This window comes from Mannheimia granulomatis (assembly GCF_013377255.1).
Taxonomy (GTDB): domain Bacteria; phylum Pseudomonadota; class Gammaproteobacteria; order Enterobacterales; family Pasteurellaceae; genus Mannheimia; species Mannheimia granulomatis.
Genome location: NZ_CP016614.1, coordinates 2,018,631 through 2,133,973, shown reverse-complemented (window position 1 = coordinate 2,133,973; position 115,343 = coordinate 2,018,631). Strand labels below are relative to the sequence as shown.

Genomic DNA, 115,343 nt, shown 5'->3' with positions numbered 1-115,343 from the left:
GATGGATGGGAGAATCGGGGAAATTCGTGAAGCGTTGGAAGCCAATGGGTTTGTTAATACTCAAATTATGGCGTATTCAGCTAAATACGCTTCTAACTATTATGGCCCTTTCCGTGATGCGGTAGGTTCTGCCGGCAATTTAAAAGGCGGTAATAAATACACCTACCAAGTAGATCCTGCCAACGGCAACGAAGGTTTACACGAAGTGGCAATGGATATTCAAGAAGGTGCGGATATGGTAATGGTAAAACCGGGAATGCCTTATTTGGATATGGTATGGCGTGTGAAAGAAAACTTCGGTGTGCCGACTTTTGCTTACCAAGTGTCTGGCGAATACGCTATGCATATGGCAGCCATTCAAAACGGTTGGTTGAAAGAGCGTGAATGTATTATGGAAGGCTTGCTCTGTTTTAAACGAGCAGGGGCAGATGGTATCTTAACCTACTTCGCTAAACGTGTGGCGAAGTGGTTGTATGAAGATGCACAAGCTAAGTAAATAAGTCATACAACAAGCGGTCGTTTTTTCATAAAATTTTGCAAATTTTTAGCGAAAAATGACCGCTTGCTTTTTTAATTACACCTTTTGATTACACTAAATCAAACAACAAAAATTCCACATCGCCTTGAGCGGCAATTTCCAGTACAGTTTCTTGGCGGATGCCTAGAGCATCGCTAGTGTGTAGTTTCACCCCGTTTACGGTTAAATCGCCTTTCACCACTTGTAACCAGTAGCTGCGGTTTGCATCTAAGCTGATTTTATCGGCTTTCACCGTTGGATATTGGTAACGCCATAATTTCATATCCTGATAAATTTTAAATGAGCCTGCTTCTGCATTTGGCGAGAGAATCAAGGTTGCACCTTCTTGCGGGGCAAATTTGTCTTGGCTGTAGCGAGGCGTAATATCCTTTTGATTTGGGATAATCCAAATTTGATAAAGGTGTAAAGTTTCCTCTGCCGATGGGTTTACTTCCGAATGGAAAATGCCTGAACCTGCCGACATAATCTGAAATTCGCCCGCTTTTACTTCGGTTTTGTTACCCATACTGTCTTCGTGTGCCACTCGGCCGTTTAACACGTAAGTTAAAATTTCCATATTATCGTGCGGGTGCTTGCCAAAGCCGTGATTTGGAGCAATAAAGTCCTCATTGATTACACGTAAATGTGAAAAATGAATGTGTTTCGGATCGTAATAATTTGCGAATGAAAAAGTATGGTAGCTCTCAAGCCAGTCAAACGATCCATTGCCGCGTTCATTTGCTTTTCTAAGTTGTAACATAATCTATTCCTTATTTTGTGTTTGAATAGCGATATTCTACTGTATACTTAAAATTGATAAATAGGTTTTTAATAGATTGATTATTTCCTTTTCGGAAATAGTCTGGGCTTGATTTTTATTGGAAAATATATAGAATATTGCCCCCTTGAGTTCCCTTACCTCAAGTTTTGGTTTAGCTAAAAAGGAGACAATATGAACCTTACAACTTATTTTTCGGATGAGAACAAACGTCGTTCTCTTATTTTACTTTCACTTTTTCACATTTTTATCATCGCAATCAGCAACTATTTAGTGCAAATTAGCTTTGAAGTTCAAGTGCCGTTTACGGAATTAATGATCCCGACAACGTGGGGAACTTTAACATTTCCCTTTATTTTCTTAGCAACCGATTTAACTGTGCGTGTATTTGGCGCTGTGCTTGCCAGAAAAATTATTTTTGTGGTGATGTTTCCGGCATTGATTATTAGCTATGTGATTTCAGTCTTATTCTTTGAAACCCAATTTCAAGGATTTTCCGCATTAGCAGATTTTAATTTCTTTGTCTTTCGTATTGCATTAGCCAGCTTTGCTGCCTATTTGGTTGGGCAGTTATTGGATGTATTTGTGTTTAATAGTTTACGGCAAGGCAAGCATTGGTGGCTTGCACCAATGTGTTCCACCATTTTTGGTACTTTAATTGATACTTTCGTATTTTTCGCCGTGGCATTTCATGAAAGCAGCGATGAATATATGGCAGAGCATTGGTTTACTATTGGCTCTGTTGATTATGCTTTTAAACTCTTTGTGAGCCTTCTATTATTTTTACCGCTTTATGGTGTGATGCTAAATTTCATTATGAAGAAATTAGATTTGAAATAGAAATGTGAAGTGATGTTTGGGGATTATGCCGAAAAAGAGTATAATCCCCCTAATTTTTTTATAAGAGAAGCGAAAATGAAGAATATCCCGTTAAGAAATGAAGAAGAAATTCAAAAACTGCGTGAAGCTTGTAAATTAGCTTCAGATGTATTAGTGATGATTAAGCCTTATGTAAAAGAGGGAATTACTACCGGCGAATTAGATAAAATTTGCCACGATTATATTGTGCAAAATGGGGCAACCTCAGCCTGTTTAGGCTATCACGGCTTTCCCAAATCGGTTTGTATTTCTCTAAATGAGGTGGTTTGTCATGGTATTCCAAGCGATGATAAAAAACTGAAAAAGGGAGATATTTTAAATATTGATGTAACGGTCATTAAAGACGGCTACTATGGTGATAACTCAATGATGTATGTTGTAGGTGAGCCAAGTGTACGCGATCAGCGTTTAATGGATGTTACGCTTGAGTCTCTTTATATCGGTATTCGTACGGTAAAAGCCGGTATTCGGTTGAAAGAAATTGGCACAGCGATTCAAAAATATGTAGAAAAAGAAGGTTTCTCGGTGGTACGTGAATACTGCGGTCATGGAATAGGCACAGAATTCCACTGCGAGCCACAAGTAGTTCATTATGCAGCGGATGATGGTGGTGTGGTACTCAAAGAAGGTATGGTCTTTACTATTGAACCAATGGTTAATGCAGGGAAGAAAGAAGTTCGCTTAATGGGTGATGGTTGGACGGTGAAAACTAAGGATAGAAGCCATTCTGCACAATATGAACATCAAATTGTAGTCACTAAAGAAGGCTGTGAAGTACTGACCATTCGTGATGAGGAAATTGAGTCCGGGCGTATTTCTCGTATTATGAAAAATAGCTAACTTGTAAATTTTAAGCGAAAAATAACCGCTTGTAAGGCGGTTAAGTATAAAGGGATTAAGTGAAAACTTAATCCCTTTGTATGTCTATTCAGCCATTATTTTGAGTGTGCTTTTTTCACCCAGATTACAGAAATGGTAAATGCCACTACGAATGAAATCGCCATACCGACAGAATACATCGCAAGGCTATCCGGTTTGATTGACGGAATTCCTAAGAAGCCTGCTGCACCTAATGCTTGCGCTTTTACGTTAAAGAACGCGATAAATGCACTGGATAAACCTGAGCCTATCATCGCCGCGATAAAGGCTTGGCGGTAGCGTAAGTTCACCCCAAACATGGCAGGCTCAGTGATGCCTAATAATGCAGAGATACCGGAAGGCACCGCTAAACCACGTACTTTGGCATCTTTTAACGCAAATGCCACGCCTAAACACGCCGCACCCTGTGCAATGTTAGACATTGCTGCGATTGGGAAGATAAAGGTTCCACCGGAGATTGCCATATTAGTGAGCAACTGAGTTTCTACCGCAATGAAGGTTTGGTGCATACCGGTAATGACGATTGGAGCATAGAACGTACCGAAGACACCGCCACCGATAAAGCCTAAGGTATCGTACAGCCAAGTTAAACCATGAGTGATTAAATCCCCTGCTTGGCGACCGATTGGGCCTATAATTGTGAACGCTAACACACCTGCGATAAACAGTGAGAACATTGGAGTTACTAGGTTATCCAAATAGCTTGGCACGAAACGACGGAAGGTTTTTTCAAGTGTTGCCAACACCCAAGCCGATACAATGGTTGGAATGACGGTACCTTGATAGCCCACTTTCTCAATTTCTAAACCTAACACATTCCAATATTTGATGTTGCCTTCCATTAAGGTTTTCGCATAGTTCCATCCGTCAGCCAATGCCGGGTGAACTAATAACATACCGAGTGCCGCCCCTAAGAACGGGTTACCGCCGAATTTACGGGTTGCAGAGAAACCCAGTAGCACCGGTAAGAAGACGAATGGTGCGTTGGCAATAGTGTTAATGAAATCTACTAAATCCGCAATTGCCGGATAACGGCTGACAACAGATTCTCCTTCCCAGAAGAAGCCAACGGAGGTGAGCATCGAATGGATACCCATTAAAAGACCGCCCGCCACGATAGCAGGAATAATTGGCACGAAAATATCCGCTAAACCTTTTACTAAACGTTGTAGTAATGGTTGATTTGCTGCACCGGCGGCTGCTACCTCAGAAGTAGACATATCGCCAATACCCATCTGTTTTTGCATTTCGGCATGCACGCTGTTTACTGTGCCTGAACCGAAAATAATTTGGTATTGACCGGAAGTTGAGAATTGACCTTTTACGCCTTCAATATTTTCAATACCTTCTTTATCTACTTTACTTTCATCTGCAAGAGTTAAACGAAGTCTGGTTGCACAATGTGCAAGAGTTGTGATGTTGTCTTTGCCACCTAATTTGGCAATCGTCTGTTCAGCGATTTTTGAAAAATTCATAGTAATTACCTTTAATATCAGAATTGAACAGTTGCATTTTAACTAAAACGGTTTAGCTAACAAGAGGAATACGAGAAATATTTTCAAAATTGTTAACTAGATCACATTTTTTTATCTTCAATGATTTTGCCGGAGGAAATTGTTAGCACTCTGTCAAACAGAAATCGGCTCTCTTCCAGCTGGTGGGTTACCATTAAAAGTGTTAACTGCCGACTTTGGCAAATCTTTTGTACAATCTGCTGTAGTTCCTCTCTTCGTTTAGGATCAAGGGCAGAAAAAGGTTCGTCCAATAATAAAATCGGTTTATCTCTTAATAAAGTGCGGGCGAGAGCAACGCGTTGTTTTTGCCCGCCCGAGAGTTGGTCTGCTCGACGGTTTAAAGAGTCGGCAATCCCCATTTGGCTTGCAATATTTTTGATCTCAGCTTTTTGTATGGTATTGAGTGATAAGCTAGGAGTTAAGGCTAAACCGATATTTTGTTCTACGCTCAAATGCGGGAAGATATTATTATCTTGAAACAGCATAGAAACAGGGCGTGCGGCTACCTCGGTACTGGTGTGGTTTTCTCCATTTAAAAACAGCTCACCTTTTTCAGCTTTTTCAAAGCCGGCAATTAAGTTAAGCAAGGTGCTTTTACCTGCACCACTTTCGCCTACTATTGCAATTTTTTCCCCCTTTTCTGCCATAAGTTGAAAATGCATATTCATTTGTTCATAGGTAAAGTGAAGATCAAGTCTGATCATGTTTTATCCTTTATAAATAAAAATGGAAGTAATGCGAATAACATGAGTACCAAAGCAGTAACAGCGGCATCTTCGATACGGTAGCTACCAAGCTGTTGGTAGAGTAGGTAAGGTAGAGAACTAAAATCTCGATTACCAAAAAAAGCAATAACGGCAAAGCTACCTAAACTTGATGACATCGCGAGTGCAAAGGCACCGGTAAGCGGTCGAATAAGGTAATTTTTTTCCACAATCCACCAGCGAGTCATTCCTTTTAGGCCTAAACTTTGGGCTAATTTATCATGTGAGGTTAAGCTATTCCACAGGGAGGAAAAAATTGTCGGATAGATAAAAGGGAGTAAGGTTAAGCCATTACAGATTCCCACCAGAATAAATAATTCTTGGGTAGTGAGATCGTGATTCATCAATAAAATAAATAAGCCAACAGAGAGTAAGAATATGGGCAGTAAGAGAGGATAAATTGCTACGCTGCCTAAAATACTGTAGCGAAATGTTGCTTTTGTATAAAGCTGTTGTCGAGTTTCGAGAGCAATAATATAGCTGACACCCACCGCAAAAACAGCGGAAATCAAGCTGAGTCCTAAAGAGAATTGAATAGCTTTCCATAATTCTGCATTAAGCAAGCGCTCACTAAGATGAGAAACCGAAATGCCTGACCAAAAAACTGTTGCAAGCGGTAGAATTATTGCAAAACTTTGCAAAAAAATGACCGCTTGTAGCCACAGTTTACTAAGCCCTATTGGAGTTGGTTTCCAAATATCTATGCGGTTTGGTTGTTGGTTGAATTGTTTTAATGTATTGATAGAAACCGCATGCATGACGAGTTGTAAGCATAGACCTAAAATAAATTGTACAGCGATTAAAATGACAGCTTTTGCAAAATCAAACTCAAAAGTAACCGCTTGATAAATAGCCACTTCCAGTGTGCTGTATTTTGGGCTGCCACCGAGCATTAGTACGATTGGAAAGCTGGTAAAGCAGACCAAAAATACAGTCATAAATATATAGGGTAAGAATGTTTTGATAATAGGTAACTCGACAATTCGGATAAATTGCCAGCCTTTTAAATTGAGCTGAGCCGCAAGTTGAAAGCGGCTACTTGGGATCAATGCTAATCCGTTGAAATAATATTTCATGACCAATGGAATATTAAACAGACAGTGAGCAATTAAGATTCCTTGCAAGCCATATAAATTAAATTGCCAATTTATTCCTAGTAATTGGCAGATTTGTGCCAGCCAGCCGGCATTTCCTAAAATACCTATTACGGCAAAAATGATCACAAGTGAGGGTAAAGCCCAAACGAAAGAGATGATTTTGTAGAGTAAATATTTACCTTTAAACTCTAAATAGAAAAATGATCTTGCCAATATGCTGCCTAAAAAGAGTGAAAAAATAGCAGAAAGAGCAGCTTGAAGCCCGCTATAGGTGAGAATATGAAGAACATCATTAACGTCAATTAAGGTGGTGTTTTGATGATATTGTATCAATGCCCATAAACTGAACGAATATAGTGCAATAATACTAAAGTAGGTAAACCATGCTGTTGTTTTGGTTAGCGTTCTAAGCATATTGCTCCAATTAGATAAGTAAAGAATATCGTTTAAATTATTGTAACATTTACTTCAGACTGTATGCTAGAATCTTGATATTTGGCAAATTTTTTTTAATTTAGCTTAAAAAACATTCTTTTGATGATACTGAACCGACAAGTTTTTGTACTTTTTAAGATGTTTTTAGTTTTAATTTGTAGTAAAGTTGCGAACATTAAATTCCAAATTGGTTTGATAAACCTAAATTTTTTTAACTTTCAATATTAAGAGGAATATTTTATGTACTCAAAAGACGTTGTAATTACAGCTCCTAATGGTTTACACACTCGCCCTGCGGCTGAGTTTGTTAAGGCAGCTAAAGGTTTTACTTCTGAAATTACGGTTACCTCTGGCGGTAAAAGTGCCAGTGCAAAAAGTTTATTCAAACTACAAACATTAGGTTTAACTCAAGGAACAACAATCACAATTTCTGCTGATGGCGAAGATGAGCAAAAAGCAGTTGATTTCTTAGTAGATTTGATTCCTACCTTAGAATAATTTTTCTAGTCTCGGATTAAGATTTATGTAACTTTATCGTGGATTACTACCGCGATAAAGTTTTTGCTATGCAACATCCAGATGGTTTTAAGCCGTCTCAAATAAGGACACAATTATGATTACAGGTATCGCAGCCTCCCCAGGTGCAGTATTTGGTAAGGCTTTAGTTCTAAAAGAAGAGCCGATTGTACTTAACACTCGTAAAATTACCGAAAGTGAAATTGAAACTGAAAAAGCAAAATTCTTTGAAGGGCGTACAAAAGCCGCAACTCAATTAACTGCCATTAAAGAAAAAGCACGTCGTACGTTGGGTGAAGAAAAAGAAGCTATTTTCGAAGGTCATTTGATGATCTTAGAAGATGAGGAGCTTGAAGAAGAAATTTTAAGTTACCTTGCTGAGAACTTAGTCACTGCTGATGTTGCTGCAAGTAAAGTGATTGAAATGCAAGCGTCAATGCTAGCTGAAATTGATGATGAATATTTAAAAGAACGTGCGGGCGATATTCGTGATATTGGAAATCGTTTAGTACGTAATATCTTGAATATGCACATTGTTGATTTAGGCGATATTCAAGATGAAGTCATTTTAGTTGCTTACGATTTAACTCCTTCCGAAACGGCACAATTAAATTTAGATAAAGTATTAGGCTTTGTAACCGATATTGGTGGCCGCACTTCTCACACTTCTATTATGGCTCGTTCATTAGAGCTTCCTGCAATTTTTGGTACAAATAATGTTACCTCATTAGTCAAAACAGGTGATCTGCTTATTTTAGATGCAGTAAACAATGAAGTGCATTTAAACCCTTCAGAAGCAGAAATTACTGAATTTAAAGTATTACAAGAGAAACTGAGTGCAGAAAAAGCAGAACTTGCCAAATTGAAAGAGCTTCCGGCACAAACTTTAGACGGACACAAAGTGGATGTGGCAGGTAATATCGGGACAATTCGTGATATTGAGGGTGTTCTACGTAATGGTGGCGAAGCCGTTGGTTTATACCGTACTGAATTCTTATTTATGGATCGTGCTCAATTACCCGGCGAAGAGGAACAGTTCCAAGCCTATAAAGAAATTGTAGAAGCGATGGGCAATAATTTAGTGATTCTTCGCACGATGGATATCGGTGGTGATAAAGAGTTACCATACTTGGATTTACCAAAAGAAATGAACCCGTTCTTAGGTTGGCGTGCGGTACGTATCGGTTTCACTCGTCGTGAAATTCTAGATACACAATTGCGTGCGGTATTACGTGCTTCTGCGTTTGGTAATTTAGCCGTTATGTTCCCGATGATTATTTCGGTTGAAGAAATCCGTTTATTAAAATCAATTGTAGCGGAATTAAAAGATCAATTACGTGCTGAAGGCTATGCTTTTGATGAAGATCTGAAACTTGGTATTATGGTAGAAACACCATCTGCTGCGGTGAATGCGCGTCATCTAGCAAAAGAGGTTGATTTCTTTAGTATCGGCACAAATGACTTAACTCAGTACACTTTAGCGGTTGATCGTGGTAATGAAATTATTGCTCACTTATATAATCCGTTAAGCCCATCAGTATTAAATTTAATCAAACAAGTTATCGATGCTTCACATGCTGAAGGCAAATGGACCGGTATGTGTGGTGAGTTAGCAGGTGATGTGCGTGCAACAGCATTATTACTTGGTATGGGCTTAGACGAGTTTAGTATGAGCGGTATTTCTGTCCCTCATGTGAAAAAATTGATTCGTTCGATTAATTTTGCTGATGCTAAGGCATTAGCCGACGAGGCGTTAGCTCAACCGACCTCAGCAGATATTGAGCGTTTAGTAAACGATTTTTATCAAAAATTAAACTAATTTTAATTATTTAGCATACAAAAGCGGAATTCTCGTATAAAATATATGGGGATTCTGTATCTAATATCTGAGGAGATTTTAAGATGGGTTTATTTGATAAATTATTTGGCTCAAAACAAAAAGCAGGTAAAAACATTCAAATTTATTCACCATTAAGCGGTGAAATTGTAAATATTGAAGATGTGCCTGATGTGGTTTTTTCTGAAAAAATCGTAGGTGATGGTGTAGCCATTCGTCCTTCAGGTGATACTATTGTTGCACCTGTAAATGGTACTATTGGTAAGATTTTTGAAACAAACCACGCATTCTCAATTGAATCAGAAGATGGCGTAGAATTATTTGTACACTTCGGTATTGATACAGTTGAATTAAAAGGTGAAGGCTTCTCTCGTGTTGCTCAAGAAGGTCAAACAGTAAAAGTGGGTGACCCGGTCATCAAATTTGATTTAGAATTGCTTGAAGGTAAAGCAAAATCTGTATTAACACCAATCGTAATTTCTAATATGGATGAAATTACCAACCTGGCTAAGAACAACGGTCAAGTTGTTGCAGGCGAAAGTGTTGTGTTAACATTGACTAAGTAGTAAAACGCTATGTATTAAGCCACGATATTCAATATCGTGGCTTTTTTGTTTGTATCCTTTTTAAGTAATATCAGATTTATGAAGATTATTTCTAGATAAAAAATAGGCAACAATGTAAAATACCTCACAATTTTGCGTAAAGAGTTTATGTTTTAATTTAAAATAGTAAATTGCTTTACGCTTTTCTTTTCTAATTTACTGATATATTTATTATTTTTTAAGACTATGGCTAAATTACATATTACTACTTGGGGCTGCCAAATGAACGAGTATGACTCGTCTAAAATGGCGGATCTCCTCAATTCTACTCACGGTTTTGAACTGACTGAAAATCCGGAAGATGCAGATGTTTTACTTTTAAACACTTGCTCGATTCGTGAAAAAGCGCAGGAAAAAGTGTTTTCACAGCTGGGACGTTGGAAAAACTGGAAGAAAACCAAGCCTAATCTGATTATTGGTGTTGGCGGATGTGTGGCTTCTCAAGAGGGGGAGCATATTCGTGATCGCGCACCTTATGTTGATATTGTATTCGGGCCACAAACTTTGCACCGTTTGCCTGAGATGATTAACCAAATTCGTGGTGGTAAAAGCTCAATTGTGGATATTTCTTTCCCGGAAATCGAAAAATTTGACCGTTTGCCAGAGCCAAAAGCTGAGGGCCCAACTGCCTTTGTGTCGATTATGGAAGGCTGTAACAAATATTGCTCATTCTGTGTTGTGCCTTACACACGTGGTGAAGAAGTGTCTCGTCCGGTTGACGATGTATTATTTGAAATTGCCCAATTAGCAGCTCAAGGCGTGCGTGAAGTAAATTTACTCGGTCAAAACGTAAATGCTTATCGAGGTGAGACTTTCGATGGTGGTATTTGTACTTTTGCAGAATTACTGCGTTTAGTTGCAGCGATTGATGGTATTGACCGCTTGCGTTATACCACCAGCCACCCAATTGAATTTAGTGATGATATTATCGAGGTTTACCGTGATACGCCTGAATTAGTCAGTTTCTTACACTTACCGATTCAAAGTGGTTCAGACCGAGTACTGACGATGATGAAACGTAATCACACTGCATTAGAGTATAAAGCGATTATCCGTAAATTGCGTGAAGTTCGACCTGAAATTCAAATCAGCTCAGACTTTATCGTTGGCTTCCCGGGCGAAACAGCGGAAGATTTTGAGCAGACAATGAAAATCATTGAGCAAGTTAACTTTGATATGAGCTTTAGCTTTATTTATTCTGCTCGCCCTGGTACGCCTGCTGCAGACTTGCCAGATGATGTTTCAGATGATGAGAAAAAAGAGCGTTTAGCACGTTTACAGCAACGTATTAACCACCAAGCTATGCAGTTTAGCCGAGCGATGTTAGGAACAGAGCAGCGTATTTTGGTAGAAGGTCCATCGAAAAAAGATTTAATGGAGCTTACCGGTAGAACTGAAACCAATCGTGTGGTGAATTTTGTCGGCACCCCGGATATGATTGGTAAATTTGTAGATGTGAAAATTACCGATGTTTACACTAACTCACTACGTGGTGAGGTAATTCGCACCGAAGCGGAAATGGGCTTACGTGTTGTTGAATCAGCTGAAAGTGTTATTGCCCGTACACGTAAAGAAGATGATTTAGGTGTAGGTAAGTACGTGGTGAATTTGTAAAAAATTTCCTAAAAATGACCGCTTGTGTAATGCAAGCGGTCATTTTGTTAGGAAAATAGGTAAATTAATCCGTAAAAAAATGAATAATTTTTGTCATAATCTGTATTTCACTCAGAGGGAGAATCGGTTAGTATAATGGTAATGGCTAAATCGTTTTAGCTAATGGTTGAATAAATTAAAAGAGATAAAATTATGAGCAAAATTTGGGTAACCGGTGATGCAGTTGTTGATTTAATTCCGGATGGCGAAAATCACTATTTAAAATGTGCCGGAGGTGCTCCCGCTAATGTAGCAGTGGGCGTTTCCCGTTTAGACGTTAAGGCAGGCTTTATTGGTAGAGTAGGAAACGATCCGCTTGGTCACTTCATGCGGGATGTTTTGGCTTCGGAAAAGGTCTCAACCGACAATATGATTTTAGACAATGAGCAGCGTACATCCACCGTGGTAGTTGGCTTAGATAATGGTGAGCGTAGCTTTACTTTTATGGTAAACCCAAGTGCCGACCAATTTTTGCAAGTAGAAGATTTACCTGAATTTCAGCAAGGGGATTTTTTGCACTGTTGCTCCATTGCATTGCTCAACAATCCCTCACGCTCTACCACGATTGAAGCCATTCGCCGCGTGAAAAATGCTAATGGATTTGTTTCCTTCGATCCAAATTTACGTGAATCACTTTGGAAAAGTCTTGATGAGATGAAAACAGTGGTCAATTCTGTCGTCGCGATGGCGGATATTCTGAAATTCTCCGAAGAAGAATTAACACTCCTGACTGATACCGAAACCCTTGAGCAAGCGGTTCAGAAAATTACTGCACAATATCCGGAAAAATTAATTATCATCACTTTAGGCAAGGATGGCGCGATTTATCACTTAAACGGTAATAGCAAACATGTTGCCGGTAAAGCGTTGAAACCTGTGGATACTACCGGTGCCGGAGATGCTTTTGTCAGTGGCTTACTAGCCGGTCTTGCACAGAATCAAGATTGGAGAGATGAGAAAGTACTAGTTGAAGTGATCCGTAAAGCTAATGCTTCCGGTGCCTTAGCCACCACTGCCAAAGGGGCGATGTCGGCACTGCCGAATAAAGCTCAGCTAGAGGCGTTTTTGGCGGAGTAGTCTTTTAACGACAGTCTCCCTTTGTAGGGAGGTATTGCAATACTCCCCTAAGTAAACGAGAAGGTAATCACACAGGAACCCCTATGCACATTTTCAATAACGGTAAATACAAAAGCCTACACGCCCAAAGCGAGGGTGAATTAAACACTATTCGTCAAACAGTACTTTCTGATGCTGATTTCTATCCAACCTATCATCTCGCGCCTGAAACCGGGCTGTTTAACGATCCTAATGGTTTAATTTTTGACGGCGAAAAATACCATATTTTTGCCCAATGGTTCCCTTATGGTGCATTGCATGGCATGAAGCATTGGCTGCATTTTATGACCAAAGATTTCCAAACTTTTGAAAAAGGTGAAGTGTTGATTCCCGATGAACTGTTTGAATCGCACGGCTGTTATTCGGGTGGAGCGATTTTATGGCAAGATAAGATTGCTGCGTTTTACACAGGCAATACTCGTCGCCCGTCTGATAATGCACGGGTTCCACACCAAAATATTGCGATTTTTGATAAATCAGGAAAACTGTTGGAAAAACGTTGCATTATTAACCAGCCTCCGCAAGGATATACCGAACACGTTCGTGATCCGAAACCTTACATTACCTGTGATGGCAAAATTCGTTTTGTACTAGGTGCGCAGCGTGACAATCTCACCGGTACAGCGTTGATTTATGAGATGGATAATTTAGAGGATACACCACGTTTAATTGGCGAGTTGGCGGTGCAAGATTTCGATAACAGTCACGTGTTTATGTGGGAATGTCCCGATTTATTCCGTCTTGATGAAAAAGATCTGTTTGTCTGGTCACCTCAAGGGAAATTGCGTGAAAGTCACCAATTCCAAAATAATTACCACGCTACTTATGCTCTAGGTAAATTAGAGGGCAACAGTTTGGCTGCAGAGCATATCGAAGAGCTTGACTATGGCTTTGATTTCTATGCCCCGCAAACGGTAGAAAACAGCGATCGCATTATGTTTGGCTGGGTAGGTTTGCCGGATTTAACTTATCCGACCGACCGTTTTCAATGGCATTCTATGTTAACTTTACCTCGCAAGTTATCTCTTAAAAATGGCAAAGTAGTGCAGCAGCCGATCGTACACTTAAATGATTTACAAGCGGTCGAAATTTCAGAAAACTTTGCAAGTTTGAATTTGGATACTGCCTATTTGCAAATTTCTGTGGAAAATCAACCGCTTGTATTAGATTTCTTTACCAATGACAAAGGGCAGCAGCTGACGATGCGTTTTGAAAACGGCGTATTTAGTTTAGATCGCAGCCAAAGCGAGCAAACGGAATTAATGGAAAAGTTTGGTTCGGTTCGTCATTGTAAGTTAGAGAAATTAGAGACAATTGAGATTTTCTTTGATCGCTCCATTGTGGAAATTTTCCTCAATGGTGGTGAAAAAGTGCTTACTTCACGCTTTTTTATTGCCAATCGTAAAAATATCATCAAAGCTTCACGTTTAGTTCGGGCAAAATTAGCAAATATTGCTGCAATTAGCGTAGAATAAAAAGGAGGCAGAACTGCCTCCGATATAGAAGGAGATAAGTGTGGATAAAAAACGCTTAACGCTAAGCGATATTGCGAAATTAAGCGGAGTGTCAAAAACAACGGCTAGCATAATTTTAAACGAGCGTGGTGATGATTTTAGAATAAAGCCCGAGACTTGCCAGAAAGTCAAAAATATTGCAAAAAAATACGGCTATCGAGCTAATGTCTATGCCAAAGCTTTACAAGCGAAGCGGACCAATGTTATCGGGCTGGTCATTCCTGATTTTACCAACTATGGCTTTGCTTTAACTGCAAAATCTTTAGAGCGTTTATGCCGTGATAACGGGTTACAGCTTGTCATCGCTTGCTCGGATGATAATCCGGAACAGGAGAAAAAAGCGATAGAGCAGTTACTGGATAGACGGGTGGATGTGTTACTAACCGCTCCTACTCATAACGACCCGACTTACTATCACAATGTGGTGCAATATGCACCTATGTTGCACTTAGACCGCTATATCTCGGAGCTGAATATCCCTTCTATTACCAGCAATGATACTGAGAGTATCAGTATGTTGGTTGAAAATATTGTCAGAGCTTATCAACCTAAAGAGTTTTTTTATTTAGGTGGGCAATTGTCGCTTTCCCCGAGTCAGAACCGTCTCAAAGGTTTTCTTGAAGGATTAACCCAATCTCATTTGGCGATAGAAGAAGATTGGATTTTGCATAAAGATTACCAGCCTGAATCCGGTTATCAAATGTTTGCGCAAATGGTTGAAAAATTAGGTAGATTACCGGAGGCAGTTTTTACAGCATCTTTTACTCTACTAGAAGGGGTGATGCGTTATTTAACCGAACATAAACAGATAGATAAATTAATTACGCAAGAGTTACATTTAGCAACTTTTGATGATCATCATTTATTAAATGCACTACCGTTTCACATTCATTCTATCCAGCAAGATCATGACAAAATTGCACAGCATGCCTTTTTATTGATTCAACAAAAATTAGCCGGCAAAAAAGTAGAAAGTGTAAAGGTAGATTGTGAAATTTTATGGCGAAAATCAATTTAAAGGAAAGTTATGGCACATTTTTACGAATATTTAGAATTTAACAGTGATGAAGACCGAGAGAACCAATTAGAAGTTTATGTTGATGTAAAGCTTGAATCAGAAACTGAACAGAAAATGCAAGCCCTTACTGTGCAAGGTGATTGGTTAATTATGGCAGAACCCCATTGCCCTGATTGTGTAGAAGTGGTGGCTTATTTTCAACGTATGGCAAAGCTGAATCCGAATATCAAGGTGAAATATATTTCCCAAAAACAGAGTCAAGAACGCCAATATTTTGACAGCGAAGCCCAGCATCAAGCGGTTATTTCTGCTCAAAAAATTCCAAGTATTTTTGATCTTCGTGATGGCAAAACGGAATTAGTGCTTTCCGAATTTCCCCAATTTCTAAAAGAAAAACTGCAGGAAGCGCCTGAATCGGCTGAAGAACTGATCGCTGATTTTCGCCGCGGAAAATTTGGAAAAGAGGTAGAAGCAGAGTTACTCTCGATATTCACCAAATAAATTTGCACAAATCCCCGCAACTTAATTGCGGAATTTGCTTAATTTCTGTATAATCTGCAATCTTTTTTATAAATAAAAAAACGTATATATCTTTGGAGTAAACTATGGCTCGTGTAACAGTACAAGAAGCAGCAGAGAAAATTGGCAACCGTTTCGATTTAATCTTAATCGCCGCACGTCGCGCAAGACAATTACAACTTCACACACGTGAGCCACTTGTGCCTGAAGAAAATGATAAACCAACCGTGATTGCATTGCGTGAGATTGAAGAAGGTTTAATTACAACTGCTATTATGGACCAACTTGAAAATCATGATTCTATTCAGCAAGAAGCCGCTGAGCAAGAAGCGATTTCATTTTTAACCGAAATGACGAATGAGTAACTGATTTTTTAATTTATAGAGAATGGACAATTGGGTCTGCAAGCGGTAGGATTTTCCTAAAAATTTGCAAATTCATTGTCCATTTTTGTTTCTGTATTGAGGTATACCGTGTATCTTTTTGAACCTTTAGATCGAATTATTCAGGGCTACTTACCGCCTGAGCAAATTGAACGTGTAAAACGAGCTTATGTGATTGCCCGTGATGCACATGAAGGGCAAACACGCTCAAGTGGTGAGCCTTATATTACGCACCCGGTTGCGGTGGCATCAATTATTGCTGAGATGAAATTAGATCATGAAGCAGTGATAGCAGCATTATTGCACGATGTAATTGAAGATACGCCTTATACAGAAGAAGAACTTGCTGCAGAATTTGGTCAGAGTGTGGCAGATATCGTGCAAGGAGTCTCTAAGTTAGATAAATTGAAATTCCGCACCCGCCAAGAAGCTGAGGTTGCTAATTTCCGTAAAATGATTTTGGCGATGACCAAAGATATTCGTGTGGTATTAATCAAACTTGCCGACCGTACACATAATATGCGTACCTTAGGAGCATTGCGTCCGGATAAACGCCGTCGCATTGCTAAAGAAACGTTGGAAATTTATAGCCCTCTTGCCCATCGTTTAGGGATTGAACATATTAAAAATGAATTAGAAGATCTCGGCTTTGAGGCAATGCATCCACAGCGTTATCGCGTATTAAAAATGGCAATTGCCAATGCCAGAGGTCATCGTAAAGAATTGATTCAGCGCATTTCCGATGAAATTAAAGAGCGTTTAGAAGACGTGAGCATTGAGGCTCGTGTTTATGGGCGTGAAAAGCATCTCTATTCGATTTATCAAAAAATGCGGCAGAAAGATCAGCATTTCCATTCAATTTTAGATATTTATGCTTTCCGAGTAGTGGTAGGGAATATTGATAACTGCTACCGTGTTTTAGGACAAATGCACGCCCTTTATAAGCCACGCCCAAAACGGGTTAAGGATTATATTGCCGTGCCGAAACCGAACGGATATCAGTCATTGCACACGTCGATGATTGGCCCACACGGCGTGCCTGTTGAGGTGCAAATTCGTACTGAAGATATGGATAAAATGGCGGATATGGGAGTGGCTGCACACTGGCGTTATAAAGAAGGTGAGGCACATCATAACACCACAGTGCAAGTTAAAGCACAGCAATGGTTGCAAAGTATTGTGGAGTTACAAAACAGTGCAGGTAACTCCGTAGAGTTTATTGAAAGTGTGAAGTCAGATCTATTCTCTGATGATATTTATGTATTCACACCAAAAGGACGTATTGTTGAGCTACCGGCAAATGCTACTGCAATTGATTTTGCTTATGCAGTTCACTCAGGAATTGGCGATCGCTGTGTAGCGGCAATTGTCGATCGTAATCCATACCCGCTTTCAGAACCGCTTCGCACAGGGCAAACTATTGAGATTATTACCGAACAAGGTAAACGTCCGAATGCTTCTTGGCTTAATTTTGTCGTAAGTGGTAAGGCAAGGGCTAAGATTCGTCAAGCATTGAAGAATCAGCAACATGATGAAGCCATCGCACTGGGCCGCCGCCAGTTAATACGAGCAATGAATTTATGCTCTTTGGATGATTTACAACCAGAGGTTATTCAAACAGTATTAGATGAACTACGCTTGTCGACTTTCGAGGATTTATTGGCAGAAATTGGTTTAGGTAACCAAATGAGCAACGTCATTGCACAGCGTCTATTAGGCGAACCTTTGTTAATTGATACCGACGGTGATCCGCAAAACAATCAACCACTGGCAATTGAAGGGGTGGAAAACCGCTTAATTAGCTTTGCGAAATGTTGTTTACCTGTACCGGGTGATGAGATTATCGCCTATGTTAGTTCAGGTAAAGGTTTAGTTGTGCATAATACACATTGCTCAAATGTAAAAGATTATGCGACAAATCAAAGTCAGTATTTGCCGGTTGTATGGGAAGTGGCAAAAGAGAATGCTATTAAGTTTGAGGCGGAAATCGTGCTGGATATCATTAATGAGCCGGGGGTGCTTGCCGGCATTACCTCAACTCTTGCTAAAATGAATAGCAATATCGGCAGCATTAGCAGTGAGGCAAGAGATGGTAATGTTTATCAGGTGAGAATTCAGATTTCTGTACTGGATAAAACGCATTTCGATGCTATTTTACGTAAGCTTGTCAGCGTAAGCGGTGTAGTGAAAGCGAGCCGTAAATAAAAATAGATACTTAAAAAATAAACTGCACCCCAAAAGTTAGGCTGAATTCTAGCTTATGAAGGTGCAGATTTTTTTATCCGAACATATTGAAATAACAAGCGGTCTATTTTGAGGAAATTTTTGCAAATCCCCAAATTGAGCTAAGGCAAAAATAGAAGCAATATAATAGAATTAGTTATAATATTGGAATTTAAATCGTTATTTTAGAAGAGAGAAAGATGAAAGAAAGATCACCCATTATTGGTTTGGTTGCCGGTGAAATTTCGGGAGATATTCTCGGTGCCGGCTTAATTAACGCCTTGAAGTTACATTATCCAAATGCACGATTTGTTGGGGTGGCCGGACCACAAATGTTGAATGCAGGCTGCGAAACGCTATTTGATATGGAAGAGCTTTCCGTTATGGGCTTGGCTGAAGTGGTAAAACATCTTCCTCGTTTGCTAAAACGTCGCCAGCAAGTGATTGATGAGATGATCAAATTAAAGCCCGATGTCTTTATTGGCATTGATGCGCCGGATTTTAATCTAACGGTTGAAGAAAAATTGAAAGCAAACGGTATTAAAACCATTCATTATGTAAGCCCATCGGTATGGGCGTGGCGTCAAAAGCGAGTGTTTAAAATTGCCGGAGCAACTCATTTGGTGCTGGCGTTCTTACCGTTTGAAAAAGCGTTTTATGATAAATTTAACGTTCCCTGTCGCTTTATCGGACATACTATGGCTGATGCTATCCCGCTCAACCCCAGCCGTGCCGAAGCTTGTTCATTATTAAATATTGATGAGTCCAAGCGTTATATGGCAATCTTATCTGGAAGCCGTGGTAGTGAAATTGGTTTTCTGGCAGAGCCTTTCTTGAAGACTGCTCAAATTTTAAAACAGCGTTTTCCGGATCTGCAATTTTTAGTGCCGATGGTCAATGAAAAGCGAATTGAGCAATTTAAAGCTATTAAAGCACAAGTGGCCCCGGAGTTGGAGTTACATATTTTTCAAGGCAAGGCTCGTCAGGCAATGATTGCTTCTGAATGTACTTTGTTAGCTTCAGGCACTGCCGCATTAGAGGCGATGTTGTGCAAATCGCCAATGGTTGTAGGATATAAGATGAAGCCACTCACTTATTGGCTGGCAAAAAAATTAGTTAAGACCGATTATATCTCTTTACCAAATTTATTGGCAAAAGAGTTATTAGTACCGGAGTTAATTCAAGAAGAATGTAATCCGGAGAATTTGGCTCTGCATTTAAGTCCTTTTTTAGCGGATGATGAAGCGAGCCGAACGCAGAAAGCCTTTTTAAAACAGCGATTTGGTGAGTTACATCAACAAATTCAATGTAACGCCGATAAACAAGCAGCACAAGCTGTAATCGATGTATTAAACGATAAAACAAGCGGTCATTTTTAACGAATTTTTTGCAAATAGGAGATATTATGTGGAAAGAAGTTTTACTTAATTACGGGATTTTTTTATTAGAGTTATTAACAATCTTCGGCATTATTGCGGTCGTTATTATGCTGATTTTAGAGTCTAAAAAACAGACTGAAAACGGCACGATTGCTATCACTAATTTAACTGAAAAATATAAAGAACAGCAAAAATCTCTTTCCGACTTTTTCTTAAGTGAAGCTGAGCTTAAGCATAAAGAAAAAGAAGCTAAGAAGGCGGAAAAAGAAAAAGCAAAAGCCGAGAAACAGCGATTAAAAGAGGGAGAAAGCATAGAAGCTAAGCCTCGTTTGTTTGTGCTGAATTTTAACGGTGATATGATGGCTCATGGAGTGAATGCTTTACGCCGAGAGATTGATGCGGTGATTAGTCTTGCTAATCCGCAAAAAGATGAAGTATTGCTGAAATTAGAAAGCCCGGGCGGCGTTGTGCATGGTTACGGATTAGCAGCTTCACAATTACAACGTTTGCGAGAGCGTAATATTCCTTTAATTGCTGCGGTGGATAAAATAGCGGCAAGTGGGGGATATATGATGGCATGTGTGGCAAATAAAATTGTTTCTGCGCCTTTTGCTGTTATTGGTTCTGTCGGTGTGGTGGCTCAAGTGCCGAATATTCATCGTTTCCTGAAAAAACACGATATCGATGTGGATGTGATGACTGCTGGAGAATATAAACGCACCGTGACCTTAGTAGGCGAAAATACTGAAAGAGGGAAACAAAAATTCCAACAAGAATTAGAAGAAACGCATTTACTGTTCAAGCAATTTGTGGCTCAACATCGCCCGCAACTGGATATTGAGAAAGTGGCAACCGGAGAGCATTGGTTTGGTAAACAGGCGATTGATCTGAATTTGGTTGATGAAATTTCGACTAGTGATGATCTAATTTTGCAGGCAATTCATGAAAAAGAAGTAATTGAGCTGAAATATAAAGAGAAGAAAAATCTGACTCAGCGTTTAGGCTCTCAACTTGAACAGTCTGCGGAAAATTTATTAACTAAGATTTTAAATAAAAGCCGCTCAACTATGATGTAAGGTGGCATACAAAAAGGCAGCTTCTAATGAATTAGAAGCTGCTTTATTTTTTGAAGTTTTTACAACTATACTAATCCGGTATGATGGTTTTCCTCCACCACAAAACAAGCAATGCGAGAACCGTCTTTATAGGTTTTCAATTCCGGCTGGCTTGTTCGACATAAATCGGTTGCAAAGCGGCAGCGAGCATTGAAGGCACAGCCTTTTGGTGGATTTAATGGGCTTGGTAGCTCACCGGTAAGCTTAATACGTTCACGGCGTTGTTCCGGATTTAAGCGTGGTGTGGCTGAAAGCAGCGCTTGCGTATAAGGGTGGCGCGGATTGTTAAAAATCGTTTTCGTCTCTCCTTGTTCGACACAACGACCTAAATACATCACCATCACTTCATCGGCAATATGTTCCACTACCGATAAATCATGGGAAATAAAGACATAAGACAGCCCCATTTCCTCCTGTAGATCCATCATTAAATTTAGCACTTGAGCTCGTACAGACACATCTAGGGCGGAAACCGGCTCATCAGCAACCACAATATCAGGTTGTAGCATTAAGCCACGGGCAATGGCGATACGCTGACGTTGCCCGCCGGAGAACATATGTGGATAACGGTCATAAAATTCCGGCTTTAAACCTACCTTTGCCATCATTTCCAACACACGTGCTTTACGTTCTTTGGCGGATAAATCCGTATTAATCAGGAGTGGTTCTTCTAAAATCGCCCCAACCTTTTTACGAGGATTGAGCGAGCTATACGGATTTTGGAACACAATTTGAATTTTTTTACGACGTAGTTGTGCAGTCTCTTTATCATCTACCAAGAAATTTTGTCCTTTATAGAACAATTCCCCTTCAGTTGGGCTTTCAATCATTGTGAGCATTCGCCCCAGCGTTGATTTACCACAGCCGGATTCGCCTACAATAGCTAATGTTTTACCACGCTCAAGTGTGAATGACACGCCATCCACCGCTTTGACGGTTTTAGGTTTGGCAAACATCCCTTTTTTGACAGGGTAGTATTTTTTCAAATTGATCGCATCGAGAAGCGGTGTGTTTTTATCATTTTTTTGCAAATCGCCCATGTTAACCTCTCAGATGTTGTTCAAAGGCAAGTGGTGTGCCTGCTAATGTTAATGGCGAGTGGCACTTCACCTGGCGGCCATTAAGGATGCGTAATTCCGGCTCAGTTGTTCGGCATTTATCCGTGGCATACGGACAACGTGGATTCAGTAGACAGCCTTGAGGGCGGTCATATTTACCGGGAACTACACCGGGCAGTGATTGTAATCGGGATTTCCCTTCGGCAAATTCAGGCAAGGCTTTGAGTAAGGCTTGCGTATAAGGATGCAGAGGAGAATTGAAAATCTCCGCAGCTTTACCTTCTTCCACAACTTGTCCCGCATACATCACGATAATGCGGTGTGCTGATTCTGCCACTAAGGCTAAATCGTGGGTGATGAGAATCAGTGCCATATTTTCTTTGCGTTGTAATTCAAGCAGAAGATCGATGATCTGAGCTTGAATCGTTACATCTAATGCGGTGGTTGGTTCATCAGCGATCAGCAGTTTCGGGTTACAAGCAATTGCCATTGCGATCATCACACGTTGGCTCATCCCGCCTGATAATTGGTGAGGGTAAACCTCTAAACGAGATTCCGGATCAGGGATGCCAACCATGGTCAATAACTCAATTGTTCTTGCCCTACGGTTTGTTTTCGAGCCACCTTGATGCACTTTCAACGCTTCCATAATTTGGAAACCGACGGTATAACTTGGATTAAGGCTTGTCATGGCATCTTGGAAAATCATTGATACATCAGCACCGACAATTTGCTGTTTTTCTTTTGGATTTAATGCCAATAAGTCATTGCCGTTAAATTTGAGGTTCTTCGCCATAACTCGACCGGGGAAATCAATTAACCCCATAATTGCAAGTGAGCTGACGGATTTTCCGGAACCTGATTCACCCACAATGCCTAATACTTCACCTTCATTTACTTCATAGCTTACGCGGTCAACAGCCTTAAAAGGGGCATGTTTGTCTCCGAAATGAACGGAGAGTTCGTTTACTTCTAATAATGCCATTTGCTCTCCTACTGTTTCAATTTTGGATCAAGCGCATCACGCAAGCCATCACCCATCAAGTTAAAGGCTAATACTAACGATAAAATTGCTAACCCCGGAATGGTTACCAGCCAGTTTGCCGACTGCATAAAGCCGCGAGATTCGGCAAGCATGGTGCCAAGCTCAGGTGTTGGTGGTTGAGCTCCAATACCTAAGAAACCAAGTGCCGCCAGTTCTAAAATAGCGTTTGAGATCCCCATTGTCATTTGTACAATCAGCGGGGCTAAGCAGTTTGGTAAAATAACCACAAACATTAGGCGGAATACGCTTGCGCCCGCAACACGGGAAGCAGTTACATAATCGCGATTTTTTTCGCTTAATACGGATGCACGAGTTAAACGCACATAGCTTGGAATTGACACTATCGCAATTGCAATAGCGGCATTCATCAGTGACGGTCCCAGAATAGTAACCACACCGATAGTTAATAACAGGCTTGGGATAGCAAGCATAATATCAACCAATCGCATAATGATAATATCCAGCATGCCGCCATAGTAACCTGCCAGTAAACCTAAAATCACGCCTAATACACAAGACATCACGACAATAATTAAGCCGATAAAGACAGATAATCTGGCACCATAAATAATACGGGAAAGAATATCACGCCCGATATCATCTGTACCTAACAGGTGAGCCGCATTGCCACCATCTACCCAAGCAGGTGGTAGTAATAAGGCATTACGGTTTTGCTCAATAGGGTCGAAAGGGGCTACCCATTGGGCGAATACACAAGCAAAAAAGACAATCGCAATAAAAGCGAGTCCGATTAATGCACCTCTATTTCGACAGAAGTAGTACCAAAACTCCTGTAATGGTGTTTTTGGTTTAGGTGCGGATAATGTGATTGAAGACATTTATCACTCCAAAATAAAAAAATCCTCAAAATCATAGAACAAGCGGTTGTTTTTTTGAAAAATTTTGCAAATTTAAGCCTAAATTTAACCGCTTGTAGTGTGTTATGAATGGCGGATTCTTGGGTTTACAATGCCGTAGAGTAAATCTACCGCTAAATTCACTAAAATAATAATGGTGGCAATAATAAGGACAGAGCCTTGTAGCACAGGGTAGTCACGAGCGTTAATCGCATCAATAATCCATTTGCCGATGCCCGGCCAAGAGAAAATATTCTCGGTTAAAACGGCTCCTGATAAAAGCTGTCCGACAATCAAGCCGACTACCGTTACCACCGGAATTAAGGCGTTTCGCAGTGCGTGTACAACTACAATACGAGTGGTATTCAAGCCTTTCGCTTTAGCTGTGCGGATATAATCTTCGCCCAGAACTTCCAGCATGGAGGAACGAGTCATACGGGTGATAACCGCCAGCGGAATTGTGCCTAGTACAATAGCGGGTAAAATGAGGGATTTAATTGCCGCTAAAAATGCGCCGGGTTCGTCAGAATTCCAAGTGTCAATCAGCATAAACCCTGTTTCAGCTTCAATCCAGTATTCAGACGGTAAACGCCCGGATGCAGGTAATCCCAGAGGGGTAGATATATAAATGATCAGAATCAGCCCCCACCAGAAAATCGGCATTGAGTAGCCTGTTAAAGAAAGAGTTGTAACCGTATGTGAAATCCAAGACTCTTTTTTAACTGCAGCAATTACACCGAGAAAGATACCGAAAATCAACGACCAAAGTAAGGCAAAAAATGCCAGTTCTACTGTGGCGGGAAACAGGGTAAAAAATTCTTTAAGCACGGGCTCGTTGTTGCGGAATGATGTACCCAAATCGCCCTGCAATACGCTTTTAATGTAGTTAAAATATTGCTGAGGCAATGGCTGGTCTAGCCCAAGTTGGGCCATCATTTGTGCGTGAACGACAGGATCGACCCCGCGTTCTCCCATTCGGATCTCAATTGGGTCTCCGGGGATTAAATGCACTAGGGCAAAAGTAATTAAAGTTATCGCAATAAAGGTTGGGATAACCATGAATAAACGTTTAAGAATAAATTGAAACATAGGTAATTTTTAGTTTGCAAATTTTTGCGGAAAAGTAACCGCTTGTCGTTAGGTAGAAAAAGAAATGTCGGGCAAAGCTGCCCGACCTACCTAAAAATTATTTAGTTACTAAATCTACACCATAGAAATTATGTAAGCTAAATGGGCTTAATTTATAACCGCTTACTTCTTTACGAACAGGGAAGTAAGTGGTTGAGTGAGCAACCGTTACCCAAGGTGCTTGCTCTTTAAAGATGACTTGTGCTTTTTTGTAAAGCTCAGCACGTTGTGCTTTGTCTGTCACTTGAATTGCATCAGTAATTAATTTGTTGAATTCAGGATGGCAGAATTTTGCATAATTTGAGCCTTGTTCAACCGCAGAACAGCTTAATAAAGTATTTAAGAAGTTGTCTGGGTCTCCGTTATCGCCATTCCATCCAATCATACCGGTTTGGTGTTCGCCATTACGCATACGTTTTAGGTATTCGCCCCATTCGTAGCTGACGATTTTAGCGTTAACACCGACTTTTTTCCAGTCTTCTTGGATTAATTCCGCCATACGACGAGCATTTGGGTTATACGGTCGAGATACCGGCATAGCCCAAATATCTGTTTCAAAACCGTTAGCAAAACCGGCTTCTGCTAATAATGCTTTTGCTTTTTCAGGGTTGTAGTCGTAATCCTGAAATATCATCATTATAGCTCCACATTGTTGGCGGAATCGGGTTCTTCGCTTTTTGCCCGGAGCCTTGATAGACCGATTCTAAAATCGCATCTTTATTAATTGCATGGCTTAATGCTTGGCGAACTTTTACATTATCAAGCGGTGCTTTTTGGACGTTAAAACTCAAATAACCCACGTTTAAGCCCGGCTGGGACATTAAATTAATGTTTTCATCTTTCTTCAAGGTTTCTAAGTCAGCAGGGTTTGGATAAGGCGCTGCTTGGCATTCGTTTTTCTGTAACTTAGCCATACGTACCGAATCATCAGGAGTAATTGAGAAGACTAAACGGTCAATAGCCGCTTTGCCTTGCCAATACTGTTCGAAGGCTTTATAACGCACGGCAGAGTCTTTTTGATAACTGACAAATTCAAACGGACCGGTGCCGATTGGCGCGTTATCCACTTTCTCCGGTGTTTTGGCTGCTAGCATTTTATCTGCATATTCCGCAGATAAAATAGATGCAAAGTCCATCCCAAGGTTAGCTAAGAATGGCGCATTTGGTACTTTTAAGCTGATTTTAACCGTGTAGTCGTCCACTTTCTCCACTTTATCAATGATATTTTGCATATCCATCCCGATAAAGTATTCATAGTTACCGCCTGATACTTTGTGGTAAGGGTGATTTGGATCTAACTGACGATTAAATGAGAACAAAACATCATCGGCATTGAAATCGCGAGTTGGTTTAAACTCTTTGTTTGAATGGAATTTCACTCCTTTACGTAAATGAAAGGTGTAAGTTTTGCTATCTTCAGACACTTCCCATTTTTCCGCAAGGCTTGGGATCACGTTAGTTGAACCCGGTTCAAAATCAGTTAAACGATTGAAAATTGCTTGACCTGAAGCATCAAGGCTTGCACCGTCTGTAGCAAATTGAGGATTAAAAAACGCAGGAGAAGCCTCCATACAGTAAACAAAGGTTTTTGGTGCTGCTAGTGCGGTTGTTGAAGTCAATGCTAATGTCATTAGCGATAGTTTGGTGATGTGTTTCATCTTCACTCCTTAATGAGGGGTTTTAATTATTTTTATTACAATTGACTGCGACTTATTTAAGTTTATATAAGACAGTGTTTTTGAATATACAATTTTTAAGAGGAACTGCAATCTTTTTTTAACAAAAAATGGTTGAACGTTATCCAAATCCACGAGGTCAAAAAGCGGAATGATTACGGAAAGTGTGATTTTCTGCTTTAAAAAATAAGGCTTTTCCGTTATTCTAAAACGGCTTTTTTATATTTAGATTTAAGGAAGATTTTTGCAACTACCTCTACCGATTCATCAAATTGATGAAGATACTTTTGATAATTTTTACGCAGAAAATAGTGAAGTGCTGCTTGAATCGCTCAAAAGGAATTTTACGGATGTTCAACAACCGTTTTTCTATATTTGGGGTGGTAGAAGTTGTGGGAAAAGTCATTTGTTAAAAGCGGTAAGCAACCACTTTCTGCTAAATCAACAAACCTCCAGTTATATTCCTTTAAAAAAAGCACATTATTTCTCGCCATTAGTATTAGATAATGCAGAACTCTTAAATGTGATTTGTCTGGATGATATTCAAGCAATTGCAGGTGATGAAGAGTGGGAGCTGGCCATTTTCAATTTATTTAATCAAATTCGTGAGCAGCAGGGATTGTTTAATGAGGGAAGGAAAACATTGCTGTTAATTAGTGCTGATTGCCCGCCGCATCAATTAAACATTAAATTACCCGATTTACGCTCGCGTTTAACTTGGGGGGAAGTTTATCCACTGCCTGATTTAACTTATGAGCAAAAATGCCATATTTTGCAGTCTAATGCACATCAAAAGGGAGTGGAATTATCCGATGAAATCACACATTTTCTGCTGAAAAAATTAGGTACTGATTTACAGGAGCTTTCAAAGGTATTGGAGAAGTTAGATCACGCTTCTTTGCAAGCTCAGCGAAAATTAACTATTCCTTTTGTCAAAGAAGTCCTTTCACTATAAACAAGCGGTTTGATTCTTATCAAAATTTGCAAAAGTTTTTTCAAAATTGACCGCTTGTTACCTCTAAAGTAGTAGTTTGCCAACTACGTTAATTTTTTCTCTTATGTTACACTGCGGTTAAATTTTTATATAGCACACTTCCACTTTATGATGAGTCAGACTACTACATATCAATATCAACTTAAGTTGGAAAATATCGCTTGTGAACGTGGTGAAACCCTTTTATTCGAAGGCTGTAATTTAACGGTTAATAGTGGTGATTGGGTACAGATTGAAGGGCATAACGGCATTGGTAAAACCAGCTTGTTACGTATTTTGGCCGGACTTTCGTTACCTGCCGCAGGTGAGGTGTTTTGGAATGATGTTGCTATTTGCAAACAGCGTGAACAGTACTATGCCGAGCTGTTTTATTTAGGCCACCATTCGGGGGTAAAACCGGAATTAACGCCTTGGGAAAACTTACGTTTTTTCCAAAAAATACAACAACTACCGCAAGATGATGAGGCAATTTGGACAGCTTTAGAAAAGGTATCTCTTATCGGGCGTGAAGATCTGCCTTGTTCACATTTATCTGCAGGGCAACAACGGCGGGTTGCATTGGCTAAATTATGGCTTACACAGGCGAAACTTTGGATTTTAGATGAGCCGTTTACCGCTATTGATAAAAAAGGAGTGGCGGATTTGATTGCTCATATTGAACAACATTGTGAGCAGGGCGGATTGGTGATTTTCACCAGCCATCAAAGTGCAGAAAGTGGCAAAGTGCGGATTATTTCATTAGATCAATTTAAGGTATGATTTTAATTAATATTATTCAGCGAGAATTGACTATCGCCTTTCGTAAACCATCGGAAATTTTAAATCCGCTTTGGTTTTTTTTAATGGTGATTACCGTATTCCCGATTTTAATGGGGCCGAACCCCGAGTTACTTGGGAAAATTGCCGGTGGTATTGCATGGGTAGCTGCATTGCTTTCCGCATTGCTTTCGTTTGAACGCTTATTTCGGGATGATTATTTAGATGGCTCACTTGAACAGCTTATGTTATTACCGCTTGGTTTACCGCAAGTGGCGTTGGCAAAAGTTATTGCTCACTGGATATTGACCGGTTTGCCGTTAATTTTACTTTCTCCCATTGCGGCAATTTTGTTGTCACTTGAAACCCATCTTTGGTGGGCATTGGTGCTTACGTTATTACTGGGGACTCCGATTTTAAGTTGCTTAGGTGCGATTGGGGTTGCCTTAACAGTAGGCTTACGCAAAGGTGGGACTTTATTAAGTCTCTTGATTTTACCGCTTTTTTTACCGGTATTAATTTTTGCCGCAGCAGTGCTTGAAGCAGCAACTTTGAATATGGGCTACAGCGGACAACTTGCAATTCTTGGGGCTATTTTAGCGATTACCTTAACCTTTTCGCCTTTTGCTATTGCCGGGGCATTAAGGATTAGTTTGAATTAGATTTGTAAGAAGTAGTTTTTATACAAAAATAAGTAAATAAACATTTCATTTATTACGGAGTTTTTCTATGTGGAAATGGTTACACCCTTATGCAAAATCTGAAACACAGTACCATTTGCTGGGGAAAGTTCAGCCCTTTTTAGGCTGGCTAAGTTTAATTATGTTAGCAGTGGCTTTTGTGTGGGGGCTTGCCTATGCGCCGAAAGATTACCAACAAGGAGATAGCTACCGTATCATATTTATTCACGTGCCGGCAGCGATTTGGTCAATGGGTGTTTATGGTTCAATGGCAGTGGCAGGCTTAGTTGCCTTAGTGTGGCAGATTCGCCAAGCAAATTTAGCAATGATTTCAATGGCTCCTATCGGTTTAGTATTTGCTTTTATTTCCCTTGCAACAGGGGCGATTTGGGGTAAACCAATGTGGGGAACTTGGTGGGTGTGGGATGCACGACTGACTTCAGCTTTAGTGCTATTCTTTCTGTATATTGGCGTGATGGCACTTTATTCTGCCTTCCAAGACAGGCAAACCGGGGCAAAAGCCGCCGGTGTGTTATCGGTAGTTGGTGTGATTAACTTGCCGATTATCCACTTCTCGGTGGAATGGTGGAACACCTTGCACCAAGGGGCAACCATTACTAAATTTGATAAACCGTCTATGGCGGTTGAAATGCTGATTCCATTACTATTAGCGATTTTTGGCAGCCTCATTTTCACTGCATGGTTTAGCATTTGGCGTTATCGTATCGCATTATTAAAAGATGATCGTAACCGTCCTTGGGTAAAGCAGTTAGCAAAAGCAGCATAAGAAAGAAAAGTAGGAGAGATAAAAATGATATTCCAATTTGAATCAATCAGCGATTTTTTCGCTATGGGTGGTTACGGTTTCTATGTATGGCTTTCTTATGGCGTGAGCTTTATCGCAATGGGGGGATTGATTTGCTTAAGCCGTAGAGAATATAAAGCTATTTTAGCGCAAGCGAAAAAAGAATTGGCGAGAGAGGAAAGAGCCGGCAAGCATTTCGAATCACAAGCGGTTAAAAAACAGTAAAATTTTGCAATTTTATCTGCATACTCCTTTGTGGGTATTTGATTTGAGAAATCGCAAAACTTCCTCTAAATGGCAAGAATCCTTTATGGCTTTTTGTTATGCTTAGTCGTGGTTTGTTTTTTGAGTTTTTTTGCAGTATTTATTTTTTGAAGGTGGTTACTATGAATCCAAGACGAAAATCAAGATTGAAAGTAGTGGTTTCTGTATTACTTGGTCTTTCTGTTGCAGCAGGCTTAACGCTTTATGCATTAAGTCAAAATATTGATCTGTTTTATACGCCATCGGAAATAGTCAATGGTAAAAATGATGATCCGAATAAAAAACCTGAAGTCGGGCAGCGTATTCGTGTGGGCGGAATGGTAGTGGAAGATAGCGTAAAACGTGACGATAAAACCTTAAAAGTCGTATTTGATTTAGAAGATATCGGGCCATCGATTACCGTTGAGTATGAAGGTATTCTGCCGGATTTATTCCGTGAGGGGCAAGGCATTGTTGCGCAAGGTGTGCTGGTTGAACCAAAACGTTTAAAAGCGACTGAAGTATTGGCAAAACATGATGAAAATTATATGCCGCCAGAGCTAGGTGATAAAATGAAAGCTCAGCACAATGCTGTGGGCGTTTCAGAACAAGATTTAAAAGGCGAGTCGGAAACTGATCGTCGAATGAAAGAAGAAGCTCAAAAAGTACCTATGCAAGGGGAAGCTAAATGATTGCAGAATTAGGCAATTATGCATTAGCGTTATCACTGGCAATGTCGGTTTTATTAGCAATTTTACCGATTTGGGGTGCTGAAAAACAAAATAGTACCCTAATTGCCTTAGCCAGACCAATGACTTGGGCGATGTTTTTATCGCTTACTCTCTCCTTTGGTTCGCTATTCTATCTGTTTGCAGTAAACGACTTTACTGTACAGTATGTGGTAAATAATTCAAATAGTAGTTTACCTTTACAGTATCGCTTGTCTGCAGTGTGGGGTGCACACGAAGGTTCACTGTTATTATGGGTATGGCTACTTTCTCTTTGGTCTGTTGGTGTTGCAGCCTTTACTCAAAAAATGCCGGAAGATGCCGTAGCTCGCGTCTTAGGCTTGATGGGGATGATCAGCATTGGCTTCTTGGTGTTTGTGATTTTTACCTCAAATCCGTTTGACCGTACCTTCCCGAATTTCCCGGTTGACGGCAGAGAATTAAACCCGATGTTGCAAGATGTGGGCTTAATTTTCCATCCGCCGCTACTTTATATGGGCTATGTGGGCTTCTCTGTTGCCTTTGCGTTTGCAATTGCTTCCTTAATGACTGGCCGTTTAGATACCGCTTGGGCAAGATGGTCTCGCCCATGGACAATGGCTGCGTGGGTGTTTTTAACGCTCGGTATCGTGTTAGGCTCTTGGTGGGCATATTACGAACTCGGTTGGGGTGGCTGGTGGTTCTGGGATCCGGTAGAAAATGCTTCTCTAATGCCTTGGATTGCCGGTACCGCCTTAATCCACTCATTAGCGGTGACCGAAAAACGCGGTACATTCAAAGCGTGGACGGTGTTATTGGCAATTCTTGCCTTCTCGCTCTGTTTAGTCGGTACTTTCTTGGTTCGTTCAGGTATTTTAGTTTCCGTTCACGCCTTTGCATCTGACCCAACTCGAGGCTTATATATTCTTGCCTACCTTGTTTTAGTGGTGGGTGGCTCGTTACTGCTTTACGCATTCAAAGGCTCAGAAATTAAAAGTTTGGATAACTACGAACGATATTCAAGAGAATCCATGCTGTTAATCAATAATATTTTGTTGATGGCATTTTTATCGGTGGTTTTTTTAGGCACATTATTACCGCTTATACACAAGCAAATTGGCTTAGGCACAATTTCCATCGGTGCACCGTTCTTCGACCAAATGTTTATGATTTTAATGGTGCCGTTTGCGTTTGTATTAGGAATCGGACCGCTTGTGAAATGGCGTCGAGATCAAATTTCAGCCATTCGTAAGCCTACGATTATTGCCCTGATTGTCATGGTCATTCTTGGCTTTGCATTGCCGTATTTCTTCCGCAATACGATTACCGTAAGCGTTGTGCTAGGCACCATGATGTCGGTCTTTATCGTACTATTAAGTGTATATGAGCTACAGCAACGTGCAACGCACCGTAATTCGTTATTTAGCGGCCTATTCAAACTTTCTCGTTCACATTGGGGGATGGTATTGGCTCACCTTGGGGTAGCGATGACGGTATTTGGTATCGCTTTTAGCCAAAACTTTAGTGTTGAACGCGATGTGCGAATGAATGTGGGCGATAAAGCGGAAATTCTAGATTACCAAGTAGAATTTAAAGGTCTTCGAATTACAGACGGTGCAAACTATCAAGGCGGCACAGCCGAGCTTGAAATTACTCATAACGGCAAATATGAAGCCACGCTCAATGCGGAAAAACGTTTTTATAACGTAAGCAAAATGGGAATGACCGAAGCCGCAATTGACTGGGGCTTCACCCGTGATCTCTACGCGGCATTAGGGGAAAAACTCGAAGATAATTCTTGGGCGGTTCGTTTGTATTACAAACCGTTTATCCGCTGGATTTGGATTGGCGGCCTCTTTATGGCGTTAGGCGGATTACTCTGTATGATGGACAAACGCTATCGTTTACGTCTGCAAAATAAAGAAGTGGCAGCATAAATTATTGAAAGGACTAAGCCTTATCCGCTTAGTCCTTTTGTTTTATTCGTGGGCTTTATTGATGACACTTTTCATAAAGTGGCAGAAGCTCCCGAATTGACTGATAAATAAATTCCACAACGTCCGTTTTATCCAATTCTTCCTTTTCTAAATTCCGCCCGATACACCAAAAATCGTCCTCATCTTTTAATACAAATTCGTTTTCTGAAAAGGTTTTCACTTGACGGAAATCAGCATATTCACTTTCATAGCCGTTCCAAATCTCTAAATCGGCAAAGCGTTTCCGATCTAAATTTTCCCACCATTGATTATATTGATGCACATTAATTTGTGAGCGATCTGCCCGATAACAATGCCAATCAAGGCTCACTTGCAAACGGCGGCGGTTTAAAATCACCGAAATAATTGCGGCTGAATTTTTGTTAAATTCATATTTATAATAAGCAAAAAAATGCGCTCGCACTTGCCAGCCGTTACACCAACGCTCAATATGCGGTTCGCCAAAAGGTTGCCCTAACTGACGGTGGAGTTCAAGGTGCAAGTTTTTCCAAATTTCCCAATGGGTTTTATAATCCGCCTTAATACGCGGAATTTCCTCAGGGCAATATTTTTTCAGTTGAGCAAATTGAAAGAACGGAATATTAAATAAATCGCAAGATTTTGATGTGAGCATAAGCTTTCCTTAAAAAAACAAGCGGTATCTAAGCTTAATATGGCAGTAATGCAATAACAAACAAGCGGTTGTTTTTCCCCGAAATTTTGCAAATTTCCAGCTAAAAGCAACCGCTTTCATCTATTCCAACAACCCTCTATTTTCTTGCCAAACGCGGTTAAGGCTTTTTTGGATTTGTGAAATCGTTGTTTGGGGAATCTCCAACTGCTTCGCTATATTGCTAAATGTTGCAATGGCTCCAACAATTTCATCGATCACCGTTTTAGCTTCCGCCCAGTTATTAAAACCTGCCACATCAGCTAACTCTTGAATCACTTTTAAGGGCGGTTTTGAGCCATACAGTCCAAAAGCCATTGAATGTTCACCGTGACGCAGTGGGCTAAACGTAATGTCGTAAGCAGGGGAGGGATGCCAATTTCCCTGTTCATCTTGCACGAATGCCCAGTTTTTGGTGTGATCGTCTTGGTTTAATGCAAACAGATTAAATATTGCACGGCGGAATTGCAGTTGGCTAGCTTGGCGAGAATGGCACAATAGTTTGGTTGCTTTCAGTAATCCAAAGTAGTCCATTGATGGCATTCGGTGACTCGCATCTAACAGCCCACACAAACTATGGGTATGCACTCTCCCGCCTGTTTCAGCCAAATAATCAAAACGTTTTACTGCTAACCAAGGTTGAGTTTGCTGGTTGAGTAGTTGCCATTCCACCGGCTGTAGTTGTGCGGTTTCTGCCATTGAAAGATAGGCAGCCTCGCATAATCCTTCTTCAAATTGCAGTGGCAGATTTTTCGAGGTGAATTTTACAATCCAGGCTTCATCACTTTGTTGGGCAACCGTACGGCAAATGTCGGTTTGCTGGGGAGGTATAAAAATTTGGGCTTTCGGTCTTGCTCCTCCCGAACTTCCTGCCTGAATGAGGGCATTTAGCACTTCTTCGGTTTGGCCGTCAAATAGCTGCTCAGCGTTTTTGCCAAGTTCAGTCAGACTGACTTCTTCTGTTGAATTTTCTGTTTGGGGGGCAAAGGAAATTGCCCCGATCCCTTTTTCACCGACAAAGGCTAATCTATCCAGTGGCGAAATACGGTAAAAATCAATGCCGTTAGCGGCAAAAAAACGATCTTGTAACAACATTCCCCAACCATCTGGAAGGCTATCGGCAAACACACCGTGCAAGCCATTATGAGGTTCTTTAGGTGCGAGTTGTAAATCTTGCTCAAAACGCAATTTAAATGGCGAAAGTGAGAGATGCGGAAAATACTGGCGATAATGCTCGTCATAAGCAAAGAAAATACCTTGGCGATTTTCCGCTAATTCTCCGACTTTGATTTTATGCCCATCTGCGAATGTGCGAATCACATTTAGGTGAACTGTTTTCTGTAATTTAACCACGAAGCACCTCATCGATTGTTTTTGGCATTGCTGGCGTATTTTGCGTGAGAGCGACTAATCGTCCCATATCATCTAACACGAGCCATAATGCCAAAAATTGTTTGAACGAGATATGCCCTGTTGTTTCAAAACGACGAATGGTGCTTGCTGGCACAAGGGCTTTTTCAGCAAGCTGTTCTCGGGAGAGCTTAGCGAGTTTTCGCTTTTGCTTGAGGTAATCAGCGAAACGTTTGCGAGTTTCTATATCATCATAAAAGTACAACATAGTATCAAAAATTAGAGATTTTTCTATAAAATTGATAATATTATATCAAAAATAAAAAATAAACCAATCTGCCCTATATGAAGTTTGTGGCTGTGTTGTTAAACAGAAAAGTGGATTCGGAAAGTGATATAAACAAGCGGTTATTTTTCTTCAATTTTTTGCAAAATTTTTCCGAAAAATAACCGCTTGTACTTGAATTAACGGCGTTCGTAGATGATTTCTACGCCCTCATCGTCTTCTTCAGACCAATCGTCGTCCCAATCATCATCCCAATCTTCTTCCACCGCATTTTGCATCGCTTCGTTGTGGTAGTCTTCCCATTTGAATTTCACTTCTTCCGCTTCTTTGTTTTCCTCTTCCACTTCTCGAGGGTTAGCTTCGATGAAATCCATAATATCACGGGTAAGAGCTTGTACGTTTTGGCCTGTGGCGGCAGAGATTAAGTAGTAATCGCCTTCCCAGCCGATTTGTTCAGCAATCTCTTTCGCACGCTCAGCGGCGGCTTCTTCGCCGATGGTGTCGATTTTATTGAATACTAACCAAATTGGTTTTTCTGCCAATTTCTCGCTGTATTGGTAAAGTTCAGACTCAATCACTGAAATATTGTGAGCCGGATCGCTCTCATCAATCGGCATAATATCGACCAAATGAATTAAAATACGGCAGCGTTCTAAATGTTTTAAGAAACGAATTCCTAGGCCTGCACCTTCGGCAGCCCCTTCAATTAGGCCTGGAATATCTGCCACTACAAAGCTACGGTCAGCCCCTAAACGTGCCACGCCTAAACTTGGTACAAGGGTGGTGAACGGATAATCGGCCACTTTCGGTTTGGCCGCAGAAACGCTGCGGATAAAGGTAGATTTTCCAGCATTCGGTAAGCCTAACATTCCCACATCCGCAAGTAACATTAGCTCTAATAATAGATCACGTTTTTCACCCGGTGTGCCGTTGGTTTTTTGGCGTGGAGCACGGTTTACCGAAGATTTAAAGCGAGTGTTGCCCAAGCCGTGATAACCGCCTTTAGCAACCAACATTTTCATGCCGTGGCGGGTTAAGTCACCAATTACTTCTTGGGTGTCGTTGTCGATAGCACGGGTTCCTACCGGCACTCGCAGTGTAATATCGTTACCACGATGCCCTGTACAACCGGCACTGCGACCGTTTTCGCCACGGCCTGCGGCATAACGTTTTTCAAAGCGGTAGTCGATTAGGGTGTTAAGGTTTTCATCTGCGATTAAATACACATCGCCACCATCGCCACCATCGCCACCGTCAGGCCCGCCTTTGGGGATATATTTTTCACGGCGGAAGCTCACACAGCCATTGCCACCGTCGCCTGCTTCAACACGAATCAGGGCTTCGTCAATAAATTTCATTTTGTTGTCCTTTGAGTCTTACCCTCTCCCACAAGGGGATAGAGTAGTTAATCATTACATCTTCTCAACCGTTTTAATGCCGAGCAAATCCAAACCTTGTTTTAACGTCTTAGCGGTTAATGCGGCTAGGGCTAAACGGCTGTTTTTCACATTTTCTTCTGCATTTAAAATTGGGCAAGCCTCGTAGAAGCTGGAGAATGTGCCGGCTAATTCATAGAGATATTGGCATAAAATATGCGGCATGCCGTCTTTTGCCACACCGTTCAATGCTTCTTCAAATTGCAGTAATTTCACTGCCAAAGCGCGTTCTTTATCTTCAGTTAATTGAATCTCGGCTGTTAGGCTCTCTGCAGCAATACCTGCACGGGCAAAAATAGAACAAATGCGGGTGTAGGCATATTGCATATAAGGGGCGGTATTACCTTCAAAAGTCAGCATATTATCCCAATCGAATACATAGTCGGTAGTACGGTTTTTCGAGAGATCGGAATATTTCACCGAGCCGATTGCCACAGCTTCCACCACTGCAGCTTTTTCTTCTGCTGTTAAGTCTGTAGAGCGTTCTGAAATAAGTTTATCCGCACGTTCAACCGCTTCATCTAATAGATCTTTTAATTTAACCGTACCGCCCGAACGGGTTTTAAACGGTTTACCGTCTTTGCCTAACATCATTCCAAAGAATGGGTGCTCAAGACTGAAACTTTCCGGCACATAACCTGCTTTGCGGGTAATTAACCACGCTTGTTGCATATGTTGGGCTTGGCGGGAATCCGAGAACACTAATGCTCGGTCAGCTTTTAAGGTTTCATAGCGATATTTTGCAGCAGCAATATCGGTGGTGGTATATAAGAAACCGCCATCTTTTTTCTGTACAATCACACCCATTGGGTCGCCGTCTTTATTTTTGAATTCGTCTAAGAATACGACTAATGCTCCGTCATCTTCCACTGCTAAGCCTTTGGCTTTCAAATCAGCAACGATTTTAGGTAACATCGGGTTGTAAAGGCTTTCTCCCATTACATCTTTTTCTGTGAGAGTGACATTTAAGCGGTTATAGTTCTCTTGATTATGGTGCATGGTAATGTCCACCAGCTTTTTCCACATTGTCAGGCAATATTCATCACCACTTTGTAGTTTGACCACATAGTTACGGGCTTTTTCGGCAAAGATTTCGTCTGAATCATAATGCTCTTTAGCTGCACGGTAGAATGCTTCTAGATCACTTAACTCCATTTGGCTTGCGTGTTCGTTTTCCATTTTTTCAAGGTAAGAGATAAGCATACCGAATTGGGTTCCCCAGTCGCCGACGTGGTTGGCACGAATTACGTTATTGCCTAAAAATTCTAATGTACGAACGACTGCATCGCCGATAATAGTTGAGCGTAAATGCCCGACATGCATCTCTTTGGCAACGTTTGGTGAAGAGTAGTCGATTACGATAGTCTGTGGATTTGCAGTTTTTATGCCAAAATTAACCGCTTGTAACGCATTATTGGCATGCTCTGCCAGCCATGCTTGGTTTAAGAAAATATTGATAAAGCCGGGGCCTGCAATTTCTAATTTATCGGCAATGCCGTTAAGATCAGCGTTATCTAAAATTTTCTGAGCAAACTCACGGGGATTTGTACCCAATTTTTTCGCTGCACCCATTGCACCGTTGGCTTGATAATCACCAAACTCCGGTTTGCTTGATTGACGAACAAGCGGCTCAACGTTTGCCTCTGCACCGGCTGCAATCATTGCCTGTTTAATTTTATCTGATAAAATTTGTTGAATATTCACTGATTTAACCTATTAAATTCTACTTACAAAAAAATGGACAAGATTATAGCAGAAAATGCAAAATTTTTCGAGAAAATGACCGCTTGTTTTGGCGATTTATCTCAATTTGAGCAAAAAATTCAACAAATTGCGGAAGTAGCCGGCATTGATTTATCCCTTTATCAAATCGATCACCTTGCTGTTCGAATGAATCAAATCGACACCGCAGAAAAATGGAAAGGCTTGTTGTTAGAAAAGGCAACATTACTTAAGGAAAACATTGTAAATAGCAGACCAATTGGATTATTTACCTTAGATCAAGCGGTTAAATTTTGCAGACAAAATGTAAAGATTGTCGAGCTGCCTTTTCCTAAAGATAAGATTTATCTCGAAGAGGGATGGGAGCATATTGAGATCGTGTTTCCATTTTTAGTAGGCGAAACGGTGGAACAATGGATAGAGCGAAGCTTGTCCTATTTTAAGTTATTGGAAAATTCGGAATTGAAAGTGAAGGTAAGCCACCCTCAGGTGGCGGGGGAGCGATTACCTAATCCAAGTATTGCGATCACCTTGAGAAATGTAACTTTTTGTAATACTTGTTGTCTAAAGCTGCACCCTTATGATATAAACGATATCGTTATGTCAGAAATTTAATTTTTGGTATTTATTTTGGAGTACAAATGAAAAAATTAGGTCTAGCCGTTGCATTAATGTCAAGCTTTGCTTTGGTAGGTTGTGCGAATACAGATGTATTTAGTGGTAGTGTATATTCAGCAGGTCAAGCAAAAGAAGCTCGTTCTATTAGCTATGGAACTATTGTTTCTGTACGTGATGTTAAAATTCAAGCAAATAGTGAGGGTGTGATTGGTACTGTTGGCGGTGGCGTTTTAGGCGGCGTTGCCGGTAATGCGATTGGTGGCGGTACAGGCCAAGCGATTGCAACTGCAGTGGGAGCCGTTGCCGGTGCGGTAATTGGTAACCAAGTAGAACAAAAAACGAGTCAGGTTTCTTCATTAGAAATGGTGATTCGTAAAGACGATGGTAAAGAAATCGTTGTAGTTCAAAAGAAAGAAGACGGTTTTGTTCCTGGCAAACGTGTGAGACTTGTAGGATCTAATTCAGATCTGAATGTGTCTCTACTTTAATTTTTAGTTCTTCCTGAGGGATTCTTATAATGAAAAAGCTTTCTTTAGCTGTTTTAGCATCTTTTATCTTAGCAGCTTGTACGGCCGATGTTTATTCTGACAAAGGTAATGCAACTGTGTTATCAAGCAAAGCGATATCGGCAGATGTTGTTGAGTTAACTGTGCAAAGAGATAACGGTGAAACTGTAACCTTAACTCGTCAGTATGATGCTCATGCTGCCGTGGGGGCCCGAGTTCGCCTTGCTGATGAGATTAAAAATCAAGATTCAGATTTAAAAACAATTAGACGTTATGAGTTTAAATAATTTGCTCTAATGTTTCTATAAAATATAAGCGGTCATAATTTGCAAATAATTTTCAAATTATGACCGCTTGTTTTATTGGGTAAGATTATTTTACCGTAATTCGGGCGAATTTACGTTTACCAACTTGGTAAACAAAGGTGCCTTTTTGTGCATTTTGTTTTACATTTTCCACTTTTTCACCGTCAATTTTCACACCGCCTTGTTGGGCTGAGCGGATGGCTTCAGAGGTTGATGGCACAAGTCCTGCTTCTTTTAATAATGCGGCTAAGCCGATTTCACCTTCAAAGGTGAATTCCGGCATTTCATCCGGAATGGCACCTTTTTGGAAGCGATTGATAAATTCTTGTTCAGCCGCATTGGCAGCTGCTTCATCATGGAAGCGGGCAATAATTTCCTTAGCTAGCAGGATTTTGACATCACGAGGATTTTTACCTGCAGCAACCTCTGCTTTTAATTGTGCGATTTCTTCTAATGGGCGGAATGAAAGTAGGTTGTACCAATCCCACATTAGCTCATCTGAAATAGACATCACTTTACCGAACATTTCACTTGGTGCTTCGGTCACGCCGATGTAGTTACCGAGTGATTTCGACATTTTTTTCTCGCCATCTAAGCCTACTAAAAGCGGTAATGTCATTGCCACTTGTGGTTTTTGACCTGCCGATTTTTGTAATTCACGACCCACTAATAAGTTGAAAGTTTGGTCTGTACCGCCTAATTCCACATCGGCTTTTAATGCCACAGAATCATGACCTTGTAATAATGGATAGATGAACTCGTGAATTGCAATAGACTGTTGATTATTAAAACGGTTTTTAAAATCTTCACGTTCTAACATACGAGCGACCGTGTAGTTGGATGCTAAGCGGATCATCCCTTCTGTACCTAATTCACTCAACCATTCAGAGTTAAATACAATGCGGGTTTTTACCGGATCTAAAATTTTGAAAATTTGTTGTTTATAGGTTTCGGCATTGCGTAGTACGTCTTCACGTGTTAATGGGGGGCGAGTTGAGCTTTTGCCTGAAGGATCCCCTACCATACCAGTGAAATCGCCGATTAAGAATACAACTTGGTGACCAAGTTGTTGGAATTGGCGTAACTTGTTTAAAACAACGGTATGACCTAAGTGAATATCAGGCGCTGTTGGATCTGCTCCTAATTTGATGATTAATGGGCGCTCTTCTTTTAATTTTGCGATTAAATCTTCTTCCGAGTAAATATTTTCTACACCACGTTTAAGTTCAGCAATGATAGATTCAATAGATTGAGCCATTTATTTTCCTTTCTTCGTCTATAAATTTAAAAATAGTTCTATTATAGCGGTATGAATTGAAATTGATAGAGGTTTGGGCGGATAAGCAAAAAAAACGCCGTATTTTGTGGGGGAATACGGCGTAAAGAGTTGGAGTGATTACCTATTATTTTTTGAAGTGAGTTGATGATAATAGTTCTCAAATAAGAAGTCAACAACTTTTTGAGAATTATTATCAATAAAATAAAAAACCTCCAAAAGTATATCTTTCAGAGGTCTAATTTTATTTAGCGGATGGCTACATATTGGCGATATATTTTAACATTACGCCTGCGGCAATCGCTGAACCGATCACGCCTGCTACGTTTGGTCCCATAGCGTGCATCAATAAGAAGTTCTGTTTGTCATATTCTTGACCAACTTTATTTGATACGCGAGCAGCCATTGGTACAGCGGAAACACCGGCAGAGCCGATAAGCGGATTGATTTTATTTTTGCTAAAGCGATTCATAATTTTCGCCATAATCACACCGCTTGCAGTTCCGATTCCAAATGCAATCACACCCAGTACTAAAATGCCTAAAGTTTGTGGTTGCAGGAATTTATCTGCTACCAATTTTGCCCCAACCGATAAGCCAAGGAAAATCGTTACGATATTAATTAGTGCATTTTGGGCAGTGTCGTTTAAGCGTTCTACTACACCACTGGTACGTAACAAGTTTCCAAAACAGAACATTCCAAGTAGGGGCGCGGCATCAGGTAGTAACAATGCAACAAGAAGAAGCAAGACAATCGGGAAGATAATTTTTTCACGATTGCTGACATTGCGTAGCTGTGTCATTCTGATTTTACGTTCTTGTTCCGTTGTCAATGCTTTCATAATAGGTGGTTGGATAAGAGGAACTAATGCCATATAAGAATAAGCGGCAACGGCAATTGCACCTAATAATTCAGGGGCTAATTTGCTTGCGAGATAAATTGCTGTTGGGCCATCAGCTCCTCCAATAATCCCAATTGCTGCTGCTTGCGGCAGAGTAAAATCGATAATGCCAAGCCAGTTTAATCCTAACGCTCCCAGTACGGTAGCAAAAATCCCAAACTGTGCGGCTGCACCGAGAAGTAGCATGCGAGGGTTTGCCAATAAAGGTCCGAAGTCTGTCATTGCCCCTACACCCATAAAGATGATTAAAGGTGCAACGCCATAGCCAATCGCCACTTTATAGAATAATGCTAGCACACCTGCGGTATAACCCATATCACCGGCTATTACTTCAAGCTCATTTTGCACTGATGGGGCAGCAAGTGCAATTGCTGCTTTGATGGAATCGATATCCAAACTTGTGCTGTTCACTTTTGCCGCAATAATAGCAAGCTGTTCTGCTTGCCCGCTATGAAGCAAATTATCTAAAGCTGTCATTGCCAGTCCTGCTTCCGGAATATTTGACATCAAGCCACCAAAACCGATGGGTACAAGTAAAAGTGGCTCGAATTTGCGGGCAATAGCAAGCCAGAGCAAAAGCACGCTTATCGCAATCATTACAGCTTGCCCAAACTCAAGATGTACTATTCCCATTCCTTTAAATAGAGCAATAATACCGTCCATATATCACTCCTATGCAATACTCATTAAGGTATCATTTACAGCAACGACATCGCCTTGTTTTACATTAATGCCTTGGATAGTGCCTGATTTGGCGGCACAAATTTGAGTTTCCATTTTCATGGCTTCGAGAATCAGTAGAACATCGCCTTCAGCTACTTGCTGACCTTCTTTCACTTCAACTTTGAGAATATTCCCTGCCATTGGGGCATTTACAGGTTCGGCATTTGCAGATTTTTCTGAAGAATTGACCGCTTGTGGAGCCGGTGCAGCTGTGGTTGGCGAGATATTGGTAATATCTCCACCCTCACTTACTTTCACGACAAAGGCTTTACCCTCAAGTTCAACCGTATAAACTGCAGAACCTGATTGTTGCTGAGCTTTTGGTGCAGCTGCCGGAGTCGCATTAACATCATCAGCACTTGGTACGGGTTCAAAGGCAGATGGATTGTTACGGTTTTCCAAATATTTCCAACCGACTTGTTGGAATAGTGCCACAATCAGAACATCATCAATGCTATTTTCAGAGAGTGTAATATTTTTTTCTTTTGCTTGAGCAGTCACGTCCGCTACTAATTTATTCAGTTCTGGTGGAATATGATCTGCTGGACGGTCGGTAATAGGTAGTCCGCCTTCAAGCACTCTTTCTTGTAATGCTTTATTGACTGGTGCAGGTGTGCGTCCGTATTCGCCTTTTAGAATACCTGCGGTTTCTTTAGCAATTGTTTTGTAGCGTTCGCCCATCAACACATTCATCACTGCCTGCGTACCTACAATTTGAGAAGTTGGCGTCACTAACGGAATATTGCCTAAATCTTCACGCACACGCGGGATTTCTTGTAACACGAGATCAAGCTTGTCGGTGGCGTTTTGTTGTTTGAGTTGGCTTTCAAGGTTGGTGAGCATACCGCCCGGCACCTGTGCGACTAAAATACGGCTGTCGATACCGCGTAGTTGCCCCTCAAATTTCGCATATTTTTTCCGTACATCACGGAAGTAAGCGGAAATTTTTTCCAATTCCGGAATGTTCAAGCCAGTGTCATACGGTGTGCCTTGTAAAGTGGCAACGATGGATTCGGTCGCAGGGTGGCCGTAAGTGCCTGACATAGAAGAAATTGAGGTATCAACGCCATCAACACCGGCTTCAATCGCTTTTAACAATGCCATTTCCGCCATTCCTGTGGTGGAGTGGCAATGTAAATGAAGTTCCACATCGTAGCGTTTTTTGATTTCGCTGACTAATTCATAGGCGGCCATCGGGGTTAAGATGCCCGACATATCTTTGATGACCAAAGAATCCACACCGATTTCTAATAGTTGCTCGGTCACTTCGAGCCAAGTTTGTAAAGTATGTACAGGGCTTGTGGTGTAACTTAATGTACCTTGTGCGTGTCCGCCATGTTTTTTAACCGCTTGTAATGCGGCTTGCATATTACGTGGATCGTTTAAGGCATCGAATACACGGAAAACATCCATACCGTTTTTCACACAACGCTCGACAAATTTATCTACTACATCATCGGCATAATGGCGGTAGCCTAAGAGGTTTTGTCCTCGTAATAACATTTGTAGCGGTGTGTTCGGAATTGCTTTTTTTAGCTCTCGTAAACGCACCCAAGGATCTTCGCCTAAAAAACGAATGCAACTGTCAAATGTTGCTCCACCCCATGCTTCAAGCGACCAATAGCCAATTTTATCGAGTTTTGCGGCAATAGGTAACATATCGTCTAAACGTAATCGGGTTGCAAACAAGGATTGGTGAGCATCACGTAAGACGACATCAGTAATAGCAATTTTTTTTGGTTGAGTTGTCATAATGAAATTCCTTCTAATATATTTGTTTAAATTTTCGCATTAATTCTGTCCTTTCACTCGGCGATGATGAGCAATAGCCGCTGCAATTACCGGGCGTAATGCTTCTAAATCATCAGCAGGTGGAGCTACTTTTTGGGGAGTATTAGGAATAGGCTCGGGAAAATATCGGTTAATCAGAGTAGATATGAAGCTAATAGCATAAATCAGAACAAGCAGAAATAGCATTACAAATCCCATTCCTGCAAGCATCAGATTTAGCCCTTCACCAAAGAGTTCTGCGTTTGTCATAGCGATTCCTTAATTTAATGACTTATCAAGTTTAATGAAAAATAAAAAAAATTGGCTGGAATTTCAAATGCTTTAGTGCATAAATGATGACTGGATCACAAATTATTTTTACAAGCGGTTGAATTTTACAAATTTTTTACCAAATTTAACCGCTTGATAACTTGCAACTGGAAGTAGCATTACTCACTCGGCTCACGTTTTCTTAAAAAAGTAGCGAATCTTGGTTTGCCGGATTCTGTTAAGCCTCTGTATTTATATGTGATGATTGACCCAATGGGGGGAGGATTTTCACGATCTTTATCTTTGAAACCGGAGCCGATACGAAAACGCCCTCGATGATTTTCACAGCTTATAGCCCCCAGTTTGTCGGCATATTTACCTTTGCCTTTATAGTGAGCAATAACGGTACATTCTTCATCGAATACAGGCTTAATTTTTAGAATTTGGGCAGAACGCCCTTGAATGTAGTGAGCTTTCGGGTTGCGAACCACGACACCTTCACCACCTTTAGTTAAAATAGATTGATAAAATTGCTCAAGATGAGCTTTATCTTGAATTGGAATCTGCTCAATTATTTCAATATATGGAGTTGGGTGCTGGTTCAAATAGTGCTTTAATGAATTTAGCCGTTCAAATAAATCTCCACTCGCATTAGGTACATCAAAAACGTGCAATTTTAACTTATACCAGCCTTTAGGCTCGGTAGAGCGCACAATACTTGAAATTTCCTCGAATTTTCCTCGGTCGCTAAAGAGTTCACCATCAATTGCAAAGGGAGGGAAATTTTTTACAAAATAATCAGGCGGATTAAGTGGATAACCCTGGCGGCTGATAAGCTGTTTACCGTCCCAAAAGCCTCGTACGCCATCTAGTTTTTCGCTCATCACCCATCCCTCAATATCCTGATCTTTATATTGACCGAGTAACATTAAGTCTAATGATTTTGCGAAAAGAGTAGAGCTAAAACAAAATAGTAATAAGAGAAGTTTTTTCATAGTGCCTCCAAATATTGAAGGCACTATAACGGAAAGCAAAAAGTCGGTCAGAATTTAACACAAAATTTTCGAAGCAGATCGCAAAAATTTCTTCAAAACTGACCGCTTGTAGCGCTTAACGCACGCGTTGAATCAGAGCAGAAATATCTTCACTAAACACTTCTAAATTTGCCATTTCTTCAATTTGTGCGTAACTGTATTTTTTAGCATTATAAACCACGACTATACTAATATCACCTACTTGCAAGAAATTGCTCTCGCCAAAAGGCGTATAGCGGGTTGCTCCAATACTGATAATCGCCTTAGTCGGATAGTCCGATTGTTTAACCATTTCAGCGATATTGTTCATAGGCCCTTCATCAGCTTGATTATTCATTCGATCTACAATCCAATCCAACAATTTTTGATGGAAATAGCTATATTCCACCGCCGGGCTATCAATGCCATAAGCATTCAACTCGTCGTTACGCTTATGGAAGCAAGCGATATTATAATGATCTAAAGTCCCTTCCTTACTAAAAGTATCTAAAGGTAAGTGTGTTAAAGAAATCCCTTTAGAAGAAGCTCCCCAGTTTTTCTTTTCACAGATTTTACGAGCATTTGGACGACGAATAGAACAATCGTTATAAGCAGCAAAATGGGTAGGATGCAAGCCTACAACCTTATTAGCTTGGTATTTGATATCACAAATTAAGGCGATTTCCGGCTCAATTTGCAGATTATCTGCATCTTGTGGAAAATTAATTGCATCGCTTGAAAGTGGGTAAGTTGCTAAGAACTGATAATCTCCTAGATTATCAGACGGTACATAAAACGGAAAAATTGCTTTTGGCTGGATAGCTTCCACTGTTTTCACTTTCATGAAATCAGCTGCCTCACCTGCTTGTTCCAAATGCCCGGCAAAATTGCCGGCAACGCCTAAGCCGATAAAGTGTTGATTCATCATAGATAATCTCCTGTTATTGTAATTGAATAACTAATTATTGATTATAGTCTCTTTATAAATAAGTATAAAACGAACGAATAGTGATTAATATATAAATTAATCAACTTGTTGAAAAGATCACCAAGCGGCAATATTTTTCAATTTTTTTACAATTTTTGCTTGCGTTCATTTTATTTTTCCCTATAATACGCACCACACAACGACGCGCTGTTGTGAACGGTTTGTTTAGATTGCAGTGCGTCGTTTTATTTTGTTCTTTAAAAATTTATCAGACAATCTGTGTGGGCACTTGTTGATTGACTTGATTTTAGAAATATTTTTTAATTTTGAAGTCTTAATAGGTGCTTAACTAGAAATTCATTTAAACTTTTTTAAGTTTACTTATAAGTTGACTTATTAAAGTGTGATTTTTATGTCAGTACATATTGAGCGATTAAACTTTTTGAATTGAAGAGTTTGATCATGGCTCAGATTGAACGCTGGCGGCAGGCTTAACACATGCAAGTCGAACGGTAACAGATTAGTACTTGTACTAATGCTGACGAGTGGCGGACGGGTGAGTAATGCTTGGGAATCTGGCTTATGGAGGGGGATAACTACTGGAAACGGTAGCTAATACCGCGTAATGTCTGTGGACTAAAGGGTGGGACCTATTGGCCACCTGCCATAAGATGAGCCCAAGTGGGATTAGGTAGTTGGTGAGGTAAAGGCTCACCAAGCCCACGATCTCTAGCTGGTCTGAGAGGATGACCAGCCACACTGGAACTGAGACACGGTCCAGACTCCTACGGGAGGCAGCAGTGGGGAATATTGCACAATGGGGGGAATCCTGATGCAGCCATGCCGCGTGAATGAAGAAGGCCTTCGGGTTGTAAAGTTCTTTCGGTAGCGAGGAAGGTGATTGTTTTAATAGAACAATCAATTGACGTTAACTACAGAAGAAGCACCGGCTAACTCCGTGCCAGCAGCCGCGGTAATACGGGGGGTGCGAGCGTTAATCGGAATAACTGGGCGTAAAGGGCACGCAGGCGGACTTTTAAGTGAGGTGTGAAATCCCCGGGCTTAACCTGGGAATTGCATTTCAGACTGGGAGTCTAGAGTACTTTAGGGAGGGGTAGAATTCCACGTGTAGCGGTGAAATGCGTAGAGATGTGGAGGAATACCGAAGGCGAAGGCAGCCCCTTGGGAATGTACTGACGCTCATGTGCGAAAGCGTGGGGAGCAAACAGGATTAGATACCCTGGTAGTCCACGCCGTAAACGCTGTCGATTTGGGGATTGGGCTTTGAGCTTGGTGCCCGTAGCTAACGTGATAAATCGACCGCCTGGGGAGTACGGCCGCAAGGTTAAAACTCAAATGAATTGACGGGGGCCCGCACAAGCGGTGGAGCATGTGGTTTAATTCGATGCAACGCGAAGAACCTTACCTACTCTTGACATCCAGAGAAGCTTGCAGAGATGCGAGTGTGCCTTCGGGAGCTCTGAGACAGGTGCTGCATGGCTGTCGTCAGCTCGTGTTGTGAAATGTTGGGTTAAGTCCCGCAACGAGCGCAACCCTTATCCTTTGTTGCCAGCGATTCGGTCGGGAACTCAAAGGAGACTGCCGGTGATAAACCGGAGGAAGGTGGGGATGACGTCAAGTCATCATGGCCCTTACGAGTAGGGCTACACACGTGCTACAATGGCGTATACAGAGGGCGGCGACCCAGCGATGGTGAGCGAATCTCAGAAAGTACGTCTAAGTCCGGATTGGAGTCTGCAACTCGACTCCATGAAGTCGGAATCGCTAGTAATCGCAAATCAGAATGTTGCGGTGAATACGTTCCCGGGCCTTGTACACACCGCCCGTCACACCATGGGAGTGGGTTGTACCAGAAGTAGATAGCTTAACCGAAAGGAGGGCGTTTACCACGGTATGATTCATGACTGGGGTGAAGTCGTAACAAGGTAACCGTAGGGGAACCTGCGGTTGGATCACCTCCTTACCAAAAATCAAGGGTGAAGCTAAGCGAGAGCGAGGTGGAGCTAGAGCGACAGCAAGTGTTCACACAGATTGTTTGATAGATAAGCGCAGGACAAGAGATGAATGAAAGTTAGGCATTCAAGCGGTTGAAATCTTGCAAGATTTTGCAAAAATCGCTAGAATATTTAACCCGAAAATGGCAAAGCGGAAAGCATCTTTAAATGTTGTCCCCATCGTCTAGAGGCCTAGGACATCGCCCTTTCACGGCGGTAACCGGGGTTCGAATCCCCGTGGGGACGCCATTTAAAGATGATTTTTATTGTCTTAATGTTCTTTAAAAATTGAGAAACAAGCTGAAAAACTGAGAGATTTTCGAAAGAAAGTCTGAGTAGTTAAAAAATCTTGAGTGAACAAAAGCACTCAAGTGTTTAGTTGAATAATATCGCTTCAAATCAATTCATTTGATTTGTTTAAATGAAAACATTTGAGGTTGTATAGTTAAGTGACTAAGCGTACACGGTGGATGCCTTGGCAATCAGAGGCGAAGAAGGACGTGCTAATCTGCGAAAAGCTTGGATGAGTTGATAAGAAGCGTTTAATCCAAGATATCCGAATGGGGAAACCCAGTAGATGAAGAATCTACTATCACCCAGTGAATACATAGCTGTGTGAAGCAAACCGGGAGAACTGAAACATCTAAGTACCCCGAGGAAAAGAAATCAACCGAGATTTCGTTAGTAGCGGCGAGCGAACGCGAAGGAGCCTGTCAGTGATAGCAGAGTTGTTAGAGGAATTGGCTGGGAAGCCAAATCATAGAGGGTGATAGTCCCGTACTCGAAAATGACATTGTGGTACTAAGCTGACGATAAGTAGGGCGGGACACGAGAAATCCTGTTTGAAGAAGGGGGGACCATCCTCCAAGGCTAAATACTCCTGATTGACCGATAGTGAACCAGTACTGTGAAGGAAAGGCGAAAAGAACCCCGGTGAGGGGAGTGAAATAGAACCTGAAACCGTGTACGTACAAGCAGTGGGAGCAAGCGTAAGTTTGTGACTGCGTACCTTTTGTATAATGGGTCAGCGACTTATATTTTGTAGCGAGGTTAACCGAATAGGGGAGCCGAAGGGAAACCGAGTCTTAACTGGGCGTTTGAGTTGCAAGGTATAGACCCGAAACCCGGTGATCTAGCCATGGGCAGGTTGAAGATTGGGTAACACTAATTGGAGGACCGAACCGACTAATGTTGAAAAATTAGCGGATGACTTGTGGCTGGGGGTGAAAGGCCAATCAAACCGGGAGATAGCTGGTTCTCCCCGAAATCTATTTAGGTAGAGCCTTGAGCGGACACCTTCGGGGGTAGAGCACTGTTTCGGCTAGGGGTCCATCCCGGATTACCAACCCGATGCAAACTGCGAATACCGAAGAGTGATACTCAGGAGACACACGGTGGGTGCTAACGTCCATCGTGGAGAGGGAAACAACCCAGACCGCCAGCTAAGGTCCCAAAGTCTATATTAAGTGGGAAACGAAGTGGGAAGGCTTAGACAGCTAGGATGTTGGCTTAGAAGCAGCCATCATTTAAAGAAAGCGTAATAGCTCACTAGTCGAGTCGGCCTGCGCGGAAGATGTAACGGGGCTAAAATATAGCACCGAAGCTGCGGCATCAGTCGAAAGACTGTTGGGTAGGGGAGCGTTCTGTAAGCGGAAGAAGGTGAATCGAGAGGTTTGCTGGACGTATCAGAAGTGCGAATGCTGACATAAGTAACGATAAAACGAGTGAAAAACTCGTTCGCCGGAAGACCAAGGGTTCCTGTCCAACGTTAATCGGGGCAGGGTGAGTCGGCCCCTAAGGCGAGGCTGAAAAGCGTAGTCGATGGGAAACGGGTTAATATTCCCGTACTTGGTGTAATTGCGATGTGGGGACGGAGAAGGTTAGGTTATCAGGGTGTTGGAAATCCCTGTTTAAGCCGGTAGGTGTGAAGACTAGGCAAATCCGGTCTTCTTTAACGCCGAGAAGTGATGACGAGGCTCTACGGAGCTGAAGTAACCGATACCACGCTTCCAGGAAAAGCCACTAAGCTTCAGGTTACACTAAACCGTACTATAAACCGACACAGGTGGTCAGGTAGAGAATACTCAGGCGCTTGAGAGAACTCGGGTGAAGGAACTAGGCAAAATAGCACCGTAACTTCGGGAGAAGGTGCGCCGGCGTAGATTGTAGTGTCTTGCACACGAAGGTTGAACCGGTCGAAGATACCAGCTGGCTGCAACTGTTTATTAAAAACACAGCACTCTGCAAACACGAAAGTGGACGTATAGGGTGTGATGCCTGCCCGGTGCTGGAAGGTTAATTGATGGTGTTATCGAAAGAGAAGCTCCTGATCGAAGCCCCAGTAAACGGCGGCCGTAACTATAACGGTCCTAAGGTAGCGAAATTCCTTGTCGGGTAAGTTCCGACCTGCACGAATGGCATAATGATGGCCAGGCTGTCTCCACCCGAGACTCAGTGAAATTGAAATCGCCGTGAAGATGCGGTGTACCCGCGGCTAGACGGAAAGACCCCGTGAACCTTTACTATAGCTTGACACTGAACATTGAATTTTGATGTGTAGGATAGGTGGGAGCCTTTGAAGCATGAACGCTAGTTTGTGTGGAGGCGTCCTTGAAATACCACCCTTTAACGTTTGATGTTCTAACGAGGCGCCCTAATCGGGTGTTCGGACAGTGTCTGGTGGGTAGTTTGACTGGGGCGGTCTCCTCCCAAAGAGTAACGGAGGAGCACGAAGGTTTGCTAATCACGGTCGGACATCGTGAGGTTAGTGCAATGGTATAAGCAAGCTTAACTGCGAGACAGACAAGTCGAGCAGGTGCGAAAGCAGGTCATAGTGATCCGGTGGTTCTGAATGGAAGGGCCATCGCTCAACGGATAAAAGGTACTCCGGGGATAACAGGCTGATACCGCCCAAGAGTTCATATCGACGGCGGTGTTTGGCACCTCGATGTCGGCTCATCACATCCTGGGGCTGAAGTAGGTCCCAAGGGTATGGCTGTTCGCCATTTAAAGTGGTACGCGAGCTGGGTTTAGAACGTCGTGAGACAGTTCGGTCCCTATCTGCCGTGGGCGTTGGAGAATTGAGAGGGGCTGCTCCTAGTACGAGAGGACCGGAGTGGACGCACCCCTGGTGTTCCGGTTGTGTCGCCAGACGCATTGCCGGGTAGCTAAGTGCGGAAGAGATAAGTGCTGAAAGCATCTAAGCACGAAACTTGCCTTGAGATGAGTTCTCCCCGACTATAAGTTGGTAAGGGTTGTTTAAGACTAAGACGTAGATAGGTAGGGTGTGTAAGCGGTGTGAGCCGTTGAGCTAACCTATACTAATTGCCCGAGAGGCTTAACTATACAACGCTCAAGTGTTTTTGACAGAAAGCGAAGAAACTAAACAAAAGAAACTAAACAAATCAACTCAGAATAAACAGCTTGTTTCGAATTAAAGGCAAAAGCCGAAGAAAGTAAAGAACAAACAAAACAATTTAGAAAGACAAAAGTAAAGACGAAGAAAGTCTGAATCATCGAAGATTTTCCTGATGTCGATAGTGCTGTGGTGCCACCTGAATCCATACCGAACTCAGAAGTGAAACGCAGTGACGCCGATGGTAGTGTGTGGATTCCGCATGTGAGAGTAGGGCAACATCAGGGCATTATTCAGCCGAGAGGCAAATAAGTAAAATCGACCCCAAGCTTAGCGATAGGCTTGGGGTTTTTGTTTTGAGGGATGTTTTTGGATTTTGTAAAATTATCATGAAAATAGACCGCTTGTATTCATTTCTTAACCACAAGCGGTTATTTCTAGCTAAAATTTTGTAAATCAGTAGTGAGATAATGTTAGGACCACTCTAAATTATAGGGTTTGATACCAATGTTTTGACTATTTAGGCATTGGTTAAGAGTTTGTATTTGATGACAAATAGTGTCGGTAACACGATTTGCTTGTGCAATTTTCTCTTCAGTGACTTTTGGATCCTTTTCATTGAATAAAATAGTATTGAGTAACCTTTCGGCATGCATACCATCTCGGCAGTAATGTAATACACCTACATCATTAAATGCTGTAGCAACAGAACTTATTTGAGTAGTAGCAATTCCTAAAGCCCCATCTTCTCCACCAAGTTCTCTAAAAAGTTGATGTTGTGGAAAGCCTCCGCAAGCGAGGAAAAAGGCTCGTCTAAATACAACATTGCCACCAGCTGTCATTTGCATATTTTGCCAAGCTAGTTCAAAATTCGGGTGTGAGCTATAGCGTTCAGGTAGATCAATCGGTTTTAGGGATAAACGGACCACGCTGGTTTCCGGCTTGAACTCAAATATCTTTTCAGCAACTTGTAATGCTCCGTTCTGGTAAGCATCATCAGCATCTAAAAAGGCGATAAATTCTGCTTCACTTTGTAATGCTCCCCAGTTACGCGCTTTTGCTACCCCACCATTTCTAGGCATTTGCTCTACTTGGATTTTATTTGGCACTTGTGCTTGCAGATGTTGAGCGAGTGCTAGCGTATTATCGGTTGAGCTGTCATCCACTAACCAAATCAGATTTAATTCAGGTTGGTTGAGGGCACTTTGTACCGCACGTACTAAGGTGGCTTCCGCGTTGTAGCAAGGAATAATGACATCAATCATATAAATTTTGTTCCTTGTTCACTGACCTCTAAAATTGAGGCGTAGTCTTTTTTCCAATCTCCTAATACTATGCGGGTAAAGTTTTGCTCTTTGTGAATTGCTTGGCGATGGGTATGTCCATGAATTAGCTGTACTGCATTAAATTTTCCCATGATATCTGCTGTAAATTGAGGATTAACATCCATAATATAGGCTGATTTGTGCTGTTTCTCTTGCTGACTTTTTGCACGAATTTTCCGGGCAATATTAATACGCCAAGAGAGTGGCAGGGAGAGGAAGAGAGCTTGTCGCCATTTTTGATGTACTTTCTTACGGAATTTTTGATATTTGATATCGTCAATACAGAGAGTGTCGCCATGGCAGAGTAAGGTTTGTTTGCCAAATAGATCGAGCAATTGATAATCCGGTAGAATTTCTATCCCTGTTTGTTGGCTAAATCGTTTGCCGATTAAGAAATCACGATTTCCGCAAATAAAATAGCATTTTACACCGCTTGTAGTGAGCGTTTTGATTGCGGTTTTGACTTGTGAGATGAGCTCAGATTCCTCATCATCACCAATCCAAAAGTCGAACAGATCCCCCAAGATATAAACCGCTTTTGCAAGCGGTGCTTTTTTTTGCATAAATTGCAAAAAATGCTGGGTGATTTCAGGTTGATTTTCGTTTAGATGGAGATCAGCAATAAAGTAGTAAATCATCGGCTATTTAGTATTAAAAAGAAAACGGTTTAATTTTTTACAAAATTAAACCGTTTGTCAAAGGAATTAAGTAAAAGAGATTAATCTTTAAAAATACCGCGAATCAGTTGTACTGATAAGAAGAATAAAAAGGCAAGTATTGCATAAAGTACGTAGGTCATAATGGGTTTACTCACAGTTTCAGCTTCTGCCAGTGGTTTGATTGAAACGATATTTCTAAATTCATTCAGCCAGTTGATTCTCCAGCCGTAATATTTTATTTGTACACGTTGCTTTTCATTAGCGTAAGCTTGAGCTTTAGCTTGAATGTCAGCAGAGCCAAATTTGAAATAAGGCGGCAAGCCCCAGCCGGTATCTTCATTACGATAGACCATCACTTTTTTCGTTTCAGGTTCTTCGGTAAATAAGAAATAGACATCGCGTACTTCACCATCGGCAGGATTAGATTTGCTGATAATGCCGTCTTTATCCATCCGGCGAACTTCCATACCAGTTACCACAGTATCTTCATAACTTGGCATAGCATAGTTTACTGCTCCACCAATGACAATAAAGAATGATAGTGAAACTAGAATTAAAAAATATTTGAGTATGGCTCTCATATTTGTTCCTTATAATTGAATTTTGAATAAGTGTTGCACATTTTCAGTTGTAATGCGAGCTAATTCTTGCGTTGATACACCTTTTAACGTCGCAACATATTCACAAGTTTCCCTTACATAAGCCGGTTGGTTCGGTTTGCCACGGTATGGAATCGGTGCAAGATAAGGAGAATCTGTTTCCACTAATAAACGATCTAACGGCACTTTTCGTACTACATCTCTTAGCTCTTCTGCGTTTTTGAAAGTAATAATACCTGATATTGAAATATAGAAACCCAAATCTAAGGCTCTTTTTGCCATTGTCCAATCTTCGGTAAAGCAATGCAATACGCCTTTACATTTTTCCGCTCCATTTTGTTCCAACATATCCATAGTATCCTGGCGAGCGGAGCGGGAGTGAATAATAAGTGGTTTATTTATCTTGTTTGCTACTTCAATATGTTGAATAAACAGTGATTGCTGCAAAGCTTTGGTTTCCGGAGTATAGTGATAATCCAGCCCTGTTTCCCCGACAGCGACCACTTGCGGGTCTTGTGCAAGTTTTAGCAGCTTATCATAATCAAAGGGCTCGTCTTCCACATTTAACGGATGAACACCACAAGAAAGCGAAACTTCATTGCGGTGTGCGGTTAAATTTTTCATTGCTTCAAAACGCCCAAGAGTTGTACAAACTGAAATAAAATGATGTACGCCACGTGCTTTTGCATTTTCAATAACTTCATCCACATTCTTGTGGCGTGTTTCGTAATCTAAAGAGTCTAAGTGACAATGTGAGTCTATAATAAATAAGTTTTCCATTTTTTCCTTTTGTTGTTTTAATGGCCTAAATGACTATTTGGACCAGAATTATTTACGATATTACTCAAAAATTAAAACCAACTTTGTTAAACAATCTAGCACCATTAGTTCTTGATTAACCGCATTCACTTCCCCTAAGTCACGCTGGGTTTGTTGGATAATATGATATCCTCGTAGTAAACCATGAACTGTGAGCTGCTGGCTAAAGGGTAAAATCCCGTTTTTTAAATCTGGGTTGATCCAACTCTCGGTAATTTCCATTTTGGCTTTTAAGGCGTCGCTAAAGAAACTTTCCAACCATTCGAGTTGTTGTAGAATCAGCTCTTTTTCACTATCAAAAGCAGTGAAAAGGAGCATCACATCTCGGCTTTTGTAGAATCGCCAGAAGGTTTGCAGGAACGTTTTACGTGCTGACAAGCGGTCATTTTCGATAAAAGTTTTGCAAATCAGTGGACGAAAATGGCAAAGACGAATTGCAATTTCTAAATTGTTTTCTGAAGTTGTTGAGCATTCCTGCTGTAACCATTCCATTGCTTGTTTAGTTTTCGGAGGGTTAATTACCCATGTTTGGCAACGGCTTTGAATCGTGGCTAAAACGGCAGATTGCAACGGGGCTTCCAGTAGGAAATAGACATTTTTATGTGGCTCTTCCAAAGTTTTAAGTAACGCGTTGCTGGCAGCTTCGGTAAGGCGATCAACACCTTGAATATACACAACTGTATTACCACCTTGTTGAGCAAAATTTTGTAGTTTGCCAAGCAGTTCACGCACTTGATCGATACCGATATCTTTGCCTTCGATAGAGGTTAAAAGATGAAAGTCGGGATGGTTGCCATTTTGGCTTAGTAGGCAACTTTTGCACTTTAGGCAAGGTTGGCTGCCTATTATCTCAGAGCAAAGTAGCCAGCTTGCGACCTCTCGAATCAGATTTTCTGTACCAAGCCCGATATCGGTTTTAAACAGTAGGGCGTGATGCCCTCTTCCTTTTAAAAAGGCGTGAGTGAGCTGAGCGTAGGTGTCGGTATGCCAAGGGTATAATGTCATCATAGTATTGCAAATTTTAGGAATTTTTCGACCGCTTGTTGGATGTCGGCAGAGACTTTTTCTATTGGCTGCTCAGCATTGATGATCACCGCCTTTGGATTATTTTGAGTTAAAACTAAATAACGTTCCCGAGTACGGTGGAAAAAATCAATATGTTGCTGCTCAATGCGATCTAAGGCTCCACGCCCTTTGGCACGTTCCAAACCAATGCTAGGATCAAGATCGAGATAAATGGTCAAATCCGGCTCGAAATCGCCCAAAATAGCTTTACCGATGGTTTCTACTAGCTCGATAAGCCCACGTCCCCCACCTTGATAGGCTTGGCTGGAGAGATCATGGCGGTCGCCTATTACCCATTTCCCACTGGCAAGAGCCGGTTGGATTACGGTTTCGACTAGCTGCGTGCGTGCTGCATACATCATTAGCACTTCAGCTTTGTCAGTGGTGGTTTCACCATCTACTCCTTCTTTCCACAAGGTGCGGAGCGTTTCGGCAATCGGTGTGCCGCCCGGTTCGCGGGTGGTGATAAAGTCAATACCATGGGCTTTTAAGGTTTCACACACAATCTTTTGTGCGTTGCTTTTGCCTGCACCTTCAAGCCCTTCGATAGTTATAAACTTTGCGTTCATTGTTGTTTTCATTATTTTCTTTCTCGTTCGATTTTCCGCCATTCTGCCACAGAGCGATTATGTTCTTCTAATGTGCGGCTGAATTTATGCCCGCCTGTGCCATCAGCTACAAAGTAGAGGTAGGAGGTATCCGCAGGATTGGCAACTGCTTTGATAGAAGCCTCACTTGGCATGCTAATCGGGGTAGGAGGTAAGCCCTCAATGACATAGGTATTATAAGCAGTCGGCTTAGTGATATCCGAGCGATAGATTTTTTCATCATAGCAGCCACATTTACCGTAAAGAATGGTTGGATCGGTTTGTAGCAACATTTTATGGTTTAAGCGGTTGATGAATACCGACGCTACTTGTGCGCGTTCGCCGGCAATACCTGTCTCTTTTTCGACAATAGAAGCTAAAATTAGCATTTCATAAGGATTTGCAAGCGGTAAATTTTCTGATCTATTTTGCCATGCTTGTTCTAACGTTGCTTTTTGCCTTTGATACGCTCGTTTCAGTAAGGCAAGATCAGTAGAATTTGGCGTATAGCTGTAAGTATCAGGTGCAATCCAGCCTTCTACTTTATCGTGAGGAATGCCAAGTAGTTCTGCAATTTCTTTTTCAGATTTATCTTTTAGCGTATGGTTTAAATAGTTGGCTTTGGCTAACTGTTCACGCCAGACTTTAAACGTTTTCCCTTCAATAAATTGCACATTTAACTGAACTTCTTTGCCTGAGCTTAAATGCGCCAATAATTCTCTAACAGTAGTTAAGCCATCCAATGAATAAGCACCTGCCTTAAATTTGCTTAGTTCCGGATATAAACGCATTAAATAGGGAAGTAGTTGGATATCTTCATGGGCAACAATGCCTTGTTGCTCTAATAAGGTTGCTAATTTTTGGCTTGAAACACCCTTCTCCAATACAAAAAGTTGGTTTGGTTGAGTGGTGATTGGGTGCTCGGCTAATGAGCTTAGCTTTTGGTAGCCGTAAAATAGCCCGCCACAAGCGATAGTGCCGGCAAGACCTAATGCAATAAGAAGTTTTTTTAACATTGAAAAAGAAAGATAGAATATAAAAGTAAAAATGAACTAAATTCTACTATAAAGCGGTCATTTTTTCAGAAAAATTTGCAAAATGAGAAATAATGGTGGGTCATGAAAGATTCGAACTTTCGACCAACGGATTAAAAGTCCGCTGCTCTACCGACTGAGCTAATGACCCGTAAAGAATTGTTTTGTAAGATGATGGTGGGTCATGAAAGATTCGAACTTTCGACCAACGGATTAAAAGTCCGCTGCTCTACCGACTGAGCTAATGACCCGTAAAGAGTTGTTTTGTAAGATGATGGTGGGTCATGAAAGATTCGAACTTTCGACCAACGGATTAAAAGTCCGCTGCTCTACCGACTGAGCTAATGACCCATAATCTTGCGTAACGAGGGCATATCTTACGGATTTTTGAAACTTTGGCAAGTTTTTTTTTAGAGAAATTGTGTTAAGTGTGCGGTTTATAAGCAATTTTTTGAAATTTTGCTCAAGCTTGCGTTTTTCTATACAAAATGAAAAGAGAACGGGCTTTTATCTTTTTCTGAAAATAAGCTATAATTGCCCTGTTTATTCACCTATTTATTATTTAGAAGGAAACCAAAATGGGCTTAGAGTTAGTACCCGCTGGTAAAGAATTACCAGACGATATTTATGTAGTAATTGAAATTCCGGCGAATTCAGATCCGATCAAATACGAAGTGGACAAAGAAACTGGTGCATTATTTGTTGACCGTTTTATGGCAACAGCGATGTTCTATCCAGCAAACTACGGTTATGTGAACAACACATTATCGTCAGATGGTGACCCGGTAGATGTATTAGTGCCAACTCCATACCCATTACAACCGGGTTCAGTGATCCGCTGCCGTCCGGTTGGCGTATTAAAGATGACTGATGAAGCTGGTGGTGATGCAAAAGTGGTTGCAGTTCCGCATACTAAATTAAGCAAAGAATACGACCATATTAAAGATGTAGGCGATTTACCTGCATTATTAAAAGCGCAAATCCAGCACTTCTTCGAAAGCTACAAAGCATTAGAAGCAGGTAAATGGGTAAAAGTAGAAGGTTGGGGCGATGTAAATGAAGCTCGCCAAGAAATTTTAGACTCTTTCGAACGTGCTAAAAAATAATTGTTGTTAATTTTAAATGCCAAGCAGGTTTGTTTGGCATTTTTTTATAGGATATAAAAATGAAATTCATCAAAAAATTAGGCTATGGCGTATTTTTAGCAGCAATGATTGCAGCTTGTGCCACAACAGAAAGCATTAACCAAGAAGCTGCTCAAAAATATGCTCAAGTCAAAGCTCAAGCTAGACAGCAAAATGCAATTGATGTTTCTTCCCCAACAGCAAAACGTATTCATGCTGTGTTTAATAAAACGAAGCCTTATGCGGAAAAAGCCAATGAAACGGGCGTGCCTTTCCAGTGGGAGATTACAGTCTTAAAGTCTGATGAATTAAATGCTTGGGCAATGCCGGGTGGTAAAATGGCATTTTACACCGGTTTAGTAGAAAGATTGAATTTATCAGATGATGAAATTGCTGTTGTGATGGGGCATGAAATGGCTCATGCGTTAAAAGAACACGGTAAATCAGATCGTACAGTAAGTGCGATTACCGGTATTGTCGGTGTAATTGCCGATGTAGCGGTAACAGCTTCAACAGGCGTAAATACGGAAGGTTTATTGAGTACAGGTGTAGATTTAATTGCAACTAAACCCTTCTCTCGCAGCCAAGAAACAGAAGCAGATGAGGTTGGATTGATGCTGATGGCAGAGGCCGGCTATAACCCATCAGCCGCACCGAATGTTTGGATAAAGATGAGTAAAGCTAACGGTAGTTCCGGGTTGTCGATTTTCTCAACTCACCCATCAAATGAAGAGCGACAAGAGAATTTGGCTCGCTTAGTGCCTGAGGCAATGAAAATCTATAACGCACGTAAATAGCAACAAGCGGTTGATTTTAGCTAATTTTTTGCAAAAGAAAATGCTCTTGAGCCACTCAAGAGCATTTTTGTTTATAAGGAGATTAGTAACGCACGAACCCCACTAATTCATACACCTTATCTAAAGTCGCTTTTGCTCTTGCTCGGGCTTTATCGGCACCTTCACGGTAGATTTTTTCAAGCAAGGCTTCGTCTTGGCGGTAGTGGTGGTAGCGTTCTTGCAAATTAGTTAAAAGTTCAGATACTTTATCAGCCACTTCGGTTTTGAGGTGGCCGTACATTTTACCTTCAAATTCAGCTTCTAATTCAGCGATAGTTTTGCCTGTGATAGCAGATAAAATATCAAGTAAATTGGATACACCGGCCTTATTTTGCACATCATAGCGCACTACAGGTGGTTCATCGCCGTCAGTCATTGCACGTTTGATTTTTTTCGCTACTGCTTTTGGATCTTCCAACAAGCCGATTACATTATTGCGGTTATCGTCCGATTTAGACATTTTTTTCGTTGGCTCAAGTAATGACATCACTCTTGCCCCCGATTTCGCAATAAAGACTTCCGGCACCGCAAATACAGGCTCAATCACATTACCCTCGGCATCTTTTTTGCCGTATAAGGCATTGAAGCGGTTGGCAATATCTCGGGTGATTTCCAAGTGTTGTTTTTGATCATCACCCACTGGTACTTGGTTAGCTTGGTAGAGCAGAATATCTGCTGCCATCAGTACAGGGTAGGTAAATAAGCCTACGTTCACATTCTCTTCATAACGGGCAGATTTATCTTTAAATTGTGTCATTCGACCCATTTCACCGAAATAAGTGTAGCAGTTCAATACCCAGGCAAGTTGAGCGTGTTCAGGTACGTGAGATTGAATGAAAATTGTGCTTTTATTAGGATCAATGCCACAGGCTAAATACAGGGCTAACACATCAAGAGTGGATTTGCGTAACGCTTCTGGATCTTGACGTACAGTGATAGCGTGTTGATCCACAATGCAATACACACAGTCATAATCATCTTGCATTTTTACCCAGTTGCGTAATGCCCCTAAGTAGTTCCCAATCGTTAATTCGCCGGAAGGCTGCACGCCACTAAATACAATAGGTTTGGTCATTTTATATTCTCGTTTTAATTGCAAAAAATTGTTGAAATTATACCGCTTGTTACCCCTATTCGCCTACAATTTTCAGCACGTCTTTAAATTCAGAGGTTACAAAAGTCGGGTTGGATTGTTCAATCGGGATATTGTAGTTATAACCATAAGTTAGGCCGACTACATCACAGCCGGCGGCTTTTGATGCGATAATATCGTTTTCCGAATCGCCCACGAATAAGAGTTCTTGCGGGGTAATGTCAAACTTTTCACAAATAAAGAACATCGGATCGGGGTGTGGTTTAATTTTAGGGAGCGATTGCCCGCCTAGCGTTTCATCGAATAAATGATAAATACCAAAAGCCGATAGCACAGGCTCAACTAATTTGGTCGGTTTGTTGGTAATAACCACCAGAGGATAACCTTTGGCTTTTAAGGCTTCTAAGGTTTCTTTTACATTGGGGAACAGTGTACTTTCTTCACAAACATAGATGGCATAATACTTATCAAAGCTGGTTCGCATTTTGACAAGCTGCTCGGCATCAAGGAGCCTGCCTGTATGGTTGATCGCATTTTGGAAGAAAATATCTGCACCCTTACCAATCCAAGTTAAGACTTTTTGTTGTGTAACCGTGGGTAACCCGGCTTCTAAAAACATCGCATTAGCGACTAAGGTGAGATCCGGCAAAGTGTTAATTAAGGTACCGTCTAGGTCGAAACCAATGACTTTATATTTTCTGTTCATCATCTTTCCTTAAAAATACAAGCGGTCGAAATTTGCAAATTTTTTGCTAAAACTGACCGCTTGTTAAATGGTTACTTCACTTTATTAGCTTTGTATGCCCATGCCATAATCAGGATACCACCAATAATCATTGGTAAAGAGAGTAGTTGCCCACGAGTGATTAGATCCGCACTTGTATTGACGTTGTGGTCGATTTCGCGGAAATATTCCACAATAAAGCGGAAGGTACCATAACCAATTAGAAACAAACCTGATACAGAGCCGGCCGGGCGTGGCTTTTTAATAAACCAGTTTAGGATAAATAGTAAAACGACACCTTCTAAAAAGGCTTCGTACAGTTGTGAGGGGTGGCGGGGAAGATAGCCACCGCTTGGAAATAATACTGCCCAAGGAACATCAGTTACTCGTCCCCAAAGTTCATCATTAATAAAGTTTCCTATACGTCCCATTCCTAGTCCGAATGGTACTAGAGGGGCAATAAAGTCAGCTGTGTTCCAGAAGCTGCGTTTTTGGCGGTATGATATCCAAATCATCGCTACAATCACACCAATTAAGCCGCCGTGGAAAGACATTCCCCCTTCCCAAATACGGAACAAATAGAGTGGATCTTGTAAGAAACGATCAAAATTGTAAAAGAATACATCACCAATGCGACCGCCTAATACGACACCCCAGAAGCAGGAATAGACAAGGGTATCTACTTGCTCGGTTGTCCAAACACCGTTGGAGTTTTTGGCTCGTTTCATCCCGAGCCAATAAGCAAAAGCAAAACCTGCCAAATACATTAACCCATACCAACGCAGGGCAATCGGGCCGATTTCAAACACAATGGGGCTGATTTGAGGAAATTGGATAAATTGTTCGTTCATGGTTTCCTTTATTTTAAGAACATATTAATTGCAATACAGACCAGTAATACCGCAAATGCCTTTTTGAGGATGGGTACAGGTAGTACGTTAGCGGCACTTGCGCCCATTTTTGAGGTGAAAAATGAAGTGGCGGTAATACCTAATAGAGCCGGTAGATAAACATAACCGAGTGAATAATCAGGCATTCCTTCCAAGCCCCATCCGCTCACTATAAAGCTGATTGTGCCGGATAAGCCTAGAAATGCCCCACAAAATGAGGATGTACCGATAGCACGTTTGATATCTAAACCGCGATCGCTTAAAAACGGTACGATAAATGCACCACCTGCAATACCAGCCATACTGGATAATGCCCCGATAATACTGCCACCCACCAAGGTAGTTTTTAGTGTAAGCGGTTTGTTTTTAGGTGCTTTTTTCAAAGAGAACAGCATTTTGCTGGCAAGATAAAGTACCATCACCGCAAAAATTTTGGACATTAATTGAGCATCTAAGTGGCTAATAATAAGTCCACCTAAAAAGACTGACACCATTAACGCCGGAATAAAAAATTTGCTGGTTTGCAAATCGACATTACCCAATTTATGATGGCGTTGTGCTGATGAAAATGCAGTAATGATAATAGTAGAAAAGGATGTACCTAATGCAGTGGACATTACATATTCAGGCGGAACACCTGATAGCGGTAATAAAAAAGCAAGGCTTGGTACAATGATTAGGCCACCACCGATACCGAATAAGCCTGCTAAAAAACCGACAAAAGTGCCTAAAAACAGGCAACTAAATAGAATGATCATTATTGTTTTCCCTTTTGATTATGTTGCCAAGGGCGATAGAGTTTACGATATTCCTGTTTATTCTCTTTAGTTGATTCCGATTGATTTTTTCTCACATTCGGATCTTTTTTATAGTCCGATTTCTCGTATCGATCGGATCTTATTTTTTCGTTTGGCTTATCGTCAGGCTTTTTCTGAACACCACTTTGTAATACAAGAGCAAATTCTTTCATTACTTTGCGATAAACATCTCGTTTGAAAGAAACTACTTGGCGAACAGGATACCAAAAACTTACCCAACGCCAGCCGTCAAATTCAGGGCTTTTTGTTGCTTTTAGATTAATTTGATTTTCATCACTGATAAGTTGTAATAAAAACCAACGCTGTTTTTGTCCGATACAGACCGGACCCGGGCTGTCAGAGCGTACCAAACGTTTTGGTAGCTTATATTTCAGCCAATATTTAGACGCCCAAAGCAATCGCACATCTTTTTTACTTAAGCCGACCTCTTCATAAAGCTCACGGTACATTGCTGTTTCAATGTTTTCTCCCTCGTTAATTCCACCCTGCGGAAATTGCCAAGAGTTCTGACCAAACCGTTTTGCCCACAGAACTTGCCCGTGCTTATTACAGATGACGATTCCAACATTTGGGCGGTAGCCATCGAAATCGATCACTCGACCACCTAATTTAATAAAATTTAGAATGAAAGAGATTGTTTCATACTTTGAGACATTGAACAACCTTCAGAAAAAGCAAAATAGAGATATTTGTAAAAAATTTCATTTTTTGTTCACAATTCTTAAGGGAATTATTCACCCCTGCGGTTTGTTGATAAAGTCAACGCTCAAAAAGTAATGCTTTTTCGCCGCTTGTGGATATTTTTGTGGATAACTTCTGATTTTTAACGGTATAAACTGAGGATAAGTAGCAGGAATATTGTAAATCCGAGACGATCTTAAAACCTAAAAACAAGATCTTTTTCTTGTACAATGATCTGGATAAACATCAAGATCTTGAGTTTTTTCCAACCGAAATTCGCGGAGTTTTTGAGTTGTGTGAAAGCTCCAATAATTGATGTAAACATGCGATTAAGTTATCCCCATAATTTGTGGATAAAGATGTGATAGTTTTTCAAAATAGGCGTGAATAACATTTAAAAAATGTTTTTAAAAATAAGAAATAATTAATTAAATCAATAAGTTAAGTAAGGGTTTTAAAGGCGTGGAAAGATAGATGATTTTTAGATTATTTTTTAGTCATTAAATAATGAATTTATTTTTCTTAATGCGTTTCTTTACTCTACTCATCCGATTAGATATAGTCTTAATAATAAATGAGAATTATTTGCTATAATGTGATTTTATCAAAATATAATTAAGATCAAGTTCTAATTTGATTAAATAAAAAGGAGAAAGTTATGTCTAGCTCAAAAATAAAAAACCTTAATTTTATTGATATTGTAGTATTAGCCGTGATCTTTTTTGGCACAGCGGTTGTTTCGTCTCTAATGGATTATTATCAGTTAAGGCAATTTGGGTTGGTAGGACCCGAAAATTTATCTATCAATGACATGGCAACTTATTCTGCTATTATTACGGAAGCTGTTTTATTAATTCTGGCAGGAATATATTTGCATTGGCGTAAATTCGATTTTAGAGTACTGGATTTCACCATAAATCGTTATACCTTGCCATACACACTCTTGCTGGTGCTGAGTGCAGGCCTGGTTGCAGATATTTATCAATACTTACATGCTTTCATAATACCTGAGCATTACCCTGAAACAGCATATGCTGCCCCAATTATACGTTATACGCCCGAATTAATATTAACGTCATTGTTTAATGGTTTTTTTGAAGAGATCTTTTTTATGGGGTTAGTATTTGTTGCCAAGCCTAAAATACTTCCAAAAGCACTGGCTTTTAGTATTTTTGTCCGTTTTATTTTTCATACTTATCAAGGATTAGCAGGAGCTTTAACCATTACTACCCTTGGACTTTCATTTTGGTTTTTTCGCCGTAGAATTAATATGTTGGTGCCTTTTTGTCTGGCACATGCAGTATTTGATATTTTTGGATTAAGTACACTTAGATTTCTATTTTTAGGCGAAAATTAATCTCTCTAAAGTAGAGATGTGATAAAAATTATACACATTCTTAACAAAAATGTGATCTATTTCACAAATTTAAAAATAGTATTAATTCTTATTTGTATTTTTTCGTAGAATAGCTGCACATTTCAAAATGTGTTACGAGGTATTAAATGATTATTGCATCAGCTAAAGATTATCAACGTGCGGCAAAACGTCGTGTTCCCCCTTTTATATTTCATTATGCAGATGGTGGCTCTTATGCGGAGCAAACGCTTCGTCGTAATGTAAGTGATTTAGAGAATATTGCATTACGCCAGCGTGTGCTAAAAGATATGTCCCAACTAGATACTGGCATTGAATTATTTGGTGAAAAACTTTCAATGCCGGTTACCCTTGCTCCGGTCGGCGCATTAGGTATGTATGCCCGCCGTGGAGAGGTGCAGGCTGCAAAAGCAGCAGATAATAAAGGCATTCCCTTTACTCTTTCGACTGTTTCTATTTGTCCGATTGAAGAAGTTGTACCGGCTATTAAACGCCCTATGTGGTTTCAGCTCTATGTGTTAAAAGATCGCGGTTTTATGAAAAATGCGTTAGAACGAGCTAAAGCTGCAGGCTGTTCTACATTGGTTTTCACCGTTGATATGCCAACTCCGGGAGCAAGATATCGTGATATGCACTCAGGCATGAGCGGACCATATAAAGACATTCGTCGAGTGTTACAAGCCATGCTTCATCCATTCTGGGCGTGGGATGTGGGTGTTCAAGGTAAGCCGCATACTTTGGGTAATATTTCAAAATATATGGGAAAACCGGTTGATCTAAATAATTACATTGGCTGGCTAACCGATAACTTCGATCCTTCAATTTCGTGGAAAGATTTAGAATGGATTCGTGAGTTTTGGGACGGTCCAATGGTTATCAAGGGAATTCTTGACCCGGAAGATGCCAAAGATGCAGTCCGTTTTGGTGCAGATGGTATTATTGTTTCTAACCATGGTGGACGACAACTCGATGGTGTTTTATCTTCCGCAAAAGCCTTGCCGGCCATTGCTGATGCAGTAAAAGGCGACATCAAAATCCTTGCCGATTCAGGTATTCGTAACGGCCTTGATGTGGTGCGAATGTTAGCACTAGGAGCAGATTGTACGATGATTGGGCGTGCTTTTGTTTATGCACTAGGGGCAGCAGGCCAAGCCGGCGTAGAAAACTTGTTGGATATTTTCTTAAAAGAAATAAAAGTCGCGATGACATTGACCAGCAACCAAAAAATCAGTGATATTACCCGTGATGTTTTAGTTGATCTCAGTAAAATCTAAATTTTTAGAAGGCTGCGTTTGCAGCCTTTTTATAAGTGATAATTTTGCAAAATTTTAGCAAAAAATGACCGCTTGTCGCTCTGCCAATGCTTAGCCAAATAATGCTCTTAGTCCACCGGTTGCAATAATCGCGACTAATACGGTGGTGAGTAGTGAATAACGGCTGGCGGCGAATAATGAGATAGCAAGAGCTGCCAGCTCAACAGGATTCTCTGCAACAAAACGAGGTGCAATAACTGAAATCAATACACAGCCTGGAGCAGCTTCCAGCACACTTATGGCTTTTTTGCTAAGGTTCATACGTTGTACCGCTAGAAACCCAAGAATGCGGGTAAGGTAAGTCACGCTTGCCATTAAGATAATTGTGATTACTGTCATTATTCGCGCCCCGCTAAAATATAAGCTGCGATCAAACCTGCTAGTGCGCCTAGTGGCACATGCCAACCTTTCGGCAGGAAGAGATAGGCTAATGCTGCTACAACCAAGCTGACTAACCATGGGAGAGCCTTTGCCCAACTTTTCCACATTCCTCTCATTAATACTAAAAAGATAGCAGGAAATGCCATATCAAAGCCATATTGAGTAATATCGCCAATATGGTTTCTCAGCAATGCCCCCAAATAGGGAAATAGCATCCAAATTGGGTAGAATACGGCGGTTAGACCAAGGTAGTAAGCAATAGAAAAGCGATTTCGTTTTTGAGCATCATTTAGCCCCATAGCCCAGTTTTCATCACACATAAAAAACAGTAGCCCGAGTGATTTCCGTTTCGGTAAATGACGGAAATGTGACACCAGAGTTGCCCCCATAAGAAGATGTCTGCTATTTACCAATAATGTCATCGCTAAAATCAGCAGTAAATTAGGCGGAGACGTCCAAACTTCAACAGCGGCAAATTCAGAGCCACCGGCAAAGTTCAAACCGGTCATTAATGGAACCTGCCAGTCCTCAAATCCTTTTTCTGCTGCCTGTGCTCCAAGTAGCAATCCTACCGGAAAATAGCCAAGCATCACTGGCACAGCATCTCTGTTACCGCGTAAAAAATCATTTTGATAATCCATGTTTACCTCAAATCTATTACTGCTACTTTAGCGGATAAATAGCGAATGTGCTTCATTAAATTGATTAAGAGAGGCGAAAAAGGCGACTAATAAGGTCGCCTTTGTTTACAAGCGGTCTATTTTTCCGCATTTTTTGCAAATTACATTGCCGTTAAATCAATGTTTTTGGTCTCTTTCGATGCCCAAAGTGCGATGATGGTAATAACTGCATTGATTGCCAAATAAATCCCAACACCGATAATTCCATAAGCCGCGTTGATTTTAATCGCAAAGGTTGCTGCAACAGTCGCGCCCACGATAGAAGCGAAGTTATACGCCAATGATGCCCCTGAGTAACGCACTTCGGTTGGGAATAATTCAGGCAGTAACGCTGCCATCGGGCCGAAGGTGAAGCCCATTAAAATCATACCGACAACCAAGAAACCGAATACCGTCCAAGGTGTACCGTTATCAAGGAAGAATGGCATACATAAGCCGAACACGCCAATCGCTGCGGTGACCAGTAATAAGAATTTACGGCGACCCATTTTATCGGCATAAATACCTGAAATGCTGGTGAAGATACCGAACACAATCGCACTTAATAACAGTAAGCCTGTGAACACGTTTGGCTCAATGCCTAAACCCATGGCGTGACCTGCTTCTGACAGTTTCGCCGGTGTGCGTGAGTACACTTGGGCGAATGCCGTCATAATGTAGAACAACACGTAGGTGGCAGTCATAATGAACGTCCCTAGAATCAGCGGTTTTAAGTGGTGTTTGAACACGGCACTCACCGGTGCTTTTTGGGTTTTGCCTTTCTCTTCCGCTTCACGGAAAACGTGGCTTTCATGCAGGGTTAAACGCACCCATAAGCCGACCGCAACTAATACGATGGACGAGATAAACGGAATACGCCATGCCCATTCTACTAAGGCTTCTTTACCCAGCGTATAGCTCACCAGGAAGAATGCCCCGTTTGCCAAGAACAAGCCGATGGGGGCACCGAGTTGAGGGAATGTGCCGTACCACGCACGTTTGCCTTCCGGTGCGTTTTCGGTGGCAACCAGAGCCGCACCGCCCCATTCACCGCCTAAGCCTAAGCCTTGACCGACACGGCATAAGCAGAGCAGCACGGTTGCCCAAATGCCGATGTCCGCATAGGTTGGCAGCAAGCCGATGGTCACGGTTGAACCGCCCATCAATAATAAAGAAGCGACAAGCGTTTTCTTACGCCCGATTTTATCGCCGAAGTGACCGAACAATGCCGAGCCGATTGGACGGGCAAAGAAGGCTAATGCGAGAGTAGAAAGTGAAAGTAACTCATCTGAAACCGGATCGCCGCTTTTAAAGAATTGCGTGTTGAACACCAATACGGCCGCCGCCGCATAAATATAGTAGTCGAAAAATTCAATCGCCGTGCCGATCATTGAGGCGATTGCCACTTTTTTCGGATCGTTGCGAAGTGTATGTGTTGTGTTTGTCATCTATAAAATACCGTTTTAATAAGAAAGGATTGCAAAATATCATTTATAAAAAAATGAAACAAGCTATTGGAGTCAATGTTTTTATCTATTATTTTTTATTAAATTCTTTAATTTTTCTTTATTTTAGTTTTTTATACTAAAATTAGGGTAATTTTATTCAGAGTTAAAAAGTCAATTTTTGCTTTGTAAAAATAAAATTTTTCTAACAATATTTGATTTGTCTGTATAATAAATAGGCAAATAAGTTATTGTTTTTATACCTTTCTACTCTGGATATAAAGCAAAGATATTGAAAGTAATTCTGTGCTCATAGTAAACAATCACAAGCGGTCGGAATTTTCTGTTATTTTGCAAATACAGGCGGTTTTTATATTAAGCTAAAACCATTATAATTTGATGGAATTAATGGGAGAACCAGAGTGAAATTTACGCAAAAATTAAAACAAACAACGGTATTGATGGCGGCGACTATATTGTCTGCCTGTAGCTTGGTAATGTATAAACCGATTGGTACGATTAATCAGGTGAACCTTGATAAGGGATATCGGCAAAAAAACGTGATTGCTGAAAGTGCGAAAGATGGCAATCTGGTCATTATGATGTTTTCCGGCGGTGGTACGCGGGCAGCTTCCTTGGGTTATGGGGTGTTGGAACAACTGAAAAACGTTAAGGTAAAAACGAGCAGCAAAGGGGATACGTTGCTGGAGAATATTGATATTGTGTATGGCGTGTCCGGCGGTTCGGTGTTGGCAGCTTATTTTGCCTTGGAAGGTAAAGACGTGATTCCGAAATTTGCCAACCGTTTTTTAAAGCAGAATTTTCAGAAAGATATTATTGCAGAAGCTTTTTCACTCTCCAACTTACCTCGTCTAAGTTCGCCACAATTCGGACGGGGTGATTTATTGCAGGAACGGCTGAATTTTACTCTCTATCGAGGGAAAACGTTTGGAGAGTTGGTTAAAAACCGCAAAGGGCCTTTTGCAATTATCAGTGCGACGGATATGAATATCGGTCAGAAATTCACTTTCACTCAAGAAACCTTTGATGGCTTATGTCTTAACTTAAATGATTTGGAGATTGCACGGGCGGTAGCGGCATCCAGTTCCGTCCCACTGATTTTTTCCCCGCTAACGCTAAATAATAATGGCGATAATTGTAATTTTACCATGCCGAAAGAATTTGCCGTGCGTGAAGAGATGGTAGATGGGTTGGTAGTAAAAAATATTGAAGAAACCAAGCATATTTTGAATCTTTATCAAGATAGCAAAGAGCGCCCGTTTATCCATTTAGTGGATGGTGGGTTAACCGATAATCTGGGCTTAGCGAGTGTATTGGATATTTCCGATGTGATTGGGGTTGATGAGGTATATAAAAGAGCCGTTCAATTAGGGGTGAAAAATGTCGTTGTGATAAATGTCAATGCACAAAATGAAGTAGTGAGCGAGATGGATAAGTCGGCGAATATTCCGGGCTTGACTGATGTAGTTAATACCATTATTAACGTGCCGATTGATAAAACCACTCAAATTACGCTTCATCGTTACCGTCAATTTACCGATCAATGGAATGAATATGCCGATAAACAGGCAAATAAGATAGAAATGCACTTTGTCAATTTAGGACTAAAAGCCTTACCGGATGGCGAGTTAAAACAAGATGTGCTGAATATCGGGACCTCGTTTTACTTACCGGAAACAGATGTAGATAAGTTACGCAAGGCTGCCCGTATTTTACTAGCGCAATCAGAGGAATATAAGCAGGCATTAAAAGCATTGCAATAAAAGTAAAATTCCCTCTTTGCTGGATGAAGAGGGAATATGAGGTTAAATGTTTAGAGTGAGCTGCCACTTAAATTGTGTTTTATTTAAGCGGTAAGGTATTTTTAGGCTTGGACCACAAGAGTTGGAGCCGATGCCGCTCATTTTGTAATCCAGACATAAAATGGTTGAGCCGCTTTCTTCCAAATCATAGTTATGGGTTTTGGTCGTTAACTCTTCCTGTGTGTAAGGTGATAAATTAAAGCTAAATGGCTGCTCTGCGGTAATAGTTAAGCCTTTTAATTTCACATAATGCGTACCGAAATGGCTGCCGTTTTCCTGAGGTTTTAAATAATTTACGTGGTTTTGTTTGGCGGTAGTTTGGTAAATACCGAGTTTTGCCAGATTGTGTTTATCCACATAGCTTTCTTGTTCACCATAGCCAAAATATTCCAGACTGTCATTTGCTTTGTTTAAGAAAAAGCGTAAGCCAAAGCGAGGTAAAAACGGCAAGTGCGTTGGGCGTTTGGCTTGTACTTTGATCTCTATCTCACCATTTGGTTGAATATGGTATATCACATCAAGGGTTAAAATTCGGCTTTGAGAGGTGGCGACAATGCCACATTCAGCTTTGATCGTTACCCCATTTTCATCTTGGCTAAGAGAGGTTTGATAGGCTCGGGTGTAGCATTTATCATAGCCGGCTTTCTGCCAAAATTCGCGGATTAAACGGTCGTTATCGGTTGGGGCTCGCCAAATGTTAAAATCAAGAGGCTGTTCAATAATCGCTTTACCCTCTTTTTCGATATGGCTAAAAATGCCTTTGAGTTTATCGAAGGTATAGCTAAATTGTCCGTTTTTAATCAGCCAATGATTTGCAAAATTTTCCACAGAAATGACCGCTTGTTCACGTGTTTGGAATGGTGGCTTTACCCTGTTTTCGGCAAGCGTAATTTGCTCAAAGCCCAAATGATGACCTTTCGCTAACAACGCGGAATCGGCATTTAAGCGATAATCTAAGGTTAAAAGTTGTAATGTGCCGTTAGGCTGTGGCAGTTCCAAATCCAAACAAGCGGTTTGATTTGGCTCACAATTTACCAATACATTTCCTTCAGCAGTTGGCACACCGTTTTCGCTGAATTGATAATGCACAGTCAGATAATCGGCAAGATTGGTGAAATCCAAATAGTTTTTCAGCCAAATTTTGCCCTCTTTTAAGCAGGCTCGGGCTGGGCGGTTGACGTTTTTCAGCTCAAGCAAATTGCTATGCGGAATACGGTTTGGGGAAACTAAGCCATCCATACAAAAATTGCCATCATGCGGGGTTTCACCAAAATCGCCACCGTAGCCAAATTTATCCGAATCAGGCAGATAAGGGGCATGGTCGCACCATTCCCACACAAAGCCGCCACAAGAGCCGGCGTAGTGTTGGAAGGTGTGGAAGTAATCCTCTAGATCGCCACAAGAATTGCCCATAGCGTGCGAATATTCACACAGCAAAAACGGTTTTTGGTTTTGGGGAGAGGAAAAATAATCATCTAATCGCTCGGTGCTTGGGTACATTTCGCTGTATAAATCCAAGTTGGACAGGTCGTTTTGATATTGTGAATGCTGATAAATCGAGCCTTCATAATGAGTTAAGCGGCTCGGATCCCTCTGTTTGACCCACAATGCTGCCGCCTCAAAATTCTCGCCAAATCCGGACTCGTTGCCAAGCGACCAAATCACTACTGATGTGCGGTTTTTATCTCGTTCAACATTCGCCTCGGTGCGGTCTAAAATCGCTTTTTTGAACAGCGGATCTCTTGCAAAATAACAGAAATTATTGACCGCTTGTTGGCGGATTTCTTCTTGTTTATTCGGGTTTGGCACATTGAGGAAAATACTGTTTTCCGGGCTTTCGATATAGACGGCGCTTGAGCCGTGAGACTCAATATCGCTTTCGGCAATTACATAAAAGCCAAGCCGGTCGCACAGTTCGGTAAACCATGGCGAATTGGGGTAGTGTGCGGTGCGAATGGCGTTGATGTTATGGGCTTTCATGAGTTTTAAATCCACCATCGCTTGATCTCGGTTAATAGCGTAACCGGTTTTCGGATCGGAGTCGTGGCGATTTACCCCTTTGAATTTAATCGGCTTTTGGTTAAACAGCAGTACGCCGTTTTGTACTTCGATTTTTCTAAAACCGATTTTCTGTTCAATCACTTCCTCTTGGTAGTGAAGTTGTAGCGTGTAAAGTTTCGGATCTTCCGCATTCCAGAGCTGTAAATTGCAAATTTCTTGGCAAAAACGACCGCTTGTTTGTTCCGCCAATAAGTTGTTTTGCGGATCAAATAGTTGGAAATGAACCGGTTCAGGCTTGCTTGAAAAGCTAGTTTCAACGATGAAATTGGCTTGCGTTAAATCGTCATTGAGCTGATATTGAATAAAGAAATCTTGCAGATAATTTTGTTCTCTTTCTAAAATGTACACATCACGAAAAATGCCGGACATTCTGAATTTATCTTGATCTTCCAAATAACTGCCGTCACACCATTTCAATACCACAACTGCCAGGCGGTTACTGCCGTGCTGTAGTTGTTCGGTAATATCAAATTCATTGGTGCTGTGGCTGATTTGCCCGTAGCCGATAAATTGTCCGTTCAAATAGACAAACAAGCAGGAATCCACTCCCTCAAAATTCAGCAAATAGCGTTTGTTTGGTTTCGGTTGGAAGTTGATTTCACGCAAATAAACCCCGCACGGATTTTGCTGCGGCACATAAGGCGGATCAAAGGGAATCGGGTAGTTGATGTTGGTATATTGATGAGCATCAAAGCCTTGCGTTTGCCAGTTAGACGGCACAGGAATTTTATGAGCGAAATCGGTTGTTAAAAAATCCTCAGGTAAATCGTGATGGCTCGCATAAAAATTAAAATTCCACTCGCCGTTGAGTGAGGTGAAATAAGCGGATTCTTCCCGAGTCAGTTGATTTGGCGTTTGCCCTTTGGCAAAAGGGATAAAGTAAGCATGATGAGGCGTGGTGTTAAGGTGTAACAGGTTTGGATCTTGATAATAATTTGGTAATGACATAATAGCCTCTTGGTTGAAATGCTGCATTGTCATACCTTAATCCAGTTATAAAATTGGGCAATCAATAATATTTAGAATTGTGAGAGGGATCACAAAAAATAAACTGCAATCACATTTTGGAGCGCTTCCAAATTATGATTGCAGTTTAATTATCTTGATGAATTTTCTATTGTACTAATTAATCTACTAACTTCACCGGATATAAGTAAGTGTATCCAAACGGACTTTGTTTATAACCTTGAACACGCTTGCTGGTTGGGGCAAAGTTAATTGAGTGAGCCACGTTAATCCACGGTGCTTGTTCTCTTAAAATTACTTGAGCTTGCTCGTAGAGCTTGGTCCGTTCTGCTTTGTCTGATGAACCTAATGCTTTTTCTAACAGCGCATCTAATTCAGCATTAGTGAAGCGAGCATAGTTACTGTTACCGATATTTGCTGTGCCGAAGAGTGGTGATAAGAAGTTATCCGGATCACCATTATCACCAGACCAGCCGTAAGTTCCCGCCGTTAATTCCCCGGCTTTGGTACGTTTAACATAATCACCCCATTCGTAAGTGACTAATTTTGCTTTTACACCAATTTTTGCCCAGTCTGCTTGGATGATTTCCGACATACGGCGAGGGTTTGGGTTAGACGCACGAACAACCGGTTGTACCCATAATTCGGTTTCAAAACCGTTCGGGTAGCCGGCTTCAGCCAATAACTGTTTTGCTTTCTCAATATTAAATTCAGATTCCGCTAGCTCATTGTTATAGCCCCAAATTGTTGGTGGAAGCGGGTTTTTCGCAGCAAAGCCATTACCTTGATAAACTACATCAATAATTGCTTTTTTATCTACCGCTAAATTTAACGCTTGGCGAACTTTCACATTATTAAAGGGTGCTTTTTCGGTATTGAGCGCTACATAAGCAATGTTTAAGCCCGGCTGTGATAATAGATTTACTTTCGGATCGTTTTTCATTTTTTCAATGTCGGTCGCATTTGGGAAATCCATTAAATCACATTGACCGGATTGTAATTTTGCATAACGGGTCGTGGCATCCGGTACGATCTCGAAAATCAAACGATCAATATCCGGCTTACCTTTCCAGTAATCCTTGTTTGCTACATAGCGGCTGGCTTGATCTAGCACGTAACCGTTAAATACAAATGGACCTGTACCGATTGGAGCCGTATCGACTGCTTCCGGTGTGCCGGCTTTCATCATTTTATCCGCATATTCTGCTGAGTAAATAGAAGTGAAATCCATACCTAGGCTCGATAAGAATGAAGCATCACGCTTAGTTAGCGTAAAACGAACTGTATTGTCATCAACTTTTTCAACTGATTTCAATAAAGTTGGGAATTTCATCGCATTGAAATACGGATAAGTCCCCTTTGAAACAGCATGATACGGATGGTTCTTATCTAACTGGCGGTTAAATGAGAATACGACATCATCAGCATTTAATTCACGGCTTGGAGTAAAGTCTTTGTTGGTATGGAATTTCACTCCTTGACGCAATTTGAAAGTGTAAGTTAAACCATCTTCACTGATTTCCCAGCTTTCCGCCAAAGCAGGCTCAATTTCAGTGGTGCCGGGAACAAATTCTACTAAGCGGTTATAAATTTGTTGCGAGCTGGCATTATAAGATAAGCCATCCATCACTAAAACTGGGCTAAAGCCTGTTGGAGAGCGGCTTACACAGTTTACAAAAGTTTTTTCTGCTTGCGGTTTAGCGGCATTAGCAGATTTATTTTCGCTGCTTTTATCATCACAAGCAGCCAATGCTAACGTAGCCATTACTGCTGCGCTGATTTTAGTTAAAGTTAACAATTTCATATTTTCTCCGATTAATTTGAGCGGCAATTACGCAAGATTACTGCTTCTGGTGGCAAGAGTAAAGAACAAAACATTACTTTGATATAACCCAAAAGGATAAAAAAGCATGCTGGGAGCTTTTTAGCCGCGCAATTGGTTATTCTGCTCTTAATGAAATTTCTCCGATACCAAAATTCTGAATGATATCACCTTGCTTTAACATCAATTCACCTTGCTCATTAATACCGAGTGAGATGCCGTGTATTTCATCCGCCTCAGTAATGAGTTTTACCGCTTTGTTGTGAAAGATATCAAATGCTTGCCAGCGTTCTGCATAGTGGGAAAAGCCGACAAGCGGGTAAATTTTCAGATTTTTTTGCAATTCGTGGGCTAAATGGCATACAAGCTGATTTCGGTCGAAATGATATTGTGATAAATCTGCCCATGCTTGGGTGACAACGTTTTTATCCACTTGTGTCATACCTAAATTCAAGCCAATGCCGATGACTAAATCCAAGCTTAAGCGGTTTGCTTTCGTTTCCAACAAAATACCGCCCATTTTTTTGCCTTTATAGTAAATATCATTCGGCCATTTAATTTGGATATCTTCTACCTCCTGAGCCTGTAAGCTCTCGGCAATAATTAAGGCCACGACTAAGCTAAGTGGCGGCAGATTAGCAGCATCTTCCATTGAGTAGTGCCATAAAATTGAAAAATAGAGATTTTCACTTTCAGGTGAATACCAACTTCTACCGCGTCTGCCACGACCGGCAGTCTGCTTTTCGGCTAAACAAATTGAGCCGTTTTCTAACACTTTATGGTGTTTTAGTAGGTATTCATTTGTCGAATCAATTTCATCAAACACAATCGCTTGTCCACAAATCAATGCGGATTGAATTTGAGCTTGGTTCAGTTTCATCTCTACTCCTTTGTTAGCGCGTGATCTGCTCGCTATCGACTTCACCTTTTCTGCCTATAAAACGAACTTCAGGTTGAATGTCAACACCGAATTTTTCTCGAACTTTATGGCGGACTGTTTTAGCCAGCGCTGCTACATCTGCTCCAGTTGCATCGGTTTTGTTTATCAGCACTAATGCTTGTTGGGTATGCACGGCAGCCCCCCCGATTTGGAAACCTTTTAATTCAGTTTGATCAATAAGCCAGCCTGCGGCTAATTTTACGCTGCCGTCTGCTTGTGGATAATGTGGGATAGTTGGGAATTTAGCTTGTACTTTTGCAAATTGCGCTTGTGAAATTACCGGATTTTTAAAGAAACTGCCGGCATTACCAAATTCATCAGGATTTGGTAATTTGGAGGAGCGCACCGCACAGACTTCATCAAAAATCTGCTTTGGTGTAACGGTTTTCGGATCAAATTGGGTTAGAGAGCCATAACTTAAAATCGGCTGCCATGCTTTTGCCAGCTTTAAGCCAACTGAAATAATCGCAAATCCATCACGATATTGATGCTTAAATACACTTTCACGGTAGCCAAATTCGCATTCGACTTTATTTAGCGTAAAACGCTCGCCGGAACGCAAATTCAAGACCTCTACAAAGTCGCATACCCGCTCAAACTCCATGCCATAGGCGCCGATGTTCTGAATTGGGGCTGAGCCTGCAACACCGGGAATTAAGGCTAAGTTCTCAAGCCCTGCAATGTTTTGGTTTAATGTCCATTTCACCAGTTCATGCCAGTTTTCGCCACCTTGAACGTGTAGGTAGTGAAAATGCTCATCTTCCCGATACGCAATGCCTTTAAGTTTATTGACGAGTACCACGCCGTCAAAATCTTCTAAGAATAAGACATTGGAGCCTTGTCCAAGAATTAAAGTGGGCTGCTTTGCTGCATCTGCTTTTTGCCATTCGCTTAGTAGCTGTGCTACGCTGCTAAATTCAATGATCTGAGTAGCTTTTGAGGGTAAATGGAAAGTGTGAAAAGGGGTTAAACTGTAGTTCATAATTTAAATTCGACTTTGGTAGATAGATTGGAGAAGTTTACCATAAACAAGCGGTCATATTTTTAGTGAGTTTTGCAAAACTCCGAAAAAATATGACCGCTTACAAGAAATAGAGAGCGAATTTATCTGGCGCCGAACACGACAATCGTTTTGCCGTGGGCAGAAATCAGCCCTTCATCTTCTAACATTTTCAGAATACGCCCGACCGTTTCACGAGAGCAGCCAACCATCTGCCCAATTTCTTGACGGGTAATTTTGATCTGCATACCTTGTGGATGGGTCATGGCATCGGGCATTTTAGCTAGGTTGAGCAATGTCTGAGCAATGCGACCGGCAACATCTAAGAAAGCTAAATTACCCACTTGGCGGGATGTCTGACGTAAACGGCGTGCCATTTGTGCCGATAAATACATTAAAATATCAGGATTTAAATGGACTAACTGTTTGAATTTTTTATAAGAAATTTCAGCAATCTCACATGGGCCTTTAGTGCGGACAAAGGCAGTACGCTGTTGCACTTTCTCTTCAAATAAGCTTAACTCACCAACAAATTCACCTGTTCCTAAATTAGTAAGTAGCATCTCTTTAGTTTCATCATCTTTGATATAAACCGCAACAGAGCCGTTTACAATATAAAACAGAGATTGAGCATCTTCACCGGCATGAATAAGTGTGTATTTCGCTGGATAGCGATGGATATGGCAATGCGTTAAAAACCACTCAACTGCCGGATCGTGAATCGAGGGAGGTGGTGTTACATTTTCAAGTGGTGCAGTTGAGAGCGTCATATCTTGCATAATATTCCCTATAAATCATTTATAGTTAGTTAAATTTTTGAAATTTTAGCACGAAATAAAGCGTTAACCCAAAAAAGATTTTTTCTCTTTAATATCAAGGCTTTCGTGTAATTCAGACCAGACAATCACGACTTTATCTGCCTTTAATTGTGCTAACAAATTCTCTCTTTTTTCTGCTAAAGAGAGTTCTTTTTCGCCATAATCTGTGCCTTCTCGTAAAATGAAAGAATCTAAAATATTATTTAAAGTAGATTCTTCGAGTTCTTGCCAAGGAATTATCATAATTAATCAAATAAAGGTTTAATAAATGCCCACTGTTTTTCAAAATGTTGATGTTGGTTATAGCTAAAATTAGAACGAACCAGACGTAAAAATTGTCCTTCGCAGAAATTTACTAAATAGCCTGCCAGCGCTCGTTCATCTTCAAAGCTTTTACGCTCACGTAGTTTGCTCAGTTGCAAAATATTGGCAAATTGTAACTCTAAATTATCGAAAAATTTGGCAACTCTCGCTTTTAATAAATCGTCTTCAAACATTAATGCGTGTCCTGTCAGAATCCGAGTGACCCCCGGGTTTTTACGGGCAAATTCTAAGATTGCATAAAGAATGGCTCGTACGGAATTCGCACTGCTGGCTTGCCGTTTGTTTGCATGGATGTAATGGGTCAAGGTTTGCTCAATTTTTTCAATTAAGGCTTCAAACATCTTGGTTTTACTTGGGAAGTAGCGATACAACGCACCTTCCGACACTCCAACCGCAGCAGCTAAACGCTCGGTAGTAACACGCTGCATGCCTTCTTCAGAATTTAATAATCCGATTAACACCTCTAGAACTTGTTGTTGGCGTTCAACTACGGATTTTTTCGGCATTTTAATTTTAGGTTCTGTCATTTATATTCCCGATTACTGTTTACCAGAATGCCCGAAACCGCCTTCGCCACGCTCGGTTTTCTCAAAACTTTCTACAATGTTGAAACTGGCTTGGACTACCGGCACAAAGACTAATTGAGCGATACGGTCTCCCACATTCACAGTGAAATCTGTTTGGCTGCGGTTCCAAAGTGAAACCATAAGCGGACCTTGATAATCACTGTCTATCAAACCCACTAAGTTGCCCAACACAATCCCGTTTTTATGACCTAAGCCTGATCTTGGTAAGATCACTGCCGCTAAATTCTGATCGGCAATATAAATCGAAATTCCCGTTGGGATCAGCACTGTTTCTCCTGCTTTAACTGTAAGTGGATCGTTGATTAGCGCCCGCAAATCAAGCCCTGCTGAGCCTTCTGTGGCATACGCCGGCAGAGGAAATTCATTGCCAATGCGGCTGTCTAAAATTTTTAAATCGATCTGTTTCATTGTTTGTCCTTTTGTAAAATTTTGTTCATTTTTGACCGCTTGCAAGCGGTCAGTTTTTGCCGATTTTTTGCAATACATCAGCCTGAATGCTGCTGTTTAAAAATATATTTCTGTTGTTCAATTTCCGCCACCAGCTCCGCCTCACTCGGCAAATAATGCACATATTTACTCGCAAACAGCTGCGGGTTTTGGTGTAGTACTGAGTATTTCGCCACCACGCTGTCGGTTTCGGTGCAGAGCAGCAAGCCGATAGTGGGATTGTCGCCCGTTTGACGGTGCAAATCGTCGTACATTCGCACATACATATCCAACTGCCCGATGTCTTGATGGGTAAGTTTATCGGTTTTGAGTTCCACAATCACAAAGCATTTTAAGATGTAGTTATAAAACACCAAATCGATGAAAAAATCGCTGGTTTCGGTGCGAATGTGTTGCTGGCGCGCTACAAACGCAAAGCCTTTGCCAAGTTCCAACATAAATTGCTGCAAATTATCGATTAACGCCTTTTCCAGATCCGCTTCGCTGTATGCCATTGAAGCCGGCAAATTCAGAAACTCCAACACGGTCGGGCTTTTGATGAAATCTGAGGCTTGCAGCGTGGCGGTTTTCTCTTTCATCTCCTGCTCAACCAAGGCTTTGTCTTGGCTGGCCAGCAGGCGGTCGTAGTAGAGCGTAGAGATATTGCGATCCAGCGTGCGCACCGACCAGCTATTCTCCGCCGCTTCTTTTAAATAGTAATGGCGGGCTTGCGGGTTGGTGACTTTTAAGACACGTTGGAAATGAGTCCACGTCAATTTGGAAATCATCGATTTCCACATGTTGAGATCAGTAAATTCAAGGTAAAACTGGCGGAAATTACGCAAATTTCGTTCAGTAAATCCTTTGCCAAATTCGGCAGTTAATTCTGCCGAGAGATTTTTGATGATCTCCTTGCCATACTCCGCACGGCTCTGGCCGTTCTGTTCTTCCTGCACAATTCGCTCACCGATTTTCCAATAGGCTTCGACCATTGCGGCATTGACCGCCTGATATGCCTTTTGGCGGGCTTGGCTTAAAATCTGTTTGATCTCTTGAATATAGTGGTTGGAAGCTAACATTTTCGCTCCTTAACGCTGACAAGCGGTTATTTTTCTGTGTTTTTTTGCAATTGCCCAAATGGTGTTACGGTTTCTTGACGGATTACGCGTTTTTTGGGCGTTTTGTCACTAGAATGCTGCGTGACTTGCTCATAGCTCAAATGCCACTCGTAATATGGCTTGCCAACATCACGATAGCGAATTTTTAGCACGGTGTCGTCAGTGTCGTGGCATTGGTGCAACTTTTGCAGATCTTCCTCTTGAAAACAGGCTCGAATCATTTCGCCCTCGTGGAACGAAACGGCTTGTATCGCAAGTTGATAACTGTTATCGGGGTTAATTTGAATAAAATCGGCAACACTGCTATGCCGCCCACCACCCGAGTACATTTCAGACCAGACTTTCTGCAACACAATCGCCCTCTTGCCCTCGGCTAACGGATAGAGAGCCGGTGCAATGCGATAATGCGGATTAGGATCTTCCAATACACCAGCTTCGCCGGCACGGTGTTCATAACCCGTAAAATCCCAACGGTTTTTGAGTTTATAGCCGTCTTTTTTCGGAAAATAGGCAAACTGCGGCGTATCATCACTCAAATAGTAATCGCCATTTTGAGCTTGGAATACCTCCACTAGCTCACCGCATTTTAGTAGTTGGGCACAGAGCGTTGCTCTTGTCTTATCATTTATTGTGAGCAATTTCATGGTTTGGGCTTTAATAGGCGTATTTGCCAGCACACTTGATGACAGAATAAGTAGCGACAAGCCGATGATTTTTTTCATTTATGAAACTCCGTGTGTAATACAAGCGGTTATTTTTCTGCTGTTTTTTGCAAATTGTGCCACGCGTCGATCATCTCCTTCATTTTAGGAGATCCGGCTTTAAAATTTTCATTAAAGCCACAACCAAATTCAGGCGAAACCTCAAAGTTGTGCGGATTAAAGTGCCAGTTTGTATTGTCTCTCACACGAAAGGCAAGATCATAGCCGCATTCACGCCATAGCTCAAAAAAGCGGTGGGAGGGCTTAATCTCTGCCTCCCAAATCGGGCGAATAGTGAGATGCGTAGTGTAATCGACGAAGTCTGTTACGGGCATCTCACCCCACTTCAACGGTTCGGTAATCAGCAAATGAATACTTGTAACCGCACTCTCTTTTAGCGGTTTTTCTTGCGTATATTGAGCCTTGGTTTTATTGCCATCGTAGAAAATGGTGGTCTCCACTGGCAAGGGTAGATGCTTGGCGATCATCGGCTCGGTCGTGATAAATTTGGGGGTTGGATCGGCTTTGCCTAAACTTTGCCCAAACTGGTATAAAAATACACTGACAGCAACTGCTGCCAACGTAAAAATAACGCACAGAGCTATCACTATTTTTTTCGCCATTTAAATCCCTACCTTATGCCTTATTTTGTTTGAAATCGTGCCACAATTTCCTGCACTAAATGCTCTGCCAACTTTCCTTTATCCGCTAGCGGTAATTTTTTTTCGCCGTTTTTCCAGAGCAAATGCAACGCATTCTGATCCTGCCCGAACACTTGTCCGCCCGAAACATCGTTGGCACAAATCATATCGAGATTTTTGCGTTCGAGTTTGGATTTTGCATATTCCGCCACATTTTGCGTTTCAGCCGCAAAGCCGACCACAAAGGGGCGATTTTCGCTAAGATGGGCGACGTGCGCGATAATATCGGGGTTTTTCACGAGTTTTAACGTCAGTTCATCGCTGTCGTCCGTTTTCTTGATTTTTTGCTCGGAAACGTTCGCCACCCGATAATCCGCTACCGCCGCACAGCCGATAAAAATTGCAGATTTTGGAGCGAATTTGACCGCTTGTTCAAACATCTCTTGGGCAGAAACCACGTCTACTCGCTCAACAGCAGGCGGTGTTGGCAGGTTAGTCACGCCCGAAATCAGCACAACTTTCGCCCCACGCTTGGCAAAGTGTTCTGCAATCGCATAGCCCATTTTGCCCGAGCTGTGGTTGCTGATGTAACGCACAGGGTCGATCGCCTCCCGTGTGCCGCCGGCGGTAATCACCACGCTGAGATCGGCAAGATCGTTACAAGCGGTCAGAATTTGCTGAATTTCTGCAAAAATCTCCGCAGGCTCAGACATTCGCCCTTCGCCGACATCGCCACAGGCTTGGAAACCGCTGTTTGGGCCGACCGTCAGCACGCCTTGCTCACGCACTTTTTGCAGATTTTCCTGCACTGCCGACCGCTTGTACATCTGCTGGTTCATCGCAGGGGCAAGTAAAATCGGGGCGGGCGTAGCAAGGCAAAGCGTAGAGAGCAAATCGTTGCCCATTCCCATTCGCAGACGGGCGATAAAATCCGCAGAAGCCGGAGCAACCAGCACCAAATCCGCCCATTTCGCCAGCTCGATATGCCCCATTGCGAGTTCCGCCTGTGGGTCGAGCAACGAGTTCGAGACTGCATTACCGGAAATCGCTTGCAGCGTGAGTGGGGTAACAAAGGCTTCGGCGGCAGGGGTCAGCACCACACGTACTTCCGCATCGGCTTTTTTCAGCAGGCGAATGAGTTCGATGGTTTTGTAGGCGGCGATACCGCCTGTGATGCCAACTAAGATTTTTTTATTTTGTAACATCCTAATTTCCTTTTTGGACTGGATTTTTTCGACGTATTTTATCTGAATAAGTAGTTGCTCACAAGCACACTATTTTTGTGATCTGGCTCGAAAAATCGAATTCACGCCTTTGCATAAAAGGGCTGGCTCTCTTATGCTAATTTTGTGTAATGGAGGAAAAAATGAACGACTTTGATGCTATTTCAGATGAACCTATAGTGATGCCAAGAGAAAAATTACTGACACATGGAGCAGCTTCATTAACAGATGCTGAGCTACTGGCTATTTTTTTGCGTACAGGAACTAAAGATGTGCCGGTAATGACACTAGCGGAAAGTGTATTGATGGTATTTGGGTCATTACGTCAATTACTTAATGCAGATATCAATGAGTTTTGCAAAATTTATGGATTAGGAAAAACGAAATATATTCAATTGCAGGCCTCAAAAGAGATGACGAAACGCTATTTAGCACAGCAAATGGAATTTAGTGAGATGATTCAAGCCCCTTATATGGCGATTATGTATTTTCAAACGGAGCTGGAAGAAGAGGAAAGAGAGGTTTTTATGGTATTGTTTTTAGATAATCAGAATCGCTTGATTTATAAAGAAAAAATGTTTTTTGGTACCATTAATCAAACTGCAGTTCACCCTCGGGAAATTATTAAGCGGGCATTAAAATATAATGCAGCTGCGATTATCGTTGCACATAATCACCCTTCCGGCTCCTGCTTGCCTAGCGAATCTGATAGAAGTTTAACGAAAAAGATTGAAATGGCATGTGAACTGGTCGATATTCGCTTTGTTGATCATATTATTGTAGGCAAAGGTGATTATTTTTCATTTGCAGAAGAAAAGCTGGAACTAAAAGAGATAAATAATTAGCAAATAATGACTTGAATGAGTCGAACAAAGTCAGTATAATCGGCAGTCTTTAAAACATAATCGTGGGATGGGTGTTACCTGACGAGGTAGTCAGAAGGTGAAAACCCTGATAGACCCAAACCATCAAGCTTAAGCTTAAGTCATATTGGAGAATTAAAATGTCAAGAGTTTGCCAAGTAACAGGCAAGCGTCCAGCAGTTGGTAACAACCGCTCACACGCATTAAACGCGACTCGTCGTCGTTTTTTACCTAACTTACACACTCACCGTTTCTGGGTTGAGAGTGAAAACCGTTTCGTAACCTTACGTTTAACTGCGAAAGGTATGCGTATTATTGATAAAAAAGGCATTGATGCAGTATTAGCTGAAATCCGTGCTCGTGGCGAAAAAATCTAAGGAGCTAAAACATGGCAGCTAAAGGCGCTCGTGAGAAAATCCGTTTAGTTTCTACAGCAGAAACAGGTCATTTCTACACAACAGACAAAAACAAACGTAATATGCCAGAAAAAATGGAAATCAAAAAATTTGATCCGGTTGTGCGTAAACACGTTATCTACAAAGAAGCAAAAATCAAATAATTTTGGTTTGAATATGAGAAGCCCGACTTTATGTCGGGTTTTTTTATTAACCTCACTCTGATTTTCTTGATTTTTACGGACATTTTGAGCAAAAAAACTTTCTTTTTTATAGCAAAAAAAGTATCATTACGCCTCTTAAACGTAGCCCTACATTTAAGTCTGTTTCCAACCTATCCCAATTTCATTTCTTAGGGAGATATAGGGTAAAAACAAAAAAGTTGAAACGCTTTTTTTAATAAGTAGCGAGTCAAATGCCCCATGGCATCTTATCTTTTAGGATAAGAAAGCTTAGGCTTCCCGCAAGGCACCCGACTTATTTTTTTCACCTCTTTCAGAAGGTTTATTTTGACATGACAATTAAAACTCCTGTTCAAGCAGTTCTTGCTTCAAACCAATACTTTTTAGATCGCCAAGATGCAATGGAATCCAACGTACGTAGTTATCCTCGTAAATTACCGTTTGCATATCAAAAAGCACAAGGTGTTTGGGTAACGGATGTTGAAGGCAATGAATATCTTGATTTTTTAGCAGGTGCAGGAACCCTAGCATTAGGTCATAATCATCCTCAGTTAATGCAAGCTATCAAAGATGTGTTAGATAGTGGTTTGCCATTACACTCTTTAGATATTACTACTCCATTGAAAGATGCATTTACTGAAGAACTATTATCTTTCTTCCCTAAAGATAAATACATCTTACAATTTACCGGTCCATCTGGTGCAGATGCTAACGAAGCAGCAATCAAATTAGCAAAAACTTATACAGGCCGTGGCAATGTGATTGCGTTTTCCGGTGGTTTCCATGGTATGACTCACGGTGCTTTATCTTTAACCGGTAACTTAAGTGCAAAAAATGCGGTACAAGGTTTGATGCCGGGTGTGCAATTTATGCCTTATCCACATGAATACCGCTGCCCGTTTGGCATTGGTGGTGAGGCGGGTGCAAAAGCAGTTGAGCATTATTTTGAAAACTTTATCGAAGATGTTGAAAGTGGTGTCGTAAAACCGGCAGCCGTTATTCTTGAAGCAATTCAAGGTGAAGGCGGTGTGGTACCGGCTCCAATCAGCTTCTTACAAAAAGTGCGTGAAGTAACAAAAAAACATGGTATTTTAATGATTGTGGATGAAGTGCAAGCCGGTTTCTGTCGTTCAGGCAAAATGTTTGCTTTTGAGCATGCAGGCATTGAGCCGGATATCGTCGTGATGTCTAAAGCGATTGGTGGTAGCTTGCCATTAGCGGTATTAGCAATCAAAAAAGAATTTGATGCGTGGCAGCCGGCAGGTCATACAGGCACATTCCGTGGTAACCAATTAGCAATGGCGACAGGTTATGTATCATTAAAAATTATGCGTGAAGAAAACTTGGCTCAAAATGCAAAAGAGAGAGGCGAGTACTTAACTAAAGCATTAGGCGAATTAAGCCAAGAGTTCCCTTGTATCGGTAACGTGCGTGGTAAAGGCTTAATGATGGGTATTGATATTGTTGATGAGCATAAGCCTCAGGATGCAACCGGTGCATACCCACGCGATTGTGATTTAGCTGTCGCGATTCAAAAATACTGTTTTAAAAACAGACTGTTATTAGAGCGTGGCGGCCGTGGTGGTAACGTGGTACGTATTCTTTGTGCAGTAAATATCACCCAAGCAGAATGTGAAGAGTTTATCAAGCGCTTCAAAAAATCTGTTGCTGAAGCAGTAAAAGCAGTGCGTGGTTAATCATACAAGCGGTTAGATTTTGCAAAAAAATTGTAAATTTTGACCGCTTGTCTTGTGTATAGAATAGATGAGAGAACAAAATGACCGATATTTCCAAACACAGACAATCCCTGTTTTGTAGTGATCCACAATCTATTGCGGATTATGAAACAGCAATGAATAATGCGGTGAAAGCAGTTTCAAATTGGCTTAAAAACGAAAAAATGTACACCGGTGGTTCAATTAAGCAAATGCGGGCTTTAATTGATGGCTTCAAACCGACTAAAGAAGGCGTTGGAGTGCAAAAATCGCTAGAGCATTTGGTCGATATTTTCTTAAATCCAAGCTTAAAAGTACACCATCCGCACTCATTAGCCCACTTGCATTGTCCGACAATGGTCACTAGCCAAATTGCGGAAGTGCTGATTAATGCGACTAACCAATCAATGGACTCTTGGGATCAAAGCCCGGCTGGTTCTATTATGGAAGAGCATTTAATTGATTGGTTACGCCAAAAAGTCGGCTATGGTAAAGGCACATCAGGCGTATTTACCTCTGGCGGCACGCAATCCAACTTAATGGGTGTGTTATTAGCACGTGACTGGGCAATTGCAAATCATTGGAAAAAAGATGATGGCTCAGAGTGGTCGGTACAGGTTGATGGTATTCCTGCCGATGCCATGAAAAATGTAAAAGTAGTTTGTTCGGAAAATGCTCACTTCTCAGTGCAAAAAAATATGGCAATGATGGGAATGGGCTTCCAATCTGTGGTAACTGTGCCCTCAAATGCAAATGCTCAAATGGATGTTGATGCACTAGCCAAAACCCTTGCTACGTTAAAAGCAGAAGGCAAAATTGTGGCTTGTATTGTGGCAACAGCAGGAACAACAGATGCCGGTGCGATTGACGATCTGAAAGCGATTCGTAAGTTAGCGGATGAATACAAAGCTTGGGTTCATGTGGATGCAGCCTGGGGTGGTGCGTTATTGTTATCGAAAGATTTCCGCCATTTCTTAGATGGTATTGAACTAACAGATTCAATTACACTGGATTTCCATAAACATTTCTTCCAGTCGATTTCTTGTGGTGCTTTCTTGTTAAAAGACGAAGCGAATTACCGTTTCATTGATTACAAGGCAGATTACTTAAACTCAGAATATGATGAAGAACACGGTGTGCCGAATTTAGTGGCAAAATCGCTACAGACCACCCGCCGTTTTGATGCGTTAAAATTGTGGTTTACAGTAGAAGCCTTAGGTGAAGATTTATATGCTTCTATGATTGACCATGGTGTTTATTTATCAAAAGAGGTTGAGGCTTATATTACTGAGACGAAAGGCTTGGAAATGCTTGTGCCTGCACAATTTGCTTCGGTGTTATTCCGTGTCGTGCCAGAGGGGTATCCGGCAGAGTTTGTTGATACCTTAAACCAAAATGTGGCAGATGAACTTTTTGCCCGTGGTGAGGCAAATATTGGGGTAACAAAAGTCGGCAATAATCAATCGTTGAAGATGACGACTTTAAGCCCAATCGCCACCCTTGAAAACGTAAAAGCGTTGTTGGGTCAAGTATTGGCAGAAGCAGATCGTATTAAAGATTCAATTGTAAACGGTACTTACGTTCCACCGATTGACTAGGCTTTTGCAAAAAAGTGTGAAAATAAGACCGCTTGTCGCTTAAAATTTGGCGACAAGCGGTTATTTTTACTCAATTTTTTGCAAATTTATTCTAACATTTCTCGACAAGAAACAGCCACTTGTTGCAAGATGGCTGCATAATCGGTCTCTTTTAGCCCCACATTGCCAAAATAGTGCATTTTCACCTCCTGAATACCACAGAACTCAAATAACCCTTTCCCTAGGGTATGTTCGAAAGCAGATAAAAAACCTTTTCTCTCATATTTTTCGTTTGAATTACCGAGTGTGACAAACTGTTGCATTTTCTTGCCGGTAAGTAAGCCAATGCTTTCAGTTTCGCCATTACGGTAGGCAAAATCATAACTTAATACACGGTCTAAATAGCCTTTTAAAATCGCCGGAAACCCCATCCACCAAAGCGGATAAATTAAAGTAATAAGGTCAGCTTCTCGCCAATATTGATGTTCTCTGGCAATGTCTAAGGAATATTGCCGGCTAAGACTTTGTTTAAGCTCATGCCAACTTAGCGTGGGAGAGAAATCAAGTTGGTAAAGATCTCTTACTATAACTTTGGATGAAGAAGAGGATTCAACCGTTTTATTTAAAATAGCATGGTTAAAACTGTTTGGATTGGGATGGGCATAAATAATGAGGTGGTTCATATATTTCTCACCTTAAATATTTTGATGTAACAATTTATAGATAGCGGATTTTAACTTGATTTTCTTTGATGAAAATCAATGTTTTCGTGAATTAACAATCAAATACCCCGTTTGAGGAATGAACGATATTCAGTGAACATTAGATAATCAACGTATGCTGGTGATATTAAAAATGGTGTTTTCTTGACCAATATTTCAAATCAATCACTTCCTCGCCGTAGCTTTTTACAAGGGCATTTTTTAGATTCCTTAAAAAGTGAGAAAGTCAGCCAACAGAGGCGTGAGCCGATTCGTCCGCCTTGGGCTAATTTAGCAAATTTTTTAGAAAAATGCACCGCTTGTCATCGCTGTATTGAGACTTGTGAAACACAAATCCTGATAAAAGGGGCTGGCGGTTATCCGGAAGTGAATTTTAATCATGGCGAATGTACTTTTTGTGAAAAATGTGTGCAATCGTGTGAAGTTGGCGTGTTTCGAGAGACAAGCGAAGAAGCTTGGACACATAAAATCAATGTGCAGCCAAGTTGCTTATTAAAGCGCGGGACTGAGTGCCGAAGTTGTGGTGATAGCTGTGAGATGAGAGTAATCCGTTTTCGTCCAAGTTTGGGCGGGATTGCTGAAATGGCGTTAAATTTAGAAAGTTGTACCGGTTGTGGGGCTTGTGTAAGCGTTTGTCCTACAGGTGCAATTCAAATTCAACAAGCAAATCAATATGAGTGAAAAATTATCTGAAAACGAAAATTGGTATGTGTGTAGCCTTGTGGTACAAGCAAAGCCAGACAGATTAGATGCTGTAAAAGCAGAGATTCTGAATATTCCTTTTACTGAAATTCATGGTGAGAAAGCAGAGGAAGGTAAGTTAGTCGTGACGATTGAAAGCAATGTGCATTTAGCCCTTTCAGATCGCATTGATCAGATTAAAGATATAAAAGGTGTGATTGTAGTGTCTTTAATTTCTAACTATATCGATGAGCAGTAATTTTATTTTTTGAAGTCAACGTGGGACTATAGTTATGGAACTCAATCGTAGAGATTTTATGAAAGCGAACGCAGCTGTGGCAGCTGCTGCGGCAGCAGGAATTATGATTCCTGTGAAAAACGTTCAGGCAGATGATACAGGCATTCGTTGGGATAAAGCCCCTTGCCGTTATTGTGGTACAGGCTGTAGCGTGCTTGTGGGTACGAAAGACGGCAAAGTGGTAGCAACGCAGGGTGACCCGGATGCAGAAGTAAATCGCGGTTTAAACTGTATTAAAGGTTATTTCTTATCAAAAATGATGTACGGTGCAGACCGTATGCAAGAGCCGATGCTTCGTATGAAAGATGGCAAATTCGATAAGAATGGCGATTTTACTCCAGTTTCTTGGGAACAAGCATTTACGGTAATGTCAGATAAAATCAAAGCTATCATTAAAAGTGATGGTCCGAATGCAGTAGGTATGTTCTCATCAGGTCAAACAACTATTTTTGAAGGTTATGCAAAAGTGAAACTTTGGAAAGGTGGTTTCCGTTCTAATACCATTGACCCGAACGCACGCCACTGTATGGCATCAGCTGCGGTTGCCTTTATGCGTACCTTCGGTATGGACGAGCCGATGGGCTGCTATAACGATATCGAAAAAACCGATGCATTTGTGCTTTGGGGCTCAAATATGGCAGAAATGCACCCAATTTTATGGAGCCGCTTATCTGATCGTCGCCTATCAAATGACAATGTGCGTGTTGTGGTAATGTCCACTTACGAGCACCGTTCATTTGAGTTAGCAGATACACCAATTATCTTTAAACCGCATTCAGACTTAGCAATCCTAAACTACATTGCGAACTACATTATTGAAAACGATAAAGTAAATTGGGATTTCGTAAACAAACATACCAAATTTAAACGTGGTGAAACCAATATCGGTTACGGTTTACGTCCTGAACATAAATTACAGCAAAATACGAATGCTAAAACTGCGGGCAAAATGTATGACAGTGATTTTGAAGAATTTAAGAAAATCGTTGCACCATATACATTAGACGAAGCTCACCGTATTTCGGGTGTGCCGAAAGAGCAGTTACAAGCCTTAGCAGAAATGTATGCTGATCCAAACAGAAAAATTGTTTCATTCTGGACAATGGGCTTCAACCAGCACACTCGTGGTGTATGGGTAAACCATATGATGTATAACGTACACTTATTAACAGGCAAGATTGCATTAGAAGGTTGCGGACCATTCTCTTTAACCGGTCAGCCATCTGCTTGTGGTACAGCCCGTGAAGTAGGAACATTTATCCATCGTTTACCAGCAGATATGGTGGTAACAAATCCTAAACACCGTGAAATTGTTGAGAAAGCGTGGAAATTACCAGCAGGTGCAATTCCAGATGTACCAGGTTATCACGCAACTGCACAAAGTCGTGCATTAAAAGACGGTAAAATGAAATTCTTATGGCAGATGTGTACTAACAATATGCAGGGTGGTCCAAATATCAATGAAGAGATCTTCCCAGGTTGGCGTAATCCTGAAACCTTTATTGTGGTTTCAGATCCGTACCCATCAGTTTCAGCTGTTGCTGCAGATTTAATTCTTCCAACCTGTATGTGGGTGGAAAAAGAAGGTGCCTACGGTAACGCAGAACGCCGTACACAATTCTGGCGTCAGCAAGTGAAAGGACCTGCAAATGCACGTTCTGATACTTGGCAACTTGTAGAATTTTCTAAATACTTCAAAGCAGAAGAAGTATGGCCGGAAGAGTTACTTGCTAAAGCCCCTGAATTACGCGGCAAAACGTTATACGAAATCCTTTACACCAACGGTAAAGTGGACAGCTACCAAGTGCCAACCAATATTCCGGGCTATATGAATGACGAAGCGGAACACTTTGGTTATTACATTCAAAAAGGGTTATTTGAAGAGTACGCTCAATTTGGACGCGGACACGGACACGACTTAGCAGATTTCGATACCTATCACAAAGTGCGTGGTTTACGTTGGCCTGTAGTGAAAGACGAAAAAACAGGCGAATACAAAGAAACCCTATGGCGTTACCGTGAAGGTTACGATCCGTATGTAAAAGCAGGCGAAGGCGTTAACTTCTATGGTCAGCCGGATGGTAAAGCAGTGATTTTAGGTGTGCCTTATGAAGCCCCTGCTGAAGCACCAGATGAAGAATACGATTTATGGTTCTGTACTGGCCGTGTTCTTGAGCACTGGCACACAGGTACAATGACACGTCGTGTTCCTGAGTTACACAAAGCGTTCCCAACCAACTTGGTTTGGATGCACCCGAACGATGCGAAAAAACGTGGCTTACGTCACGGTGACAAAGTGAAAGTGATTTCACGCCGTGGGGAATATGTGTCGAACTTGGATACTCGTGGACGTAATAAATGTCCGGAAGGCTTGATTTACTCGACCTTCTTCGATGCGGGTCAGTTAATTAACAAAGTAACTCTTGATGCAACAGACCCAATTTCATTTGAGACCGACTTCAAAAAATGTGCGGTTAAAGTGGTAAAAGCCTAATTAGATAGTTTGGAGGTAGAGCCTATCTCCTTCTGAATCATACTATTTAATGACAAGCGGTTAAATTGGCAAAATTTTTTGTAAAAATGACCGCTTGTATAAGAGGAAACCACAATGAAAATGGATCCAAATCGCCGTCAGTTTTTAAAAAATGCAACCCGAACCGCCGCAGGCGTTTGTGGTGTGGGGGTGATTTTAGGGTTGCAGCAGCAACAAAGTTTTGCCCGCCAAGGCGTGGCATTACGTCCGCCGGGTGCGTTACCCGAGCAGGATTTCTTAAGTGCCTGCACTCGCTGCGGACAATGCGTTCAGGCTTGCCCTTATGATATGTTGCATTTGGCGTCACTGATTTCCCCTGTGGAGGCTGGTACACCTTATTTCATTGCACGTGATAAACCATGCGAAATGTGCGTAGATATTCCGTGTATGAACGCTTGCCCAACCGGGGCCTTGAGCGAAGAGCTTAAAGATATTGATGATGCAAGAATGGGCTTAGCGGTATTGCTAGATCACGAAACTTGCTTGAACTGGCAAGGTTTGCGTTGTGATGTGTGCTATCGAGTTTGTCCTTTAATTGATAAAGCGATTACACTTGAAAAAATACATAACGACAGAACCTCCATCCACGCAAAATTAATTCCAACTGTGCATTCTGATGCTTGTACAGGTTGTGGCAAATGTGAGCAGGCTTGTGTATTAGAAGAAGCGGCAATCAAAGTATTGCCAATGGATTTGGCGAAAGGGTTGCTTGGTCGCCATTATCGTTTAGGCTGGCAAGAAAAACAAAATGCGGGTAAATCTTTGATTGAAGATGTACATCCAGACGGTTTACGCCCAGCTTACGATGCGAGAATGCCGGAAGGTTTACACGAGCCGGTTTATCAACATATGGAGGTCAAGCCGGGTGCAAGAGTTGCAACACCAAGCCGTGCAACACAAAATTATGTGCCGAACTCAACCACGGTTGATGCACCTGAACATTTCCCTGACTTAGACTTAAATCTGAAGGGGGTGAAATAATGGCAGCAAATTCACCTAAACACGCAGGCTTGGAAGCCCGCCAAAAATTGGGCTTTTGGCACGCAAACCGCTTTCTGATTTTAAGACGATTAAGTCAGCTCAGTATCATTTTAATGTTCTTAAGCGGTCCAATTTGGAACGTCTGGATTTTAAAAGGTAACTACAGCGGCAGTTTATTGCTCGACACTGTGCCGATGACTGATTCGCTAATGACTGCACAAGTGCTGGCAACCGGTTATCAACCTGAATGGACAGTGCTGATTGGAGCATTAATTATTGTTGCATTCTATGCGATTGTCGGTAGCAAGCTATTTTGTAGCTGGGTTTGCCCGATGAATATAGTAACTGATTCGGCTGCTTGGCTAAGACGCAAATTAGGTATTCGCCAAAGTGCAAAATTACCACGCGGTTTACGCTATATCATTTTAGCAGTGATTTTAATCGGTAGTGCGATTTCCGGCACGCTATTATGGGAGTGGATTAACCCTGTCGCAGCATTAGGTAGAGTATTTGTGTTTGGCTTAGGGGCGACGCTTTGGCTAGTGTTAGTGGTGTTCTTATTCGACTTATTAGTGGTTGAACACGGTTGGTGCGGACACCTTTGCCCGATTGGTGCAACTTATGCGTTAATTGGTGCAAAAAGCCTAATCAAGGTCAAGGTGGTTGATCGTAATCGTTGTGATAATTGTATGGATTGCTATAACGTTTGCCCTGAGCCACAAGTGCTTCGAGTGCCATTACATGGCAAACCGGAAGATAGCACTGTTATTTTATCGAAAGATTGTATTACCTGCGGACGTTGTATTGACGTTTGTGCCGAAAAAGTTTTTGCCTTTGGAACACGTTTTCAAGGCAGTATTGATGTAAAGAATATTTAAATTTAGCTTTGTTTGATAACAAACATTTTAATGGAGTGAACCTCAAATGAGAAAATATCTTGCCCTAATTTTAGTCGCAATGTCGGGCTTTGCGATGGCAGAATCCCCAAAACTCTCAGGTGGTATTGATGGTACAACTGAAAGTGTGGCTCCGGGATTTCATAATCCACAAAAAAATGTTGGGAATATTCCGACTACTTTTCCATTCCAACCGCCGTTGGTTCCGCACAGCATTCGTGGCTTACAAGTGAGTAAAAATGTGAACCATTGTTTAGGTTGCCATGCCTCTGAGCCATCTAAAACCACAGGCGCAACTCCTTTACCGCCAAGTCATTTTACTGATCGTAATGGTAAGATGCATGGTAGCGAATCACCAAGCCGTTATTTCTGTTTACAGTGCCACGTGCAACAAACAGATGTGAATCCAATCGTTCAAAATAAATTTGATTCTGCACGTCAATCGCAAGGTAAATAAGGAGTAAGCAATGTTAAAAAGATTTTGGAATTGGTTTTGTCGCCCAAGTAAAATGGCGATTGGTGCGGTTATCCTTATTTCAGCACTGGGGGGGATTTTCGCATGGAGTGGTTTTAATGCCGGTCTTGCAATGACGAATACTGAAGAGTTTTGTTCAGATTGTCATATGAATGATGTAGTGCCGGAGTATCGTGCATCATCTCATTACTCAAACCGCAGTGGAGTGAAAGCGATTTGTTCCGATTGCCATGTTCCACATGAATTTTTCCCTAAATGGCAACGTAAAATTATTGCTGCCAAAGAAGTATACGCTCACATTGTTGGTAAGGTAGATACTAAAGAGAAATTTGAAACCTACCGAGGCGAAATGGCGGAACGTGAATGGGCTCGTATGAAGGCGAATAATTCACAAGAGTGTCGAAATTGCCATAACTTTGATGATATGGACTTTACTCAACAAAAAGAAGTTGCACAAAGAATGCATACTTTAGCACAAGAGCAAGGCAAAACCTGTATTGATTGCCATAAAGGTATTGCTCATAATCTTCCACATATGGAAGCAATCCAAAAGAACTTTATTCCGGATGATTTACTAAAAAAATCAGAAGAGAAAAAATAGTAATTTAGTAAAAACACAATAACCCTCAAGTTTCTTGAGGGTTATTTTTTTCTCTTAATATCCTTAAGTTTCGAAATTTGGTAAAAAATCATTAGAATTTAACCGCTTGCAACTTGCTTGTGGCTGCCTGCCAAAGGGTAATCAAGGCAAAGGGAATTAGGTTACAGTAAGGCAAGAGTAGCCATTCGTTTGTTTTTAGCACAAATCCCCTATTTTTTTGATTGATATCAAGGCAACTTATCGTCGAAAGGAGAATAATTAAATAATATTACTATTAGTTATAAGGAGTAGAGGGTTTAAATGCGTTCAGAATTATTCAAAACGTTATTGCTGTCAGGGCTAATTTTACCATTACTGATGGCATTTGCCATGGGGACTTACGGCTTTATTGTGTGGATGTTACAAATGTTTGTCATCGGATTACCGGGAGCTTAGGAATATGATAAGAGCGATAAAATCCTTTTTTACCAAACCGGCTAATAAAATTGGTTTAGGGGTATTGGTCAGTATCGGCTTTGTGGCAGGTGCAGTGAGTTGGCATCAATTTAACAAAGTGATGGATAAAACCAGCAGTGAGGAGTTTTGCGTAAGTTGCCACTCTATGCAAAAACCGTTGGAAGAGCTCAAGCAAACGGCCCATTGGTCGAATAAAAGTGGGGTAACTGCAACCTGTTCGAGCTGCCATTTGCCACATGATTACACCGAAAAATACGCACGCAAAGTGCAGGCAAGCCGCGAAGTGTTAGCGGAATTTTCCGGCAAATATCAGAGCGAGGAAGATTTTGAAAAACACCGCTTAGAAATGGCAGAGCGTGAGTGGGCGAGATTTGCCGCCAACGGCTCTAAAGAGTGTAAAGCCTGCCACAGCTATGATCGAATGAATTTCGAAAAAATGTCGGAAGCGGCACGCAAAGCGATGATTCCTGCCGCCGAGAAAGATCAAAGCTGTATGGATTGCCACAAAGGCATCGCTCACCACTTGCCGAAAGTGGACGACAATGCGGTGAAATCGAAGTTCGATCAGTTTGTGAATAAATCGCCGAATCAAAGCAAATCCTATTACACCAAAGGCAATGCTGACCTATTCTTAGATGAAGGCTTGAGCCAAGCTATCGGGCAGTTGGAAACTGCGGTGCCGGTTGCGTTTGTGAAAGCAGGCAGCAATGCGGATTTGGTGGAACTGACGATGTGGCGTAAAGAGAAAGGTTTTGGACGCATTTGGTATCACGATTTCGGTAAAAACATCACCGATGCGGTGCTTACCAAGGAATTTATGGCAAACGAGCCGAAATTTGAGGTATTGGAAACCCGAGAGGATCCGATTACCGGCTTGAACTGGCAGAAAGTCAAACTGCAAGCGTGGATTGGAAAAGCGCAGTTACTTGATGATGTCACCCCAATTTGGGCGAATGCGGAAAATCAATACAAAACGCAATGCAGTACCTGCCACAGACAGCCTGATGTTGCCCACTTTGATTCAAATAGCTGGATTGGCTTATTCAACGGTATGATCGGCTTTACCAATATGGATAAACAGACCGGAAAAGAAGTGTTGCGTTACCTGCAAATGCACGCGTCTGATAGCGAAGGGGCGAAGCATTAGAGTTGAGAAAATCAATGAAATCTATTTTGTGATGAACTACCCCCCTCTTTGCTAAAGAGGGGGATGATCGAACTTCGGGTAACATTCCCTGAAATAACTAACGTATTTTACAAATTACACAAGGACAAGATATGCAACAATCTCGCCGTCAATTTTTAAAAAATATGTCTGTGATGGCGGCAGCCATCGCCACACCGAGTTTTCTCGTACCACGCAATGTCTTTGCCAATGAAAATCTCAGTGAATGGAAAATTTCCGGCTCCCACTGGGGGGCGATGCGTGCCAAAATTGAGAACGGTCGTGTGGCGGAAATCAAGCCGTTTGAGTTTGATAAACACCCAACTGAAATGCTCAACGGCATCAAAGGCTTAATTTATAGCGATGCCCGTATCCGTTATCCGATGGTACGTTTAGATTGGCTTAAAAACCGCCAAAATAGCGACCGTACCCAGCGGGGCGATAACCGTTTTGTACGGGTAACGTGGGACGAAGCCCTAGATCTCTTCTATGAAGAGCTAGAGCGAGTACAGAAAGACTACGGCCCGTGGGCGTTACACACAGCGAACGTGGGCTGGCGTTCAACCGGTCAGTTCCATAGCTGTGGCAATCATATGATCCGTGCCATTTCAATGCACGGTAACAGTGTCGGCACGGCGGGTGACTATTCCACCGGTGCAGGGCAAACCATTCTGCCGTATGTGCTGGGTTCGACCGAAGTCTATTCACAAGGCACCTCGTGGGAAATCATTTTAAAAGAGAGCGAAAACATCATTTTCTGGGCGAGTGATCCGGTGAAAAACCTGCAAGTCGGCTGGAACTGTGAAACCCACGAAGCCTACGCCTACTTAGAAAAATTGAAAGAAAAAGTGGCGGCGAAAGGGGTGAATGTGATCTGTGTGGATCCGGTAAAAAGCAAAACCCAAAATTTCTTGGGCTGTGAACAGCAGTACATCAACCCACAAACCGATGTGCCGTTTATGTTAGCCTTGGCGCACACGCTTTATACGGAAAACTTATACGACAAAAAATTTATTGATATGTACACGGTCGGCTTTGAGAAATTCCTACCGTATCTGTTAGGCGAAACCGAAGATAAAGTCGCTAAAACCGCTGAGTGGGCGGCAGAAATTTGTGGCATTTCCGCCGAGCGTATCCGTGAATTTGCACGAATGTTGGCGGGCAAACGCACGCAACTGGTTTTCGGCTGGGCCATTCAACGTCAGCAACACGGCGAGCAGCCGTACTGGATGGGCGCAGTGTTGGCGTCGATGTTAGGGCAGATCGGCTTAGCGGGTGGCGGCATCAGCTACGCTCACCACTATAGTTCTATCGGCATTCCGGAATCCGGTGCCGCAATGCCAGGGGCTTTCCCGCTCAACATTGACGAAGGACAAACGCCGAAATATGACAATAAGGACTATAAAGGCTACAGTGACACCATTCCGGTGGCACGAATGACCGACAGCCTGCTGCACGCGGGCGAAACCATTGATTACAATGGCAAAAAAGTCACTTATGCCCCGTTTAAAATGGCGATTTTCACTGGCTGTAACCAGTGGCATCGCCACTCTGAGCGCAATAAAATGAAGCAGGCGTTCCAAAAACTGGAAACCATTGTCTCCATTAATTATAGCTGGACGGCAACCTGCCGTTTCTCCGACATTGTGTTGCCTGCCTGCACGCCGTTTGAGCGTAACGACATTGATGCTTACGGCTCCTACAGCAACCGTGGCGTAATTGCAATGCATAAGCTGATTGACCCACTCTATGATTCTCGTTCCGACTTTGAGATTTTCCGTGATCTTTGCCGTCGCTTCGGTAAAGAGAAAGAGTATAGCCGTGGAATGGACGAAATGCAGTGGGTGGAAAAACTCTACAACGATTGCCGCAAAGAGAACAAAGGCAAATTTGAGATGCCGGCATTTGCCGACTTCTGGAAAACCGGCTATGTGCTGTTCCCGGAAGGCAAACCGTGGGTTCGCCACGCTGATTTCCGAGAAGATCCGGAGCTGCACGCACTCGGCACGCCATCGGGCTTTATCGAAATTTACAGCAACAAAATCGCCAGCTTTGGCTATGATGACTGCAAAGGCCACCCAATGTGGTTCGAAAAAGCGGAGCGTTCGCATGGCGGCAAAAATTCCGACAAATTCCCGTTCTGGTTACAATCGGTTCACCCGGATAAACGTTTGCACTCTCAGCTTTGCGAATCGAAAGAACTGCGTGAAACGTACAGCGTAAAAGGGCGTGAGCCGCTTTACCTCAACCCGCAAGATGCTGCCAAGCTCGGCATTCAAGACGGCGACCTCGTCCGCGTATTTAACGACCGTGGGCAAGCGATTGTCGGTGCGGTGCTTTCGGATAATTTCCCAAGCGGCGTGGTACGTTTGCAAGAAGGGGCGTGGTATTCACCGCTTGATGAGAAAATCGGCGCTATCGACACCTACGGCGACCCAAATACCATGACGCTTGATATTGGCTCGTCCAAACTGGCACAGGCAGTTTCTGCCAATACGTGTTTGGTGAATATCGAGAAATTTATTGGCGAAGCACCGGCAGCAAACGGCTTTAACGGCGCGATTGAGGTGACAGTCTAATGGCGCAAACTGAATGGTTAAGCCGTGAAGAGCGGCAATTTAGCTACCGCTGGTTTAACGCAATGCTCGCTCGAGAACTCTCGGACGAGCAGCTCAATGCCCTACAAGCGGGTCAATTTGACGATTTTTTTGCATTTCTCACCGAGCTTGGCTTGCGCGAAGAAGTTGCAAGAGTTCAGGCAGAATTGACCGCTTGTGGGCAGCTGGAATTTCCCCGCTTAGAACTGGCAGCGGATTTTGCCCAGCTCTTTTTGCTAGACGGCACACAGAGTGCTATTCCTTACGCTTCCGCCTATCTAGATGAGAGCGAGCTGACGGCACATTTGGCGGAAATGGATCGGCTACTCGCCCATTTTTCACTGCAAATTAACCGAGAAACGAAAGAACCGAGCGACCATCTCGGCGTGTATTTGAACTTGTTAGATAAGCTGCTGGAACAAGGCAGCGGTGAAGAAGTGCAACGCTTCCTACAAACCCAGCTACCATGGCTGCCAAGGTGGGTGGCAAAAGCGCAACGGGTTTCAACGAAAACCGCGTTTTATCAAAGCTTGCTTCAGCTTTTAGAGAAGTTTGTAACGTATGATTTGAAAAGAGAGATTGAAACTAACTAAAATTATGTGTTTTCGATAATATCGCAAAGTTAAACGCAATATTTTGATTTAGGGCAGAGTAATTATCTCTAAAAAATAGTGGCTAAAGACCGTTTGTTTAATGCAAGCGGTCTTTTTTATTGATAAAAATTAATAACCTTTAGAGTGAAAGTTTGGTAAAAAATCATTAGAATTTAACCGCTTGACGACGGTTTCAATCTCCCCATCTTCGTGCAGGTAGAATTCCCGCCAGCCTTGAGGCAAGGTATCTAATGTAAATTGATCACAATTAGGTTTAAATTGAATACAGGTAGAAGGTGTAGCAAAAATAGGAATATCTTTCCATATAGAATCTACTTGCTGGTGGATATGGCCATGTACAATACCTTTTACTTTTTTAAATTTGGTTAAAATTTCTGCTAACTTATCGGCATTTTTCAAACTGTGCTGATCTAACCACGCAGAATTGGTTGGCAGAATATTGTGATGCTGTGCGATTAAGCTAAAACGTTCAGGGAATTGGTTGAGGGTCTCTTCCAGCCAAACTAACTGTTCTGAGGATAGCTCACCATAAGGTCTGCCAATAACTTGCGTATTCAGCATTAAAATTTGCCAATAATCACCAACCAAAATATGCCGATGTGGTGAGATATGCGGATAAGTTGCTAGAATTTTTCCCATATCAGGTTGTGTATCGTGGTTACCTTCCAGCCAAACAATAGATGTATTTAATTTGGCCGTTATTTTTGCAAAATAATGATAACCGGCAATATGGTGATCTTGAATTAAGTCACCTGTCGCCAGAACAAGATCGAAAGGCTGTGATGTTTCTTCAACCTGAGCATTGATTTGGTTGATAACAGCAGCAAAACTTTCAACTGTTCTAACTTCAAGTAGAGTTTCTTGTGGGGTAGAAAGTAAATGTGGGTCGGTTATTTGTAATAACCTAATTGCCCCCTTTTTATCTAATTTCAGGGATTCATTCATTTATCGATATCCATTCAAATGCTTATAAATTTTAACTTGTAGGATTTTATCAATAACTCAAAATGAAAAATGTGGACTATGCCACATTTTTGGAAAAAAGTAGGATTAATTGAGAAAAAATCTGCACCTTAGTTGCTTGCCTAGCTTTGGGGTGCAGATCATTTACTCATAAAAGATGCTTTTTAATTATTCACTAACTCAACCGCTTCTTTAACTAATTTTCCAATCTCATTCCATTTTTTATTGTTAATTAATGATTTTTCCACAAACCAAGATCCACCACAAGCAACAATATTTGGAATAGCGAGATATTCCTTAATATTACTTGGGCTGATACCTCCTGTTGGCATAATTTGCAGATTACCGTAAGGACCAAGTAAGGCTTTAATCATTTTAACTCCGCCACTTGCTTCTGCAGGAAAAAATTTGACCGCTTGTATACCGAGTTCCAATGCAGCTTCAATCGCCATCGGATTATTTACTCCGGGGGTAACTGGAATACCTAATTCTTGGCAATATTTCACTACATTTGGATTAAAACCCGGCGTGACGATGCAGTCCGCCCCGGCATTTTTAGCGGTGAGGACTTGCTCTTTGGTAAGTACTGTTCCTGCCGTAATCAGAACCTCCGGATAATTTGCTTTTACCAGTTTAATCGCCTGTTCAGCAGCTGCCGATCGGAAAGTAATTTCTACCACAGGCAAGCCGTTTTCCGAAAGGGTTTTTGCAAGTGGCAAAATATCTTCTGCATTGTCGAGAGCGATGACAGGGACAACTTTCAGTTCTCTTAATTTTTCTACAATTTGTTCGGTGGTATAACGCATTTTTACCTCTTTAATGATCTGTCCTATTTGAAATAACGTTTCGCATTACTGTAGCAAATATCTTTGACTATATTACCTAGCAGGTTCAGGTCATTTGGTGCTTCACCACGTTCAGCCCAGCCACCAATCATTTCACACAGAATCCGGCGGAAATATTCATGGCGAGTGTAAGACAAGAAACTACGAGAGTCGGTTAGCATACCGACAAATTGGCTGAGTAAACCTAATTGAGATAATTGTTGTAGTTGGCGTTCCATCCCATCTTTTTGATCATTAAACCACCAACCTGAGCCAAATTGGATTTTGCCGGCAATGCCTCCGGTTTGGAAATTGCCAATCATACTAGCTAACATTTCGTTATCACGGGGGTTTAAGCAATATAGAATCGTTTTAGGTAGTTGATCGGTTTGATCCATAGCGTCTAATAAGCGTGAGAGTGGCTCCGCAAACGTACGGTCGCCAATTGAATCAAAGCCGGAATCCGCCCCCAATAATTTAAACATCCTTGTATTATTATTGCGAATTGCCCCAATGTGCATCTGCATCACCCAATTACGTTTGTGGTATTCCGTACCTAACCAAACAAGTAATGCAGTACTAAATTGGGCAATCTCTTCTTCTACAAGCGGTTGATTTTCTAATCTTTTTTGCAAAATCTTATCAAGGACTTTTTCATCAGGAATTGGTGTAAAACGGACAACTTCAATACCGTGATCGGCAGATTTACAGCCATGTTGATCGAAGTGTTCAAGACGTTTTAATAAAGCTTGCTTTAATTTATCGAAACTGTTGATTTCAACATCTGCTATTTTGCCTAACTTTTCAATATATTCATTGAATAGGGGGTGTTCGATTTTGAATGCTCTGTCAGGTCTCCAACTTGGCACGACTTCCACATCAAAGCTGCTATCTTCCGCAATGGCTTTATGATGTATTAATGAATCAATAGGATCGTCAGTTGTTCCTACTAATTTCACATTCATCTGTTTCATAATGCCACGAGCAGAAAATTCCGGCTGCTGTAGTAATTCATTCCCTTGATGCCAGATTTTTTCTGCAGTATCTGGCCCTAATAAGGTATTAGTAATGCCGAAAGGACGGCGTAATTCTAAGTGTGTCCAATGGTAAATTGGATTGCCAATACATTTGGGTACAGTATTAGCGAAGGCCAGATATTTACTGAAGTTATCCGCATTCCCGGTAATGAGCTGTTCTTCCACACCAGCAGAACGCATCGCTCGCCACTTATAGTGATCGCCTTCCAACCAAATTTCTGTTAAATCATTAAATTGACGATTTTCTGCAATTTCTTTTGGATTTAAATGACAATGGTAGTCAAAAATTGGCTGATCTTTAGCATAATCATGATAGAGTTTTTGGGCTGTTGAGGTTGAGAGTAGAAAATTTTCCGTCATAAAATTCATCATAATTTCATTCACCCCTAATTTGTTTGTTTTTCTAGTGCTGCTGAGTTTTGTTCTACAATTTCTTTAGAAAGCGGATAGGCATATTTAAGCAATAAGAAAATTAATAGACAAGCAAATGCTGGAACCCCAGTTGCAAAGGCATAAATTGATTCTAAGACTTCTTGTGGCTGGGATGGTGCTTTAGCTGTATAGCCAATATAGCTTAATGCGAAGCCCCCTAATCCTCCTGCTAATGCTTGACCAATTTTGCGGGCGAATGAGTAAACAGCGTAAATTGTTCCGTCCTCACGGCGTCCTGTTTTTATGAATTGGTTATCGATAATATCTGTAATAAATGCCCATACGATAATTTGGAAATAGCTTAAACCAAGTGATGCGATTAACACAATAACGATATAGATCCAAACATTAGTAATTTTTACGAAAAATAATACTCCGTAAATGATTGCTGTAATCAGTAATCCAACAGAAGCTGACTCTTTTTTACCGTATTTTTTCACTATATTTTGTGCAAATGGTGCAACTATAAAGGTTGTTACTGCACCTAAAATACCACCGAATGATAAGGCTAATTTGCTATTGAAGTAATCCACATACAAATATGGGTTCATGGTGCCAATTAGTAAGTTTGCGAGTAATAAAATAATCGCTACTAAAATGAAAATTAATAAAGCATTATTAGAAAATAAGCTACTGAAAATAGCTTTTACATCTTTCAAACAGTCTGCTTTATTGTGCTTTTTGTTATAACGACGTCCATCTTTTTCAGGTAATTGCACTCGTTCAATGGAGAATTTCCAACAGATTTGGTAAAGAATAAAGGCACAAATCATAAATACCCCCATAATGTAAGTGAACATTTCAGGGATAATTACTTGTTTTCCATCCACTTCTTTATAAATAATCAATGGAATAACAAAAGAGATAAAGAGCAATGCAATATTCGCTCCAACGGTACGGAAAACGGATAGTCCAGCACGCTCCTCAGGCTTTGTAGTGATGACAGAAGCCATTGAACCATAAGGAATATTAATTGCTGTATAAGCTAAACTTCCCCACACAATATAGGTAATTGTGACATAAACCAGTTTTGCTGTATAAGACCAATCTTTCACTACGTGTAAGAAAAGGAGAAAGCCTGAAATACAGATAAATGGAGCTGCTCGACGAATAATACCTCTGAATCTTCCTTCTTTGAAAGGCTTCATTGTATCTACTAATCGTCCCATACCAATATCGGTAAATGCATCGATAACTCTAGAAACAAGAAAGAGAATACCAACAACATAGCCTTCAATTTGCAATACGTTAGTATAGAAAAGCATTAAAAAGAAAGCTGACATCATAAAACTTAAGTCGTTGGCAATATCACCAGCCATATAGGCAAGTTTATCTTTTATACCAAAAGGTCTTTGTTCTGAACTCATAAAAAAACTCCTTACTAGCTAGAATGATTAGATGCGAGTATCTTTGTAGCCACAATAAGCATCTACAGGGCTAACACCTTTAAATTCGGAATTACCCATTAATTTTTCAACTAATATTTCCATAGTTGGTTCTTTACCATCGTAGGCATTGATGTACGTTTTCACTTGAGGTACATCAACCAAATGGAATGGGCATTGAACCGATACAAAAATGGTTGGAATTTCATGTACATAGAATGGAATGTCAGGTGTTCCTTTTGTTGCTTGCCATACAATGCGTTGAACGGTGCTCATTTGAACATTTGCGACATTGATAATTAAATCATAATGGTCTGTTAAACTCGTAATTGGGCGTTTTTGTGAATATTCGTTACGGATAGTTTTAACTTGATCTTCATCTGACATTTTAAGAATATTCTCCATCGGAGAAATATAAATGGATACATTAAAACCTTTCTTCTCTAATTTTTCTTTTAAAATTTCAGTTGCATTACGTTGGCTACCTGCTACCATTTTTCCGAAACCACCATCTGTGCCTTTCACATTAACAAGTAATACTCTTGGGAAGCGTTCAACACTAATTGGGAAAATATCTTGTTTGTTTTTAACAAGTGTAATTGCTTTATCTGCTACCTCACAGAAAATTGTCTTATTTTCAGATAAACCAATCTTGGCTAATGCTTGTTCTTTTGGTTCAAGTAAAGTTTCTTTTGGACGATTATATAAGCCTAATTTTGCTTTTAAACCTAAAATACGAGTTAGGGCATCGTTTAAACGTTCTTCTGTAATGATTCCGTTTTTATAACCATCCATCATATAGCTAAAATCTTCATCAGGATCATTAAAGAAAAGGAATAAATCACAACCAGCTGCAATTGCAGTTGGTAGCATTTCACTGCGTTTCATTGCTGATGTCATTGCGACCATGTGGCTTGCATCAGTGACTACAACGCCGTTAAAGTCTAGTTTGCCGCGCAATAAATCGGTCAAAATTGGTTTAGATAGGGTTGCGGGTAAGCAATCTTCGTAAGAAAGATTTGGGTTGAAATGTTTCTCATAAGCAGGTAAATGAATATGGCCTGCCATTAATGAAGGTAAACCTGCTTCAATTAAACCTTTATATACTTTACCATAAGTGTTATCCCATTCTTCACAACTAAAGCTATTTACGCTAAAGGAAAGATGTTGATCTCGCTCATCGACACCATCTCCAGGGAAATGTTTAGCAGCCGGAGCAATACCGCTTTCTTGAATACCTTTCATATAAGCCAGTGCCATTTCTAGGACTTTGTCAGGATCTGAGCCAAACACTCGATTAGAAATAATTGGGTTACGCCAGTTATAGCTAATATCTACAATCGGAGCAAAACTCCAGTTACAACCAACTGCAGCAGCTTCAACACCTGCGACACGTCCCATTTCATAAGCATATCTTGCATCGTTAGTTGCTCCAATTTTGACTTGTAAACCTATCTCTGTACCATCGCTACAAGCGCCATTACCTCCTGCTTCTGTATTAGCTGCAATTAAAAGAGGAATTTTACTTTTAGTTTGTAGGATATAGTTTTGGTCATAAATTTCTTCTGCTGGACCAGGGTTATAACGCACTGCACCAATATGATATCGATTTAAAACATCGGTCAGATACTCTTCTGTTCTACTTGAACCCATATTTACAAAAAGTTGCCCAATTTTTTCTTCAAGGCTCATATTTGCAATAGTATTTTTTACCCATTGAATATCCTCATCTTTTAAGTAATAGGGTTTCTTAGTTAAATCAACAGACATAATTTCTCCTATCTATTCTCTAAAATAATAAAAACTGTGTTATCAAGCTGCTAAATTGGTATTAAATTTTTCAATTAATTGTGCTTGGTATGCATCATCAAAATTTTGGTAAACCAATTTCCCTAGCGTTTCTAAGATTAATCGATCCCAAGATTCATCTTCTATACCACATAAAATAGGAAAGAAGTTCACACCAGCTTCATAGGCACTATTTAAATCACCAGGAGAGTCCCCTACCATTAAGATTTGGTTTGGTTGGTAACCATACTGCTTTAATTGATTGAGACAGAATGTTTTTGTACCTTCATCTTGCCCATATACAATATCCACAAAAGGCAGTAAACCATGTCTTGTCCACTCATCTATAATTGCCTCATTGTTGGCTGAGCTAACTACTGCAATATCAGCGAACTCTTTGATGATAGCTAGCGAGCGTTTTACTAGATGGAATGGTTTATCTTGTGAGTGTAAGGTTTTAACACCATCATTTACTTTTTCAGACCATGTTAATGCTAGTTTAAGATCTGGAGAATTGTTTGCTTGCAGCTCTTGGATTAGCGAGCGATTGGAAAGCTCTTGTGTAGTATTTACCCAATTTTTTAATTGTTTAAAATCTTTGTCATAACCATATTCTTCTAATGAGAGAATTAATCCTTTAAAACGATTAATACCACGTGTTTGAGAATAAAGATTAATTCTGTTCCAAATTTCAATGAAGCGAGATTTATCTTCAATACTAAAAACTTCAACAGCATAAGGCCCGAAACAAATTTCATGTTTAATATTCATTGTGTCCATTGCGCAACCATCGGAATCAATGCATACAATAAAATCGTGTTTAGGTGTAAACTCTGTCATTATTTCCTCCTACACACCGCTATAAGCAGAGAATCCACCATCAATCGGTAGCACTACACCGTTTACAAAGCTAGCATAGCTCTCATCCATTAAAAATAAGATACCGCCCATTAATTCTTCTGCTTCTCCAAAACGTCCCATCGGTGTGTTGGTTAAGATTTTGTTTGCACGAGCAGTTGGTGTACCGTCCGAATTAAAAAGCAAAGCACGGTTTTGGTTACTCACTAAGAAACCAGGAGCGATAGCATTACAGCGAATACCAACGTGAGAGAAATAAACGGCTAGCCATTGAGTAAAATTGCTAATTGCTGCTTTGGCTCCTGAGTAGGCCGGAATTTTAGTTAATGGTGTGTAAGCATTCATACTTGAGATATTGATGATGTTTGCTCCTTTCTTACCAATCATATCTTTTGCAAATATTTGGGTTGGAAGCAATGTACCTAAATAGTTCAGATTAAATACAAACTCAATTCCACTTTTATCTAATTCAAAGAAAGACTTCGTGCTATCTGCTAAATTAAATTCGTGGAATTCATTATCCGTTGTAGCCTTAGGGCTATTACCGCCTGCACCATTGATAAGAACATCACAAGTTCCTAAATCAGCTACAATTGCATTACGAGCTTGCTGGATACTTTCTAAATCTAGCACATTTGCTTTATAGGCTTTTGCAATACCACCATTATTAATAATTTCTTGAGCGTACTGTTCAGCTGTCTCAAGATTTATATCCAATAAGGCAACTTTTGCTCCTGTTTTTGCTAACTCTTGTGCAAAGAAGGCACAAAGCACACCTCCTGCCCCTGTGATTACAACGACTTTATCTTTGAAATTATGATTTTTTGAAATGCTCATTGTTATTTCTCCTATATAGGTGACTACTCTAGCTATAAAAACACACATATATTACCACTTAGTTATAATTGGTACACCAATTTTTATCAGAAATGTGATATTTATCACAAAATGATGATTTTTTTGTTTACTGGGTTTGATTTATAAATAAAATGTTTTTATCAAATGGCAATTTCTTGGTGTTTTATCCCATTTATGGTATTTTGGTAAACCAAAAGCTAATTTTAAACATGATAGAGATAAAAATTTATGACACCCGAAGATTTACGCTCTTATAAAAAAATAGGACAAGAGTTAAAAGCAGAATTATTAAGTGGAGCTTATAAGGTAGGCGATAAACTACCTGCCGAGCGGGATCTGGCAAATTATTTTAATGTTAGTCGTACGGTAATTCGTGAAGCTCTTATTATGCTAGAACTTGAAAACCTTGTTGAAGTTCGTAAAGGGTCGGGAGTTTATGTCATTAATTTACCGAAATTAAATACCGAAGATGTTGATAATTTACCCGATGTTGGACCTTTTGAATTGTTGCAAGCAAGGCAACTACTCGAAAGTAGTATTGCAGAGTTTGCAGCTATTCAAGCAACAAGAGCAGATGTTTTACATCTAAAAGAGATTTTAGAGCGTGAGCGGAATACTTTAGAACATGGTGATGAAGATTATGTTGCTGATGAAGACTTTCATAAAGCGATAGCAGAAATTACGCAGAATGAAGTGATTATTCGCATGCAGAAAGATCTTTGGGAATATAGAACTAATAGCCCTATGTGGAAAGGATTACATGCACATATTCCGGATCAAAGTTATCGCCATCAATGGTTGAAAGATCACGAAAATATTATTGCGGCGATACAGAGAAAAGATCCTGTATTAGCCAGAAAAGCAATGTGGCAGCATTTAGAAAATGTAAAACAGAAACTGTTTGAATTATCGGACTTAGATGATCCAAATTTTGATGGTTATTTATTTAATGTTAGCCCGTTAGTTGTCAATTTATAAGTGAAATTAGGAGTTTACTATGGAACAAGCATGGCGTTGGTATGGACCAAACGACCCGGTATCTTTAGATGATATCAGACAAGCAGGTGCAACAGGTATTGTCACTGCATTGCACCATATTCCAAACGGTCAGGTATGGTCGGTTGAGGAAATCAATAAGCGTAAAGCTCAATTAGCAGAAAAAGGACTGGTTTGGTCTGTAGTTGAAAGCGTGCCGGTGCATGAAGAAATTAAAACCCAAACGGGTAACTATCAGCAATGGATTGAAAATTATAAGCAGACTCTACGTAATTTAGCGGAGTGTGGCATTGATACGGTATGTTACAACTTTATGCCTGTATTAGACTGGACTCGCACAGATCTTGATTATGAAATGCCGGATGGCTCCAAAGCATTACGTTTTGACCAAGTTGCTTTTGCTGCTTTTGAGTTATATATCTTAAAACGCCCGGGAGCAGAGGAGACCTATTCATCTAAAGAACAGGCAGAAGCTAAAACTTATTTTGATAAGATGAGCGACGCAGATATTGCAAAATTAACCAAAAATATCATTGCAGGCTTACCGGGGTCTGAAGAAGGTTATACATTAGAAGAATTTCAAGCTCAATTAGACCGATATAAAGGAATCTCAGCCGATAAATTCCGCACTCATCTAGCTTATTTTTTAAATGAAATTGTGCCGGTGGCACAAGAGGTGGGAATTCGTATGGCAATTCACCCTGATGATCCACCTCGGCCGATTTTAGGTTTACCACGCATTGTTTCGACAATTGAAGATATGCAATGGTTTGTCGAAATTCAACCGCTTGCAGCCAATGGCTTTACATTCTGTACAGGCTCTTATGGTGTATTAGCTGAAAACGATCTCGTTAAAATGGCAGAAACATTTGCTGATCGTATCTATTTTGCTCATCTGCGTGCTACTCAGCGTGAAGAAAATCCACAAAGTTTCCACGAGGCAGATCATTTAGCCGGCGATGTAGATATGTTTGCGGTGGTGAAAGCACTTCTAACCGAAGAATATCGCCGTAAAGCAAATGGCGATACACGTTTAATTCCAATGCGTCCTGACCATGGTCATCAAATGCTAGATGATTTGAAGAAAAAGACTAACCCGGGTTATTCAGCAATTGGCCGTTTAAGAGGCTTGGCAGAATTCCGTGGCTTAGAGTTGGCGTTAAAAAGAGTGTATTTTAATGACTAATTAATCAATATGAAGGTATTAGGAATAATTATTCCTAATACCTTTTTCAAATTGAATATGTTTAGAAAATATTTTGGCGAAAGTGTCCTCTTTTTAGTAACTTTTATTGCCGCATCTGGTTGGTTTTTTTCTAAAAATGCGTTAGTAGGTTTACCTCCAATTGGTTTTATGGGTCTGCGTTTTGGAGTGGCTGCTCTGATTCTTTTTCCTTTCGCTTATAAACAGATCAAAGAGATGAATAAAGCTCAAGTGAAATATTCTGTTATAACAGGTTTTACTTACGCTATTTATATTATTTTTTGGATATTAGGACTGGAATTTAGTTCTGTTTTTGGTGAGGGTGCATTTCTAGTCAGCCTTGCTATGTTGATTTCTCCGCTCCTTTCTTGGCTTATCTTTAAACATCAACCTGCAAAAATATTTTGGTTGTCATTGCCTATAGCAATTGCCGGGCTTTATTTTTTGTCTTGGAATGCCGGCAGTTTTCGGTTCTCATTAGGTAGTACTATTTTTCTGCTTTCATCTTTATCGGGTGCATTATATTTTGTATTGAATAATGAATATGCTAAAGAAGTAAAATTATTACCTTTAACTACAATTCAATTAGGTATGGTTGGCAGTATATGTGGTATTTCTTCTCTTTGTATGGAAACTTGGATTTTCCCTATTCCAAATAGTGTGTGGGCATGGTTTGCGGCCAGTGTGTTTATTACAACTCACTTACGTTTTTTAATGCAAACAATCGGACAAAAGCATTGCCATATCGCCACTTCAGCCTTGATTATGTTACTTGAGCCGGTTTGGACATTATTGTTAAGCATAGTGATTTTAGATGAGCAAATCAGTTCTATAAAGTGGCTAGGTTGTGGTTTGATTTTAGCTGCATTGATAATCTACCGTTTACCGACTATTTTGAAAATAAAGTAATCGAATCTTTTGTTATTTGCAAATTATTCACTGTTTTCAACCGCTTGTAGTGCATTCTATTTTAATCGTGACTCATCGTACCATATGTTGAATTAGACATTACTTTTTGTAGGGAAATTTATTTTCCATTATAATGAATGGCTATTATATATAGCAAAAATTTGAAATTTCTTTAACTTTAAGGAGAAAAATATCATGTTTATGAAAAAAATAACATTGGCCAGCTTAATTTTATTTAGTCTAACGGCATGTAGTGGTTCGGGTGGTGGCTCTAATGCAAAATCACCTAACCAGAAAATTACAGAGCAAAAACAAGGGCTAAAAGATAAGGCAGATAAAGCAAAAACTGATGCAGAACGTTTAGCAAAAGAGAAAGCTGAAAAGGCGAAAGCAGAAGCAGAGCGTTTGGCGAAAGAGGCTGAAAAAGCGAAAAAAGAAGCAGAGCGTTTAGCAAAAGAAAAGTCTGAAAAAGCGAAAGCAGAAGCAGAGCGTTTAGCAAAAGAGGCTGAAAAAGCAAAAGCGGAAGAAGCTAAAAAAATTATTGATGCTAAAGGCGTTGATGATAAAAACTATGGACTAAGAAAATTAGAGGACTCGGTTAAACCTAACACTAATAATGGAGAGGTTAGAACCTATGGTTATCTCTATAATCAGCCTTATTCTGTTGTTACTGCTCGGATGACAACCACAGTAGGTGCGAATTTAAATCAACTTGAGCCAACGGTTGAAGTAAGAGGGTTAAAGACAGAACAGTTACCTACTGAAGGTAAAGCTATTTATCAGGGGAAGTCTTTTGATTCTCATGGTGATAAAGGAGTATATGGTGGTAGTTTAACTTATAATGTTGATTTTGCGGGACGTAAAGGTTCAGGTGAAATAGTTAATATATTAGGGGGATCTATTAAGTTAGGCGAGGGTATGATAAATACTAATGGTGCAATTTCTTCTACTGTTACTCATACTGCAGCTCAAAATAATGTTGTTCATAATGGAACCTACGAGGTTCAATTCTTTGGACCTAATGCAGAAGAAATCGGTGGTAAAGTAGAGATTAAAGATGGAGAGAGAACAGATCGCTTTGGTATTAGCGGAACTCGAGGCGAAATTCAAAAATAACACTTAATTTTAAATGCCGTTTAAGCCTAAATTAAACGGCATTTCTTTTTTACACTATGAATAAAAAACTATTTCTATTGTTGCTTTTTTCGCCTTGGGTAAATGCTGAAACTATTGTTGAGTTTCATCAAGATCCAAAAGAGTTTAATTATGATAGACAAGCGGTCAAATTTGAGCAAAAAGTTGCAAAAAACAGCTTAAAATCAACCGCTTACTTGTCTGAGAATAAGACGACTGAAAGTATAGAACAACAAATTAACCAAGCGATTTTAACGCAAGATTGGATAAGGTTAGAAAAATTACTGACAGATTATTCAACGCAAAAACAATTTGATCCATTACTGCTGGATTATGCATCGGCTGCCCTAGCCTATGCAAAAAAGGATCATCGTTCTGCTATTTTTTACTATCGGCAGCTGCTGAAAAAACAGCCGGAGTTAATCTATCCCCGTTTTGATTTAGCTTTAATTTTAAAAGAAGATTACCGCTATAGAGAGGCAGAGAAGGAATTTGAACAGCTTAAAACGACTGCTCCACATAATTTACAAACCACAGTGAATTCGTTGCTAACCCAAATTCATGAAGAAGAGAGCTGGCAGCCGGATTTCTACTTGCAATATATCCAAACCAATAATGTGAATAATGCAGCCTCATCCCCTATTGTGAATGTAAACGGGCGAATTTTCCGTAAAAGTGAGGATAGTCTACCTCAATCGGCAAAAGGGATAAAATATGGTGTTGGGTTAAGCAAAGTGCGAAATGTAGGTGGCAACCACTTTTTAGGAACAGAGCTTGCTTATAATGGTGTCTATTATTGGAATAATCAGGATTATAGTGAGCAGTCGGTTTCTATAAAGCCAAGCTATAGTTACAGAACGGCACATTATCGTATTGGGTTTTCACCGTTTATAGAACAGAATTGGCTGGGAAGCTCACGTTATAACTACCAGTTTGGCGGAAGAATAAATGCGCTTAAACGTTTTGAACAAAGCTTAGTTTCAGTCTCATTCAGCCATTTGCAAAAACGCTATTTTGCCCCTAAAACGGCAGAGCGCCATAATAGTTACCAGAACCAAGTAATTGTTGGAACCCAATGGCAAGCGGTTAAAAATTGGCGATTTTTTGCAAATCTGATTGCCAGTCGTGAAATTGCACGAGAAAAAGCACAATCTTCAAATAAGTGGTTGGCAAATGTAGGCGTGATTTACCAAACTCCAAGTTGGGCAACCTCAGCCAGTTTAGGCTATGGAAAACGTTATTTTGCGGATAAACATTATTTATTCGGCTATAAACGGCAAGATAAGGAATATCAAGCCAATATTGCGGTGTGGAATAAAAATTGGCATTGGCAAGGCATTGTGCCGAAACTGAATTTTCGCTACCAAAGAATAGACAGCAACATTGCTGATTTTTACTCTCGTAGCAATAAAGAACTCTTTTTTACAGTCGAAAAATTATTTTAGCCATATTCCCCTATTTTAAGGGGAATATTTATTTAGGCTTTAAACTTAGCGTAATTGAGTTCTAACCATTGTAAACCAATCACCGCAATCACATTATCGATAGTACCATCTTCTACCCATCGGTAGGCTTGCTCGCGGCTAACAACATGCACGAGAATATCTTCGTTTTCTTCTGCTAATAAGCCATGTACTTCGCCGGATTTTACTTGAGTACTATCGATCAAGCCAAGAAATAAGTGCAGTCGCTCCAGTTGCCCGCCGGGGCTATCCCAAACGCTTAGGGCATGTTGAACTTCGCTGACTTTTAAACCTGCTTCTTCTTGTGCTTCGCGAATTGCCACCTCTGCAGGTGCTTCATTGCCTTTATCCACCATTCCTGCAACTAATTCGAGTAACCAAGGCGATTTTTTCTGCATTGGGTCATAGGCACCGATTCTGACTTGTTCAATGAGTACCACATTGTCTAATTTGGGGTCATAGGCGATGAGTGCTGCTGCTTCGCCTTTAATGAGCAGTTCACGTACTACCTCACCACTCATTTCGCCTGAAAATAATTTATGGCGAAAAGTGATTTTTTGCAGCTCAAAATGGCCTTTGTAAACGGTTTCTTGTTTTATAATTTGTAAGTCATTATATTGATATTGAGGTGTTTTTTTGCTCATTTTATCTCCTTAACTTTTTTGTAAACGGTCGGTATGCACCACGAAAAGTGCGATGATCATCACTAAAATAGAGAGTGCGAAAAGTAGAGTATGCACTGCGTTTGAGTGATCAACAATAATCAAGCGAACCATTGCGGTAATGCCGATATACAGAAAGTATCGCAGCGGGAAATGGTAGTTAGATTTAAAATATTTCACAATTAATGCCAAAAACTCAAAATAGAGGAAGAAAATAACAATTTTTTCCACAATTTGGAATTTTTCGCTGTGGCTGAATGAGAGCTCATAAAGTGAGTATGCTTCAGCGAAGAGAGAATAAGAGAGTAGCGCTCCAGTAGCAAGTAAAGAGATATTGAGTACCCATTGGAAAATTTCAGAGGCGATTTTTCCAAAACTTGAGTGGCGTTCTT

107 protein-coding genes, 4 tRNA genes, 3 rRNA genes and 1 pseudogene (2 of these 115 cut by a window edge) are annotated in these 115,343 nt (G+C 41.0%); 55 read left to right on the top strand and 60 right to left on the bottom strand.

All coding sequences use genetic code 11. The features are described from left to right. Positions 1 to 496: the end of a porphobilinogen synthase gene (gene hemB / locus A6B41_RS10095; RefSeq protein WP_027073604.1), read on the top strand. The gene continues 524 nt to the left of window position 1, outside the view; only the last 496 of its 1,020 coding nucleotides appear in the window; its start codon lies beyond the left edge, outside the window; it ends in the stop codon at positions 494 to 496. Between the two features lie 91 nt (positions 497 to 587). On the opposite strand, the gene A6B41_RS10090 is transcribed toward hemB, so the two are convergent. Further along, entirely contained in the window at positions 588 to 1,277 is a 690-nt protein-coding gene (locus A6B41_RS10090) for a pirin family protein (RefSeq protein WP_027073605.1), read from the bottom strand. A gap of 192 nt (positions 1,278 to 1,469) precedes the next feature. Here A6B41_RS10090 and A6B41_RS10085 point away from each other — a divergent pair, with 192 nt between their 5' ends. Then, positions 1,470 to 2,135, top strand: coding sequence for a 7-cyano-7-deazaguanine/7-aminomethyl-7-deazaguanine transporter (locus tag A6B41_RS10085; RefSeq protein ID WP_027073606.1), 666 nt, complete (start codon positions 1,470 to 1,472; stop codon positions 2,133 to 2,135). A 75-nt stretch (positions 2,136 to 2,210) separates the two neighbouring features. Beyond that, positions 2,211 to 3,014 carry a type I methionyl aminopeptidase gene (gene map, locus A6B41_RS10080; protein WP_027073607.1) on the top strand — a complete coding sequence of 268 codons (804 nt, stop codon included), beginning with the start codon at positions 2,211 to 2,213 and terminating at the stop codon, positions 3,012 to 3,014. A 95-nt stretch (positions 3,015 to 3,109) separates the two neighbouring features. Here the strand turns inward: map and A6B41_RS10075 are convergent, their stop codons facing one another. From A6B41_RS10075 to thiP, 3 genes are all read right to left on the bottom strand, one after another. After that, positions 3,110 to 4,528: a sucrose-specific PTS transporter subunit IIBC gene (locus A6B41_RS10075; protein ID WP_027073608.1), complete on the bottom strand. Its 1,419-nt coding sequence runs from the start codon at positions 4,526 to 4,528 to the stop codon at positions 3,110 to 3,112. A gap of 101 nt (positions 4,529 to 4,629) precedes the next feature. Further along, positions 4,630 to 5,271 (bottom strand): thiamine ABC transporter ATP-binding protein, encoded by a 642-nt coding sequence (thiQ, locus tag A6B41_RS10070; protein ID WP_027073609.1) that lies wholly within the window; start codon positions 5,269 to 5,271, stop codon positions 4,630 to 4,632. Further along, positions 5,268 to 6,842 (bottom strand): thiamine/thiamine pyrophosphate ABC transporter permease ThiP, encoded by a 1,575-nt coding sequence (gene thiP / locus A6B41_RS10065; RefSeq protein WP_032847169.1) that lies wholly within the window; start codon positions 6,840 to 6,842, stop codon positions 5,268 to 5,270. The genes thiQ and thiP overlap by 4 nt, the downstream gene beginning before the upstream one ends. A gap of 261 nt (positions 6,843 to 7,103) precedes the next feature. Here thiP and ptsH point away from each other — a divergent pair, with 261 nt between their 5' ends. The 12 genes from ptsH to sohB all read left to right on the top strand — a co-directional run bounded on the left by ptsH (position 7,104) and on the right by sohB (position 20,702). Next, entirely contained in the window at positions 7,104 to 7,361 is a 258-nt protein-coding gene (gene ptsH / locus A6B41_RS10060; RefSeq protein ID WP_027073611.1) for a phosphocarrier protein Hpr, read from the top strand. 115 nt (positions 7,362 to 7,476) lie between these two features. Then, a complete protein-coding gene (gene ptsI, locus A6B41_RS10055) occupies positions 7,477 to 9,198 on the top strand; it encodes a phosphoenolpyruvate-protein phosphotransferase PtsI (protein WP_027073612.1) in 1,722 nt (573 codons plus the stop codon). 83 nt (positions 9,199 to 9,281) lie between these two features. After that, positions 9,282 to 9,782: a PTS glucose transporter subunit IIA gene (gene crr, locus A6B41_RS10050; RefSeq protein ID WP_027073613.1), complete on the top strand. Its 501-nt coding sequence runs from the start codon at positions 9,282 to 9,284 to the stop codon at positions 9,780 to 9,782. Positions 9,783 to 10,007: 225 nt separating this feature from the next. After that, on the top strand, positions 10,008 to 11,435 hold the full coding sequence (gene miaB, locus A6B41_RS10045; RefSeq protein ID WP_027073614.1) for a tRNA (N6-isopentenyl adenosine(37)-C2)-methylthiotransferase MiaB: 1,428 nt from the start codon (positions 10,008 to 10,010) through the stop codon (positions 11,433 to 11,435). Positions 11,436 to 11,627: 192 nt separating this feature from the next. Further along, a complete protein-coding gene (locus A6B41_RS10040) occupies positions 11,628 to 12,551 on the top strand; it encodes an aminoimidazole riboside kinase (protein ID WP_027073615.1) in 924 nt (307 codons plus the stop codon). An 83-nt stretch (positions 12,552 to 12,634) separates the two neighbouring features. Continuing rightward, a complete protein-coding gene (locus A6B41_RS10035) occupies positions 12,635 to 14,065 on the top strand; it encodes a glycoside hydrolase family 32 protein (RefSeq protein ID WP_027073616.1) in 1,431 nt (476 codons plus the stop codon). A gap of 40 nt (positions 14,066 to 14,105) precedes the next feature. Then, entirely contained in the window at positions 14,106 to 15,122 is a 1,017-nt protein-coding gene (locus tag A6B41_RS10030; RefSeq protein WP_032847171.1) for a substrate-binding domain-containing protein, read from the top strand. Positions 15,123 to 15,131: 9 nt separating this feature from the next. Further along, positions 15,132 to 15,623, top strand: coding sequence for a thioredoxin family protein (locus tag A6B41_RS10025; RefSeq protein WP_027073618.1), 492 nt, complete (start codon positions 15,132 to 15,134; stop codon positions 15,621 to 15,623). Between the two features lie 104 nt (positions 15,624 to 15,727). Then, positions 15,728 to 16,006, top strand: a complete 279-nt coding sequence (gene rpoZ / locus A6B41_RS10020; protein ID WP_027073619.1) for a DNA-directed RNA polymerase subunit omega — start codon at positions 15,728 to 15,730, stop codon at positions 16,004 to 16,006. A gap of 108 nt (positions 16,007 to 16,114) precedes the next feature. Beyond that, positions 16,115 to 18,229 (top strand): bifunctional GTP diphosphokinase/guanosine-3',5'-bis pyrophosphate 3'-pyrophosphohydrolase, encoded by a 2,115-nt coding sequence (gene spoT / locus A6B41_RS10015; protein WP_027073620.1) that lies wholly within the window; start codon positions 16,115 to 16,117, stop codon positions 18,227 to 18,229. Positions 18,230 to 18,447: 218 nt separating this feature from the next. Beyond that, a complete protein-coding gene (lpxB, locus tag A6B41_RS10010) occupies positions 18,448 to 19,626 on the top strand; it encodes a lipid-A-disaccharide synthase (RefSeq protein WP_027073621.1) in 1,179 nt (392 codons plus the stop codon). A 26-nt stretch (positions 19,627 to 19,652) separates the two neighbouring features. After that, positions 19,653 to 20,702: a protease SohB gene (gene sohB, locus A6B41_RS10005; RefSeq protein WP_027073622.1), complete on the top strand. Its 1,050-nt coding sequence runs from the start codon at positions 19,653 to 19,655 to the stop codon at positions 20,700 to 20,702. 65 nt (positions 20,703 to 20,767) lie between these two features. Here the strand turns inward: sohB and A6B41_RS10000 are convergent, their stop codons facing one another. The 5 genes and pseudogenes from A6B41_RS10000 to A6B41_RS09980 form a co-directional block, all read right to left on the bottom strand. Beyond that, positions 20,768 to 21,781: a peptide ABC transporter ATP-binding protein gene (locus A6B41_RS10000; protein WP_027073623.1), complete on the bottom strand. Its 1,014-nt coding sequence runs from the start codon at positions 21,779 to 21,781 to the stop codon at positions 20,768 to 20,770. A gap of 1 nt (position 21,782) precedes the next feature. Then, entirely contained in the window at positions 21,783 to 22,784 is a 1,002-nt protein-coding gene (gene dppD / locus A6B41_RS09995; protein WP_027073624.1) for a dipeptide ABC transporter ATP-binding protein, read from the bottom strand. A gap of 8 nt (positions 22,785 to 22,792) precedes the next feature. Continuing rightward, positions 22,793 to 23,683 (bottom strand): ABC transporter permease subunit, encoded by an 891-nt coding sequence (locus tag A6B41_RS09990; protein WP_027073625.1) that lies wholly within the window; start codon positions 23,681 to 23,683, stop codon positions 22,793 to 22,795. Positions 23,684 to 23,785: 102 nt separating this feature from the next. Further along, entirely contained in the window at positions 23,786 to 24,790 is a 1,005-nt protein-coding gene (locus A6B41_RS09985; RefSeq protein ID WP_027073626.1) for an ABC transporter permease subunit, read from the bottom strand. Between the two features lie 97 nt (positions 24,791 to 24,887). After that, positions 24,888 to 26,487: pseudogene (locus A6B41_RS09980) on the bottom strand (ABC transporter substrate-binding protein). Positions 26,488 to 26,749: 262 nt separating this feature from the next. On the opposite strand from A6B41_RS09980, the gene hda reads away from it, so the two are divergent. From hda to A6B41_RS09945, 7 genes are all read left to right on the top strand, one after another. Further along, a complete protein-coding gene (hda, locus tag A6B41_RS09975) occupies positions 26,750 to 27,460 on the top strand; it encodes a DnaA regulatory inactivator Hda (RefSeq protein WP_027073627.1) in 711 nt (236 codons plus the stop codon). A gap of 150 nt (positions 27,461 to 27,610) precedes the next feature. After that, on the top strand, positions 27,611 to 28,258 hold the full coding sequence (gene ccmA, locus A6B41_RS09970) for a cytochrome c biogenesis heme-transporting ATPase CcmA (protein WP_027073628.1): 648 nt from the start codon (positions 27,611 to 27,613) through the stop codon (positions 28,256 to 28,258). Beyond that, positions 28,255 to 28,917, top strand: coding sequence for a heme exporter protein CcmB (ccmB, locus tag A6B41_RS09965; RefSeq protein WP_027073629.1), 663 nt, complete (start codon positions 28,255 to 28,257; stop codon positions 28,915 to 28,917). The genes ccmA and ccmB overlap by 4 nt, the downstream gene beginning before the upstream one ends. Positions 28,918 to 28,984: 67 nt before the next feature. Then, positions 28,985 to 29,722, top strand: coding sequence for a heme ABC transporter permease (locus A6B41_RS09960; RefSeq protein WP_027073630.1), 738 nt, complete (start codon positions 28,985 to 28,987; stop codon positions 29,720 to 29,722). Positions 29,723 to 29,746: 24 nt separating this feature from the next. After that, on the top strand, positions 29,747 to 29,965 hold the full coding sequence (ccmD, locus tag A6B41_RS09955; protein ID WP_032847175.1) for a heme exporter protein CcmD: 219 nt from the start codon (positions 29,747 to 29,749) through the stop codon (positions 29,963 to 29,965). 161 nt (positions 29,966 to 30,126) lie between these two features. Continuing rightward, the gene (ccmE, locus tag A6B41_RS09950; protein ID WP_027073631.1) at positions 30,127 to 30,675 is read left to right on the top strand and encodes a cytochrome c maturation protein CcmE; all 549 of its coding nucleotides are present in this window, start codon (positions 30,127 to 30,129) and stop codon (positions 30,673 to 30,675) included. Further along, on the top strand, positions 30,672 to 32,627 hold the full coding sequence (locus A6B41_RS09945) for a heme lyase CcmF/NrfE family subunit (RefSeq protein WP_027073632.1): 1,956 nt from the start codon (positions 30,672 to 30,674) through the stop codon (positions 32,625 to 32,627). Before ccmE ends, A6B41_RS09945 begins: the two co-directional genes overlap by 4 nt. Before the next feature lie 55 nt (positions 32,628 to 32,682). On the opposite strand, the gene A6B41_RS09940 is transcribed toward A6B41_RS09945, so the two are convergent. The 5 genes from A6B41_RS09940 to argS all read right to left on the bottom strand — a co-directional run bounded on the left by A6B41_RS09940 (position 32,683) and on the right by argS (position 38,112). After that, the gene (locus A6B41_RS09940) at positions 32,683 to 33,300 is read right to left on the bottom strand and encodes an HI_0552 family protein (protein ID WP_027073633.1); all 618 of its coding nucleotides are present in this window, start codon (positions 33,298 to 33,300) and stop codon (positions 32,683 to 32,685) included. Between the two features lie 120 nt (positions 33,301 to 33,420). Next, entirely contained in the window at positions 33,421 to 34,689 is a 1,269-nt protein-coding gene (locus A6B41_RS09935) for a type II toxin-antitoxin system HipA family toxin (protein WP_027073634.1), read from the bottom strand. Continuing rightward, positions 34,682 to 34,954, bottom strand: coding sequence for a helix-turn-helix domain-containing protein (locus A6B41_RS09930; RefSeq protein ID WP_027073635.1), 273 nt, complete (start codon positions 34,952 to 34,954; stop codon positions 34,682 to 34,684). Before A6B41_RS09930 ends, A6B41_RS09935 begins: the two co-directional genes overlap by 8 nt. A 197-nt stretch (positions 34,955 to 35,151) precedes the next feature. Beyond that, on the bottom strand, positions 35,152 to 36,330 hold the full coding sequence (cgtA, locus tag A6B41_RS09925) for an Obg family GTPase CgtA (protein ID WP_027073636.1): 1,179 nt from the start codon (positions 36,328 to 36,330) through the stop codon (positions 35,152 to 35,154). 54 nt (positions 36,331 to 36,384) lie between these two features. Continuing rightward, positions 36,385 to 38,112 carry an arginine--tRNA ligase gene (argS, locus tag A6B41_RS09920; RefSeq protein ID WP_027073637.1) on the bottom strand — a complete coding sequence of 576 codons (1,728 nt, stop codon included), beginning with the start codon at positions 38,110 to 38,112 and terminating at the stop codon, positions 36,385 to 36,387. Positions 38,113 to 38,145: 33 nt separating this feature from the next. On the opposite strand from argS, the gene A6B41_RS09915 reads away from it, so the two are divergent. The 3 genes from A6B41_RS09915 to A6B41_RS09905 are packed head-to-tail and all read left to right on the top strand — an operon-like array spanning position 38,146 to position 39,541. After that, positions 38,146 to 38,745 (top strand): VOC family protein, encoded by a 600-nt coding sequence (locus tag A6B41_RS09915; RefSeq protein ID WP_084493721.1) that lies wholly within the window; start codon positions 38,146 to 38,148, stop codon positions 38,743 to 38,745. A 26-nt stretch (positions 38,746 to 38,771) separates the two neighbouring features. Then, positions 38,772 to 39,236 (top strand): outer membrane lipoprotein, encoded by a 465-nt coding sequence (locus A6B41_RS09910; RefSeq protein WP_027073639.1) that lies wholly within the window; start codon positions 38,772 to 38,774, stop codon positions 39,234 to 39,236. Between the two features lie 29 nt (positions 39,237 to 39,265). Continuing rightward, positions 39,266 to 39,541, top strand: coding sequence for a deoxyribose-phosphate aldolase (locus A6B41_RS09905; RefSeq protein WP_027073640.1), 276 nt, complete (start codon positions 39,266 to 39,268; stop codon positions 39,539 to 39,541). 85 nt (positions 39,542 to 39,626) lie between these two features. Here A6B41_RS09905 and tyrS read toward each other — a convergent pair whose 3' ends face one another. The 6 genes from tyrS to A6B41_RS09875 all read right to left on the bottom strand — a co-directional run bounded on the left by tyrS (position 39,627) and on the right by A6B41_RS09875 (position 46,440). Continuing rightward, positions 39,627 to 40,817, bottom strand: coding sequence for a tyrosine--tRNA ligase (tyrS, locus tag A6B41_RS09900; protein ID WP_027073641.1), 1,191 nt, complete (start codon positions 40,815 to 40,817; stop codon positions 39,627 to 39,629). 277 nt (positions 40,818 to 41,094) lie between these two features. Further along, positions 41,095 to 42,399 carry a sodium ion-translocating decarboxylase subunit beta gene (locus A6B41_RS09895; RefSeq protein ID WP_027073642.1) on the bottom strand — a complete coding sequence of 435 codons (1,305 nt, stop codon included), beginning with the start codon at positions 42,397 to 42,399 and terminating at the stop codon, positions 41,095 to 41,097. 9 nt (positions 42,400 to 42,408) lie between these two features. Next, positions 42,409 to 44,211 carry a sodium-extruding oxaloacetate decarboxylase subunit alpha gene (oadA, locus tag A6B41_RS09890; RefSeq protein ID WP_027073643.1) on the bottom strand — a complete coding sequence of 601 codons (1,803 nt, stop codon included), beginning with the start codon at positions 44,209 to 44,211 and terminating at the stop codon, positions 42,409 to 42,411. A 39-nt stretch (positions 44,212 to 44,250) separates the two neighbouring features. Then, entirely contained in the window at positions 44,251 to 44,499 is a 249-nt protein-coding gene (locus tag A6B41_RS09885; protein WP_027073644.1) for an oxaloacetate decarboxylase subunit gamma, read from the bottom strand. A 179-nt stretch (positions 44,500 to 44,678) separates the two neighbouring features. Next, positions 44,679 to 45,494, bottom strand: a complete 816-nt coding sequence (locus A6B41_RS09880) for a DNA ligase (protein ID WP_027073645.1) — start codon at positions 45,492 to 45,494, stop codon at positions 44,679 to 44,681. Between the two features lie 115 nt (positions 45,495 to 45,609). Continuing rightward, a complete protein-coding gene (locus A6B41_RS09875) occupies positions 45,610 to 46,440 on the bottom strand; it encodes a DUF5718 family protein (RefSeq protein ID WP_027073646.1) in 831 nt (276 codons plus the stop codon). A 444-nt stretch (positions 46,441 to 46,884) separates the two neighbouring features. On the opposite strand from A6B41_RS09875, the gene A6B41_RS09870 reads away from it, so the two are divergent. The 4 genes from A6B41_RS09870 to rrf all read left to right on the top strand — a co-directional run bounded on the left by A6B41_RS09870 (position 46,885) and on the right by rrf (position 52,097). Next, positions 46,885 to 48,424: ribosomal RNA gene (locus A6B41_RS09870) — 16S ribosomal RNA — on the top strand. Between the two features lie 204 nt (positions 48,425 to 48,628). Then, a tRNA-Glu gene (locus A6B41_RS09865) sits at positions 48,629 to 48,704 on the top strand. Between the two features lie 194 nt (positions 48,705 to 48,898). Then, positions 48,899 to 51,800, top strand: a 23S ribosomal RNA gene (locus A6B41_RS09860). A gap of 181 nt (positions 51,801 to 51,981) precedes the next feature. Next, positions 51,982 to 52,097, top strand: a 5S ribosomal RNA gene (rrf, locus tag A6B41_RS09855). The 16S, 23S and 5S rRNA genes sit together here with 1 tRNA gene alongside, the layout of an rRNA operon. Positions 52,098 to 52,283: 186 nt before the next feature. Here the strand turns inward: rrf and A6B41_RS09850 are convergent. The 10 genes from A6B41_RS09850 to A6B41_RS09805 all read right to left on the bottom strand — a co-directional run bounded on the left by A6B41_RS09850 (position 52,284) and on the right by A6B41_RS09805 (position 58,249). After that, the gene (locus A6B41_RS09850; RefSeq protein ID WP_027073647.1) at positions 52,284 to 53,075 is read right to left on the bottom strand and encodes a glycosyltransferase family 2 protein; all 792 of its coding nucleotides are present in this window, start codon (positions 53,073 to 53,075) and stop codon (positions 52,284 to 52,286) included. Next, the gene (lpxH, locus tag A6B41_RS09845) at positions 53,072 to 53,773 is read right to left on the bottom strand and encodes a UDP-2,3-diacylglucosamine diphosphatase (RefSeq protein WP_027073648.1); all 702 of its coding nucleotides are present in this window, start codon (positions 53,771 to 53,773) and stop codon (positions 53,072 to 53,074) included. Before lpxH ends, A6B41_RS09850 begins: the two co-directional genes overlap by 4 nt. An 80-nt stretch (positions 53,774 to 53,853) precedes the next feature. After that, positions 53,854 to 54,375 (bottom strand): DUF1523 family protein, encoded by a 522-nt coding sequence (locus tag A6B41_RS09840; protein WP_027073649.1) that lies wholly within the window; start codon positions 54,373 to 54,375, stop codon positions 53,854 to 53,856. Positions 54,376 to 54,384: 9 nt separating this feature from the next. After that, complete coding sequence (locus A6B41_RS09835; protein WP_027073650.1) at positions 54,385 to 55,173, bottom strand: TatD family hydrolase; 789 nt, start codon at positions 55,171 to 55,173, stop codon at positions 54,385 to 54,387. A gap of 60 nt (positions 55,174 to 55,233) precedes the next feature. Beyond that, positions 55,234 to 56,217: a DNA polymerase III subunit delta' gene (locus A6B41_RS09830; protein ID WP_027073651.1), complete on the bottom strand. Its 984-nt coding sequence runs from the start codon at positions 56,215 to 56,217 to the stop codon at positions 55,234 to 55,236. Further along, positions 56,217 to 56,846 carry a dTMP kinase gene (gene tmk, locus A6B41_RS09825; protein ID WP_027073652.1) on the bottom strand — a complete coding sequence of 210 codons (630 nt, stop codon included), beginning with the start codon at positions 56,844 to 56,846 and terminating at the stop codon, positions 56,217 to 56,219. Before tmk ends, A6B41_RS09830 begins: the two co-directional genes overlap by 1 nt. Positions 56,847 to 56,857: 11 nt before the next feature. Next, entirely contained in the window at positions 56,858 to 57,880 is a 1,023-nt protein-coding gene (gene mltG, locus A6B41_RS09820; protein WP_027073653.1) for an endolytic transglycosylase MltG, read from the bottom strand. A 93-nt stretch (positions 57,881 to 57,973) separates the two neighbouring features. Beyond that, positions 57,974 to 58,049: transfer RNA gene (locus A6B41_RS09815), tRNA-Lys, on the bottom strand. A gap of 24 nt (positions 58,050 to 58,073) precedes the next feature. After that, positions 58,074 to 58,149 (bottom strand) — tRNA-Lys (locus A6B41_RS09810). 24 nt (positions 58,150 to 58,173) lie between these two features. Next, positions 58,174 to 58,249 (bottom strand) — tRNA-Lys (locus tag A6B41_RS09805). A gap of 227 nt (positions 58,250 to 58,476) precedes the next feature. On the opposite strand from A6B41_RS09805, the gene ppa reads away from it, so the two are divergent. Both ppa and A6B41_RS09795 read left to right on the top strand, forming a co-directional pair. Continuing rightward, positions 58,477 to 59,004 carry an inorganic diphosphatase gene (ppa, locus tag A6B41_RS09800; RefSeq protein WP_027073654.1) on the top strand — a complete coding sequence of 176 codons (528 nt, stop codon included), beginning with the start codon at positions 58,477 to 58,479 and terminating at the stop codon, positions 59,002 to 59,004. 59 nt (positions 59,005 to 59,063) lie between these two features. Continuing rightward, complete coding sequence (locus tag A6B41_RS09795; protein ID WP_027073655.1) at positions 59,064 to 59,819, top strand: M48 family metallopeptidase; 756 nt, start codon at positions 59,064 to 59,066, stop codon at positions 59,817 to 59,819. A gap of 82 nt (positions 59,820 to 59,901) precedes the next feature. Here the strand turns inward: A6B41_RS09795 and trpS are convergent, their stop codons facing one another. From trpS to rppH, 5 genes are all read right to left on the bottom strand, one after another. After that, positions 59,902 to 60,933 (bottom strand): tryptophan--tRNA ligase, encoded by a 1,032-nt coding sequence (gene trpS, locus A6B41_RS09790; protein WP_027073656.1) that lies wholly within the window; start codon positions 60,931 to 60,933, stop codon positions 59,902 to 59,904. Between the two features lie 55 nt (positions 60,934 to 60,988). Next, a complete protein-coding gene (locus tag A6B41_RS09785; protein WP_027073657.1) occupies positions 60,989 to 61,657 on the bottom strand; it encodes a phosphoglycolate phosphatase in 669 nt (222 codons plus the stop codon). A 71-nt stretch (positions 61,658 to 61,728) separates the two neighbouring features. Further along, the gene (gene lgt / locus A6B41_RS09780; RefSeq protein WP_027073658.1) at positions 61,729 to 62,526 is read right to left on the bottom strand and encodes a prolipoprotein diacylglyceryl transferase; all 798 of its coding nucleotides are present in this window, start codon (positions 62,524 to 62,526) and stop codon (positions 61,729 to 61,731) included. Positions 62,527 to 62,534: 8 nt separating this feature from the next. After that, positions 62,535 to 63,323, bottom strand: a complete 789-nt coding sequence (locus tag A6B41_RS09775; RefSeq protein ID WP_032847197.1) for a sulfite exporter TauE/SafE family protein — start codon at positions 63,321 to 63,323, stop codon at positions 62,535 to 62,537. Next, positions 63,323 to 63,979 (bottom strand): RNA pyrophosphohydrolase, encoded by a 657-nt coding sequence (gene rppH, locus A6B41_RS09770; RefSeq protein WP_027073660.1) that lies wholly within the window; start codon positions 63,977 to 63,979, stop codon positions 63,323 to 63,325. Before rppH ends, A6B41_RS09775 begins: the two co-directional genes overlap by 1 nt. Positions 63,980 to 64,722: 743 nt before the next feature. Between rppH and A6B41_RS09765 the strand changes: the two genes are divergently transcribed. Next, positions 64,723 to 65,421 (top strand): CPBP family intramembrane glutamic endopeptidase, encoded by a 699-nt coding sequence (locus A6B41_RS09765; protein WP_027073661.1) that lies wholly within the window; start codon positions 64,723 to 64,725, stop codon positions 65,419 to 65,421. Positions 65,422 to 65,567: 146 nt separating this feature from the next. Then, positions 65,568 to 66,713: an FMN-dependent L-lactate dehydrogenase LldD gene (gene lldD, locus A6B41_RS09760; protein ID WP_027073662.1), complete on the top strand. Its 1,146-nt coding sequence runs from the start codon at positions 65,568 to 65,570 to the stop codon at positions 66,711 to 66,713. Between the two features lie 90 nt (positions 66,714 to 66,803). Here the strand turns inward: lldD and A6B41_RS09755 are convergent, their stop codons facing one another. The 3 genes from A6B41_RS09755 to A6B41_RS09745 form a co-directional block, all read right to left on the bottom strand. Beyond that, positions 66,804 to 67,091, bottom strand: coding sequence for an AzlD family protein (locus A6B41_RS09755; protein ID WP_027073663.1), 288 nt, complete (start codon positions 67,089 to 67,091; stop codon positions 66,804 to 66,806). Continuing rightward, positions 67,091 to 67,774 (bottom strand): AzlC family ABC transporter permease, encoded by a 684-nt coding sequence (locus tag A6B41_RS09750; protein WP_027073664.1) that lies wholly within the window; start codon positions 67,772 to 67,774, stop codon positions 67,091 to 67,093. The genes A6B41_RS09755 and A6B41_RS09750 overlap by 1 nt, the downstream gene beginning before the upstream one ends. Before the next feature lie 140 nt (positions 67,775 to 67,914). Next, complete coding sequence (locus tag A6B41_RS09745; protein WP_027073665.1) at positions 67,915 to 69,240, bottom strand: MFS transporter; 1,326 nt, start codon at positions 69,238 to 69,240, stop codon at positions 67,915 to 67,917. Between the two features lie 419 nt (positions 69,241 to 69,659). Between A6B41_RS09745 and A6B41_RS09740 the strand changes: the two genes are divergently transcribed. After that, positions 69,660 to 71,021 (top strand): patatin-like phospholipase family protein, encoded by a 1,362-nt coding sequence (locus tag A6B41_RS09740; protein ID WP_027073666.1) that lies wholly within the window; start codon positions 69,660 to 69,662, stop codon positions 71,019 to 71,021. A gap of 42 nt (positions 71,022 to 71,063) precedes the next feature. Here A6B41_RS09740 and A6B41_RS09735 read toward each other — a convergent pair whose 3' ends face one another. The 12 genes from A6B41_RS09735 to coaBC all read right to left on the bottom strand — a co-directional run bounded on the left by A6B41_RS09735 (position 71,064) and on the right by coaBC (position 83,669). Then, positions 71,064 to 74,069: a glycoside hydrolase family 2 TIM barrel-domain containing protein gene (locus A6B41_RS09735; protein WP_027073667.1), complete on the bottom strand. Its 3,006-nt coding sequence runs from the start codon at positions 74,067 to 74,069 to the stop codon at positions 71,064 to 71,066. Positions 74,070 to 74,247: 178 nt separating this feature from the next. Continuing rightward, a complete protein-coding gene (locus A6B41_RS09730) occupies positions 74,248 to 75,891 on the bottom strand; it encodes an ABC transporter substrate-binding protein (RefSeq protein WP_027073668.1) in 1,644 nt (547 codons plus the stop codon). Between the two features lie 136 nt (positions 75,892 to 76,027). Then, positions 76,028 to 76,789 carry a biotin--[acetyl-CoA-carboxylase] ligase gene (locus A6B41_RS09725; RefSeq protein WP_027073669.1) on the bottom strand — a complete coding sequence of 254 codons (762 nt, stop codon included), beginning with the start codon at positions 76,787 to 76,789 and terminating at the stop codon, positions 76,028 to 76,030. Between the two features lie 13 nt (positions 76,790 to 76,802). Beyond that, entirely contained in the window at positions 76,803 to 77,831 is a 1,029-nt protein-coding gene (murB, locus tag A6B41_RS09720) for a UDP-N-acetylmuramate dehydrogenase (protein ID WP_027073670.1), read from the bottom strand. Positions 77,832 to 77,953: 122 nt separating this feature from the next. Further along, a complete protein-coding gene (gene crp, locus A6B41_RS09715; protein WP_027073671.1) occupies positions 77,954 to 78,628 on the bottom strand; it encodes a cAMP-activated global transcriptional regulator CRP in 675 nt (224 codons plus the stop codon). Positions 78,629 to 78,691: 63 nt separating this feature from the next. Then, positions 78,692 to 78,910, bottom strand: coding sequence for a YheU family protein (locus tag A6B41_RS09710; RefSeq protein ID WP_027073672.1), 219 nt, complete (start codon positions 78,908 to 78,910; stop codon positions 78,692 to 78,694). A 2-nt stretch (positions 78,911 to 78,912) separates the two neighbouring features. Continuing rightward, on the bottom strand, positions 78,913 to 79,518 hold the full coding sequence (gene slmA / locus A6B41_RS09705; protein WP_027073673.1) for a nucleoid occlusion factor SlmA: 606 nt from the start codon (positions 79,516 to 79,518) through the stop codon (positions 78,913 to 78,915). Positions 79,519 to 79,530: 12 nt separating this feature from the next. Next, positions 79,531 to 79,986, bottom strand: a complete 456-nt coding sequence (gene dut, locus A6B41_RS09700) for a dUTP diphosphatase (RefSeq protein ID WP_027073674.1) — start codon at positions 79,984 to 79,986, stop codon at positions 79,531 to 79,533. A gap of 77 nt (positions 79,987 to 80,063) precedes the next feature. Continuing rightward, on the bottom strand, positions 80,064 to 81,083 hold the full coding sequence (locus tag A6B41_RS09695) for a PDDEXK nuclease domain-containing protein (RefSeq protein ID WP_027073675.1): 1,020 nt from the start codon (positions 81,081 to 81,083) through the stop codon (positions 80,064 to 80,066). Positions 81,084 to 81,109: 26 nt separating this feature from the next. Then, entirely contained in the window at positions 81,110 to 81,844 is a 735-nt protein-coding gene (locus tag A6B41_RS09690; RefSeq protein WP_027073676.1) for a hypothetical protein, read from the bottom strand. 29 nt (positions 81,845 to 81,873) lie between these two features. Beyond that, positions 81,874 to 82,446, bottom strand: coding sequence for a hypothetical protein (locus A6B41_RS09685; RefSeq protein WP_027073677.1), 573 nt, complete (start codon positions 82,444 to 82,446; stop codon positions 81,874 to 81,876). 20 nt (positions 82,447 to 82,466) lie between these two features. Next, positions 82,467 to 83,669 carry a bifunctional phosphopantothenoylcysteine decarboxylase/phosphopantothenate--cysteine ligase CoaBC gene (gene coaBC, locus A6B41_RS09680; protein WP_027073678.1) on the bottom strand — a complete coding sequence of 401 codons (1,203 nt, stop codon included), beginning with the start codon at positions 83,667 to 83,669 and terminating at the stop codon, positions 82,467 to 82,469. Between the two features lie 161 nt (positions 83,670 to 83,830). Between coaBC and radC the strand changes: the two genes are divergently transcribed. The 5 genes from radC (at position 83,831) to ddc (ending at position 88,440) form a co-directional block, all read left to right on the top strand. Then, positions 83,831 to 84,532, top strand: a complete 702-nt coding sequence (gene radC / locus A6B41_RS09675; protein ID WP_032847199.1) for a RadC family protein — start codon at positions 83,831 to 83,833, stop codon at positions 84,530 to 84,532. Positions 84,533 to 84,690: 158 nt separating this feature from the next. Next, entirely contained in the window at positions 84,691 to 84,927 is a 237-nt protein-coding gene (gene rpmB, locus A6B41_RS09670; RefSeq protein ID WP_005599762.1) for a 50S ribosomal protein L28, read from the top strand. A gap of 11 nt (positions 84,928 to 84,938) precedes the next feature. Next, complete coding sequence (gene rpmG / locus A6B41_RS09665) at positions 84,939 to 85,109, top strand: 50S ribosomal protein L33 (RefSeq protein WP_005613503.1); 171 nt, start codon at positions 84,939 to 84,941, stop codon at positions 85,107 to 85,109. Positions 85,110 to 85,459: 350 nt separating this feature from the next. Next, on the top strand, positions 85,460 to 86,824 hold the full coding sequence (locus tag A6B41_RS09660) for a diaminobutyrate--2-oxoglutarate transaminase (protein WP_027073680.1): 1,365 nt from the start codon (positions 85,460 to 85,462) through the stop codon (positions 86,822 to 86,824). An 80-nt stretch (positions 86,825 to 86,904) separates the two neighbouring features. Then, positions 86,905 to 88,440 carry an L-2,4-diaminobutyrate decarboxylase gene (gene ddc, locus A6B41_RS09655; RefSeq protein WP_027073681.1) on the top strand — a complete coding sequence of 512 codons (1,536 nt, stop codon included), beginning with the start codon at positions 86,905 to 86,907 and terminating at the stop codon, positions 88,438 to 88,440. A gap of 86 nt (positions 88,441 to 88,526) precedes the next feature. Here ddc and A6B41_RS09650 read toward each other — a convergent pair whose 3' ends face one another. After that, a complete protein-coding gene (locus A6B41_RS09650) occupies positions 88,527 to 89,102 on the bottom strand; it encodes an NAD(P)H-dependent oxidoreductase (protein WP_027073682.1) in 576 nt (191 codons plus the stop codon). Between the two features lie 183 nt (positions 89,103 to 89,285). Here A6B41_RS09650 and napF point away from each other — a divergent pair, with 183 nt between their 5' ends. The 11 genes from napF (at position 89,286) to torD (ending at position 100,417) form a co-directional block, all read left to right on the top strand. Then, on the top strand, positions 89,286 to 89,822 hold the full coding sequence (napF, locus tag A6B41_RS09645) for a ferredoxin-type protein NapF (RefSeq protein WP_027073683.1): 537 nt from the start codon (positions 89,286 to 89,288) through the stop codon (positions 89,820 to 89,822). After that, positions 89,815 to 90,081, top strand: coding sequence for a chaperone NapD (locus tag A6B41_RS09640; protein ID WP_027073684.1), 267 nt, complete (start codon positions 89,815 to 89,817; stop codon positions 90,079 to 90,081). The genes napF and A6B41_RS09640 overlap by 8 nt, the downstream gene beginning before the upstream one ends. A gap of 34 nt (positions 90,082 to 90,115) precedes the next feature. Continuing rightward, positions 90,116 to 92,614, top strand: a complete 2,499-nt coding sequence (gene napA, locus A6B41_RS09635) for a nitrate reductase catalytic subunit NapA (RefSeq protein WP_027073685.1) — start codon at positions 90,116 to 90,118, stop codon at positions 92,612 to 92,614. 114 nt (positions 92,615 to 92,728) lie between these two features. Beyond that, positions 92,729 to 93,634 (top strand): ferredoxin-type protein NapG, encoded by a 906-nt coding sequence (gene napG, locus A6B41_RS09630; RefSeq protein WP_027073686.1) that lies wholly within the window; start codon positions 92,729 to 92,731, stop codon positions 93,632 to 93,634. Beyond that, positions 93,634 to 94,512, top strand: a complete 879-nt coding sequence (gene napH, locus A6B41_RS09625; RefSeq protein WP_027073687.1) for a quinol dehydrogenase ferredoxin subunit NapH — start codon at positions 93,634 to 93,636, stop codon at positions 94,510 to 94,512. The genes napG and napH overlap by 1 nt, the downstream gene beginning before the upstream one ends. A 46-nt stretch (positions 94,513 to 94,558) precedes the next feature. Continuing rightward, positions 94,559 to 94,987, top strand: a complete 429-nt coding sequence (locus A6B41_RS09620) for a nitrate reductase cytochrome c-type subunit (RefSeq protein WP_027073688.1) — start codon at positions 94,559 to 94,561, stop codon at positions 94,985 to 94,987. Between the two features lie 10 nt (positions 94,988 to 94,997). After that, complete coding sequence (locus tag A6B41_RS09615; RefSeq protein WP_027073689.1) at positions 94,998 to 95,606, top strand: NapC/NirT family cytochrome c; 609 nt, start codon at positions 94,998 to 95,000, stop codon at positions 95,604 to 95,606. A 300-nt stretch (positions 95,607 to 95,906) separates the two neighbouring features. Next, complete coding sequence (locus A6B41_RS09610) at positions 95,907 to 96,041, top strand: nitrate/trimethylamine N-oxide reductase NapE/TorE (protein WP_027073690.1); 135 nt, start codon at positions 95,907 to 95,909, stop codon at positions 96,039 to 96,041. A gap of 4 nt (positions 96,042 to 96,045) precedes the next feature. Further along, positions 96,046 to 97,209, top strand: coding sequence for a pentaheme c-type cytochrome TorC (torC, locus tag A6B41_RS09605; protein WP_027073691.1), 1,164 nt, complete (start codon positions 96,046 to 96,048; stop codon positions 97,207 to 97,209). Between the two features lie 131 nt (positions 97,210 to 97,340). After that, entirely contained in the window at positions 97,341 to 99,806 is a 2,466-nt protein-coding gene (gene torA / locus A6B41_RS09600) for a trimethylamine-N-oxide reductase TorA (protein ID WP_027073692.1), read from the top strand. After that, positions 99,806 to 100,417, top strand: coding sequence for a molecular chaperone TorD (gene torD / locus A6B41_RS09595; protein ID WP_027073693.1), 612 nt, complete (start codon positions 99,806 to 99,808; stop codon positions 100,415 to 100,417). Before torA ends, torD begins: the two co-directional genes overlap by 1 nt. A gap of 129 nt (positions 100,418 to 100,546) precedes the next feature. Here the strand turns inward: torD and cpdA are convergent, their stop codons facing one another. The 7 genes from cpdA to A6B41_RS09560 form a co-directional block, all read right to left on the bottom strand. After that, the gene (gene cpdA / locus A6B41_RS09590) at positions 100,547 to 101,383 is read right to left on the bottom strand and encodes a 3',5'-cyclic-AMP phosphodiesterase (protein ID WP_027073694.1); all 837 of its coding nucleotides are present in this window, start codon (positions 101,381 to 101,383) and stop codon (positions 100,547 to 100,549) included. 182 nt (positions 101,384 to 101,565) lie between these two features. Next, a complete protein-coding gene (locus A6B41_RS09585; RefSeq protein ID WP_027073695.1) occupies positions 101,566 to 102,207 on the bottom strand; it encodes a bifunctional 4-hydroxy-2-oxoglutarate aldolase/2-dehydro-3-deoxy-phosphogluconate aldolase in 642 nt (213 codons plus the stop codon). 23 nt (positions 102,208 to 102,230) lie between these two features. Then, the gene (gene uxaC / locus A6B41_RS09580) at positions 102,231 to 103,634 is read right to left on the bottom strand and encodes a glucuronate isomerase (protein ID WP_027073696.1); all 1,404 of its coding nucleotides are present in this window, start codon (positions 103,632 to 103,634) and stop codon (positions 102,231 to 102,233) included. 14 nt (positions 103,635 to 103,648) lie between these two features. Next, the gene (locus tag A6B41_RS09575; protein ID WP_027073697.1) at positions 103,649 to 105,061 is read right to left on the bottom strand and encodes an MFS transporter; all 1,413 of its coding nucleotides are present in this window, start codon (positions 105,059 to 105,061) and stop codon (positions 103,649 to 103,651) included. Between the two features lie 27 nt (positions 105,062 to 105,088). Further along, positions 105,089 to 106,849: a glycoside hydrolase family 3 protein gene (locus tag A6B41_RS09570; protein WP_027073698.1), complete on the bottom strand. Its 1,761-nt coding sequence runs from the start codon at positions 106,847 to 106,849 to the stop codon at positions 105,089 to 105,091. 42 nt (positions 106,850 to 106,891) lie between these two features. Beyond that, the gene (locus tag A6B41_RS09565) at positions 106,892 to 107,707 is read right to left on the bottom strand and encodes an HAD family hydrolase (RefSeq protein WP_027073699.1); all 816 of its coding nucleotides are present in this window, start codon (positions 107,705 to 107,707) and stop codon (positions 106,892 to 106,894) included. 9 nt (positions 107,708 to 107,716) lie between these two features. Further along, entirely contained in the window at positions 107,717 to 108,562 is an 846-nt protein-coding gene (locus A6B41_RS09560) for an SDR family oxidoreductase (RefSeq protein ID WP_027073700.1), read from the bottom strand. A 249-nt stretch (positions 108,563 to 108,811) separates the two neighbouring features. On the opposite strand from A6B41_RS09560, the gene A6B41_RS09555 reads away from it, so the two are divergent. The 5 genes from A6B41_RS09555 to A6B41_RS09535 all read left to right on the top strand — a co-directional run bounded on the left by A6B41_RS09555 (position 108,812) and on the right by A6B41_RS09535 (position 114,271). After that, positions 108,812 to 109,561, top strand: a complete 750-nt coding sequence (locus A6B41_RS09555; protein WP_027073701.1) for an FCD domain-containing protein — start codon at positions 108,812 to 108,814, stop codon at positions 109,559 to 109,561. Positions 109,562 to 109,580: 19 nt separating this feature from the next. Beyond that, positions 109,581 to 110,765: a mannonate dehydratase gene (gene uxuA, locus A6B41_RS09550; RefSeq protein ID WP_027073702.1), complete on the top strand. Its 1,185-nt coding sequence runs from the start codon at positions 109,581 to 109,583 to the stop codon at positions 110,763 to 110,765. Between the two features lie 57 nt (positions 110,766 to 110,822). Next, a complete protein-coding gene (locus tag A6B41_RS09545) occupies positions 110,823 to 111,692 on the top strand; it encodes a DMT family transporter (RefSeq protein WP_027073703.1) in 870 nt (289 codons plus the stop codon). 195 nt (positions 111,693 to 111,887) lie between these two features. Beyond that, the gene (locus tag A6B41_RS09540; protein WP_027073704.1) at positions 111,888 to 112,808 is read left to right on the top strand and encodes a factor H binding protein domain-containing protein; all 921 of its coding nucleotides are present in this window, start codon (positions 111,888 to 111,890) and stop codon (positions 112,806 to 112,808) included. 56 nt (positions 112,809 to 112,864) lie between these two features. Beyond that, complete coding sequence (locus A6B41_RS09535) at positions 112,865 to 114,271, top strand: surface lipoprotein assembly modifier (protein WP_027073705.1); 1,407 nt, start codon at positions 112,865 to 112,867, stop codon at positions 114,269 to 114,271. Between the two features lie 32 nt (positions 114,272 to 114,303). Here A6B41_RS09535 and nudF read toward each other — a convergent pair whose 3' ends face one another. Together nudF and psiE are read right to left on the bottom strand one after the other, a co-directional pair. Next, a complete protein-coding gene (gene nudF / locus A6B41_RS09530) occupies positions 114,304 to 114,933 on the bottom strand; it encodes an ADP-ribose diphosphatase (protein WP_027073706.1) in 630 nt (209 codons plus the stop codon). A gap of 9 nt (positions 114,934 to 114,942) precedes the next feature. Continuing rightward, positions 114,943 to 115,343 carry the 3' portion of a phosphate-starvation-inducible protein PsiE gene (gene psiE, locus A6B41_RS09525; protein WP_027073707.1) on the bottom strand. Its footprint extends 16 nt past the window's final position, so the window shows 401 of its 417 coding nt (coding positions 17-417); the start codon falls outside the window, past its right edge — the gene reads right to left on this strand; its stop codon occupies positions 114,943 to 114,945.

Bases quoted from the DNA above. Each gene is read 5' to 3' on its own strand.
- A6B41_RS09940 (WP_027073633.1), bottom strand. From the start codon at position 33,300: ATGCTCACATCAAAATCTTGCGATTTATTTAATATTCCGTTCTTTCAA.
- napG (WP_027073686.1), top strand. From the start codon at position 92,729: ATGAAAATGGATCCAAATCGCCGTCAGTTTTTAAAAAATGCAACCCGA.
- A6B41_RS09560 (WP_027073700.1), bottom strand. From the start codon at position 108,562: ATGAGCATTTCAAAAAATCATAATTTCAAAGATAAAGTCGTTGTAATC.
- A6B41_RS09620 (WP_027073688.1), top strand. From the start codon at position 94,559: ATGAGAAAATATCTTGCCCTAATTTTAGTCGCAATGTCGGGCTTTGCG.
- A6B41_RS09835 (WP_027073650.1), bottom strand. From the start codon at position 55,173: ATGGAAAACTTATTTATTATAGACTCACATTGTCACTTAGACTCTTTA.
- thiQ (WP_027073609.1), bottom strand. From the start codon at position 5,271: ATGATCAGACTTGATCTTCACTTTACCTATGAACAAATGAATATGCAT.
- A6B41_RS09765 (WP_027073661.1), top strand. From the start codon at position 64,723: ATGTCTAGCTCAAAAATAAAAAACCTTAATTTTATTGATATTGTAGTA.
- A6B41_RS09690 (WP_027073676.1), bottom strand. From the start codon at position 81,844: ATGAAAAAAATCATCGGCTTGTCGCTACTTATTCTGTCATCAAGTGTG.
- ccmD (WP_032847175.1), top strand. From the start codon at position 29,747: ATGATATTCCAATTTGAATCAATCAGCGATTTTTTCGCTATGGGTGGT.
- A6B41_RS09985 (WP_027073626.1), bottom strand. From the start codon at position 24,790: ATGTTTCAATTTATTCTTAAACGTTTATTCATGGTTATCCCAACCTTT.
- A6B41_RS09730 (WP_027073668.1), bottom strand. From the start codon at position 75,891: ATGAAATTGTTAACTTTAACTAAAATCAGCGCAGCAGTAATGGCTACG.
- ptsI (WP_027073612.1), top strand. From the start codon at position 7,477: ATGATTACAGGTATCGCAGCCTCCCCAGGTGCAGTATTTGGTAAGGCT.
- A6B41_RS09545 (WP_027073703.1), top strand. From the start codon at position 110,823: ATGTTTAGAAAATATTTTGGCGAAAGTGTCCTCTTTTTAGTAACTTTT.
- rpmG (WP_005613503.1), top strand. From the start codon at position 84,939: ATGGCAGCTAAAGGCGCTCGTGAGAAAATCCGTTTAGTTTCTACAGCA.
- A6B41_RS09840 (WP_027073649.1), bottom strand. From the start codon at position 54,375: ATGAGAGCCATACTCAAATATTTTTTAATTCTAGTTTCACTATCATTC.
- lgt (WP_027073658.1), bottom strand. From the start codon at position 62,526: ATGAACGAACAATTTATCCAATTTCCTCAAATCAGCCCCATTGTGTTT.
- trpS (WP_027073656.1), bottom strand. From the start codon at position 60,933: ATGACCAAACCTATTGTATTTAGTGGCGTGCAGCCTTCCGGCGAATTA.
- A6B41_RS09650 (WP_027073682.1), bottom strand. From the start codon at position 89,102: ATGAACCACCTCATTATTTATGCCCATCCCAATCCAAACAGTTTTAAC.
- A6B41_RS09570 (WP_027073698.1), bottom strand. From the start codon at position 106,849: ATGTCTGTTGATTTAACTAAGAAACCCTATTACTTAAAAGATGAGGAT.
- A6B41_RS09795 (WP_027073655.1), top strand. From the start codon at position 59,064: ATGAAATTCATCAAAAAATTAGGCTATGGCGTATTTTTAGCAGCAATG.
- ppa (WP_027073654.1), top strand. From the start codon at position 58,477: ATGGGCTTAGAGTTAGTACCCGCTGGTAAAGAATTACCAGACGATATT.
- ccmE (WP_027073631.1), top strand. From the start codon at position 30,127: ATGAATCCAAGACGAAAATCAAGATTGAAAGTAGTGGTTTCTGTATTA.
- A6B41_RS09895 (WP_027073642.1), bottom strand. From the start codon at position 42,399: ATGGACGGTATTATTGCTCTATTTAAAGGAATGGGAATAGTACATCTT.
- A6B41_RS09685 (WP_027073677.1), bottom strand. From the start codon at position 82,446: ATGGCGAAAAAAATAGTGATAGCTCTGTGCGTTATTTTTACGTTGGCA.
- nudF (WP_027073706.1), bottom strand. From the start codon at position 114,933: ATGAGCAAAAAAACACCTCAATATCAATATAATGACTTACAAATTATA.
- A6B41_RS09585 (WP_027073695.1), bottom strand. From the start codon at position 102,207: ATGCGTTATACCACCGAACAAATTGTAGAAAAATTAAGAGAACTGAAA.
- ccmA (WP_027073628.1), top strand. From the start codon at position 27,611: ATGAGTCAGACTACTACATATCAATATCAACTTAAGTTGGAAAATATC.
- A6B41_RS09945 (WP_027073632.1), top strand. From the start codon at position 30,672: ATGATTGCAGAATTAGGCAATTATGCATTAGCGTTATCACTGGCAATG.
- A6B41_RS09830 (WP_027073651.1), bottom strand. From the start codon at position 56,217: ATGACATTATACCCTTGGCATACCGACACCTACGCTCAGCTCACTCAC.
- A6B41_RS09540 (WP_027073704.1), top strand. From the start codon at position 111,888: ATGTTTATGAAAAAAATAACATTGGCCAGCTTAATTTTATTTAGTCTA.
- A6B41_RS09710 (WP_027073672.1), bottom strand. From the start codon at position 78,910: ATGATAATTCCTTGGCAAGAACTCGAAGAATCTACTTTAAATAATATT.
- A6B41_RS09535 (WP_027073705.1), top strand. From the start codon at position 112,865: ATGAATAAAAAACTATTTCTATTGTTGCTTTTTTCGCCTTGGGTAAAT.
- oadA (WP_027073643.1), bottom strand. From the start codon at position 44,211: ATGACAACTCAACCAAAAAAAATTGCTATTACTGATGTCGTCTTACGT.
- uxuA (WP_027073702.1), top strand. From the start codon at position 109,581: ATGGAACAAGCATGGCGTTGGTATGGACCAAACGACCCGGTATCTTTA.
- A6B41_RS09725 (WP_027073669.1), bottom strand. From the start codon at position 76,789: ATGAAACTGAACCAAGCTCAAATTCAATCCGCATTGATTTGTGGACAA.
- tmk (WP_027073652.1), bottom strand. From the start codon at position 56,846: ATGAACGCAAAGTTTATAACTATCGAAGGGCTTGAAGGTGCAGGCAAA.
- A6B41_RS09880 (WP_027073645.1), bottom strand. From the start codon at position 45,494: ATGAAAAAACTTCTCTTATTACTATTTTGTTTTAGCTCTACTCTTTTC.
- A6B41_RS10025 (WP_027073618.1), top strand. From the start codon at position 15,132: ATGGCACATTTTTACGAATATTTAGAATTTAACAGTGATGAAGACCGA.
- A6B41_RS09745 (WP_027073665.1), bottom strand. From the start codon at position 69,240: ATGACAAACACAACACATACACTTCGCAACGATCCGAAAAAAGTGGCA.
- A6B41_RS09575 (WP_027073697.1), bottom strand. From the start codon at position 105,061: ATGAGTTCAGAACAAAGACCTTTTGGTATAAAAGATAAACTTGCCTAT.
- torC (WP_027073691.1), top strand. From the start codon at position 96,046: ATGATAAGAGCGATAAAATCCTTTTTTACCAAACCGGCTAATAAAATT.
- A6B41_RS09660 (WP_027073680.1), top strand. From the start codon at position 85,460: ATGACAATTAAAACTCCTGTTCAAGCAGTTCTTGCTTCAAACCAATAC.
- A6B41_RS09750 (WP_027073664.1), bottom strand. From the start codon at position 67,774: ATGGATTATCAAAATGATTTTTTACGCGGTAACAGAGATGCTGTGCCA.
- ptsH (WP_027073611.1), top strand. From the start codon at position 7,104: ATGTACTCAAAAGACGTTGTAATTACAGCTCCTAATGGTTTACACACT.
- napA (WP_027073685.1), top strand. From the start codon at position 90,116: ATGGAACTCAATCGTAGAGATTTTATGAAAGCGAACGCAGCTGTGGCA.
- ddc (WP_027073681.1), top strand. From the start codon at position 86,905: ATGACCGATATTTCCAAACACAGACAATCCCTGTTTTGTAGTGATCCA.
- crp (WP_027073671.1), bottom strand. From the start codon at position 78,628: ATGCAAGATATGACGCTCTCAACTGCACCACTTGAAAATGTAACACCA.
- A6B41_RS09735 (WP_027073667.1), bottom strand. From the start codon at position 74,069: ATGTCATTACCAAATTATTATCAAGATCCAAACCTGTTACACCTTAAC.
- rpmB (WP_005599762.1), top strand. From the start codon at position 84,691: ATGTCAAGAGTTTGCCAAGTAACAGGCAAGCGTCCAGCAGTTGGTAAC.
- A6B41_RS09610 (WP_027073690.1), top strand. From the start codon at position 95,907: ATGCGTTCAGAATTATTCAAAACGTTATTGCTGTCAGGGCTAATTTTA.
- tyrS (WP_027073641.1), bottom strand. From the start codon at position 40,817: ATGGCTCAATCTATTGAATCTATCATTGCTGAACTTAAACGTGGTGTA.
- sohB (WP_027073622.1), top strand. From the start codon at position 19,653: ATGTGGAAAGAAGTTTTACTTAATTACGGGATTTTTTTATTAGAGTTA.
- A6B41_RS10075 (WP_027073608.1), bottom strand. From the start codon at position 4,528: ATGAATTTTTCAAAAATCGCTGAACAGACGATTGCCAAATTAGGTGGC.
- lldD (WP_027073662.1), top strand. From the start codon at position 65,568: ATGATTATTGCATCAGCTAAAGATTATCAACGTGCGGCAAAACGTCGT.
- A6B41_RS09640 (WP_027073684.1), top strand. From the start codon at position 89,815: ATGAGTGAAAAATTATCTGAAAACGAAAATTGGTATGTGTGTAGCCTT.
- dut (WP_027073674.1), bottom strand. From the start codon at position 79,986: ATGAAACAGATCGATTTAAAAATTTTAGACAGCCGCATTGGCAATGAA.
- A6B41_RS09785 (WP_027073657.1), bottom strand. From the start codon at position 61,657: ATGAACAGAAAATATAAAGTCATTGGTTTCGACCTAGACGGTACCTTA.
- A6B41_RS09755 (WP_027073663.1), bottom strand. From the start codon at position 67,091: ATGACAGTAATCACAATTATCTTAATGGCAAGCGTGACTTACCTTACC.
- A6B41_RS09875 (WP_027073646.1), bottom strand. From the start codon at position 46,440: ATGATGAATCAACACTTTATCGGCTTAGGCGTTGCCGGCAATTTTGCC.
- murB (WP_027073670.1), bottom strand. From the start codon at position 77,831: ATGAACTACAGTTTAACCCCTTTTCACACTTTCCATTTACCCTCAAAA.
- lpxH (WP_027073648.1), bottom strand. From the start codon at position 53,773: ATGATTTACTACTTTATTGCTGATCTCCATCTAAACGAAAATCAACCT.
- map (WP_027073607.1), top strand. From the start codon at position 2,211: ATGAAGAATATCCCGTTAAGAAATGAAGAAGAAATTCAAAAACTGCGT.
- radC (WP_032847199.1), top strand. From the start codon at position 83,831: ATGAACGACTTTGATGCTATTTCAGATGAACCTATAGTGATGCCAAGA.
- A6B41_RS09775 (WP_032847197.1), bottom strand. From the start codon at position 63,323: ATGATCATTCTATTTAGTTGCCTGTTTTTAGGCACTTTTGTCGGTTTT.
- coaBC (WP_027073678.1), bottom strand. From the start codon at position 83,669: ATGTTACAAAATAAAAAAATCTTAGTTGGCATCACAGGCGGTATCGCC.
- A6B41_RS09615 (WP_027073689.1), top strand. From the start codon at position 94,998: ATGTTAAAAAGATTTTGGAATTGGTTTTGTCGCCCAAGTAAAATGGCG.
- A6B41_RS09905 (WP_027073640.1), top strand. From the start codon at position 39,266: ATGAAAAAGCTTTCTTTAGCTGTTTTAGCATCTTTTATCTTAGCAGCT.
- slmA (WP_027073673.1), bottom strand. From the start codon at position 79,518: ATGACAGAACCTAAAATTAAAATGCCGAAAAAATCCGTAGTTGAACGC.
- A6B41_RS09990 (WP_027073625.1), bottom strand. From the start codon at position 23,683: ATGTCTTCAATCACATTATCCGCACCTAAACCAAAAACACCATTACAG.
- napH (WP_027073687.1), top strand. From the start codon at position 93,634: ATGGCAGCAAATTCACCTAAACACGCAGGCTTGGAAGCCCGCCAAAAA.
- A6B41_RS10090 (WP_027073605.1), bottom strand. From the start codon at position 1,277: ATGTTACAACTTAGAAAAGCAAATGAACGCGGCAATGGATCGTTTGAC.
- A6B41_RS09910 (WP_027073639.1), top strand. From the start codon at position 38,772: ATGAAAAAATTAGGTCTAGCCGTTGCATTAATGTCAAGCTTTGCTTTG.
- A6B41_RS09695 (WP_027073675.1), bottom strand. From the start codon at position 81,083: ATGTTAGCTTCCAACCACTATATTCAAGAGATCAAACAGATTTTAAGC.
- A6B41_RS09915 (WP_084493721.1), top strand. From the start codon at position 38,146: ATGGACAAGATTATAGCAGAAAATGCAAAATTTTTCGAGAAAATGACC.
- A6B41_RS10040 (WP_027073615.1), top strand. From the start codon at position 11,628: ATGAGCAAAATTTGGGTAACCGGTGATGCAGTTGTTGATTTAATTCCG.
- lpxB (WP_027073621.1), top strand. From the start codon at position 18,448: ATGAAAGAAAGATCACCCATTATTGGTTTGGTTGCCGGTGAAATTTCG.
- crr (WP_027073613.1), top strand. From the start codon at position 9,282: ATGGGTTTATTTGATAAATTATTTGGCTCAAAACAAAAAGCAGGTAAA.
- A6B41_RS09850 (WP_027073647.1), bottom strand. From the start codon at position 53,075: ATGATTGATGTCATTATTCCTTGCTACAACGCGGAAGCCACCTTAGTA.
- thiP (WP_032847169.1), bottom strand. From the start codon at position 6,842: ATGCTTAGAACGCTAACCAAAACAACAGCATGGTTTACCTACTTTAGT.
- A6B41_RS09930 (WP_027073635.1), bottom strand. From the start codon at position 34,954: ATGTTGTACTTTTATGATGATATAGAAACTCGCAAACGTTTCGCTGAT.
- A6B41_RS09885 (WP_027073644.1), bottom strand. From the start codon at position 44,499: ATGACAAACGCAGAACTCTTTGGTGAAGGGCTAAATCTGATGCTTGCA.
- A6B41_RS09960 (WP_027073630.1), top strand. From the start codon at position 28,985: ATGTGGAAATGGTTACACCCTTATGCAAAATCTGAAACACAGTACCAT.
- miaB (WP_027073614.1), top strand. From the start codon at position 10,008: ATGGCTAAATTACATATTACTACTTGGGGCTGCCAAATGAACGAGTAT.
- A6B41_RS09565 (WP_027073699.1), bottom strand. From the start codon at position 107,707: ATGACAGAGTTTACACCTAAACACGATTTTATTGTATGCATTGATTCC.
- ccmB (WP_027073629.1), top strand. From the start codon at position 28,255: ATGATTTTAATTAATATTATTCAGCGAGAATTGACTATCGCCTTTCGT.
- dppD (WP_027073624.1), bottom strand. From the start codon at position 22,784: ATGGCATTATTAGAAGTAAACGAACTCTCCGTTCATTTCGGAGACAAA.
- A6B41_RS10000 (WP_027073623.1), bottom strand. From the start codon at position 21,781: ATGGGCGATTTGCAAAAAAATGATAAAAACACACCGCTTCTCGATGCG.
- rpoZ (WP_027073619.1), top strand. From the start codon at position 15,728: ATGGCTCGTGTAACAGTACAAGAAGCAGCAGAGAAAATTGGCAACCGT.
- A6B41_RS10085 (WP_027073606.1), top strand. From the start codon at position 1,470: ATGAACCTTACAACTTATTTTTCGGATGAGAACAAACGTCGTTCTCTT.
- uxaC (WP_027073696.1), bottom strand. From the start codon at position 103,634: ATGATGAATTTTATGACGGAAAATTTTCTACTCTCAACCTCAACAGCC.
- mltG (WP_027073653.1), bottom strand. From the start codon at position 57,880: ATGTTAAAAAAACTTCTTATTGCATTAGGTCTTGCCGGCACTATCGCT.
- cgtA (WP_027073636.1), bottom strand. From the start codon at position 36,330: ATGAAATTTATTGACGAAGCCCTGATTCGTGTTGAAGCAGGCGACGGT.
- torD (WP_027073693.1), top strand. From the start codon at position 99,806: ATGGCGCAAACTGAATGGTTAAGCCGTGAAGAGCGGCAATTTAGCTAC.
- cpdA (WP_027073694.1), bottom strand. From the start codon at position 101,383: ATGAATGAATCCCTGAAATTAGATAAAAAGGGGGCAATTAGGTTATTA.
- A6B41_RS09555 (WP_027073701.1), top strand. From the start codon at position 108,812: ATGACACCCGAAGATTTACGCTCTTATAAAAAAATAGGACAAGAGTTA.
- torA (WP_027073692.1), top strand. From the start codon at position 97,341: ATGCAACAATCTCGCCGTCAATTTTTAAAAAATATGTCTGTGATGGCG.
- A6B41_RS10035 (WP_027073616.1), top strand. From the start codon at position 12,635: ATGCACATTTTCAATAACGGTAAATACAAAAGCCTACACGCCCAAAGC.